115 protein-coding genes (2 of these 115 only partly in view) are annotated in these 109355 nt (G+C 69.3%); 42 read left to right on the forward strand and 73 right to left on the reverse strand.

Translation table 11 applies throughout. The annotated features are described in order from the left end of the window. Positions 1-987: the 3' portion of a beta-N-acetylhexosaminidase gene (gene nagZ, locus CAP38_RS01915; RefSeq protein ID WP_086119183.1), read on the forward strand. It extends 102 nt beyond the left edge of the window; 987 of the gene's 1089 nt are visible here — the last part of the coding sequence; its start codon lies beyond the left edge, outside the window; the stop codon is at positions 985-987. Between the two features lie 12 nt (positions 988-999). Here nagZ and CAP38_RS01920 read toward each other — a convergent pair whose 3' ends face one another. The 19 genes from CAP38_RS01920 to CAP38_RS02010 form a co-directional block, all read right to left on the reverse strand. Continuing rightward, complete coding sequence (locus CAP38_RS01920; RefSeq protein WP_256924191.1) at positions 1000-1680, reverse strand: LON peptidase substrate-binding domain-containing protein; 681 nt, start codon at positions 1678-1680, stop codon at positions 1000-1002. Continuing rightward, on the reverse strand, positions 1677-2555 hold the full coding sequence (gene accD, locus CAP38_RS01925; protein WP_086119184.1) for an acetyl-CoA carboxylase, carboxyltransferase subunit beta: 879 nt from the start codon (positions 2553-2555) through the stop codon (positions 1677-1679). The genes CAP38_RS01920 and accD overlap by 4 nt, the downstream gene beginning before the upstream one ends. 54 nt (positions 2556-2609) lie before the next feature. Then, on the reverse strand, positions 2610-3419 hold the full coding sequence (trpA, locus tag CAP38_RS01930; protein ID WP_086119185.1) for a tryptophan synthase subunit alpha: 810 nt from the start codon (positions 3417-3419) through the stop codon (positions 2610-2612). Next, positions 3416-4702: a tryptophan synthase subunit beta gene (trpB, locus tag CAP38_RS01935; protein WP_086119186.1), complete on the reverse strand. Its 1287-nt coding sequence runs from the start codon at positions 4700-4702 to the stop codon at positions 3416-3418. The genes trpA and trpB overlap by 4 nt, the downstream gene beginning before the upstream one ends. A 55-nt stretch (positions 4703-4757) precedes the next feature. After that, on the reverse strand, positions 4758-5453 hold the full coding sequence (locus CAP38_RS01940; RefSeq protein WP_086119187.1) for a phosphoribosylanthranilate isomerase: 696 nt from the start codon (positions 5451-5453) through the stop codon (positions 4758-4760). Between the two features lies 1 nt (position 5454). Beyond that, a complete protein-coding gene (gene truA, locus CAP38_RS01945; protein WP_086119188.1) occupies positions 5455-6243 on the reverse strand; it encodes a tRNA pseudouridine(38-40) synthase TruA in 789 nt (262 codons plus the stop codon). A gap of 48 nt (positions 6244-6291) precedes the next feature. Beyond that, on the reverse strand, positions 6292-8904 hold the full coding sequence (locus tag CAP38_RS01950; RefSeq protein ID WP_256924192.1) for a FimV/HubP family polar landmark protein: 2613 nt from the start codon (positions 8902-8904) through the stop codon (positions 6292-6294). A 263-nt stretch (positions 8905-9167) separates the two neighbouring features. Next, positions 9168-10298 carry an aspartate-semialdehyde dehydrogenase gene (gene asd / locus CAP38_RS01955; protein ID WP_086119190.1) on the reverse strand — a complete coding sequence of 377 codons (1131 nt, stop codon included), beginning with the start codon at positions 10296-10298 and terminating at the stop codon, positions 9168-9170. An 88-nt stretch (positions 10299-10386) separates the two neighbouring features. Then, on the reverse strand, positions 10387-11475 hold the full coding sequence (gene leuB, locus CAP38_RS01960) for a 3-isopropylmalate dehydrogenase (RefSeq protein WP_086119191.1): 1089 nt from the start codon (positions 11473-11475) through the stop codon (positions 10387-10389). A gap of 22 nt (positions 11476-11497) precedes the next feature. Then, the gene (leuD, locus tag CAP38_RS01965; RefSeq protein WP_086119192.1) at positions 11498-12151 is read right to left on the reverse strand and encodes a 3-isopropylmalate dehydratase small subunit; all 654 of its coding nucleotides are present in this window, start codon (positions 12149-12151) and stop codon (positions 11498-11500) included. Further along, positions 12151-12279 carry an entericidin A/B family lipoprotein gene (locus CAP38_RS01970; protein WP_086119193.1) on the reverse strand — a complete coding sequence of 43 codons (129 nt, stop codon included), beginning with the start codon at positions 12277-12279 and terminating at the stop codon, positions 12151-12153. The genes leuD and CAP38_RS01970 overlap by 1 nt, the downstream gene beginning before the upstream one ends. A gap of 19 nt (positions 12280-12298) precedes the next feature. Further along, positions 12299-13720 carry a 3-isopropylmalate dehydratase large subunit gene (gene leuC / locus CAP38_RS01975; RefSeq protein ID WP_086119194.1) on the reverse strand — a complete coding sequence of 474 codons (1422 nt, stop codon included), beginning with the start codon at positions 13718-13720 and terminating at the stop codon, positions 12299-12301. 125 nt (positions 13721-13845) lie between these two features. Beyond that, a complete protein-coding gene (locus CAP38_RS01980; protein WP_086119195.1) occupies positions 13846-15153 on the reverse strand; it encodes a citrate synthase in 1308 nt (435 codons plus the stop codon). 19 nt (positions 15154-15172) lie between these two features. Then, entirely contained in the window at positions 15173-15469 is a 297-nt protein-coding gene (locus CAP38_RS01985) for a succinate dehydrogenase assembly factor 2 (RefSeq protein ID WP_086119196.1), read from the reverse strand. Positions 15470-15494: 25 nt separating this feature from the next. Further along, on the reverse strand, positions 15495-16196 hold the full coding sequence (locus CAP38_RS01990; RefSeq protein WP_086119197.1) for a succinate dehydrogenase iron-sulfur subunit: 702 nt from the start codon (positions 16194-16196) through the stop codon (positions 15495-15497). 20 nt (positions 16197-16216) lie between these two features. Continuing rightward, positions 16217-18022, reverse strand: coding sequence for a succinate dehydrogenase flavoprotein subunit (gene sdhA, locus CAP38_RS01995; RefSeq protein ID WP_086119198.1), 1806 nt, complete (start codon positions 18020-18022; stop codon positions 16217-16219). Between the two features lie 4 nt (positions 18023-18026). Then, the gene (gene sdhD, locus CAP38_RS02000; RefSeq protein ID WP_086119199.1) at positions 18027-18392 is read right to left on the reverse strand and encodes a succinate dehydrogenase, hydrophobic membrane anchor protein; all 366 of its coding nucleotides are present in this window, start codon (positions 18390-18392) and stop codon (positions 18027-18029) included. A 34-nt stretch (positions 18393-18426) separates the two neighbouring features. Continuing rightward, positions 18427-18858: a succinate dehydrogenase, cytochrome b556 subunit gene (sdhC, locus tag CAP38_RS02005; protein WP_086119200.1), complete on the reverse strand. Its 432-nt coding sequence runs from the start codon at positions 18856-18858 to the stop codon at positions 18427-18429. Between the two features lie 178 nt (positions 18859-19036). Continuing rightward, the gene (locus tag CAP38_RS02010; protein ID WP_086119201.1) at positions 19037-19846 is read right to left on the reverse strand and encodes a GntR family transcriptional regulator; all 810 of its coding nucleotides are present in this window, start codon (positions 19844-19846) and stop codon (positions 19037-19039) included. Positions 19847-19976: 130 nt separating this feature from the next. Here CAP38_RS02010 and CAP38_RS02015 point away from each other — a divergent pair, with 130 nt between their 5' ends. Genes CAP38_RS02015 through acnB form a run of 3 tightly spaced genes read left to right on the forward strand, consistent with a single transcriptional unit; the run spans position 19977 to position 24593 of the window. Next, on the forward strand, positions 19977-20963 hold the full coding sequence (locus tag CAP38_RS02015; protein WP_086119202.1) for a malate dehydrogenase: 987 nt from the start codon (positions 19977-19979) through the stop codon (positions 20961-20963). 16 nt (positions 20964-20979) lie between these two features. Beyond that, complete coding sequence (locus CAP38_RS02020; RefSeq protein WP_256924194.1) at positions 20980-21966, forward strand: CoA ester lyase; 987 nt, start codon at positions 20980-20982, stop codon at positions 21964-21966. Between the two features lie 26 nt (positions 21967-21992). After that, positions 21993-24593 carry a bifunctional aconitate hydratase 2/2-methylisocitrate dehydratase gene (gene acnB / locus CAP38_RS02025; protein ID WP_086119204.1) on the forward strand — a complete coding sequence of 867 codons (2601 nt, stop codon included), beginning with the start codon at positions 21993-21995 and terminating at the stop codon, positions 24591-24593. Between the two features lie 64 nt (positions 24594-24657). Here the strand turns inward: acnB and CAP38_RS02030 are convergent, their stop codons facing one another. Next, positions 24658-26421, reverse strand: coding sequence for a hypothetical protein (locus tag CAP38_RS02030; protein WP_143435733.1), 1764 nt, complete (start codon positions 26419-26421; stop codon positions 24658-24660). Next, on the reverse strand, positions 26422-26850 hold the full coding sequence (locus tag CAP38_RS02035) for a CesT family type III secretion system chaperone (protein ID WP_179188432.1): 429 nt from the start codon (positions 26848-26850) through the stop codon (positions 26422-26424). 185 nt (positions 26851-27035) lie between these two features. Here CAP38_RS02035 and CAP38_RS02040 point away from each other — a divergent pair, with 185 nt between their 5' ends. From CAP38_RS02040 to CAP38_RS02065, 6 genes are all read left to right on the forward strand, one after another. Continuing rightward, a complete protein-coding gene (locus tag CAP38_RS02040) occupies positions 27036-27944 on the forward strand; it encodes a S1C family serine protease (protein ID WP_086119207.1) in 909 nt (302 codons plus the stop codon). Between the two features lie 21 nt (positions 27945-27965). Further along, on the forward strand, positions 27966-28967 hold the full coding sequence (locus tag CAP38_RS02045; RefSeq protein ID WP_086119208.1) for a MoxR family ATPase: 1002 nt from the start codon (positions 27966-27968) through the stop codon (positions 28965-28967). A gap of 11 nt (positions 28968-28978) precedes the next feature. Then, entirely contained in the window at positions 28979-29986 is a 1008-nt protein-coding gene (locus tag CAP38_RS02050; protein ID WP_086119724.1) for a DUF58 domain-containing protein, read from the forward strand. Between the two features lie 80 nt (positions 29987-30066). Beyond that, positions 30067-31098 (forward strand): VWA domain-containing protein, encoded by a 1032-nt coding sequence (locus CAP38_RS02055; RefSeq protein ID WP_373271403.1) that lies wholly within the window; start codon positions 30067-30069, stop codon positions 31096-31098. 28 nt (positions 31099-31126) lie between these two features. Beyond that, positions 31127-32338, forward strand: a complete 1212-nt coding sequence (locus CAP38_RS02060) for an FAD-dependent monooxygenase (protein WP_086119209.1) — start codon at positions 31127-31129, stop codon at positions 32336-32338. A gap of 29 nt (positions 32339-32367) precedes the next feature. Beyond that, on the forward strand, positions 32368-33312 hold the full coding sequence (locus tag CAP38_RS02065; protein ID WP_256924197.1) for a tripartite tricarboxylate transporter substrate binding protein: 945 nt from the start codon (positions 32368-32370) through the stop codon (positions 33310-33312). A 2-nt stretch (positions 33313-33314) separates the two neighbouring features. On the opposite strand, the gene kynA is transcribed toward CAP38_RS02065, so the two are convergent. The 8 genes from kynA to CAP38_RS02105 all read right to left on the reverse strand — a co-directional run bounded on the left by kynA (position 33315) and on the right by CAP38_RS02105 (position 40006). Continuing rightward, complete coding sequence (kynA, locus tag CAP38_RS02070; RefSeq protein WP_086119211.1) at positions 33315-34220, reverse strand: tryptophan 2,3-dioxygenase; 906 nt, start codon at positions 34218-34220, stop codon at positions 33315-33317. Positions 34221-34230: 10 nt separating this feature from the next. Continuing rightward, positions 34231-35559, reverse strand: coding sequence for a kynureninase (kynU, locus tag CAP38_RS02075; protein ID WP_086119212.1), 1329 nt, complete (start codon positions 35557-35559; stop codon positions 34231-34233). Next, positions 35556-36185 carry an arylformamidase gene (gene kynB / locus CAP38_RS02080; protein ID WP_086119213.1) on the reverse strand — a complete coding sequence of 210 codons (630 nt, stop codon included), beginning with the start codon at positions 36183-36185 and terminating at the stop codon, positions 35556-35558. Before kynB ends, kynU begins: the two co-directional genes overlap by 4 nt. Before the next feature lie 62 nt (positions 36186-36247). Continuing rightward, complete coding sequence (locus CAP38_RS02085; RefSeq protein WP_086119214.1) at positions 36248-37168, reverse strand: class I SAM-dependent methyltransferase; 921 nt, start codon at positions 37166-37168, stop codon at positions 36248-36250. 10 nt (positions 37169-37178) lie between these two features. Beyond that, the gene (locus tag CAP38_RS02090; RefSeq protein WP_086119215.1) at positions 37179-37517 is read right to left on the reverse strand and encodes a YkgJ family cysteine cluster protein; all 339 of its coding nucleotides are present in this window, start codon (positions 37515-37517) and stop codon (positions 37179-37181) included. 5 nt (positions 37518-37522) lie between these two features. Then, positions 37523-37831, reverse strand: a complete 309-nt coding sequence (locus CAP38_RS02095; protein ID WP_086119216.1) for a YkgJ family cysteine cluster protein — start codon at positions 37829-37831, stop codon at positions 37523-37525. Between the two features lie 19 nt (positions 37832-37850). Then, positions 37851-38795, reverse strand: coding sequence for an ornithine carbamoyltransferase (gene argF / locus CAP38_RS02100; protein ID WP_256924199.1), 945 nt, complete (start codon positions 38793-38795; stop codon positions 37851-37853). Between the two features lie 5 nt (positions 38796-38800). Continuing rightward, a complete protein-coding gene (locus CAP38_RS02105) occupies positions 38801-40006 on the reverse strand; it encodes an aspartate aminotransferase family protein (RefSeq protein ID WP_086119218.1) in 1206 nt (401 codons plus the stop codon). A gap of 294 nt (positions 40007-40300) precedes the next feature. Here CAP38_RS02105 and CAP38_RS02110 point away from each other — a divergent pair, with 294 nt between their 5' ends. After that, positions 40301-40609, forward strand: coding sequence for a DUF3579 domain-containing protein (locus tag CAP38_RS02110; RefSeq protein WP_086119219.1), 309 nt, complete (start codon positions 40301-40303; stop codon positions 40607-40609). A 120-nt stretch (positions 40610-40729) separates the two neighbouring features. On the opposite strand, the gene rpsT is transcribed toward CAP38_RS02110, so the two are convergent. Next, positions 40730-41029: a 30S ribosomal protein S20 gene (rpsT, locus tag CAP38_RS02115; RefSeq protein WP_086119220.1), complete on the reverse strand. Its 300-nt coding sequence runs from the start codon at positions 41027-41029 to the stop codon at positions 40730-40732. Between the two features lie 115 nt (positions 41030-41144). Here rpsT and murJ point away from each other — a divergent pair, with 115 nt between their 5' ends. The 5 genes from murJ (at position 41145) to CAP38_RS02140 (ending at position 45696) form a co-directional block, all read left to right on the forward strand. After that, the gene (gene murJ / locus CAP38_RS02120) at positions 41145-42710 is read left to right on the forward strand and encodes a murein biosynthesis integral membrane protein MurJ (RefSeq protein ID WP_086119221.1); all 1566 of its coding nucleotides are present in this window, start codon (positions 41145-41147) and stop codon (positions 42708-42710) included. 30 nt (positions 42711-42740) lie between these two features. Beyond that, positions 42741-43592, forward strand: a complete 852-nt coding sequence (locus CAP38_RS02125; RefSeq protein WP_086119222.1) for a SirB1 family protein — start codon at positions 42741-42743, stop codon at positions 43590-43592. A 126-nt stretch (positions 43593-43718) separates the two neighbouring features. After that, entirely contained in the window at positions 43719-44111 is a 393-nt protein-coding gene (locus tag CAP38_RS02130; protein WP_086119223.1) for a PA2779 family protein, read from the forward strand. Between the two features lie 59 nt (positions 44112-44170). After that, the gene (locus CAP38_RS02135; RefSeq protein WP_179188433.1) at positions 44171-45070 is read left to right on the forward strand and encodes a PA2778 family cysteine peptidase; all 900 of its coding nucleotides are present in this window, start codon (positions 44171-44173) and stop codon (positions 45068-45070) included. Further along, positions 45067-45696 (forward strand): NAD-dependent epimerase/dehydratase family protein, encoded by a 630-nt coding sequence (locus CAP38_RS02140; protein WP_086119225.1) that lies wholly within the window; start codon positions 45067-45069, stop codon positions 45694-45696. Before CAP38_RS02135 ends, CAP38_RS02140 begins: the two co-directional genes overlap by 4 nt. Here the strand turns inward: CAP38_RS02140 and CAP38_RS02145 are convergent. From CAP38_RS02145 to purM, 3 genes are all read right to left on the reverse strand, one after another. Next, complete coding sequence (locus CAP38_RS02145; protein WP_086119226.1) at positions 45650-46651, reverse strand: GlxA family transcriptional regulator; 1002 nt, start codon at positions 46649-46651, stop codon at positions 45650-45652. The two genes, CAP38_RS02140 and CAP38_RS02145, sit on opposite strands and share 47 nt — an antisense overlap. 10 nt (positions 46652-46661) lie before the next feature. Further along, positions 46662-47225, reverse strand: coding sequence for a cysteine hydrolase family protein (locus CAP38_RS02150; RefSeq protein WP_086119227.1), 564 nt, complete (start codon positions 47223-47225; stop codon positions 46662-46664). A 94-nt stretch (positions 47226-47319) separates the two neighbouring features. Further along, a complete protein-coding gene (gene purM, locus CAP38_RS02155) occupies positions 47320-48357 on the reverse strand; it encodes a phosphoribosylformylglycinamidine cyclo-ligase (RefSeq protein ID WP_086119228.1) in 1038 nt (345 codons plus the stop codon). 86 nt (positions 48358-48443) lie between these two features. On the opposite strand from purM, the gene CAP38_RS02160 reads away from it, so the two are divergent. The 6 genes from CAP38_RS02160 to CAP38_RS02185 are packed head-to-tail and all read left to right on the forward strand — an operon-like array spanning position 48444 to position 53505. After that, positions 48444-49550, forward strand: a complete 1107-nt coding sequence (locus tag CAP38_RS02160) for an AI-2E family transporter (protein ID WP_086119229.1) — start codon at positions 48444-48446, stop codon at positions 49548-49550. 13 nt (positions 49551-49563) lie between these two features. Further along, positions 49564-50250, forward strand: a complete 687-nt coding sequence (gene hda / locus CAP38_RS02165; protein ID WP_086119230.1) for a DnaA regulatory inactivator Hda — start codon at positions 49564-49566, stop codon at positions 50248-50250. Positions 50251-50258: 8 nt separating this feature from the next. Next, the gene (locus CAP38_RS02170; RefSeq protein WP_086119726.1) at positions 50259-50927 is read left to right on the forward strand and encodes an HAD family phosphatase; all 669 of its coding nucleotides are present in this window, start codon (positions 50259-50261) and stop codon (positions 50925-50927) included. Beyond that, positions 50924-52573, forward strand: coding sequence for a polynucleotide adenylyltransferase PcnB (gene pcnB / locus CAP38_RS02175; protein WP_086119231.1), 1650 nt, complete (start codon positions 50924-50926; stop codon positions 52571-52573). The genes CAP38_RS02170 and pcnB overlap by 4 nt, the downstream gene beginning before the upstream one ends. Next, entirely contained in the window at positions 52554-53027 is a 474-nt protein-coding gene (gene folK, locus CAP38_RS02180) for a 2-amino-4-hydroxy-6-hydroxymethyldihydropteridine diphosphokinase (RefSeq protein WP_086119232.1), read from the forward strand. The genes pcnB and folK overlap by 20 nt, the downstream gene beginning before the upstream one ends. A gap of 43 nt (positions 53028-53070) precedes the next feature. Then, the gene (locus CAP38_RS02185; RefSeq protein ID WP_086119233.1) at positions 53071-53505 is read left to right on the forward strand and encodes a DUF2846 domain-containing protein; all 435 of its coding nucleotides are present in this window, start codon (positions 53071-53073) and stop codon (positions 53503-53505) included. 12 nt (positions 53506-53517) lie between these two features. Here CAP38_RS02185 and pdxH read toward each other — a convergent pair whose 3' ends face one another. Beyond that, a complete protein-coding gene (gene pdxH / locus CAP38_RS02190) occupies positions 53518-54153 on the reverse strand; it encodes a pyridoxamine 5'-phosphate oxidase (RefSeq protein WP_086119234.1) in 636 nt (211 codons plus the stop codon). Positions 54154-54179: 26 nt separating this feature from the next. Then, complete coding sequence (locus tag CAP38_RS02195) at positions 54180-54773, reverse strand: gamma-glutamylcyclotransferase (protein WP_086119235.1); 594 nt, start codon at positions 54771-54773, stop codon at positions 54180-54182. Positions 54774-54824: 51 nt separating this feature from the next. Here CAP38_RS02195 and CAP38_RS02200 point away from each other — a divergent pair, with 51 nt between their 5' ends. Further along, entirely contained in the window at positions 54825-55325 is a 501-nt protein-coding gene (locus CAP38_RS02200) for an OmpA family protein (RefSeq protein WP_086119236.1), read from the forward strand. A 7-nt stretch (positions 55326-55332) separates the two neighbouring features. Here CAP38_RS02200 and CAP38_RS02205 read toward each other — a convergent pair whose 3' ends face one another. Then, positions 55333-56265, reverse strand: coding sequence for a LysR family transcriptional regulator (locus CAP38_RS02205; protein WP_086119237.1), 933 nt, complete (start codon positions 56263-56265; stop codon positions 55333-55335). 222 nt (positions 56266-56487) lie between these two features. Between CAP38_RS02205 and CAP38_RS02210 the strand changes: the two genes are divergently transcribed. Next, a complete protein-coding gene (locus CAP38_RS02210) occupies positions 56488-56934 on the forward strand; it encodes a DUF4148 domain-containing protein (RefSeq protein WP_086119238.1) in 447 nt (148 codons plus the stop codon). 33 nt (positions 56935-56967) lie between these two features. Here CAP38_RS02210 and CAP38_RS02215 read toward each other — a convergent pair whose 3' ends face one another. Next, positions 56968-58431: a HAMP domain-containing sensor histidine kinase gene (locus CAP38_RS02215; RefSeq protein ID WP_143435734.1), complete on the reverse strand. Its 1464-nt coding sequence runs from the start codon at positions 58429-58431 to the stop codon at positions 56968-56970. Further along, positions 58428-59093 (reverse strand): response regulator transcription factor, encoded by a 666-nt coding sequence (locus CAP38_RS02220; RefSeq protein WP_086119240.1) that lies wholly within the window; start codon positions 59091-59093, stop codon positions 58428-58430. Before CAP38_RS02220 ends, CAP38_RS02215 begins: the two co-directional genes overlap by 4 nt. Positions 59094-59180: 87 nt before the next feature. On the opposite strand from CAP38_RS02220, the gene CAP38_RS02225 reads away from it, so the two are divergent. Further along, the gene (locus tag CAP38_RS02225; RefSeq protein WP_086119241.1) at positions 59181-59564 is read left to right on the forward strand and encodes a hypothetical protein; all 384 of its coding nucleotides are present in this window, start codon (positions 59181-59183) and stop codon (positions 59562-59564) included. Between the two features lie 13 nt (positions 59565-59577). On the opposite strand, the gene CAP38_RS02230 is transcribed toward CAP38_RS02225, so the two are convergent. Next, positions 59578-61347 (reverse strand): DEAD/DEAH box helicase, encoded by a 1770-nt coding sequence (locus tag CAP38_RS02230; RefSeq protein ID WP_086119242.1) that lies wholly within the window; start codon positions 61345-61347, stop codon positions 59578-59580. Between the two features lie 258 nt (positions 61348-61605). Here CAP38_RS02230 and ettA point away from each other — a divergent pair, with 258 nt between their 5' ends. The 3 genes from ettA to CAP38_RS02245 all read left to right on the forward strand — a co-directional run bounded on the left by ettA (position 61606) and on the right by CAP38_RS02245 (position 66025). After that, positions 61606-63267 carry an energy-dependent translational throttle protein EttA gene (gene ettA / locus CAP38_RS02235; protein WP_086119243.1) on the forward strand — a complete coding sequence of 554 codons (1662 nt, stop codon included), beginning with the start codon at positions 61606-61608 and terminating at the stop codon, positions 63265-63267. Further along, positions 63267-63812 (forward strand): DUF1415 domain-containing protein, encoded by a 546-nt coding sequence (locus CAP38_RS02240; RefSeq protein ID WP_086119244.1) that lies wholly within the window; start codon positions 63267-63269, stop codon positions 63810-63812. Before ettA ends, CAP38_RS02240 begins: the two co-directional genes overlap by 1 nt. Before the next feature lie 104 nt (positions 63813-63916). Next, the gene (locus tag CAP38_RS02245; protein ID WP_086119245.1) at positions 63917-66025 is read left to right on the forward strand and encodes a DUF1631 family protein; all 2109 of its coding nucleotides are present in this window, start codon (positions 63917-63919) and stop codon (positions 66023-66025) included. A 12-nt stretch (positions 66026-66037) separates the two neighbouring features. Here the strand turns inward: CAP38_RS02245 and CAP38_RS02250 are convergent, their stop codons facing one another. Continuing rightward, complete coding sequence (locus CAP38_RS02250) at positions 66038-67363, reverse strand: TAXI family TRAP transporter solute-binding subunit (RefSeq protein WP_086119246.1); 1326 nt, start codon at positions 67361-67363, stop codon at positions 66038-66040. 172 nt (positions 67364-67535) lie between these two features. Here CAP38_RS02250 and CAP38_RS02255 point away from each other — a divergent pair, with 172 nt between their 5' ends. Together CAP38_RS02255 and CAP38_RS02260 are read left to right on the forward strand one after the other, a co-directional pair. After that, positions 67536-68936, forward strand: coding sequence for a hypothetical protein (locus tag CAP38_RS02255; protein WP_086119247.1), 1401 nt, complete (start codon positions 67536-67538; stop codon positions 68934-68936). A 3-nt stretch (positions 68937-68939) separates the two neighbouring features. Continuing rightward, a complete protein-coding gene (locus CAP38_RS02260) occupies positions 68940-70520 on the forward strand; it encodes an Ig-like domain-containing protein (protein ID WP_086119248.1) in 1581 nt (526 codons plus the stop codon). On the opposite strand, the gene CAP38_RS02265 is transcribed toward CAP38_RS02260, so the two are convergent. The 13 genes from CAP38_RS02265 to CAP38_RS02325 form a co-directional block, all read right to left on the reverse strand. Further along, on the reverse strand, positions 70521-72104 hold the full coding sequence (locus CAP38_RS02265) for a PAS domain-containing methyl-accepting chemotaxis protein (RefSeq protein WP_086119249.1): 1584 nt from the start codon (positions 72102-72104) through the stop codon (positions 70521-70523). A gap of 202 nt (positions 72105-72306) precedes the next feature. Beyond that, complete coding sequence (locus tag CAP38_RS02270) at positions 72307-72666, reverse strand: copper-binding protein (RefSeq protein WP_086119250.1); 360 nt, start codon at positions 72664-72666, stop codon at positions 72307-72309. A 24-nt stretch (positions 72667-72690) separates the two neighbouring features. Further along, positions 72691-73191, reverse strand: coding sequence for a DUF411 domain-containing protein (locus CAP38_RS02275; protein WP_086119251.1), 501 nt, complete (start codon positions 73189-73191; stop codon positions 72691-72693). Between the two features lie 4 nt (positions 73192-73195). Beyond that, the gene (locus CAP38_RS02280; RefSeq protein WP_256924204.1) at positions 73196-73714 is read right to left on the reverse strand and encodes a cupredoxin family protein; all 519 of its coding nucleotides are present in this window, start codon (positions 73712-73714) and stop codon (positions 73196-73198) included. An 8-nt stretch (positions 73715-73722) separates the two neighbouring features. Further along, a complete protein-coding gene (locus tag CAP38_RS02285) occupies positions 73723-75156 on the reverse strand; it encodes a multicopper oxidase family protein (protein ID WP_086119252.1) in 1434 nt (477 codons plus the stop codon). A 1-nt stretch (position 75157) separates the two neighbouring features. Beyond that, the gene (locus CAP38_RS02290) at positions 75158-76534 is read right to left on the reverse strand and encodes a TolC family protein (protein WP_143435735.1); all 1377 of its coding nucleotides are present in this window, start codon (positions 76532-76534) and stop codon (positions 75158-75160) included. 96 nt (positions 76535-76630) lie between these two features. Further along, the gene (locus CAP38_RS02295; protein WP_086119254.1) at positions 76631-76999 is read right to left on the reverse strand and encodes a hypothetical protein; all 369 of its coding nucleotides are present in this window, start codon (positions 76997-76999) and stop codon (positions 76631-76633) included. Between the two features lie 70 nt (positions 77000-77069). Continuing rightward, a complete protein-coding gene (locus CAP38_RS02300; RefSeq protein ID WP_143435736.1) occupies positions 77070-77339 on the reverse strand; it encodes a hypothetical protein in 270 nt (89 codons plus the stop codon). Continuing rightward, positions 77336-78340, reverse strand: a complete 1005-nt coding sequence (locus CAP38_RS02305; RefSeq protein ID WP_256924205.1) for a glycerophosphodiester phosphodiesterase — start codon at positions 78338-78340, stop codon at positions 77336-77338. The genes CAP38_RS02300 and CAP38_RS02305 overlap by 4 nt, the downstream gene beginning before the upstream one ends. A 9-nt stretch (positions 78341-78349) precedes the next feature. Continuing rightward, complete coding sequence (locus CAP38_RS02310; protein ID WP_086119255.1) at positions 78350-79087, reverse strand: amino acid ABC transporter ATP-binding protein; 738 nt, start codon at positions 79085-79087, stop codon at positions 78350-78352. Positions 79088-79099: 12 nt separating this feature from the next. After that, positions 79100-79768: an amino acid ABC transporter permease gene (locus CAP38_RS02315; RefSeq protein ID WP_086119256.1), complete on the reverse strand. Its 669-nt coding sequence runs from the start codon at positions 79766-79768 to the stop codon at positions 79100-79102. A 1-nt stretch (position 79769) separates the two neighbouring features. After that, on the reverse strand, positions 79770-80492 hold the full coding sequence (locus CAP38_RS02320; protein WP_086119257.1) for an amino acid ABC transporter permease: 723 nt from the start codon (positions 80490-80492) through the stop codon (positions 79770-79772). Positions 80493-80596: 104 nt separating this feature from the next. Then, a complete protein-coding gene (locus tag CAP38_RS02325) occupies positions 80597-81496 on the reverse strand; it encodes an amino acid ABC transporter substrate-binding protein (RefSeq protein WP_086119258.1) in 900 nt (299 codons plus the stop codon). 317 nt (positions 81497-81813) lie between these two features. Here CAP38_RS02325 and CAP38_RS02330 point away from each other — a divergent pair, with 317 nt between their 5' ends. The 3 genes from CAP38_RS02330 to CAP38_RS02340 are packed head-to-tail and all read left to right on the forward strand — an operon-like array spanning position 81814 to position 84782. Beyond that, a complete protein-coding gene (locus tag CAP38_RS02330; RefSeq protein ID WP_086119259.1) occupies positions 81814-83526 on the forward strand; it encodes a long-chain fatty acid--CoA ligase in 1713 nt (570 codons plus the stop codon). A gap of 4 nt (positions 83527-83530) precedes the next feature. Next, positions 83531-83770, forward strand: coding sequence for a hypothetical protein (locus CAP38_RS02335; RefSeq protein ID WP_086119260.1), 240 nt, complete (start codon positions 83531-83533; stop codon positions 83768-83770). Positions 83771-83786: 16 nt separating this feature from the next. Continuing rightward, complete coding sequence (locus tag CAP38_RS02340) at positions 83787-84782, forward strand: MDR family oxidoreductase (RefSeq protein WP_086119261.1); 996 nt, start codon at positions 83787-83789, stop codon at positions 84780-84782. 13 nt (positions 84783-84795) lie between these two features. Here the strand turns inward: CAP38_RS02340 and CAP38_RS02345 are convergent, their stop codons facing one another. Beyond that, a complete protein-coding gene (locus tag CAP38_RS02345) occupies positions 84796-85590 on the reverse strand; it encodes a DUF2189 domain-containing protein (protein ID WP_086119262.1) in 795 nt (264 codons plus the stop codon). Positions 85591-85676: 86 nt separating this feature from the next. On the opposite strand from CAP38_RS02345, the gene CAP38_RS02350 reads away from it, so the two are divergent. After that, positions 85677-86417, forward strand: coding sequence for a 2OG-Fe dioxygenase family protein (locus CAP38_RS02350; RefSeq protein ID WP_086119263.1), 741 nt, complete (start codon positions 85677-85679; stop codon positions 86415-86417). Positions 86418-86429: 12 nt separating this feature from the next. On the opposite strand, the gene CAP38_RS02355 is transcribed toward CAP38_RS02350, so the two are convergent. Then, a complete protein-coding gene (locus CAP38_RS02355; RefSeq protein ID WP_086119264.1) occupies positions 86430-86945 on the reverse strand; it encodes a cupin domain-containing protein in 516 nt (171 codons plus the stop codon). A 96-nt stretch (positions 86946-87041) separates the two neighbouring features. On the opposite strand from CAP38_RS02355, the gene CAP38_RS02360 reads away from it, so the two are divergent. Both CAP38_RS02360 and CAP38_RS02365 read left to right on the forward strand, forming a co-directional pair. Continuing rightward, entirely contained in the window at positions 87042-87584 is a 543-nt protein-coding gene (locus CAP38_RS02360) for a DUF2889 domain-containing protein (protein ID WP_086119265.1), read from the forward strand. Then, positions 87581-88012 (forward strand): hypothetical protein, encoded by a 432-nt coding sequence (locus CAP38_RS02365; RefSeq protein ID WP_086119266.1) that lies wholly within the window; start codon positions 87581-87583, stop codon positions 88010-88012. The genes CAP38_RS02360 and CAP38_RS02365 overlap by 4 nt, the downstream gene beginning before the upstream one ends. A gap of 20 nt (positions 88013-88032) precedes the next feature. Here CAP38_RS02365 and CAP38_RS02370 read toward each other — a convergent pair whose 3' ends face one another. The 9 genes from CAP38_RS02370 to CAP38_RS02410 are packed head-to-tail and all read right to left on the reverse strand — an operon-like array spanning position 88033 to position 96972. Further along, entirely contained in the window at positions 88033-89232 is a 1200-nt protein-coding gene (locus CAP38_RS02370; RefSeq protein WP_086119267.1) for a serine hydrolase, read from the reverse strand. A 1-nt stretch (position 89233) separates the two neighbouring features. Then, positions 89234-90256 carry a methionine synthase gene (locus tag CAP38_RS02375; RefSeq protein ID WP_086119268.1) on the reverse strand — a complete coding sequence of 341 codons (1023 nt, stop codon included), beginning with the start codon at positions 90254-90256 and terminating at the stop codon, positions 89234-89236. Positions 90257-90299: 43 nt separating this feature from the next. Further along, positions 90300-91775 carry a VWA domain-containing protein gene (locus tag CAP38_RS02380; protein ID WP_086119269.1) on the reverse strand — a complete coding sequence of 492 codons (1476 nt, stop codon included), beginning with the start codon at positions 91773-91775 and terminating at the stop codon, positions 90300-90302. Then, positions 91760-93208, reverse strand: a complete 1449-nt coding sequence (locus CAP38_RS02385; RefSeq protein ID WP_086119270.1) for an AAA family ATPase — start codon at positions 93206-93208, stop codon at positions 91760-91762. Before CAP38_RS02385 ends, CAP38_RS02380 begins: the two co-directional genes overlap by 16 nt. Beyond that, positions 93205-94389, reverse strand: a complete 1185-nt coding sequence (gene bktB, locus CAP38_RS02390) for a beta-ketothiolase BktB (protein ID WP_086119271.1) — start codon at positions 94387-94389, stop codon at positions 93205-93207. The genes CAP38_RS02385 and bktB overlap by 4 nt, the downstream gene beginning before the upstream one ends. Before the next feature lie 59 nt (positions 94390-94448). Next, on the reverse strand, positions 94449-95039 hold the full coding sequence (locus tag CAP38_RS02395) for a histidine phosphatase family protein (protein WP_086119272.1): 591 nt from the start codon (positions 95037-95039) through the stop codon (positions 94449-94451). 19 nt (positions 95040-95058) lie between these two features. Beyond that, positions 95059-95826: an SDR family NAD(P)-dependent oxidoreductase gene (locus tag CAP38_RS02400; protein WP_086119273.1), complete on the reverse strand. Its 768-nt coding sequence runs from the start codon at positions 95824-95826 to the stop codon at positions 95059-95061. Positions 95827-95830: 4 nt separating this feature from the next. Then, positions 95831-96481, reverse strand: coding sequence for an RluA family pseudouridine synthase (locus CAP38_RS02405; RefSeq protein WP_086119730.1), 651 nt, complete (start codon positions 96479-96481; stop codon positions 95831-95833). Next, positions 96478-96972, reverse strand: coding sequence for a pyridoxamine 5'-phosphate oxidase family protein (locus CAP38_RS02410; RefSeq protein WP_086119274.1), 495 nt, complete (start codon positions 96970-96972; stop codon positions 96478-96480). Before CAP38_RS02410 ends, CAP38_RS02405 begins: the two co-directional genes overlap by 4 nt. 58 nt (positions 96973-97030) lie before the next feature. On the opposite strand from CAP38_RS02410, the gene CAP38_RS02415 reads away from it, so the two are divergent. After that, positions 97031-98029, forward strand: coding sequence for a tRNA-dihydrouridine synthase (locus CAP38_RS02415; protein ID WP_086119275.1), 999 nt, complete (start codon positions 97031-97033; stop codon positions 98027-98029). After that, positions 98026-99603 carry a glutamate--cysteine ligase gene (gshA, locus tag CAP38_RS02420; RefSeq protein ID WP_086119276.1) on the forward strand — a complete coding sequence of 526 codons (1578 nt, stop codon included), beginning with the start codon at positions 98026-98028 and terminating at the stop codon, positions 99601-99603. The genes CAP38_RS02415 and gshA overlap by 4 nt, the downstream gene beginning before the upstream one ends. 115 nt (positions 99604-99718) lie before the next feature. Here the strand turns inward: gshA and CAP38_RS02425 are convergent, their stop codons facing one another. Then, complete coding sequence (locus CAP38_RS02425) at positions 99719-100201, reverse strand: SRPBCC family protein (protein WP_086119277.1); 483 nt, start codon at positions 100199-100201, stop codon at positions 99719-99721. A 117-nt stretch (positions 100202-100318) separates the two neighbouring features. Between CAP38_RS02425 and ylqF the strand changes: the two genes are divergently transcribed. After that, positions 100319-101248, forward strand: a complete 930-nt coding sequence (gene ylqF / locus CAP38_RS02430) for a ribosome biogenesis GTPase YlqF (RefSeq protein ID WP_086119278.1) — start codon at positions 100319-100321, stop codon at positions 101246-101248. 4 nt (positions 101249-101252) lie between these two features. Here the strand turns inward: ylqF and CAP38_RS02435 are convergent, their stop codons facing one another. The 3 genes from CAP38_RS02435 to CAP38_RS02445 all read right to left on the reverse strand — a co-directional run bounded on the left by CAP38_RS02435 (position 101253) and on the right by CAP38_RS02445 (position 103044). Next, positions 101253-101852 (reverse strand): DUF4399 domain-containing protein, encoded by a 600-nt coding sequence (locus CAP38_RS02435; RefSeq protein ID WP_218776547.1) that lies wholly within the window; start codon positions 101850-101852, stop codon positions 101253-101255. Between the two features lie 42 nt (positions 101853-101894). Continuing rightward, complete coding sequence (locus CAP38_RS02440; protein WP_218776548.1) at positions 101895-102314, reverse strand: RcnB family protein; 420 nt, start codon at positions 102312-102314, stop codon at positions 101895-101897. A gap of 100 nt (positions 102315-102414) precedes the next feature. After that, complete coding sequence (locus CAP38_RS02445) at positions 102415-103044, reverse strand: DUF938 domain-containing protein (RefSeq protein WP_086119280.1); 630 nt, start codon at positions 103042-103044, stop codon at positions 102415-102417. A 27-nt stretch (positions 103045-103071) separates the two neighbouring features. Between CAP38_RS02445 and CAP38_RS02450 the strand changes: the two genes are divergently transcribed. The 3 genes from CAP38_RS02450 to pcp are packed head-to-tail and all read left to right on the forward strand — an operon-like array spanning position 103072 to position 105133. After that, positions 103072-103707 (forward strand): hypothetical protein, encoded by a 636-nt coding sequence (locus CAP38_RS02450; protein WP_143435737.1) that lies wholly within the window; start codon positions 103072-103074, stop codon positions 103705-103707. A gap of 30 nt (positions 103708-103737) precedes the next feature. Further along, complete coding sequence (locus CAP38_RS02455; protein WP_086119282.1) at positions 103738-104481, forward strand: tRNA-uridine aminocarboxypropyltransferase; 744 nt, start codon at positions 103738-103740, stop codon at positions 104479-104481. After that, complete coding sequence (gene pcp / locus CAP38_RS02460) at positions 104468-105133, forward strand: pyroglutamyl-peptidase I (protein ID WP_086119283.1); 666 nt, start codon at positions 104468-104470, stop codon at positions 105131-105133. Before CAP38_RS02455 ends, pcp begins: the two co-directional genes overlap by 14 nt. Positions 105134-105145: 12 nt before the next feature. Here pcp and CAP38_RS02465 read toward each other — a convergent pair whose 3' ends face one another. The 5 genes from CAP38_RS02465 to CAP38_RS02485 form a co-directional block, all read right to left on the reverse strand. Beyond that, positions 105146-105856 carry a nucleotidyl transferase AbiEii/AbiGii toxin family protein gene (locus CAP38_RS02465; RefSeq protein WP_086119284.1) on the reverse strand — a complete coding sequence of 237 codons (711 nt, stop codon included), beginning with the start codon at positions 105854-105856 and terminating at the stop codon, positions 105146-105148. Continuing rightward, positions 105849-106364, reverse strand: a complete 516-nt coding sequence (locus CAP38_RS02470) for a helix-turn-helix domain-containing protein (protein ID WP_086119285.1) — start codon at positions 106362-106364, stop codon at positions 105849-105851. The genes CAP38_RS02465 and CAP38_RS02470 overlap by 8 nt, the downstream gene beginning before the upstream one ends. Before the next feature lie 111 nt (positions 106365-106475). Further along, positions 106476-108329, reverse strand: coding sequence for a glutamine--tRNA ligase/YqeY domain fusion protein (locus CAP38_RS02475; protein WP_086119286.1), 1854 nt, complete (start codon positions 108327-108329; stop codon positions 106476-106478). Between the two features lie 40 nt (positions 108330-108369). Then, a complete protein-coding gene (locus CAP38_RS02480; protein ID WP_086119287.1) occupies positions 108370-108699 on the reverse strand; it encodes a hypothetical protein in 330 nt (109 codons plus the stop codon). Next, on the reverse strand, positions 108696-109355 hold the 3' portion of the coding sequence (locus tag CAP38_RS02485; RefSeq protein WP_086119288.1) for an RNA polymerase sigma factor. The gene runs 9 nt beyond the window's last position; only the last 660 of its 669 coding nucleotides appear in the window; the start codon falls outside the window, past its right edge; its stop codon occupies positions 108696-108698. The genes CAP38_RS02480 and CAP38_RS02485 overlap by 4 nt, the downstream gene beginning before the upstream one ends.

Genomic DNA, 109355 nt, shown 5'->3' on the forward strand with positions numbered 1-109355 from the left:
TTCGGCCGCAACTGGAAGGACCGGGCCCAGCTCACCCGGCTGTGCGCCCAGATCAAGGCCGTGCGGCGCGATCTGCTGATCGCGGTCGACCACGAAGGCGGCCGGGTGCAGCGTTTCCGCACCGACGGATTCACCCACCTGCCCCCCATGGCTGCATTCGGCCGGGCCTGGTTGTCGGGCGGCGATGCGACATCGGCCCTGAACGCCTGCAACGCGGCCACCGCCGCTGGCTATGTGCTGGCTGCCGAGCTGCGCGCCTGTGGTGTCGATCTGAGCTTCGCGCCGGTGCTCGACCTGGACCACGGCGACAGCACCGTGATCGGTGACCGCGCCTTCGCACGCGATCCGCAGGTGGTCACGCTCCTGGCCCAGGCGCTGATGCATGGGTTGCGGCAGGCCGGCATGGCCCATTGCGGCAAGCACTTTCCGGGTCATGGCTTCGTGCGGGCGGACTCCCACCACGATGTGCCGGTCGACCGTCGCCCGCTCAAGACCATCCTGGCCGACGACGCCATGCCCTACGGCTGGCTCAGCGCCAGCCTCTCGGCCGTCATGCCGGCCCACGTGGTCTACCCCCGCGTCGACGCACGTCCGGCCGGCTACTCGGCCCGCTGGCTGCAGGAGGTGCTGCGCCAGCGCCTGGGCTTCACCGGCGCGGTGTTCAGTGACGACCTGAGCATGGCAGCAGCCCGTGTGATCGAGGGCCGGACGGTGGATTTCCCCGAAGCGGCCCTGGCCGCGCTCGACGCCGGCTGCGACATGGTGCTGCTGTGCAACCAGTCCATCGTGGAAGAGGGGGCACCGATCGATGCAGCCATCGAGGCGCTTTCGGCCGCGGCGCTGGAAGGTCGCTGGCAGCCCCGGGATGCGAGCGAGGAGCGCCGGCGTGCCCTGTTGCCGGCCGGTGCGGCCGAACGCTGGGACGACCTGATGGTCAGCCCGCGCTACATGCAGGCGCTCAGCCTGATCGACGCCCTGCCGGCCTGAGGGCCTGCGTGCTCAGCCGTCCAGACCCAGGCGGTCGAGCAGGTCGGCCACCAGTTCCAGCCGCAGCAGCGGGTTGTCCAGCGACATCAGGCGCTGCTTGAGTTCGGTCGGGGTGGGCAGGAGTTCTGCCCACCGGTTGGCCACCCAGCCGCAGTCGTTCCAGTGGTAAGGCTCCTGCAGCGGCAGCTGGGCCAGCATCTCGGGCTGCCGCTCGCGCAGGTTCATCAGCAGTTGCTGCAGCCGGTTGCGTGCGCCGTCGAGATGGTCCGGCACCGGCACCACCGGCTCGGGCGCATCGAGCGTGACGTCGGCCACCCACAGGCCATGCGGCAGCTGCTGGCGGCGGTCGACCTTGAAACGCTGCTGACCCTGGCAACGGATCATCAGCAGGCCGGGCTGGGGTTTGTCGAGCGAGTCGATGCGGGCCAGCACGCCCACCGAATGGAAGTCTTCCTTCGCGAAGGCGGGGGCATCGCCGCGGGCCTGCGGGTCGACCTGGCGCACCTCGTGCCCTTCGCTGAGGCAGACGATGCCGAACGGCGCACCGGCCCGGTGGCAGCGGCCGATCATGTCGAGGTAACGCACCTCGAAGATGCGCAGCGGCATCCAGCCGCCCGGGAACAGGACGGTGTTGAGCGGGAAGAGGGGGAGCTGCGTGAGCGTCAGCGGCCCGGTCGACGCGCTGGAGGTCAATCGGGCACCACGGCGTCGGCGCTCTGGCGCTGCATCATGGCCAGCAGGTTGGCCACCGTGCCCCGCAATTCGCGCCGGTCGCAGATGAAGTCGACCGCACCCTTGGTCTGCAGGAACTCGGCGCGCTGGAAGCCCTCGGGCAGTTTCACCCGCACGGTGTTCTCGATCACGCGCGGACCGGCAAAACCGATCAGGGCCTTGGGCTCGGCAATCACCACGTCACCCACGAACGCGAAGCCGGCGCTCACGCCGCCCATGGTGGGGTCGGTGAGCACGCTGATGTAGGGCAGGCCCTTCTTGGCCAGGCGGGTGAGGGCGGCGTTGGTCTTGGCCATCTGCATCAGCGAGAGCAGGCCTTCCTGCATGCGGGCGCCGCCGGTGGCGGTGAAGCACACGAAGGGCACCTTCTGGGCAATGGCTTCTTCCACGCCACGCACGAACCGCTCGCCGACCACCGAGCCCATGGAGCCGCCCATGAAGTCGAACTCGAAGCACGAGACCACCAGGCTGATGCCGTGCACCGCGCCGCCCATGACGACGAGGGCGTCGGTCTCGCCGGTGTTCTCCAGGGCTTCCTTCAGGCGCTCGGGGTACTTGCGGCTGTCCTTGAACTTGAGCGCATCGACCGGCAGGACTTCCTGCGCGATCTCGTAACGGCCCTCGGCATCCAAGAAGGCATTGAGGCGGGCGCGCGCGCCGATGCGGTGGTGGTGGCTGCAGTGAGGGCAGACGTTCTGGTTCTTTTCCAGGTCGCTCTTGTAGAGCACCGCCTCGCAGCTGGGGCACTTGATCCACAGGCCTTCGGGCACGCTGCGCCGCTCGGTCGGATCGGTGGGGGTGATCTTCGGGGGCAGCAGTTTTTCAAGCCAGGACATGGGGTCTCTCCTTCAACGAGGCGGAATTAAACCACGGGGGTGCCAGGGTGCGGATCAGGCGTCCAGCGCCTGCCGGATGCCGCCCAGGAAGCTCGCTGCCGTGCTCACCACACGTTCGCGCGGTTCGTTCTCGATCAGCTGGATCAGCCGGCTGCCGATGACCACCGCATCGCTGGTGCGACCGATGGCCCTTGCCGTCTCGGCATCGCGGATGCCGAAGCCCACGCCCACCGGAATGCTCACATGCGCACGGATGCGCGGCAGCATGGCCTCGACCTGGGACACGTCCAGCGTGCCGGCGCCGGTCACGCCCTTGAGCGAGACGTAGTACACGTAGCCGCTGGCCACCCGGGCGACCTCGGCCATGCGCTGGTCGGTGGAGGTGGGGGCCAGCAGGAAGATCAGGTCCATGCCGTGCTCACGCAGGGCCTGGGCGAAGTCGGCGCATTCCTCGGGCGGGTAGTCCACCACCAGCACGCCGTCCACGCCGGCAACCGCAGCGTCGCGCACGAAGGCCCCTGCGCCGTGCACCTGGTCGTAACGTTCGATCGGGTTGGCATAGCCCATCAGCACTACCGGGGTGTCGGCATCGCGCTGGCGGAAGGTGGTGACCATGGCCAGCACCTCGCGCAGGCCGATGCCGGCGGCCAGCGCACGGTCACCGGCCTTCTGGATCACCGGGCCGTCGGCCGACGGGTCGGAGAACGGCACGCCGAGTTCGATCACGTCGGCCCCGGCCTCGGCCATGCCCCACATGAGCTCGGGCGTGATGTCGGGCTGCGGGAAGCCGGCGGTCACGAAGGGGATGAGGGCCTTGCGGCCCTGCGCGCGCAGGCGGGCAAAGGTGGCGTCGATGCGGCTCATCGCTTCACCTCCACCACGGCCTCGCCGCCCTTGACCGACTGGCCACGGCAGCTGGGCCGGCAATAGAAGTCGGCCTGCGACAGGTCGGCCACGGTGCCGATGTCCTTGTCACCCCGTCCGGAGAGGTTCACCAGGATCGACTGGTCCTTGCGCATGCCGCGTGCCATCTTCATGGCGTAGGCAATCGCGTGGCTGGATTCCAGCGCCGGGATGATGCCCTCGGTGCGGCACAGGTAGTGGAAGGCCTCCAGCGCCTCGGTGTCGGTGATGCCCACGTACTCGGCACGGCCAATGTCCTTGAGGAAAGCGTGTTCCGGGCCCACGCCCGGGTAGTCCAGGCCGGCGCTCACGCTGTGGGTCTCGGTCACCTGACCGTTGTGGTCCTGCAGCACATAGGTGCGGTTGCCGTGCAGCACGCCCGGCGAGCCCTTCTGCAGCGAGGCCGAATGCTTGCCGCTGTCCAGGCCCTCGCCGGCCGCTTCCACGCCGATCAGGCGGGTCTGCGGGAAGGGGATGTAGGGATGGAAGATGCCCATGGCATTGCTGCCGCCGCCCACGCAGGCCAGCACCGCGTCGGGCTGATCGCCGGCGCAGCCGGCCTCCAGCAGCATCTGCGGCATCTGCACGATGCATTCCTGGCCGATCACGCTCTGGAAGTCGCGGACCATCATGGGGTAGGGGTGCGGGCCAGCCACGGTGCCGATGATGTAGAAGGTGTTGTCCACGTTGGCGACCCAGTCGCGCATGGCCTCGTTGAGCGCGTCCTTGAGCGTCTTGCTGCCAGACTCCACCGGGACCACGGTGGCGCCCAGCAGCTTCATGCGGTAGACGTTCGGGCTCTGGCGCTTGACGTCCTCGCTGCCCATGTACACCACGCATTCCAGGCCGTAGCGGGCGCAGATGGTGGCGGTGGCCACGCCGTGCTGGCCGGCGCCGGTCTCGGCAATGATGCGCGGCTTGCCCATGCGGCGCGCCAGCATGGCCTGGCCGATGGTGTTGTTGATCTTGTGGGCGCCGGTGTGGTTGAGGTCTTCCCGCTTCAGGAAGATCTGGGCACCGCCCTGTTCGCGGCTCATGCGGGCGGCGTGGTACACGGGGCTCGGGCGGCCCACGAAATGCGCCAGTTCGCGCCGGAATTCGGCCAGGAACTCAGGATCGTTCTGGTAACGCGCGTAGGCGTCCTTGAGCTCGTTGATGGCGTGGGTGAGCGTCTCGCTCACGAAGCTGCCGCCGTAGATGCCGAAATGGCCTCGGGCATCGGGTTGCTGGTAGGTGGTCTGCATGGTGTCTGTCCGGTGGAGGGTTCCCCGGTGCTGCGGCCGACCGGGCCGCGGGCTGTCAGGGGGAACGGGAGGGGCTGGAGAGCAGGGCGTCGGCCTGGCGGACTGCAGCCACGAAGGCCTGCATCTTGCCGGCGTCCTTGATGCCTTTCGACACCTCGACGCCCGAGCTCACGTCAACGGCCCAGGGCCGTACCAGCCGGATGCCATCGGTCACGTTTGCAGGCGTGAGTCCACCAGACAAAACGAGGCGAGAGCTGGCGTTTAGTTGTGGATGTGACCAAGGGAAAGCCGTCCAGTCGAAGGAGTGACCACCACCGCCATAACCGTCGACGAGCGCATCGAGCAGGATGGCCTGCGCTCCGGCGTGGTCAGCCGCGTATTTTAGGAGATCGAACCCGGCGCCGGCGGTTCCGGTGGGAATGCGCGCGGCCCGCAGGAAGGGCCGGCCCCGGGCCAGCCGGATGGCGTCCTGCGCCGTCTCGTCGCCATGGAACTGAAGCAGGGCTCCCGGCACAGCCTCAAGGCCCTGGGCGATGGCCTCGGCGTCGGCATTCACGAACAGCAGCACCGGCGTCACGAACGGTGGCAGGCGGCTTGCCAGCTCGCCGGCTCGCTGCGCCGTCACATGGCGCGGGCTGGCCGGGTAGAGCACGAAGCCGATGGCGTCGGCACCGGCCTGCACGGCGGCGTCCACGTCCGCCTCGCGGGTAAGGCCGCAGATCTTGATGCGGGTGCGGTGCAGTGCGGTCATGTCAGGGCAGCCAGTCGAAGGCCGGGGTGCGGTCGGGCAGGCCGAAAGCGGGATCGTAGACCGGTCCGAGAAAGTACAGGCCGTCGGGGGCAAAGGTGGGTGCGGCCGCGTCGCGGCTGCGGGCGGCCAGCACCTCGGCCATCCACGCCGGGGGCCGGTTGCCGGTGCCCACGGCCAGCAGGCAGCCCATGATGTTGCGGATCATGTGGTGCAGGAAGGCATTGGCCTCGAACTCGAAGCGCCAGTAGGCGCCGCGCCGCGAGAGGTCGATGCGGCGCATCTGTTTGACCGGTGTGTGGGCCTGGCAGCTGGAGGCCCGGAACGAGGTGAAATCATGCTCGCCCAGCAAGGCCTGGGCGGCCTGCTGCATGGCCGCCAGGTCCAGCGGGCGGAACACCCAGCCCACCTGCGAGGCATCCACGCTGGGCCGCACCGGAGATTCGAGCAGCACATAGGCGTAGCGCCGCGCCTGAGCGCTGGCCCGGGCATGAAAGCTGGGCGGCACCAGCCGCGCCCATTGCACCGCAATGTCGGGCGGCAGGAAGCTGTTGGTGCCCCGCACCCAGGCGTATTCGGTGCGGTCCAGCGGCGTGTCGAAATGCACCACCTGCATCAGGCCATGAACCCCGGCATCGGTCCGGCCGGCACACAGGGTGTGGACCGGCCCGGCGGCCGTGAACTGCGCCAGCGCCGATTCCAGCTGGTCCTGCACCGTGTTGCCGCCCGGCTGGCTCTGCCAGCCGTCGTAGGCGCGGCCATTGAAGCTCACGCCCAGCGCGATGCGGTGCATCGGGCCGGGCGTGTCGTGAAGCGCTCGGGGTTCGGACAAACCGATCGGTCAGGCCAGGTCGGCCAGGAAGGTGCGGGCCTTGCTCTGCAGGGTGCCGGAGCTCTCGTTCATGACCTCTTCGGCCAGCGAGCGGGCGCCTTCGATGTCGCCGATGGCCCGGAACTCCTCGGCCAGCGACAGCTTGGTCTCCAGCGGGTTCTCTTCGGTGAGCTCGCCGGCCGACGTGGTTTCTTCGGGCGCCGAGGTCGGCGTGTCCAGATCGAGCGACACCCCGCCCAGATCGAAGCTCAAGGGGGCCGGCGCAGGGGCGCTGGCCGTCGGCGCGGCCGCGGCAGCGACCGGCTCGACCGCCGGCGGCAGGTCGAGCTCGAAGCCCGGCAGGTCGATGCCGTTGTCGGCAGACGGCTCGGCCTGGGCGGGTGCCGCCGCGGGTGCTGCTGCCGTGAAGTCGATGTCGAACTCCATGTTCAACGGGGCCAGCTCGTCGGTGGCCGGGGCGGACGCCGCTGGGGCAGGGGCAACCGGCGCCGGCGCGGCGGCCTGCGGCGCAGCTGTCAGGGACTCGGTGCCCGACAGATCCGCCATGTCGGACAGGGCATCGTCCAGGCTCTTCAGGTCGTCGGGGTCGGCTGCCATGCGGGCCTGCGCCGGTGCGGCGGCAGGTACGTCATCGTCCAGCGACAGGTCCAGGTCGACGTCCAGGTTGCCCATGGCCGACAGACTGCCGGCACCGACGGCGGTGTTCATGCTGCTGGCACTGAAGGGCATGGTGTTGATCGGGTCTGCGCCATCGCCACGCATCGTGGCCGTACCCACGCCGCCCGGCTGGTACAGCGGGTTCGAAGGATCGAGGTCCCGTCCGCGCCGGCAGATCTCTTCCCACTCGTCTCCCCGACCCTGGGTCAGGCCGAAAGCTTCGGCCGCCACCACCTCGAAGGCCCGGGCGTCGCGGCGTTTGGCATAGATCTCGGTCAGCTTGGCATGGATGGCCACGCGGGACGGAGACGTCCGCAGGGCTTCCTTGAGGATCTCCTCGGCCTGCAGGTCGCGACCATAGGCCAGGTAGACATCGGCTTCGGCGACCGGGTCCACATCGCCGGCGGCATCGAGCTGGCTGGGTGAATACACCATGGAGGAGCCGGATGCCGCTGCTTCGGCGGTGTCGATCCGCTGCCCGCCGCTGGAGCCGAAGAACGAGTCGGGCTGCAGGCGGCTCTCCAGGAAGGAGCTGTCGACCTGCGAGCGTGCCTTGCGCTGGCGCAACCGGTACAGACCGAAACCCGCCAGCAACGCCAGCAGGGCAGCGGCCCCCGGAAGCACCATGGGGTTGTCGCGCAGCTGGTCGACCAGACCGCCGACGCCGGCATCGACGGGTGCCGGGGCCACTGGCGCTGCAGGCGCAGCAGCCGGTGCCGGTGCAGGCGCAGATGCGGGAGCGTCGGCGGCGGGTGCCGCAGCGCTCACGACCGGTGTGGCCGGGACACCGGCGGGTGCCGGTACCTCGATGCCCGACGCGACCGGGGTGGTCGGAGCCGCAGCAGCAGGTGCTGCAGGCGCGCTGGCCGGCACCGACGAGGCGGCAGGCGCGGCGAGCTTGGCCAGTTCCTCGATGTTGCGGTTGAGTTCGGCGGCCCGCTGCTGGGTGTCCTGGGTCTGGCGGGCCTGGGCGATCTTGTCTTCGCCCGCCGGAGCTGCGCCGGCCGCTCCCGGCTTGCTCAGTGTCAGCTTGTCGGCAGGTGCCGGCGCAGCCTGGGTGTCCTTGACCTCGGCCTGCACCTTGCCGCTGGCCTGCTGGCCGGCCGCTGCGACCGAGGCTGCGGGAGCCGCACCGGCCAGGCGACGGCGGAACTCGTTGAAATCCTTGCTCTGGGCCGTGATGGTCTGGCGGGCCTGTGATTCGTCCACCGCCTGGGCCGATTCGGCCGAGGGCAGTTCCAGTACGCTGCCGGCCTTGATGCGGTTGACGTTGCCACCGATGAAGGCCTGCGGGTTGGCCTGGAGCATGGCCACCAGCATCTGTTCGAGCGAGACGCTGGCCGGCTTGTTGGCGGCCGCGATCTTGCCGGCCGTGTCCCCGGGCCGCACGGTGACCTGAGATCCGGCGCCAGCGCCTGCGGGCGCAGAGGCCGGGGCTGCCGTGCGGGGAGCGGTGGTGGCCGCTGCTGCCGGTGCGGGCGCCGGGGCCGGTGCCGCAGCCGGCGCTGCCGGACGGGGACGGGCTGCCGGGGCGGCAGCCACCGGTGGCAGGGGTGCCGGGGCGGTGGCAGCGGCACGCAGGTTCGGCGGATCGAACAGCAGCGTGTAATCACGCACCAGCCGTCCGGTGGCCCAGTTGGCTTCCAGCACCAGATCGACGAAGGGTTCGTTGACCGGACGGTTGCCGACGATCCGGACGTACTGGCGGCCATCGGGGCGGCGCTGCAGGGTGATCTGCACGCCCACCAGGGCCTGGCTGGCTTCGATGCCGGCGGCCCTCAGGGCCTCGGCGCCGGCCAGGCGCAGCTGCAGGCTGGACGCCTCCTGGGCCGTGATCTCGGGCACATCGATTTCGGCCCGGATGGGTTCGCCCAGGGCGGACTTGACCTGGACCGGTCCGAGGGCAAGTGCCAGCGCGTCGGTGGGCTGGGCCAGCGACAGGGCCAGCACCGCCGCGGCAGCCACCGCATGGAGCCGTACCTTGCCGGTCAGACCTGTGCGGGATGTCGCACCGAGATCCGATGAATGGGGCAATGAACGGGGGTGGATGCGCACATGGACCTCGACAGGCAAAAAGCTGGAATTGACCATAGCATCAACAGATTACGGTGACAAGCTAACAATCCGCTTGAGTTTCCAAGGCCACCGTTTGTCACCAAGTGCGCAGAAAATCACGTTGTTGTGACACAACGTGTTGCCCTGCCGGGGAACCGGCAGGGCGGCCCCGATCAGGCGTCGAGCAGGATGCGCAGCATGCGGCGCAGGGGTTCGGCGGCACCCCAGAGCAGCTGGTCGCCGATGGTGAAGGCGCCGACATACTCCGGCCCCATGGCCAGCTTGCGGATGCGGCCCACCGGAATGGTCATGGTGCCGGTCACGGCCACGGGGGTCAGGTCGCGCAGGGTGGCCTCGCGGGTGTTGGGCACCACTTTCACCCACTCGTTGTCGGCGGCGATCATCGCTTCGATGTCGGCCACCGGCACGTCCTTCTTCAGCTTGAAGGTCAAGGCCTGGGAATGGCAGCGCATGGCGCCCACGCGCACGCAGAAGCCGTCCACCGGCACGGCAGCGGACCCGAAGCCCTCGCCCTGGCCCAGGATCTTGTTGGTCTCGGCCATGCCCTTCCACTCTTCCTTGGACATGCCGTTGCCCAGGTCCTTGTCGATCCAGGGGATCAGCGAGCCGCCCAGCGGAACGCCGAAGTTGGCCGTTTCGGCGGCCGACAGCGAACGCTGCTTGGCGATCACCTGGCGGTCGATTTCCAGGATCGCGCTCTTGGGATCGTCCAGCAGGGCCTTGACCTCGGCATTCAGGGTGCCGTACTGGGTGAGCAGTTCGCGCATGTGCTGCGCGCCGCCGCCGGAAGCGGCCTGGTAGGTCTGGGTCGACATCCATTCCACCAGACCGGCCTTGTACAGGGCGCCCACACCCATGAGCATGCAGCTCACGGTGCAGTTGCCGCCGATCCAGTTGCGGCCGCCCTTGGCCAGCGCGTCCTTGATGACCGGCATGTTCACCGGGTCCAGGATGATGACCGCGTCGTCCTTCATGCGCAGGGTGGAGGCGGCGTCGATCCAGTGGCCGTTCCAGCCGGTGGCTCGCAGCTTGGGGAAGACTTCGGTGGTGTAGTCGCCGCCCTGGGCCGTGATGATGATGTCGCAGCGCTTGAGCGCCTCGATGTCGAACGCGTCCTGCAGACGGGTTTCGTTTCGGGCCATGGCAGGGGCGGCGCCCCCGGCGTTCGAGGTGGAGAAGAACAGCGGCTCGATGACATCGAAGTCCTTCTCGGCCACCATGCGGTCCATCAGCACGGAGCCGACCATGCCCCGCCAGCCCACGATTCCAACCAGTTTCGTCATGACATTGCCCTTTGTGAAAAGTTGAGAAATCCTCTTCGATCCGCCCGGCTCGTCGTGCCGGGGGAGGGCGTGACGAACCGGAGCTGGATCAGCCCTTGGTAATGGTTTTGGTGATCGCGCTCACCACCGCGTCACCCATCTCGCGGGTGCCGACTTTCGTGGTGCCTTCCGACCAGATATCGGCCGTGCGCAGGCCGGAGGCGAGCACATGGGCCACCGCCGCCTCGATTCGGGCGGCGGCTTCGGGTTGGTTGAGGGAGAAGCGGAGCATCATGGCAGCGGACAGGATTGTAGCCAGCGGGTTTGCAATACCCTTACCGGCAATGTCCGGCGCGCTGCCGTGGCTGGGTTCGTACAGGCCCTGGTTGCGGGTGTTCAGCGAGGCCGAGGGCAGCATGCCGATCGAGCCGGTGAGCATCGAGGCCTCGTCGGACAGGATGTCGCCGAACATGTTGCCGGTGACCACCACGTCGAACTTCTTGGGCGCGCGCACCAGCTGCATGGCGGCGTTGTCCACGTACATGTGCTCCAGCTCCACGTCGGGGTACTGGGCATGCACCTCGGTGACCACGTCCTTCCAGAACTGGAAGGTCTCCAGCACGTTGGCCTTGTCGACGCTGGTGACCTTTCTGTTGCGCTTGCGGGCGGCCTGGAAGGCCACATGGGCAATCCGTTCGATCTCCGGCTTGCTGTAGCGCATGGTGTCGAAGGCTTCCTCGGCACCGGGAAAGTGCCCGTCCACCGCGGTGCGCCGGCCTCGCGGCTGGCCGAAATAGATGTCGCCGGTCAGCTCGCGGATGATGAGGATGTCCAGGCCCGCGATGATTTCGGGCTTCAGGCTCGATGCCCCCACCAGTTCGGGGTAGCAGATGGCCGGGCGGAAATTGGCGAACAGCCCCATGTGCTTGCGCAGGCCCAGAATGGCCTGCTCCGGGCGCAGCGGGCGGTCGAGCTTGTCGTACTTCCAGTCGCCCACGGCGCCGAACAGCACGGCATCGGCATCCATGGCCAGCTTCAGGGTGGACTCGGGCAGCGGGTGGCCGTGGGCCTCGTAGGCGGCCCCGCCCACCAGGGCGCTTTCCATTTCGAAGGACAGGTCCAGCGCCTGAAGCACCTTGACGGCCTCGGCCACGATTTCGGTGCCGATGCCGTCACCCGGAAGAACTGCGATTTTCATGTTGCTGTGTGGGGTTGCCGGCTCACTGGCCGACCATGGTGTGGGCCAGCCAGGGCTTGGTGGCCAGGCGCTGCGACTCGTAGGCCGCGATCTTGTCCTTGTGGCGCAGGGTCAGGCCGATGTCGTCCAGGCCGTTGAGCAGGCAGTACTTGCGGAAGGGCTGCACATCGAAAGGGATCTCCTCGCCCTGCGGCTTCACGATCACCTGGCGCTCCAGGTCGATGGTCAGCTCGTAGCCGGGGAAGGCTGCCACTTCATCGAACAGGCGGGCCACGGTGGCTTCGGGCAGCACGATGGGCAGCAGGCCGTTCTTGAAGCAGTTGTTGAAGAAGATGTCGGCGAAGCTCGGTGCGATCAGCGCCCGGAAGCCGTACTGCTCGATGGCCCAGGGCGCATGCTCGCGGCTGGAGCCGCAGCCGAAGTTCTGCCGCGCCAGCAGGATGGAGGCGCCGGCGTAACGGGGCTGGTTGAGCACGAAGTCGGCGTTGGGCTTGCGGGATGCCGGGTCCTGGCCGGGCTCGCCCTTGTCCAGGTAGCGCCACTCGTCAAACAGGTTGGGGCCGAAGCCGGTCTTGCGGATCGACTTGAGGAACTGCTTGGGAATGATGGCGTCGGTGTCGACGTTGTCCCGGTCCATCGGGGCGACCAGCCCCTTGTGCAATTGAAAGGCTTTCATCACTTCTTGGCAGCGCCTTCGAGCACCTGCCCGCCTTTCTGGATGTCCTGGCCCAGGCCCTGGATGGTGTTGCAGCCGGTCAGCGCGAAGGCGGCCACAGTGACGAGGAGGGCAGCGATGGATTTCATGGCGTTCCTTTCAGGGGTTTCAGGCGAATTGACGGATGTCGACAAAGTGGCCGTGCACGGCAGCGGCTGCCGCCATGGCGGGGGAAACCAGGTGGGTCCGGCCGCCGGCACCCTGGCGACCTTCGAAATTGCGGTTGCTGGTGGACGCGCAGCGCTCGCCCGGCTCGAGCCGGTCGGCGTTCATGGCCAGGCACATGCTGCAGCCCGGCTCGCGCCATTCGAAGCCGGCAGCCTGAAAGATCTCGTGAAGACCTTCGCGCTCGGCCTGGGCCTTCACCAGACCGGAACCCGGCACCACCATGGCCAGCTTGACGTTGCGGGCCACCTTGCGGCCGAGCTTCTTGACCACGGCCGCGGCCTCGCGCATGTCCTCGATGCGGCTGTTGGTGCAGGACCCGATGAACACCTTGTCGACAAAGATGTCGTCCAGGCGCTTGCCGGGCTCCAGTGCCATGTAGGTCAGGGCCCGCTCGATGGCGCCGCGCTTGACGGCGTCCTTTTCCTTGTCGGGATCGGGCACCAGACCGTCGATGCCGAGCACCATCTCGGGCGAGGTGCCCCAGGTAACCTGCGGCAGGATCTGCGTCGCATCGAGCTCGACCACGGTGTCGAACTTTGCGTCGGCGTCGGAATGCAGGGTCTTCCAGTAGGCCACGGCCTGGTCCCATTCCACCCCGGTGGGAGCGAGCGGGCGGCCCTTGACGTATTCGATGGTCTTGTCGTCCACCGCCACCAGACCCGCGCGAGCTCCGGCCTCGATGGCCATGTTGCAGACCGTCATGCGGCCTTCCATGCTCAGCGACCGGATGGCCGAGCCACCGAACTCGATGGTGTAGCCGGTGCCGCCGGCGGTGCCGATGCGGCCGATGATGGCCAGCACCACGTCCTTGGCGGTCACGCCCCGGGCCAGCTGACCTTCGACGCGGATCAGCATGTTCTTCGCCTTCTTGGCCAGCAGCGTCTGGGTGGCCAGCACATGCTCGACCTCGCTGGTGCCGATGCCGTGGGCCAGCGCGCCGAACGCGCCGTGGGTGCTGGTGTGCGAGTCGCCGCAGACCACCGTCATGCCGGGCAGGGTGGCGCCGTTCTCGGGGCCGATCACATGCACGATGCCCTGGCGCTTGGACATGAAGGGGAAGAACGCGGCAGCGCCGAACTCTGCGATGTTGCTGTCGAGCGTGGTGATCTGCTCCTTGCTGATCGGATCGGCGATGCCGTCGTAGCCACGCTCCCAGCCGGTGGTGGGGGTGTTGTGGTCGGCCGTGGCCACCACCGAACTCACCCGCCAGACCTTGCGGCCCGCCTGACGCAGACCCTCGTAGGCCTGCGGGCTGGTGACCTCGTGCACCAGATGGCGGTCGATGTAGAGGACGGCGGTGCCGTCTTCTTCGGTGTGGACGACGTGTTCGTCCCAGATCTTGTCGTAGAGCGTGCGTCCCATGACTGTGGTGTGGCCCGGCGGTGCTTGAAGGAACCGGCGATTTTACGGGGTCTGACATGAATGCGCCCGCCACACCCCGGGGCATGGCGGGCGCAGGCACCGGCCAGGTGGCCGATGCGATCCGGTCACTTCTGGGCGGCGGGCACGTCGCGGCGCGGCGAACCGGTGAACAGCTGGCGCGGACGGCCGATCTTGTACTCGGGGTCGCCGATCATCTCGTTGAGCTGGGCGATCCAGCCCACGGTGCGGGCCAGGGCGAAGATGCCGGTGAACAGGTTCACCGGGATGCCGATGGCGCGCTGCACGATGCCGGAATAGAAGTCGACGTTCGGGTAGAGCTTGCGCGAGACGAAGTACTCGTCTTCCAGCGCGATCTTCTCGAGTTCCTTGGCCAGCTTGAACAGCGGGTCGTTCTCCAGACCCAGTTCCTGCAGCACTTCGTTGCAGGTTTCCTGCATGAGCTTGGCGCGCGGGTCGTAGTTCTTGTAGACGCGGTGACCGAAGCCCATGAGCTTGACGCCGGAGTTCTTGTCCTTGACCTGGTTCATGAACTCGCCGACCTTGGCGATGCCGCCATTGCGCTGGATGTCTTCCAGCATGTTCAGGCAGGCCTCGTTGGCGCCGCCGTGGGCCGGGCCCCACAGGCAGGCCACGCCCGCTGCGATGGCCGCAAACGGGTTGGTGCCCGACGAGCCGCACAGGCGCACGGTGGAGGTGGAGGCGTTCTGCTCGTGGTCGGCGTGCAGGATGAAGATGCGGTCCAGGGCGCGCTCGAGCACCGGATTGACCTTGTACTCCTCGCACGGGGTGCCGAACATCATGCGCAGGAAGTTGCCGGCATAGCTCAGGTTGTTCTGCGGGTACATGTACGGCTGACCGATGCCGTACTTGTAGGACATGGCCACCAGCGTCGGCATCTTGGCGATCAGGCGGATCGCGGCGATGCGGCGGTGCTCGGGGTTATTGATGTCGGTGCTGTCGTGGTAGAAGGCCGACAGGGCACCCACCAGGCCGGTCAGCACGGCCATGGGGTGGGCATCGCGCCGGAAGCCACGCAGGAAGAACTGCATCTGCTCGTTGACCATGGTGTGGTTGGTCACGAGCTTGTGGAAGTCGGTGCGCTCCTGCTCGTTGGGCAGTTCGCCGTTGAGCAGCAGGAAGCAGGTGTCGAGGTAGTCGCAGTGGGTGGCCAGCTGCTCGATGGGGTAGCCGCGGTACAGCAGCTCGCCCTTGTCGCCGTCGATGTAGGTGATGGCCGACTGGCACGACGCGGTGGACAGGAAACCCGGGTCGTAGGTGAACATGCCCGTCTGCGCATACAGCTTCCGGATGTCGATCACGTCCGGACCGATGTTGCCGCCGTACACCGGCAGTTCGACGCTCGGGCTTCCGTTGGAGAACGACAGGGTGGCTTTGTTGTCGACGGGTTTCATTCGCGGTTTCCTCAGGTGGTCAATGGACGACGGACCTTGCTGCACGCAGCAGGCCGAGCACCGCGACGACATCGTCATGGGCCAGCGGGCCCTCGGGTGATCGGCGTCCGAGCAGCAGATCGAGCAGATCGTTGTCGGACAGGTCCATCAGCAGGCCCAGGGCCTCGGCCTGACGCGCTGTCAGGGTCGAGGCGTGGCGGGCAAAGAAGCGCTCGATGAACAGATCGTTCTCGAGCAGTCCACGGCGGCACCGCCAGCGCAGCTTGCTCAGGGCGCGCTCGTCGAGCAGGGCATCGTCGACGGAAGGGGTGCTCATGGGCGGGCGGGCAGGGCGCTCGGTCTCAGACCGAACGCATCACCATCATTTCCTTGATCTTGCCGATGGCCTTGGTCGGGTTCAGACCCTTGGGGCAGACGTCGACGCAGTTCATGATGGTGTGGCAGCGGAACAGGCGGTACGGGTCTTCCAGGTTGTCCAGACGCTCGGCGGTGCCCTGGTCGCGGCTGTCGGCGATGAAGCGGTAGGCCTGCAGCAGGCCAGCGGGACCGACGAACTTGTCGGGGTTCCACCAGAAGCTGGGGCAGCTGGTGGAGCAGCTCGCGCACAGGATGCACTCGTACAGGCCGTTGAGCTCGTCGCGCTCTTCGGGGCTCTGCAGGCGCTCTTTCTCGGGTGCCACGGTGTCGTTGATCAGGTAGGGCTTGATGCTGTTGTATTGCTTGAAGAACAGCGTCATGTCCACGATCAGGTCGCGCACCACGGGCAGGCCGGGCAGGGGCTTGAGCGTGATCACGCCAGGCAGCGTGTTCATGTTGGTCAGGCAGGCCAGGCCGTTCTTGCCGTTGATGTTCATGGCGTCCGAACCGCACACGCCTTCGCGGCAGGAGCGGCGGAACGAGATCGACGGGTCGAGGGCCTTGAGCTTCATCAGGGCATCGAGCAGCATGCGCTCGTTGCCGTCGAGCTCGACCTCGATGGTCTGCATGTACGGCTTGGCGTCCTTCTCGGGGTCGTAGCGGTAGATCTTGAAGGTGCGTTTCATGTCGTTGCTCCGGTACGTGATCAGAAGGTGCGGACCTTGGGCGGGACCGATTCCACGGTCAGCGGCTTGAGGTTCACCGGCTTGTAGGTCAGGCTGTTGTCGGCGCTGTGCCACAGGGTGTGCTTCATCCACTCGCCGTCGTTGCGACCCAGCGGGAACTGGGCGTCGTCGGCCGGACGCTCGTAGTCGTACACCGTGTGGGCACCACGGCATTCCTTGCGGGCGGCGGCCGAGGTCATGGTGGCCTGGGCGGCCTCGATCAGGTTCTCGACCTCCAGGGCCTCGATCCGCGCGGTGTTGAACACCTTGGACTTGTCCTTCAGACCGATGCTGTTGACGCGGTTGCGGATCGCATTGATCTTGGCAACACCCTCGTCCATGCTGGCCTGGGTGCGGAACACGCCGGCGTGCTGCTGCATGGTGGCGCGGATGTCGTTGGCCACGTCCTGGGCGTATTCGCCGTCGGTGGCCGAGTCCAGCCGGGCCAGGCGGGCCAGGGTGCGGTCGGCGCCGTCGGCCGGCACCGGCTTGTGGGTCTTGTTCTTGTCGTTGAACTGGACGATGTGGTTGCCGGCTGCACGGCCGAACACCAGCAGGTCGAGCAGCGAGTTGGTGCCCAGGCGGTTGGCGCCGTGCACGCTCACGCAGGAGCATTCGCCCACGGCGTAGAGGCCGTTGACCGGCTTCTGGCCGCCCTGGCCGTCGGGCACGACCACCTGACCATGGATGTTGGTGGGGATGCCGCCCATCTGGTAGTGGATGGTGGGCACCACCGGGATCGGCTCGCGGGTGATGTCGACGTTGGCGAAGTTCACGCCGATCTCGTAGACCGAGGGCAGGCGCTTGTGGATGGTCTCGGCGCTGAGGTAGCTGAAGTTCAGCAGCACATGGTCCTTGTTGGGACCGCAGCCACGGCCTTCCTTGATCTCCTGGTCCATGCAGCGGGACACGAAGTCGCGCGGGGCCAGGTCCTTCAGGGTGGGGGCGTAGCGCTCCATGAAGCGTTCGCCTTCGGAGTTGACCAGGAAGGCGCCTTCACCACGGCAGCCTTCGGTCAGCAGCACACCGGCACCGGCCACGCCGGTGGGGTGGAACTGCCAGAACTCCATGTCTTCCAGCGGGATGCCGGCACGCGCCGCCATGCCCAGGCCGTCGCCGGTGTTGATGAAGGCGTTGGTGGAGGCGGCATAGATGCGGCCGGCACCACCGGTGGCCAGCAGGGTGGTCTTGGCTTCGAGCAGGTAGACCTCGCCGGTCTCCATCTCGAGGGCGGTCACACCCACCACGTCGCCTTCGGCGTCGCGCACCAGGTCCAGGGCCATCCACTCCACGAAGAAGGTGGTGCGGGCCGCCACGTTCTGCTGGTACAGGGTGTGCAGCATGGCATGGCCGGTGCGGTCGGCGGCGGCGCAGGCGCGCGGCACGGCCTTCTCGCCGTAGTTGGCGGTGTGACCGCCGAACGGGCGCTGGTAGATGGTGCCGTCGGGGTTGCGGTCGAACGGCATGCCGAAGTGCTCGAGCTCGTACACCACCTTCGGGGCTTCACGGCACATGAACTCGATCGCGTCCTGGTCGCCCAGCCAGTCGGAGCCCTTGATGGTGTCGTAGAAGTGGTAGTGCCAGTTGTCTTCGCTCATGTTGCCCAGGCTGGCACCGATGCCGCCCTGGGCGGCCACGGTGTGCGAGCGGGTGGGGAAGACCTTGGACAGCACGGCCACTTTCAGACCGGCACGGGCCAGCTGCAGCGAGGCACGCATGCCGGAGCCGCCGGCACCGACGATGACGACGTCGAACTGGCGCTTGGGGAGGGAGGAGGTGGCAGTCATGGGGTCAGATTCTCCAGAGAACTTGAACGGCCCAGCCCAGGCAGGACAGGAGCCAGACCATGGTGAACACGTGAAGCACCAGGCGCACGGCGGCGGGCTTGACGTAGTCCATCCAGATGTCACGGATGCCGACCCACACGTGGTAGGTCAGGGCCAGGAACATGGCGAAGGTCAGGGCCTTCATCCATTGCGGAGCAAAGATGCTCGCCCAACCTTCATAACCGAGTGGGCCGCTGGTGAACACCACCTGCAGCAGGACGATGAGGGTGAACAGGGCCATCAGGCCGGCGGTGATGCGCTGGGCCAGCCAGTCGCGCAGGCCGTAGTGGGCGCCGGTGACGACGCGCTTGGAACCGTAGTTGACAGACATGTGCGGGAATCCTTGGAATGACCGGGAACGGTGATCAGTACAGGCCGAAGAGTTTGGCGCCCAGCACCACGGTCAGGCCGATGCTCAGCACCAGGGTGACCACGGCGGAGGACTTGCCGAACTGCTTGGTCACGGCATGGCGGGCGTCCATGTAGAGGTGGCGCAGGCCGGCAATGAGGTGGTGCAGGTAGGCCCAGATGATGGCCAGCACCACCAGCTTGAACAGCCAGCCCGGCACGAAACCGATGCCGGCGCTGAAGGCGCTGGAGAAGCGCTCGTACGAAATCTCGGACGACACCGAGGTGTCGAACAGCCAGACGATCAGGGGCAGGAGCACGAACATCAGGGCGCCGCTGATGCGGTGCAGGATGGACACCCAGCCCGCGGCCGGCAACCGGTAGGTGGTGAGGTCCTTGAAGGCGTTGATGTTGCGGAACTGCGGCCGCTGGCGGGACAACTCGGACATGGTGGGTGCTTTCTTCCGTGGGGCAGGAGATCTGACGCTGGGTGAGCGGTGGAGGAATCGTGGGCTGTAACCGGTTGGTAACTCAGGCCCGACGGGGGCAAATTCTATTGCAACGCACCATGACAAAAACTGACGTCGCAGACGGGGTCGGGGCTATTGCAGCGATTGTCATGGGCCATCAGCTGAGTTCGTTGCGGTAGTGGCGGCTGTCGGTGCGGTACAGGCCGCGCCGCAGCTCCATGGGGACGTCGTTGTAGGTGAAGGCGGTGCGCTCCACGCTGAGCAGCGGACTGCCCGCAGGCACCGCGAGCAGTTCGGCCGCGTCGGCCTCGGCGCCCATGGCCTTGAGCTTTTCGACCGCCCGCACCATGCGCACGCCGAATTCGGCCTCGAACAGCGCATACATGGGGCCGCGGTAATCGGACAGCGTCTCCACCGTGAGGCCCTTGAAAGGGCCGCCGGGCAGCCAGATGTCTTCCAGGATGGTGGGCGAGCCGCCGAACGACAGCACCCGGCGGACCTGCAGCACGGCGTCGCCGGTGCGCAGGTTCAGGGCGCGTGCGACCTCGGCCGGGGCCCGCAGGCGGCGGCACTCGATGATGCGGCGCTCGGCCGGCCCCTGTTCGTCCAGCGACCCGCCGTCGGGCAGCAGGCGCAGGAAGCGGTACTGGATGTGCTGTTCGGCGTGGGTGGCCACGAAGGTTCCCTTGCCCTGGCGGCGCACCAGCAGGTTGTCGGTGGCGAGCTCGTCGATGGCCTTGCGCACCGTGCCCTGGCTGACCTTGTAGCGCGCGGCCAGTTCGAGCTCGCTGGGGATCATGTCGCCGGGCTTCCATTCGCCGCCCTGCAGGCTGCGCAGGATCAGCGACTTGATCTGCTGGTAGAGGGGGCTGAACGCCGGCGCGGTTTCGCCTGCTGCGCCCGTCGCCTGTGCGGCAGCGTCCGCACCCGGCAGGGCGGTGTCGGAGGGCGGCAGTGAAGAGGGCATGGGGCGGTGGCCGGAATGGTCGGAATGCGCTCAATCATATCTTATATAAGACATAAGACAAATTGACGTCTCAGGGTTTGCGAGGGTACACTTCCGGTCTCTCACAACCGCCATTTCCTGGAGTTTTCACATGAGCAAGAAGCCTGTTCGCGTCGCCGTCACCGGTGCCGCCGGCCAGATCGGTTACGCCCTGCTGTTCCGCATCGCCTCGGGCGAAATGCTGGGCAAGGATCAGCCCGTGATCCTGCAGCTGCTGGAAATTCCGGACGAAAAGGCCCAGAACGCGCTCAAGGGCGTGATCATGGAACTGGAAGACTGCGCCTTCCCGCTGCTGGCCGGCATCGAGGCCCACAGCGACCCCATGACCGCCTTCAAGGACACCGACTACGCCCTGCTGGTGGGTGCCCGTCCTCGCGGCCCCGGCATGGAGCGCGCCGACCTGCTGGCCGCCAACGCCCAGATCTTCACTGCCCAGGGCAAGGCCCTGAACGCCGTGGCCTCGCGCAACGTGCGCGTGCTGGTGGTGGGCAACCCGGCCAACACCAACGCCTACATTGCCATGAAGAGCGCGCCGGATCTGCCGCGCAAGAACTTCACCGCCATGCTGCGCCTGGACCACAACCGCGCCGCCAGCCAGATCGCCGCCAAGATGGGCATCGCCGTGGGCGACATCGAGAAGCTGGCCGTTTGGGGCAACCACTCGCCCACCATGTACGCCGACTACCGCTTTGCCACCGTCAACGGCAAGAGCGTCAAGGACGCCATCAACGACCACGCCTGGAACAAGGACGTGTTCCTGCCCACCGTGGGCAAGCGTGGCGCGGCCATCATCGCCGCTCGCGGCCTGTCGTCGGCCGCCTCGGCCGCCAACGCCGCCATCGACCACATGCGCGACTGGGCCCTGGGCACCCAAGGCAAGTGGGTCACCATGGGCGTGCCCTCCAACGGTGAGTACGGCATCCCCAAGGACGTGATGTTCGGCTACCCGGTCACCTGCGAAGGCGGCGAATACAAGATCGTCGAAGGTCTGCCCATCGACGCCTTCTCCCAGGAATGCATCGACAAGACCCTGGCCGAGCTCCAGGGCGAGCAGGACGGCGTCAAGCACCTGCTGTAACCGCTTGGTAACTCCGGTGAGCGCCAACCCCGCCAGCATCCTCCTGGGCGCCCAGGCGGGGGCGTTTGCGCTGCCGGTGTGCGACCACTACAGCGGTATCGAGGCCCGCATGCGCAAGAGCCTGCAGCTGCAGGCCGAGCTGCAGGCGGAATTCGGCGCCTGTGTGGTCGACATCACGCTCGATTGCGAGGACGGCGCCCCGGTGGGCGGGGAGGCGGAGCACGCCGCCCTGGTCACCGAACTGGCGCTGTCGGCCGCGCCCGAGGCCCGCGTGGCGGTGCGGGTGCACCCGGTGGACCACAGCGCCTTCGAGGCCGACGTGGCTTCCATCGTCGGCCGGGCCGGCCACCGGCTGTGCCATGTCATGCTGCCGAAGGTCGAGTCGGTCGCCGACGTGCAGCGGGCTGCGGCGGCGCTGGATGCCGCCGGTGCACCGGGTCTCATGCTGCATGCGCTCATCGAGTCGCCGGCCGCCGTTCACCGGGCCTTCGACATCGCCGCCCACCCTCGCATCCAGAGCCTGAGCTTCGGGCTGATGGACTTCGTGTCGGCCCACGGCGGTGCCATTCCGTCCGACGGCATGGGCGTGCAGGGGCAGTTCGGCCACCCGCTGGTGCTGCGGGCCAAGCTGGACATCGCCAGCGCCTGCCACGCCCATGGCAAGGTGCCGTCGCACTGCGTCGTCACCGAGTTCCGCGACACCGCCGCCCTGCTGGCCGCAGCCCGCCGCGCGGCGCGCGAGCTGGGCTACACCCGCATGTGGAGCATCCACCCCGACCAGATCCGTCCCATCCTGGCGGCCTTTGCGCCCGCCGATGACGAGATCGACCAGGCCGCCACCGTCATCGACCGCGCCGCTGCCGCGCAGTGGGCGCCGGTGCAGGTGGACGGCCGCCTGCACGACCGCGCCAGCTACCGCTACTACTGGCAGCTGCTGGAGCGGGCCCACCGCACCGGCCGAACCCTTCCCGACGCGGTGCGTCCCTTGCTGGCCCACCACTGAATTCCTGTCTTTTTCTGGAGAACGCCATGTCCGACTTCCTCGCCGCTTACCGAGCCCATGCCGCCGAACGTGCCGCGCTGGGCATCCCCCCGCTGCCGCTCGATGCGAAGCAGGTGGCCGACCTGATCGAGCTGATCAAGAACCCGCCCGCCGGTGAGGACGCCTTCCTGCTGGATCTCCTGACCCACCGCGTGCCCCCGGGCGTCGACGATGCGGCCAAGGTCAAGGCCAGCTTCCTGGCCGCCGTGGCCCATGGCGACGTGAAAGTGGCCCTGATCTCCAAGGCCAAGGCCACCGAGCTGCTGGGCACCATGGTGGGCGGCTACAACGTGCACCCGCTGATCGAGCTGCTCGACGACGCCGAGGTGGCCAGCGTGGCGGCCGAAGGCCTGAAGAAGACGCTGCTGATGTTCGACTTCTTCAACGATGTGGCCGAGAAGGCCCGCGCCGGCAATGCCAAGGCCAAGGAAGTGATGCAGAGCTGGGCCGACGCCGAGTGGTTCACCAGCCGCCCCGAGGTGCCGAAGTCCATCACGGTGACCGTGTTCAAGGTGCCCGGCGAGACCAACACCGACGACCTGTCGCCCGCCCCCGACGCCTGGAGCCGCCCGGACATTCCGCTGCACTACCTGGCCATGCTCAAGAACACCCGGGCGGATGCGGCCTTCAAGCCCGAGGAAGACGGCAAGCGCGGCCCGATGCAGTTCATCGAGGATCTCAAGAAGAAGGGCCACCTGGTGGCCTACGTGGGCGACGTGGTGGGCACCGGATCGAGCCGCAAGTCGGCCACCAACTCGGTCATCTGGGCCACCGGCCAGGACATCCCCTTCGTGCCGAACAAGCGCTTTGGCGGCGTGACCCTGGGCGGCAAGATCGCCCCCATCTTCTTCAACACCCAGGAAGACTCCGGCTCGCTGCCCATCGAGGTGGACGTGAGCCAGCTGGAAATGGGCGACGTGATCGAGGTGCTGCCCTACGACGGCAAGATCACCCGCAACGGCCAGACCGTCACCGAGTTCCAGCTCAAGAACCAGGTGCTGCTCGACGAAGTGCGCGCCGGCGGCCGCATCAACCTGATCATTGGCCGCTCGCTCACCGCCAAGGCGCGTGAATTCCTCGGTCTGCCGGCCTCCACCGTGTTCCGCCTGCCGGTGGCACCCAAGGACACCGGCAAGGGCTTCACCCTGGCCCAGAAGATGGTCGGCCGCGCCTGCGGCCTGCCCGAAGGCCAGGGCATCCGTCCGGGCACCTACTGCGAGCCCAAGATGACCACCGTGGGCTCCCAGGACACCACCGGCCCCATGACCCGCGACGAGCTGAAGGACCTGGCCTGCCTGGGCTTCAGCGCCGACCTGGTGATGCAGAGCTTCTGCCACACCGCCGCCTACCCCAAGCCGGTGGACGTCAAGACCCACCGCGAGCTGCCGGCCTTCATCAGCAACCGCGGCGGCGTGGCCCTGCGCCCGGGCGACGGCGTGATCCACAGCTGGCTCAACCGCCTGCTGCTGCCCGACACCGTGGGCACCGGCGGTGACTCGCACACCCGCTTCCCCATCGGCATCAGCTTCCCGGCCGGTTCCGGCCTGGTGGCCTTCGGTGCCGCCACCGGCGTGATGCCGCTGGACATGCCCGAGTCTGTGCTGGTTCGCTTCAAGGGTCAGATGCAGCCTGGCGTGACCCTGCGCGACCTGGTGCATGCCATTCCGCTGTACGCCATCAAGGCCGGTCTGCTGACCGTGGCCAAGGCCGGCAAGAAGAACATCTTCTCCGGCCGCATCCTGGAAATCGAAGGTCTGCCCGACCTGAAGGTGGAGCAGGCTTTCGAGCTGTCCGATGCCTCGGCCGAACGCTCGGCCGCCGGCTGCACCATCAAGCTCAACCCCGAGCCGATCAAGGAATACCTCACCAGCAACATCGTGCTGATGAAGAACATGATCGCCGACGGTTACCAGGACAAGCGCACCCTGGAGCGCCGCATCCGCAAGGTCGAAGAGTGGCTGGCCAACCCCAACCTGCTCGAGGCCGACAAGGATGCCGAGTACGCCGCCGTCATCGAGATCGACCTCAACGAGCTCAAGGAGCCGGTGCTGTGCTGCCCGAACGACCCGGACGACGCCAAGGTCCTGAGTGACGTGGCCGGCACCAAGATCGACGAAGCCTTCATCGGCAGCTGCATGACCAACATCGGCCACTTCCGCGCCGCGGCCAAGCTGCTGGGCGGCCAGCGCGACATCCCGGTCAAGCTGTGGGTGGCCCCGCCCACCAAGATGGACGAGAGCGAGCTGATCAAGGAAGGCCATTACGCCAATTTCGGCGCCGCCGGTGCCCGTACCGAAATGCCGGGCTGCAGCCTGTGCATGGGCAACCAGGCCCAGGTGCGCGAAGGCGCCACCGTGGTGTCCACCAGCACCCGCAACTTCCCCAACCGCCTGGGCAAGAACACCAACGTGTTCCTGGCCTCGGCCGAGCTGGCGGCCATTGCGTCCAAGCTGGGCAAGCTGCCCACCGTGGCCGAGTACCAGGAAGCCATGGGCATCATCAACAAGGACGCCGCCAGCGTCTACAAGTACATGAACTTCGACCAGATCGAGGAGTACGCCGAGACGGCCAAGGGCGTGTCGGTCTGATCGTTCACCGACCTGAAGCTAAAACCCCCGGTGCCGTGAGGCCCGGGGGTTTTTTGCAAGGGGTTCAGACGATCTGCACGCCGCCCATGCCGGGCACCACGGGCACATCGCGAAGCGGTGCGTCCGACGGGTGGGCGCTGCCTTCCCGGATCCGTCGCCCGACACCGGTGATCACCGCGCCGGCAGCCTGCACCAGCGGAGGCACCACGGCCCGCCCCACCACCCAGCAAGTGATCAGCGAAGCACCCAGTGCAGTCACCTGACCGTAGGCGTCCTGGGTCGAGGTCGGATAGGCCGTGCTGTTGAACTCGGTGCTGTTGCCCTGCACCGGCACATTCACCGGGCCATAACCGGCCACCGTCTGTATGGCGTGGCTCAGGTGGAATGAATAGGCCATCAGTCCTGCGAGATTGCCCGCGGCCTTGCCGCCAGTCTGCAGGACTTTTCTCCAGTCCAGTCCGAACCGGTTTTCGGAGTCTTTGCTGGCCACGGTGAGCTTGAACTTGTCGGTCAGGTGGCGCGTGAGCGAATACGGCGCACTGTTGGGGTCGTTCAGGCTTGTGCGGACATCCTTGTCCAGTTCTTTCAGCATGTCTGCTGGCAATCCTTTCAGCGCGGAGCTGAGCTCCGTTCGCAGGAGTCGGAGGGATGGAGCCGGTAGATCAGGACGAACGTCGTTCAGGATGTTTTCGATCGAGGCGGGCACGGTGCCCGGATCGATGGCATCGGGTTTCGGAGTGCTGCTGCTTCCGGCCCGCATGGCATCCTTCAGCGCCTTGTGGAAGACCTTGAGCTGGACATGCGTCAGCGCTCTGTTCCCTTTGTGTTCCATCTCCAGCCGGATCTTGGTCGGTGTGCTCGAAAGGCCGGTGCCCTGCACCTTCGGGCGCAGCAGGTTCTGCAGACCGACGGTGGCCGTGCCCCCGGCCAGCCCACCCGCCAGGGAGAACATCAGCTCCAAAGCCAGTGCTTCGACACGGGCGCCGCCGGCCTGTATCGATGCTGCCCGCGCGGCCAGACCGGCCGGGTTCGTCAGCATGTAAAACACCGTGAAGCTGAAGAAAGGTGCTTCGTTGCTGATCCAGCCCCGGCCGAACGCCCGGAGCATGGTGAGGAACTGCTCGCTCGCCTGGGGCAGATCGGGTTGTTCTTCTTCGGAGGCGTTGGCCACCGGCTTGCATGGGTGACCGTAGCTGCTCAGAACCGTCCGCATGGCGTTGCGCGCGGCATCCATGCCTTTCTGATCCCCGCAGATCTTGCATTCGAGGTAAGCGCAGCAGGCGGCGATGTAGCTGGTGAAGGCCGCGGTGTCCTTGTCGGCAGCCATGCCCAGACGCTCCCGCATCGTGGCAATGCCCGGCTCGATCAGGAGGTGGAGTCCCCCGGCAATCGCAGCGAACGCCTTGCCAGCGGCGTCTTGATGCCCGGTCGCGGTCAAGGCAAATTGCGCCAGGCGGCCGATCATGAATGACCCGCTGTAGGCCGCCGTGCCTGCCAGCGAGGCCAGCCAGCCATTCAGGGATGGCGGCGTCGCGGCTGCGGGGATGTTGGGCGGTTTCGGCACGGCACCACGGAGCCGGGGCAGGCTGACACCCACCGTGTCCGAATGGGAGGAAGCTTCCGCAACAAGATGGGATGGGTTCAACGACGGGTCTTCGTCCGAGACAGTCACGACGCTGCTGCTCGACATGCTCCTCGACATGCTCCTCGACGGCGGGCTGTATGTGGGGGACGGTTTGTTGCTGTCCGAGTCGCTGCTGTCGACCTTGCCGCTCTCGCTGGTGTCGGGCTTGGGGGCGGTCCGGAATAGGATGCTGATGGGATCCATTCAGGCCTCCTGGGTGTGTTTCTGGGGCACCAGGGGGTGCAGCAGGGTGCCGCGCCACTCGCCCAATTGCTTCAGCAGACGTCGGATCAGGCTGTCCAGCGGCGCTGCCTCCAGCGAAGCCGGTGCGGGCAGCCGGGTGCACAGCAGCACCTGGCCGGTGACCGGATCGAAGCCGAAGCGCAGATCGGGGTTGTTCCAGCTGGCCAGCTGGAGCAGCAGCAACTGTTCGTACACCGCCTGTGCCTGGGCCGTATCGACGGTGCCGAGGTAGGTCACCAGCAGCGCAGCGCTGCCGTCGTCATGCACCATGCATTCGAAGGTTTCGCCCCCGATGCTGGACGGACGCCGCTCTCCGAGGGCGTCGGGCTCGGCGGCCTCGAGTCCCAGGCTGACCTGGCGGCACACGGCCTGGAATGCAGGATGGTTCATGAACTTGTCTCCTTGAAAAAACCAACGTGTTGAATTGGTGAGGATTGCGTAACGTTTGGCAGAAGGCGGTTCCGATCCAGCTGGCACCTTCCCTCGCCTTTCCATCCCGCCGATCCGGTCGGGCATGGCTTGAGCCGCTGGCCGAAGCGCGGCATGATGGGCCGGTCCTACTCAGGGGGGTTCTCATGCGCAAACCCGTTGTCTACAGCCCATCTCGCCGTTCAACGGCGGCGACGGCGGTGGCGGGCGAGGCTCCCGTGGCTTCCCAGGCCGGCCCGGTGCAGGGTCCTCGGGCGGCATGGCGCGAACGACTGGCATCGCCGCGCGCTGGCTGGCTGGTCTCCGCAAGCCTGATGGCCGTGCTGGCCGGCGTGCTGGTCTGGCAGGTCAGCCGCCCGGAGCCGCTGCCATTGACCCAGAAAGCCATCGATCAGGCGGTGCTGCGCAGCCTGTCGACCCAGGTGCTGCCGTCGCAGGCGGCCCGTGCAGCCGAAGTGATCCGCCCGGCGGTGGTGCGCGTGCAGTCCTATGGCCGCACCGACGCCGACGATGACGACGAGGACGGTGTGGGCACCGGTGTGGTCATCGTGGACAAGGGCACCATCCTGACCAACCTGCACGTGGTGGCCGATGCCCGGCGCATCCGGCTGACCTTTGCCGACGGCAGCCATTCGGCCGCCACCATCGTGGGCGCCCAGCCGGAGAACGATCTGGCGGTGCTGCAGGCCCACACCATCCCGGACGATCTGGTGGCCGCCACCATGCGGTCCACGCACGACCTGCTGCCCGGCCAGGAGGTGGTGGCGGTGGGTTTCCCCTTCGGCATCGGGCCGTCGGTGTCGGCCGGTGTGGTGTCCGGCCTGGGTCGCTCCTTCAAGTCGCCGGACGGCGAGAACGAGGTGCGCAACCTGATCCAGTTCGACGCCGCCGCCAACCCGGGCAATTCCGGCGGACCGCTGATCACCATGAGCGGCGAGGTGGTCGGCATCGTCACCGGCATCCTCAACCCCACGCAGCAGCGCACCTTCGTGGGCATCGGTTTTGCGGTGCCCATCGAGAGCGCAGCATCGGCCGCCGGGCTGCCGCCGTTCTGAACACCTTCACAGGAGCCTCCCATGACCCAGGACCCCGCCACCGACACCGCCCAGCTCATGGAGCAGATCCTGTACGAGGTCAAACGGGTGGTGGTGGGCCAGGACCGCTTTCTGGAGCGGGTGATGGTGGCCATGCTGGCCCAGGGCCACCTGCTGGTCGAAGGGGTGCCGGGCCTGGCCAAGACGCTGACCGTCAAGACCCTGGCCGATGTGGTGCAGGGTCGCTTCAAGCGCATCCAGTTCACGCCCGATCTGGTGCCGGCCGATCTGGTGGGCACCCGCATCTACAACCAGAAGACCGGCGACTTCAGCACCGCGCTGGGACCGGTGTTTGCCAACCTGCTGCTGGCCGACGAGATCAACCGCGCACCGGCCAAGGTGCAGAGCGCCCTGCTGGAGGTGATGCAGGAGCGCCAGGTGACGATTGCTGGCGAGACCCACCGCGTGCCCGAGCCGTTTCTGGTCATGGCCACCCAGAACCCGATCGAGACCGAGGGCACCTACCCGCTGCCCGAGGCGCAGGTGGACCGTTTCATGATGAAGGTGGTGGTGGACTATCCCACCGACGAGGAGGAGTACGTCATCGTCGAGCGGGTCACCGGCCCGGCCATCCAGGTCCGCAGCGTGGCCGACACCACCCAGCTTGCCGCCCTGCAGGCGCGCTGCCGCCAGGTGTATGTGGACCCTTCGCTGGTGCAGCACGCGGTCAAGCTGGTGTCGGCCACGCGGCAGCCCGAGCGCCACGGCATCAAGGACATGGCACGTTTCATCACCTTTGGTGCCAGCCCGCGGGCCACCATCGGCCTGGTGGAAGGCGCACGGGCACTGGCCATGCTGCGCGGCCGCAGCTATGCCTTGCCCGAGGACATGACCGATCTGGTGCCCGACGTGCTGCGCCACCGCGTGGTGCTGTCGTACGAGGGGCTGTCGGAGGGCCTGACCACCGACGCGCTGATCGACCGCATCATGAAACAGGTGCCGCCGCCGGCCCGGCCGCTGGCGCCCGAGCAGCGCGCCGCCTGAGGACCATGACCATGTGGCCGCGCTGGTTGTCCCGACGATCCGAACCCGAGGTGGCCCCGGTGCCGGCGGCCAGCGCCGAGACCGTGCGCGCCGAGACCCTGGTGCGCCGGCTGGAGTGGACCGTGCTGCGCCGGCTGGACGGGCTGCTGCAGGGGGATCACCGCACCCTCATGCGCGGCGCGGGACTGGACCTGACCGACCTGCGCGAGTACCAGCTGCACGACGATGTCCGTCACATCGACTGGAACGTGACCGCCCGCCTTCAGCAGCCGCACGTGCGGGTGTTCACCGAAGACCGCGAGATGGCGGCCTGGTTCCTGATGGACCTCAGCCCGTCGGTGGATTTCGGCTCCGGCACCCGCCGCAAGAGCGAGGTGGCCCTGTCGTTCGTGACCGTGCTGGGCCGGCTGATCGGCCGGCACGGCAACCGGGTGGGGGCGGTGCTGTTCGGTGCCGGTGGGCCCGGCGGGGTGGACGCGGTGCTGCCGGCGCGTGGCGGCCGCAGCCATCTGCTGCAGATCGTCCAGAAGGTGCTCGCCGCCGTGGCCAGCCCGGCACGCGATGCCGCCGGCGGCACGCAGCTGTCCGAGCTGCTGCGGGTGGCCGGTCATGTGGTGCGGCAACGCTCGACCGTGTTCGTGGTGTCGGACTTCATCAGCGAGCCGGGCTGGGAGGCCGGCCTGGGTGCGCTGGCCCGCCGGCACGATGTGGTGGCGGTGCGCCTGTTTGATCCACTGGAGATCGAGCTGCCGGACGCCGGCCTGCTGCCGGTGCGCGATGCCGAGACCGGTGAGCAGCTCTGGATCGACACCAGCGACCGGGCTTTCAGGCAGCGGTTTGCCCGCATCGCCGCGCAGCGCGAGGCCGAGCTGCGCGAGGGCCTGGCCCGCTGCGGCGTGGACACGCTGGAGCTGTCGACCGACGACGATCTGGCCGAAGCCTTCACCCGTTTTCTGGATCTGCGGCGGCGGCGTCTGCGCCGCCGTGCGGCCCCGTCGGCAGCAGGAGTCCCGGCATGAACATGGAAGCCTTCCCGCTCAGTCCGGCCGCCCTGGCCGGCTGGTTCCAGCAACTGCCGGTCAGCTTCCTGTGGCCGCAGATGCTGTGGCTGCTGCTGGCGCTGCCCCTGCTGGTGCTGCTGTACCTGTGGCTGATGGCGCGGCGGCGCAAGAGCGCGGTGCGGCTGGCCAGCCTGGCCATCGTGCGCGAGGCCGCCGGGCGCGGCCCCGGCTGGCGCCGCCACCTGCCGCCGGTGCTGCTGCTGCTGGCTGTGGCCGCCAGCCTGCTGGCCGCCGCCCGGCCGGTGGCCACGCTGCGGCTGCCGTCCACCCAGCAGACCATCATCCTGGCCATGGACGTGTCGGGCAGCATGCGCGCCGAAGATGTGAAGCCCAACCGGCTGGTCGCCTCCCAGGAAGCCGCCAAGGCCTTCCTGACCGGACTGCCGCGCCATGTGAAGGTGGGCATCGTGGCCTTTGCCGGATCGGCGCAGGTGGTGCAGCCGCCCACCCTGAGCCGCGACGACCTGGTGGCGGCCATCGACCGTTTCCAGCTGCAGCGCGCCACGGCCATCGGCAGCGCCATCGTGGTGTCGCTGGCCGAGATATTCCCTGACCAGAACATCAGCCTGGGCGATCTCACCTTCCAGCGCAACACCGACCCCTTTGCCCCCAAGGGCCGGGCGATCGACCGGCCGGCCGCGCAGGACAAGCCCTTCACGCCGGTGGCGCCCGGCTCCTACGGATCGGCGGCCATCATCCTGCTCACCGACGGGCAGCGCACCACCGGTGTGGACACGGCCGAGGCGGCGCAGATGGCAGCCGACCGCGGCGTGCGCGTCTACACCGTGGGCGTGGGCACGGTGGACGGCGAGGTGATCGGCTTCGAGGGCTGGTCGATGCGGGTGCGGCTGGACGAGGACAGCCTCAAGCAGGTCGCCCGTGCCACCCAGGCCGAGTACTTCCATGCCGGCACCGCCGACAACCTCAAGCAGGTGTACGAGTCGCTGGGCGCGCGCCTGACGGTGGAGAAGAAGGAAACCGAGATCTCGGGCCTGCTCGCCCTGGTGGGGGCCGCGCTGGCGCTGGTCGCCGCAGGGCTGTCGCTGCTGTGGTTCCACCGGGTGCTCTGAGCCGGATGCCGGCGGCACAATCCGGGGGATGAAAAACAATGTCCTGGTGGCCGGTGGCGGCATCGGCGGCCTGGCCTGTGCCCTGGCACTGGGGCGGGCCGGCGTCCCGGTGACGGTGCTGGAACAGGCACCGGCCTTCGGCGAAATCGGCGCCGGCATCCAGCTCGGCCCCAACGCCATGCGCGTGCTGTCGGACTGGGGGGTGGCCGATGCCCTGCACGAACACGCGTCCTTCCCGGATGAGCTGCGGGTGCGCAGCGCGAAAGACGGGCAGCTGCTCGGTCACATGCGGCTGGGTGCGTCCGCGCTGGCCCACTATGGCCATCCCTATGCCAGCGTGCACCGGGCCGACCTGCACCGCGTGCTGCTTTCGGCCTTGCTGGCCGGCGCACCGGCCTCGCTGAGCCTGAATGCCCGGATTGCCAGCTTCGAGTCGCAGGCCGACGGAGTGTCTCTGCGGCTGGAGGCCGGTCAGGCCTTGCAGGGTGAGGCACTCATCGGCTGCGATGGCCTGTGGAGCCGCGTACGCACCGGGCTCCTCGGGCCCGAGCCCCCCCGGCTGACCGGTCATCTGGCCTACCGGGGCATGATCCCGGCCGACCGGCTGCCCCGTGCGCTGGCCACCAACACGGTCAATGCTTGGCTGGGACCCCGCATGCACGTGGTGCACTACCCCATCCGCCAGGGGCGATGGTTCAACGTGGTGGCGGTGGTGCAGGGCCGGGCAGGGCAGGGGCACGCCGGCAGCGATCCGCGCCAGTGGTCTCAGGACGCGCTCACCGACGACCTGCTGCGGGCCATGGGGCCTCTGGGTGCCGACCTGCAAGGACTCATCGATGCCGTGCCCTCCTGGACGCTGTGGAGCCTGCACGACCGACCGCCCATGACCGGCCCGCACGAACATGCGCAGGGTCGGGTGGCGCTGCTGGGGGATGCGGCCCATCCGCTGCGGCCCTACCTGGCCCAGGGGGCTGCCATGGCACTGGAAGACGCATGGACGCTGGGTCAGCTGATCGACCGCCATCAGCACCCGGTGGACTGGTCGTCGGTGTTCCAGCGCTTTGCGCGCAGCCGCTGGCAGCGCAATGCCCGGGTGCAGGCCCAATCGCTGCGCAATGGCCGCATCTTCCACGCCCGGGGCCTGGTGCGCTGGGGCCGCGACACCGCCATGAACCTGCTGGGCGAGAAGCTCATGGATAACCCCTGGCTGTACGGCGGGCCCCCGCTGCCGGCGGAATGAACGCCCCGGCGTGGACCCGGCGGCGGTGGATGGCCGCCGCATCGGCGCTGGCAGCGGGTGCGGCAGCCCCTGCTGCGGCCACCGCAGCCCCATGGCCTGCGCGGCCGCTGCGCCTGCTGGTGGGTTTTCCGGGCGGGTCCTCGCCCGACCTCATGGCCCGGCTGCTGGCCGATCCGCTGGGCCGTGCCCTGGGCCAGCCGGTGGTGGTGGACAACCGGGTCGGTGCCGGCGGCAACCTGGCCGCCACCCTGGTGGCCCGGGCCACCGACGGCCACACCCTGGGCCTGATGATCAACGGCAACCTCACCACCGCGCGCCTGCTGCAGCCGGCCACGGCCTACGATCCCTTCACCGATCTGGCCCCGGTGGCCCTGCTGGGCAGCGCGCCGCTGCTGCTGTGTGCCGGCGCCGCCGCGCCGGCCGGTGCGGCGGCGCTGCTGGCACTCGGTCGGCAGGAGCGCGGCCGCTGGAACTACGGATCACCCGGCATCGGCACGCTGGGCCACCTGGGCATGGAGCTGCTGCAGCAGCGCGCCGGTCTGTCGGCGGTGCATGTGCCGTACCCGGGCAACCCGCAGGTGGTGGCCGCTCTGCTGGCAGGCGAAGTGCAGCTGGCCCTGCTGCCGCCGGGCCTGGCCCTGCCGCTGGTGCGCTCGGGGCGGCTGCGGGCGGTGCTGGCCACCTCGGCCGGCCGCAGCGCACTGGCCCACGATCTGCCCGGCCTGCGGGAGGTCGGCCTGGACCTTCCTGCACTGGAAATCTGGAACGCCGTGGCTGCGCCGCGCGGCCAGCCTGCAGCCCAGGTGCAGCGCCTGGCGGCCGAACTCACCCGCATCGTGCGCGAACCGTCGGTGCGCGAGGCCATGGCGGGGCAGGGCTGGAGCGTGGTGGGGGCCGGCCCCGAAGGCCTGGCCCGGCGCATGGCGGCCGATGCCGCCCTCATGGCGCCCCTGATCGGCCGCCTGCCGCGCTGAGTTCAGAGGCTGGTGCGCAGCCGCCAGATTTCCGGGAACAGCACCACGTCGAGCATCCTGCGCAGGTAGCTCACGCCGCCGGTGCCGCCGGTGCCGCGCTTGAAGCCAATGACCCGCTCCACCGTGGTGAGGTGGCGGAAGCGCCAGAGCCGGAAGCTGTCCTCGATGTCGGCCAGTTCCTCGCCCAGCTGGTACAGGTCCCAGTGCTGGCGCGGATCCCGGTAGACCTGCAGCCAGGCGGCTTCGACCGCGTCGCTGGCCTCGTAAGGGCGGCTCCAGTCGCGCTCGGTGTGGCTGGCCGGCACCGGCAGACCGCGCCGCGCCAGCAGGCGCAGGGCTTCGTCGTACAGCGAAGGTGCGCGCCACGCCGCATCCACCACCGCGCGGCGGTCCGGGTGGTGGGCATGGGGCTGCAGCATGGCGGCGTTCTTGTTGCCCATGGCGAATTCGATGCAGCGGTACTGGTGGCTCTGGAAGCCGCTGCTCTGGGCCAGATAGGGCCGCAGCGCGCTGTACTCGGGCGGCGTCATGGTGGCCAGCACGTCCCAGGCATGGACCAGCTGCTCCATGATGCGGCTCACCCGGGCCAGCATCTTGAAGGCCGGGGGCAGATCGTCGCGCGCGATGTGGCCGATGGCCGCGTGCAGCTCGTGCAGCATGAGCTTCATCCACAGCTCGCTGGTCTGGTGCTGCACGATGAACAGCATCTCGTCGTGCGCCGGCGACAGCGGCTTTTGTGCCGACAGGATGGCGTCGAGCTGCAGGTAGTCGCCATAGCTCATGTCCTGGCTGAAGTCGAGCTGCGCCCCCTCTTCGTGAACGATGGCTTCGGGCATGGCCTCGCGGGCCACGGTGCCGGAGAAGGGGCAGCCACCCGCCGCAGCGGTCCGGTCGTTCGGTTCGGTCATGGCGGCTCCTTCAGGTGACGGCGTGGCGACGGGCGAAGCGCGGCTCGCGCCATTCCCCGCTCTCCAGCACCTGGTGCAGGTGCTCCACCGACTGCCACACGTCTTCGAAGCGCAGGTACAGCGGCGTGAAGCCGAAGCGCAGGATGTCGGGGTGGGCGCCGCCGTCGCCGGCGCGGAAATCGCCGATCACGCCGCGCGCGATCAGGGCCTGCACGATGGCGTAGGCCGCATGGCCTTCATCGGCCGCGTCGGTCCGGCGCACCAGGCTCACCTGCGAGCCGCGCGCCGACTCCTCGTTCGGCGTGACGCACTCCAGCCCGTGCCGACCGCAACGCGCCTGCACCAGCTGGCGGAACAGGTCGGTGAGCGCGAGCGACTTGCGGCGCAGCGCGGCCATGCCGCCGTGGCCCTCGGCCGCCAGCACCGTGTCCACGCCGCATTCCAGCGCGGCCAGGCTGATCATGGGTTGCGAGCCGCACTGGTAGCGTCCGATGCCAGGGGCGGGCTGGTAGTCGGGCGTGAAGGCGAACGGGGCGGCATGGCCCCACCAGCCGGCCAGGGGTTGCCAGAAACGGTCGGCATGGCGCGGGTTCAACCACACGAAGGCCGGCGCGCCGGGCCCGCCATTGAGGTACTTGTAGCCGCAGCCCACGGCAAAGTCGGCGTCCGAACCGGTGAGGTCGACCGGTACGGCGCCGGCGCTGTGGGCCAGATCCCATACCGTGAGCACACCGGCCGCATGGGCCGCTGCCGTGACGGCGGCCATGTCGTGCATGGCGCCGGTGCGGTAGTTCACATGGGTGAGCATCAGGATGGCGGCCTTGGGGTCCTGCAGGGCCGCAGGGATGCCGGCCGCGTCGTCCACCAGCACCAGCTCCCAGCCCTTGTCCTTGCACAGCGCTTCGGCGATGTAGAGGTCGGTCGGGAAATTGCTGCGCTCGCTCACGATGCGCCAGCGGCCCGGTGCATCCTGCGCGCTTTGCCGCAGGGCGGCGCTGAGCACCTTGAACAGGTTGACCGAGGTGCTGTCGGTGGCCACGGTGGTGCCGGGTGCGGCGCCGATGAGCCGACCGATCTTGTCGCCCACGCGGCGCGGTGCCTCGAACCAGCCGGCCTTGTTCCAGCTCTGGATCAGGTCCTGGCCCCATTCCTGCTCCACCACCCGGGCCACGCGGGCGGGTACGGAAGCCGGCATGGCACCCAGCGAATTGCCGTCGAGGTAGATGGTGCCCTCGGGCACGACGAAGAGATCGCGCAGGTCGCGCAGCGGGTCCTGCGCGTCGAGCGCGCGGCAGTCCTGCAGGGTGGTGGCCAGATCGGTGTCGAGGGTGGTGGTCATGTCAGGTCTCGCAGCACCGCGCGCACCGGGGAGGCGTCGGCGGTGGTCAGTTTCAGGGGCAGGGCAATCAGCTCGTAGTCGCCTTCGGGCACGTCGTCGAGCAGCAGGTTCTCCAGCACGCGCAGGCCGTGGCGGCGCACCGCCTGGTGGCTGGGCAGGGTCTTGCTGTCGGCCGGGTCCAGGCTGGCGCTGTCGGTGCCGACCAGCCGCACGCCGTGGGCCGCCAGCAGCTCGATGGTGGCCGGGTCGAAGGCGGGCAGCGCGGCATCGAAGCGGTCCTGGGGCATCTGCCGGTACATGCGCACCAGCACGCGGGGCGGCAGGTCGGACAGCGCGTGCGCGATGTGCTGCGGCTGCATCAGTGGCCCGACGCCGATGGCATGCACCACGCGGCAGGGGCCGAGGAAGGGCGCCAGATCGACCGCGCCGATGGCCTGGCCGGCCGGGTCGTAGTGCAGCGGTGCATCGGCATGCGCCCCGGTGTGGGGCGACAGCGTGAGGCTGCCCACGTTCACCGGGCAACCCGGCGCGATGGTGGCGACCCAGTGCTGGGCATAGGCCGTGTCACCCGGAAAGACGGGCGAGCCGGCATGCAGAGGAGGCGAAATGTCCCGGAGCGTTTTCATGGAGCCGGGACGGTAGCACCGGCACAAAACGCGTGGTGTCGGTTATTTCCAACGACGGTGCATCAGGGGTGCCGCACCACCAGCACCTTGAGTGCCCGATCGGACGAGGCATCGGCAAAGGCCGGCGGATTGGGCAGGCGGCCCTCCACGACCAGGTCCGGGGCCTGCTCGGCCAGGGCTTCACGCAGGAAGGACTCGGGCATTTCCGGCGCGTTCAGGCAGATCAGCGCATGCCCTCCGGGCAGCAGCAGGTCGGGCAGGCGGCGCAGCAGGCGCGGGTAGTCCTTGGCGGCCACGAAGCTGCCCTTCTGGTAGCTGGGCGGGTCGACGATGACCAGCCCGTACGGCCCCAGCCGGTTGACCTTGCCCCAGGAGGTGAACAGGTCATGCCCCAGAAAGCGGGCCCCGGCCGTGATGCCGTTGATCTGGTGGTTGAGCTGCCCGGTGGCCAGCGCACCGTGGGCCATGTCGAGATTGACCACTTCCTTCGCACCGGCCTGCAGCGCCACCACCGAGAACGCGCAGGTGTAGGCGAACAGGTTGAGCACCTTGCGGCCGGCGGCGTGCGCGCGCACCCAGCGCCGGCCCTCGGCCATGTCCAGGAACAGGCCGTGGTTCTGGCCACGCAGCAGGTGCACCCGGTAGTGCGTGCCGTCTTCGGTCACGTCGTGCGCCTCGGGCACCTGGCCGGTCATCACGGTGGTCAGCGGCCGGCTGGTGGGGCCGTCGGGCTGGCGGCGCTGGAACACCCAGTTCAGCGGCTGCCCGGGATGAACCTCGGCTTGCCGGGCGGCCAGCGCCTCGCCGATGCGGCGGGCGTCTTCGTCGCTGGCTTCGCCGAAGCGGGTGACCAGCCAGACCGGCGCATACCAGTCGAGGGCCCAGTCGGTGGCGTCCGGGTGCAGGCCACCGCGGCCGTGGAACAGGCGCCGGGCGTCGGTGCCCGGCGTGGCGCGGGCGATGGCATCGAGCAGGGATTGCATGCGCAGCCGATCAGTCGCCCAGCCATTCGCCCAGCGGCGGCAGGCCGTGGCGCACGCGGGCCTTGTTGCAGCCGTAGCTGCCTTCCTGCAGTTCGGCACAGGGCGAGGGGCGCAGCGGGTAGATGCGGCAATGGGCGCGCTCGCCCAGTCTGCCTTCCAGCGCGGTGCAGCGGATCGGCACCGCACCGGTGCCCTGCATGCGGCATCGGATGCCGCCGGCCGGTTCGGTCAGCCCGTCCGGCACGCTCCCGCCGGCCGAGGCGAGTTCGTACACCGCGAACTCCACCCGGTAGCTGTGGCAGCAGGCGCCACAGGTGGTGCAGGCCGAGCCTTCGTGGGGGGTGGACATGACCTTCAGGTCTCCAGCGCCGGCAGCCCATGGCGCTGGCGGGCCCGGTGGCAGGCATCGCTGCCTTCCTCGAACTCGCGGCACGGACTGGGCCGCCACTCGTAGATGCCGCAGGTGGCCCGCTCGCCCACACGGCCGTACAGGGCGGCGCAGCGAGGCGGGCTGTGGTCGGTGCCGCGCAGTCGCGCGGTGTGGTCGGTCAGGGGCAGCCACAGCCCGTCGGGGACCGGGCCGCCCTGTTCCTCGGTTTCTTCCACCGAGAAATCCACGCGGAAGCTGGCGCAGCAGGCGCCGCAGGTGGTGCAGGCCGACATGGCAGCGCAGGACGGCCGCTTACAGACGGCCCAGCAGCAGGTACTCCATGAGCGCCTTCTGCACATGCATGCGGTTCTCGGCCTCGTCCCAGACCACGCTCTGCGGTCCGTCGATGACCTCGGCGGTCACTTCCTCGCCCCGGTGGGCCGGCAGGCAGTGCATGAACAGCGCATCGGGTCGGGCGCGGCGCATCATGTCCTCGTCGACGCACCACTGGGCGAAGGCGGCACGGCGCACCTCGTTCTCGGCCTCGAAGCCCATGCTGGTCCAGACATCGGTGGTCACCAGATCGGCCCCTGCGCAGGCCTCGCGCGGGTCCTTGAAGGTCTTGAAGCAGTCGGTGCGGGTGATGCCGGCCAGGGTCGGGTCCACTTCGTAGCCGCTGGGCGTGCTCACATGCACCGTGAAGCCCAGCAGCTCGGCCGCCTGCAGCCAGGTGTTGGCCATGTTGTTGCCGTCGCCCACCCAGGCCACCACCTTGCCCCGGATGGCGTCCAGCGGATCGCCGCTGGGGGCAGGGCGGTATTCGACCAGGGTGAACAGGTCGGCCAGGATCTGGCAGGGGTGGAATTCGTTGGTCAGGCCGTTGATGACCGGGACCCGCGAATGGGCGGCAAAACGCTCGATCTTGGTCTGCTCGAAGGTGCGGATCATCACCAGGTCGACCATGCGGCTGATCACCTTGGCGCTGTCCTCGATGGGTTCGGCCCGGCCGAGCTGGCTGTCGCCGGTGGTCAGGTGCACCACCGAGCCGCCGAGCTGGTACATGCCGGCCTCGAAGCTGACCCGGGTGCGGGTGCTGGCCTTCTCGAAGATCATGGCCAGCGTGCGGTCGGGATCGGCAAAGGGGTGGTGCTTCTCGAAGGCCTTGAACTTGCCCTTGATGAAGGCTGCGCGCCGCAGCAGGTAGGCGTACTCGTCGGCGGACAGGTCCTTGAACTGCAGGTAATGGCGGATCGTCATGGGGTTCATTCGGCAAGGAAGGCGTGCACGATGGGCAGCAGGATGGAAACCACTTCGTCGGCCTCGGCGGTGGTGATGGTCAGCGGCGGCACCAGGCGGATCACGCTGTCGGCGGTCACGCTGAGCAGCAGGCCGGCGTCGGCTGCGCGCTGGGTGATGACCCCGCAGGGGCGGTCGAGCTCGATGCCGATCATCAGGCCCTGCCCGCGGATCTCGCGCACGCCGGGGCGGCCGCCCAGGCCCTTTTCCAGTGCCGCACGCAGGTGGGCACCCACGCGCTCCACATGGGCCAGCAGGCCGTCTTCCTCGATGATGCGGATGGTCTCCACGCCGGCCCGCATGGCCAGCGGGTTGCCGCCGAAGGTGGTGCCGTGGTTGCCCGGCTGGAAAATGTTCGCGGCCTTCGGGCCGGCCACCACCGCGCCCACGGGCACGCCCGAGCCCAGGCCCTTGGCCAGCGGCATCACGTCCGGCTGGATGCCGGCCCACTGGTGGGCGAACCACTTGCCGGTGCGACCCATGCCGCACTGCACCTCGTCGATCATGAGCAGCCAGTCGCGCTGGTCGCACAGGGCCCGCACATCCTGCAGGTACTGGGCGCGCATCGGGTTCACACCGCCTTCGCCCTGGATGGTCTCGAAGAACACCGCCACCACGTTGGGGTTGTTCTCGGTGGCCTTCTTGAGCGCCTCGATGTCGTTGGCCGGCACCCGCACGAAGCCTTCCACCAGCGGGCCGAAGCCGGCCTGCACCTTGGGGTTGCCGGTGGCCGACAGGGTGGCGATCGAGCGGCCGTGGAAGGCCTTCTCGTACACCACGATTTCCGGCCGTTCGATCCCCTTGTCATGGCCGAACTTGCGCGCCAGCTTCAGCGCCGCCTCGTTGGCTTCCAGGCCGGTGCTGCAGAAGAACACATTGGTCATGCCCGAGCGCTCCACCAGCATCTGCGCCAGGCGTTCCTGGTCGGGCACGTGGTAGTAGTTGCAGCAGTGGATCATCTTCGCCACCTGGTCCTGCAGCGCCGGCACCAGCTTGGGGTGGGCATGGCCCAGGGTGTTGACCGCGATGCCGGCCAGCGCGTCCAGGTACGACTTGCCGTTCACATCCCACACGCGGCAGCCCTGACCGTGCGACAGCGCGATCGGCAGGCGGCCGTAGGTGTTCATCACATGGGGCGAGGCGGCAGCGATGGTGGGCAGGGCGGCATTCATGCGGTTCTCCGGAAGGCAAGGGGGCAAGCGGCCCACGGGTGCCAGAAAAAGAAGCGGCCCAACGCCCGGCGGTGCGGGTTGAGCCGTCGAACGCGGATTTTAGAGGCAGCCCTCGACCGGTTCGATGACGATGCCGCATCGGCCTGATGCGCCCGGACCATCGACCCCGGTCCGGGTTATCCCGGGGTTCAGGTCTTATATAAGATAGAATACCCCCGCCTGAACCGGACCGGGTGATCCCCGGCCGTCGGCACCACCCCCTTCCCAGGCCCTCCACCCGAAGGCTGCGTCCGAATGGCCACACCGACTGCCAAGCAAGTGTTCATCCAGGGCATCACCCGCGATGGCCGCACCTTCCGCCCCAGCGACTGGGCCGAGCGGCTGGCCGGGGTGATGAGCAGCTTCCGCCCTGGCGGGGCGCAGCCCGGCAGCCACCTGAGCTATTCCCCCTGGTGCGTGCCCAACACCATCAACGGCATCAAGTGCGTGGTGGTGCACAGCGACCTGCGCGAGGCCGAGCCCATGGCCTGGGACTTCTGCATGAACTTCGCCCGCGACAACGACCTGCAGGTGGTCGAGGGTTGCCTCATCCCCGACCGCTGACCCGCATCCGGCATCGTTCAGGCAACAAAAAAGCCGTCTTGCGACGGCTTTCTGCTTTTTTGCTGGCAGCGCACCCGGTTCAAACGGCGGGCCCTGGGGCCCGGGCTGCTGGGGGGCAGGTCAGGCGGCGGCGGTGGCCAGTGCCTTGACCTTGGCAGACAGGCGGCTCTTGTCGCGAGCGGCCTTGTTCTTGTGGAAGATGCCCTTGTCGGCAATGGTGTCCACCACGGCCTGCATCTTGGCGAACAGTTCGGTCGCCTTGGACTTGTCGCCGCTCAGAACGGCTTTTTCGACGTTCTTGACAGCGGTGCGGTATTTGGAACGCAGCGAGGAGTTCGCGGCGTTGAGCTTGACGTCCTGGCGGGCGCGCTTGCGACCGGATGCCAGGCGGGGGTTCTTTTTCTTCGGCTTGGTGGCCATGGTGAGTTCCTTGTGTGTTTGTGGATGTTGCCAGCAAAGCCCGCGATTATAGCCCTGCGGCCCGTCAGCGCCATCCCGGCCGGGCGTCGGCGGGTGGCATCGTTACACTGCCCCGGTGTCGCTCTTCAAGTCCGCCTCCGTCGTTTCCCTGCTCACGCTGGCCTCGCGCATCACCGGTCTGGTGCGCGAACTGCTCATGGCGGCGACCTTCGGGGCCAGCGCCCTGACCGATGCCTTCAACGTCGCCTTCCGCATTCCCAACCTGCTGCGCCGGCTGTTTGCCGAGGGTGCCTTCAGCCAGGCCTTCGTGCCGGTGCTGGCCGCCGCCCGCGAGCAGGACGGCGACGATGCCACCCGGTTGATGATCGGTCAGATCGCCACCGTGCTGGCCTGGGCCCTGACGCTGACCTGCATCGTGGGCGTGCTGGCCGCACCGGTGCTGGTGTACGCCATGGCCGCCGGCCTGAAGCAGTCGCCCGAGGGTTTCGAGGCCGCGGTGCTCATGACCCGCTGGATGTTCCCCTACATCGCCTTCATGTCCTTCGTGGCGCTGGCGGCCGGCATCCTGAACACCTGGCGACGGTTTGCGGTGCCGGCGGCCACGCCGGTGCTGCTCAACGTGGCCATGATCGGCGCTGCGCTGTGGGGCGCACCGTGGTTCGCCTCCCTGGGGATCGAGCCCATCCTGGCCATGGCCGGCGGCGTGCTGGTCGGGGGGTGCCTGCAGCTGGGTGTGCAGATCCCGGCCCTGGCCCGGCTGGGCCTGCTGCCCCGGGTGGGCCTGTCGCCTGCCGCGCTCAAGGCCGCCTGGAACCACCCCGGCACCCGCCGCGTCACCACGCTGATGCTGCCCGCCCTGCTGGGGGTGAGCGTGGCCCAGCTGTCATTGCTGATCAACACCCAGATCGCCTCCCACCTGGCGGTCGGCAGCGTGAGCTGGCTGACCTATGCGGACCGCCTGATGGAGTTCCCGACCGCCATGCTGGGCGTGGCGCTGGGCGTGGTGCTGCTGCCGCAGCTGGCCTCGGCCCAGGCCGCCGGGGATGGCGAGCGCTACAGCCAGCTGCTGGACTGGGGCCTGCGGCTGGTGGTGCTGCTGGCCGTGCCCTGTGCCGTGGCCCTGCTCACCTTTGCCCAGCCCCTGGTGGCGGTGCTCTATCACTACGGGCGCTTCGGCGCCGGCGATGTGCAGCAGACCGCCGCCGCGCTCATGGGCTACGGCGCCGGCCTGCTGGGGCTGATCGCCATCAAGGTGCTGGCGCCGGGCTTCTACGCGCGGCAGGACATCCGGACCCCGGTGAAGATCGCCGTGGGCGTGCTGGTGCTGACCCAGCTGCTCAACATCGCCCTGGTCCCGCTGTTCGACCACGCCGGTCTGGCCCTGGCCATCGGCATCGGCGCCATGGTCAATGCGCTGTTCCTGCTGGTGGGTCTGATCCGCCGTGGTGCCTACCGGCCCTCGCCGGGCTGGCTGAAGTTCTCGCTGCAGGTGCTGGCGGCCAGTGCCTTGCTGGCGGTGCTGCTGATGTGGCTGTCGTCGCGTTTCGTCTGGACCGGCTTCGAAGGGCAGGCCCTGCAGCGCATCGGCCTGCTGGCGGTGTCGGTGATCGGAGCCGTGGTGGTGTATTTCGGGGCCTTGCTCGCGTCAGGCCTGTCGTTGCGCCAGTTCGTGCGGAAATGACGTAACCTGAGGCACCGCCGCACGATTCCCATGGATCTCGATTTTTCCGCTCCGACCCCCCTGGGCTATTTCGCCACCCTGGTGAGCGACGATGACGCCTTTCCGCTGTTCGAGGCCGCGGTCTCGGTGGCCCAGGACGAGTACCCCGACCTGGACGTTCAGCAGGTGCTCGGCGATGTCGACCAGATGGTGGCCCGGCTGCGCCGCCGCTGCCCGGAAGACGCCGGTCCGCTGCAGCGCCTGCGGGCGCTCAACCAGTTCTTCTTCCGCGACCTGGGCTTTGGCGGCAACGTCAACAATTACTACGACCCGGACAACAGCTACCTCAACGCGGTGCTGCGCACCCGCCGGGGCATTCCCATCACGCTGGCGGTGTTGTGGATGGAGCTGGCCCAGGGCATGGGGCTGAAGGCGCGCGGGGTCAACTTCCCGGGGCACTTCATGGTCAAGGTCAACCTGCCCAACGGGCAGGTGGTGATCGACCCGTTCAATGGCCAGTCCCTCAGCCGCGACGAGCTGGCCGAGCGGCTGGAGCCCTACAAGCGCCGCAACGGCCTGGTCGACGAGTTCGATGTGCCGGTGGGCCTGTACCTGCAGGCGGCCCAGCCGCGCGACATCCTGGCGCGGCTGCTGCGCAACCTCAAGGAGATCCACCGGGCGCAGGAAGACTGGCTGCGCCTGATCGCGGTGCAGGACCGGCTGCTCATCCTGCTGCCCGACGCCTGGCCCGAATACCGGGACCGGGGTCTGGCCTGGGCCGAGCTGGGCGAGGCCCGGCTGGCGGTGGCCGATCTGGACATCTACGTGGTGCATGCCGACGATCCGCTGGACCGCGAGGCCATCGGCCAGCGGCTCCAGGAACTGCGCCGCGCCCTGAACTGATGTGTCGGCCGCGACCGACGGCATGCATTCGGGTGTGAACGGTGTGTCGGCGTGTAAGACCGTTTGACGCCGCCGGTGGTGGCGAAGAACATCCGCCCGCCTGTCAACCCTCTCCACACAACAACCATGACCCACTCGATCTACCGCGCCGTTGCCTGTGCCCTCATTCCCGCCATGACCCTGGGCAGCCTGCCGCTGCAGGCCCAGGCCGGCATCGTCGGCACCGAACAGGCCCTGGTGACCCCGGCCGGCCAGGCCGACCGTGACCGTGTCAGCGGTTTCCTGGCCCGTGAGGACGTGCGCAAGGAACTCATGGCCCAGGGCGTGAATGCCGACGATGCCATCGCCCGCGTGCAGGCCATGTCGGACGCCGAGGTGGCCCAGCTGGCCCAGCGCGTGGACAAGGCCCCGGCCGGTGCCGGCGTGGTGGGCGTGCTGTTCACCATCTTCCTGATCCTGCTGGTCACCGACATCCTGGGCTTCACCAAGGTGTATCCGTTCACCCGCCCGATCCGATGACATCACCCCGACGGGGTCGCGCAGCCCCCGCCCTGGCGGGGGTTGTGCTTTGTGCAGCCTTGCTGGCCGGCTGCGCGGCACCGCCGCAGGTGGCCCAACTCCAGAACGACTGGCCCAGCGGCCTGCCGGCCCGCACGCTGCTGACCCGCGTGCCCTTCATTCCCCAGGACGACTTCCTGTGCGGCCCGGCCACGCTGGCCATGGTGTCGCAGGCCGCAGGCCGCCGGGTGACGGCCGATCAGCTCACGCCGCAGGTCTACCTGCCCGGCCGCCAGGGCGCCCTGCAGACCGAAATGCTCGCGGCCGCCCGCCGGCAGGGCCTGGTGGCCTACCCGCTGGCGCCCGATCTTCGAACCCTGCTGACCGAGGTGGCCGCCGGCGAGCCGGTGCTGGTGCTGCAGAACCTGTCGCTGCCGATCGCGCCGCAGTGGCATTACGCGGTGGCGGTGGGCTATGACCGGGCCCGGGACGAAATCATCCTGCACTCCGGCACCACGCCGCGCATGCCGATGGCGCTGCCCACGTTCGAGCGCACCTGGGCCCGAAGTGAATACTGGGCGGTGCGGGTGACCGCTCCGGACCGCCTGCCGGCCACGGCCGACGCCGACGGCTGGGCCCATGCCGTGGCCGCGCTGGAACGCTCGGATGTGCAGGCCGCCCAGGTGGCCTACCGCACCGGGTTGCGGCGCTGGCCGGACCACCGCATCCTGCTGCTGGGGCTGGGCAACACCCACTACGCCCAGGGCCGGCGCGAGCAGGCAGCCACCGCGTATGCCGCTGCGGTGCGGTCGGCACCCGACTTCGCCGATGCCTGGAACAACCTGGCGCAGGTCCGGCTGGAGCTGGGCCAGATCGCCCAGGCCCGTGATGCGGTGCAGCGGGCGGTGGCGCTGGGCGGACCGCGCCAGGCCGAGTACCAGAAGCTGCAGGCCGCCATCGAGGCGAGGCGCCAGCCATGACCCGACTGTTGCTGGTGGGCGCCACCGGACTGGTGGGCGGTCATGTGCTCGATCAGGCGCTGGCCGACCCGCGTGTCTCGGCGGTGGTGGCACCGACGCGCCGTGCGCTGGCGCCCCGCCCGGGACTGATCAACCCGGTGGTCGATTTCGACCGCCTCCCGCAGGACGCCGACTGGTGGGCGGTGGATGCCGTCGTCTGCACCCTGGGCACCACCGCCCGCAAGGCCGGCAGCCCCGACGCCTTCTACCGGGTCGACCACGACCATCCGCTGGAGGTGGCCTATCTGGCGCATCGCCACGGGGCGCGCGCCTATGCGCTGAACTCGGCGCTGGGCGCCGATGCGGCCTCGCGGGTGTTCTACCTGCGCACCAAGGGCGAGATCGAGCGCGACCTGCAGGCGGTGGGCTACGCGTCGCTCACCCTGGTGCGGCCGGGTCTGATCGGCGGTGCGAGGGCCGAGAGCCGCCCGCTGGAGCGGCTGGCGGTGATGGCCTCCGGCTGCGTCCAGCCGCTGCTGCCCAGGCGCTGGCGCGTGGTGCCGGCCGAGCGCATCGCCCGCTGCCTGCTGGAGGCGGCGGTCAGTGCGTCGCCCGGCGTTCGCGTGCTGCCGTCCGAAGCGCTCTAGGGGTGGCTGACCGCCCGCTGGCCTGCCAGCTGCGCCGCAGCTGGACGTCAGAACTGAAGCCGGCCAGCTCGGCGGCCCGTGCCACCGGGTGGCCGGCGGTCAGCGCGGCTTCGGCCAGTGCCAGGCGCAGTCCCCGCAGGTAGTGGCTGGGTGCCACTCCTGCGTGCTGTTCGAACAGCCGCGTGAGGTGCCGTGGCGATGTGGCCGCCAGGGCTGCCATGGCCGGTACGGTCCAGGGCTTCTGGGGTTCCCGGCTCACGGCATCCTGCACCTTGTGCAGGGCCGGGTGCAGGTGGTTGCGGTGCAGCAGGAACGGGGAGAGCTCGGGATCGTCCGGACCCCGTCGCAAGGCCAGTGCCAGGTTCTGGGCCACCTCGGCGGCCAGGGCGGGCCCGCAATGGATCGAGATGCGGTGCAGCACCAGGTCGATGCCGGTGGTCACCCCGGCGCTGGTCCAGACCGGGCCGTCCTGCACGAACAGCCGGTTCGAGACCACCTCGCAGCCCGACGCCTTCTGCCGCAGTTCCTGCAGATGCGCATGGTGGGTGGTGCCACGCCGCCCGGCCAGCAGGCCGCCCATGCCTGCCACCACGGCCCCGGCACAGATGGCCACGAGCTCCTGTTGCCCGGCACGCAGTTCAAGGCCCTGCAGCCAGTGCATCAATGCCCGCCCTGGCTCGTCGTCGAGCCGGACCTCGTCGCCCGGCTGGCCGATCAGCACCACCCAGGACGGCTCCTGGCCGAGGGTCGGCAGTGGCTCCAGACCCGTCACACGCAGGCCTACCGATGTGGGCGCCTCGGCCACCGGGCCGACGAAACGCAGCGCGAACGCCGGGGGCTGTCCGTGTTGCGCCAGGCACTGGTTGGCCATGCGCAGCGCCTCCGCCGGACCCGCCCAGTCCAGCGCCAGGCTGTCCGGCAGCAGCACAAAGAAGACCTGGATCGGGGCAGGCATGGCCGCAGGTTCAGGCAGGTTGCCAGCGGGCGACGGCCTCACCGACGGTGCACACCTGGGCAAATCGGCCATCCAGCACGGTGGCCGTGCGGTGCCGGATGGCATCGGCCGTCAGCAGGCCGCCCTGGGCGTCGTGCATGTCGAAGGTGAGGGTGGCGTCGGTCACGAAGTCGACTTCCCAACCCAGGTCGGAGGCGTGGCGGGCGGTGGTCTCGCAGCACTGCTCGGTGCGGATGCCGCTGATGACCACCCGACCGATGCCGTGCTGCACCAGCCAGACATCCAGCCCGGTGCCCACCAGCGCGCTGTGGCGCGCCTTGTGGACCGTCAGTGCGGCCTCGAAGGGAACGAGCCCTTCCAAGGGTCTGACCAGGCCGCTGGCGTGCGAGAAAGGGTTGTCGGGCGTGTCCGGCTCATCGGCGTGCAGCACACGGACCACCGGCACCCGATCGGCCAGGGCGGCCGTGATCAGTGCGTTCTGAGACGCCAGGTAAGTGGACAGCGCGGCGGCGTCGAAATACGGTCGGTGCCGGAACGATTCCTGCACATCGATCACGATCAGACACGATTTCATCGGGGGACTCCTTCGACGGTGGGGTTGCGAAGTCCCGAGTGTGGGTGGCGGCGGTCGTGCTGTCCGCCACCCGGTCAGACAGAAAACGGACGTTTCAGGACACGACCACCGGGGCGGTGGTGCCGCGCTCGGCGATCACGCCGATGGTGTGCACCGTCTCGCCCAGGCTGCGCAGGGTGGCAGCGCAGGCCTCGGCCTGGTCGGCGGCGATCACCACCACCATGCCGATGCCGTTGTTGAAGGTGCGGTTCATCTCGATGTCGTCGATGCCGGCGGTGGCCTGCAGCCACGCGAACAGCTCGCTCTGCGGCCAGCTGCCTTTCCTGAGGTGGGCGGCGGTGCCCTCGGGCAGCACGCGCGGGATGTTCTCCAGCAGGCCGCCACCGGTGATGTGGGCCAGCGCCTTGATCGGGTGCTGGGCAAGTGCGGCCAGAACGTTCTTGACGTACAGGCGGGTCGGCTTCATCACGGCTTCCTTGAAGGGCATGCCGTCCAGGGTGGCGGGCAACTGGCTGGCAGCGCGTTCGATGCACTTGCGCACCAGCGAGAAGCCGTTGGAGTGCACGCCGTGCGAGGCCAGACCCAGCACCACGTCGCCCGGCTTCACGTTGTGGCCGGTCAGGATCTTGCTCTTCTCGACCGCGCCGACACAGAAACCGGCCAGATCGTATTCACCGGCCGGGTACATGCCCGGCATCTCGGCGGTCTCGCCGCCGATCAGGGCGCAGCCCGAGAGCTCGCAGCCCCTGGCGATGCCGCCGACCACGGCGGCTGCCGTGTCCACATCGAGCTTGCCGCAGGCGAAGTAGTCCAGGAAGAACAGCGGCTCGGCGCCCTGCACCAGCACGTCGTTCACGCTCATGGCCACCAGATCGATGCCCACCGTGTCGTGCATGTTCCACTCGAAGGCCAGCTTGAGCTTGGTGCCCACGCCGTCGGTGCCGCTCACCAGCACCGGCTCCCGGTAGCGCTTGGGCACCTCGAACAGGGCACCGAAGCCGCCGATGCCGGCCAGCACGCCTTCGCGCATGGTTTTCTTCGCCAGCGGCTTGATGCGGTCGACCAGGGCATCGCCCGCGTCGATGTCGACGCCGGCGTCTTTGTAGGAGAGGGGGGTGTGGTTCTGGCTCATGAGGGGCGGACGCAGGGCGCCCGAATAGAATTTGGGCTGGATTTTAAGGGCTGGCCTCCTGCGGCGGCTCGCCACATCGGACCTGCATGACCTTCACACCCACCCAGACCCGCGCCGCCGTCTGGGCCTGCATGGCCCTGGCCATCGGCTGGCTTCTGTCCCTGCTGGCGCCGGTGCTCATGCCCTTCCTGCTGGCCATCGTGGTGGCCTATGCGCTCCATCCGCTGGTGGAGCGGTGGGCCGCCCGCCGCATTCCGCGCTGGCTGGGTGCCGGCGTCGCCATCGCCCTGCTGATGCTCGTGCTGCTGGCGGTGGTGCTGCTCATCGTTCCGGTCATCACGGCCCAACTGCCCCTGTTGCGCGACCAGGTGCCCGCCCTGCTGGATCGGGCCAACAACCACATCGTGCCGCTGGCGGCCCGCTTCGGCATCGACCTGCAGATCGACACCGCGCAGGTGCGCGAATGGCTCAGGCAGGTGGTGACCGGCCACGAGAGCCAGCTGATCGGCAGCCTGCTGTCGTCGCTGCGCATCGGCGGCAGCGCCCTGGCAGCGGTCATCGGCAACCTCTTCCTCATGCCCATCGTGGCCTTCTACCTGCTGCTGGACTGGGCGGCGCTGGTGCAGCGCTTCAAGACCCTCATCCCGCCGCGCTGGCGCGAGACGGTGCAGTCCTTTCTGGACGAGACCGACGAGGTGCTCGGTCAGTACCTGCGAGGGCAGCTGATGGTCATGGGACTGCTGGCGGTGTTCTACACCGTCGGCCTGGCCCTGACCGGACTGAAGCTGGCCCTGCCCATCGGCGTCTTCACCGGGCTGGCGGTGTTCGTGCCGTACCTCGGTTTCGGCCTGGGTCTGGTGCTGGCGGTGCTGGCCGCCCTGCTGCAGTTCCAGACCCTGTTCGGCGTGCTGGCCGTGCTGGCGGTCTACGGTGTGGGACAGGTGCTGGAGAGCCTCTACCTCACACCCCGCCTGCTGGGCGAGCGCATCGGCCTGCACCCGATCGCGGTGATCTTTGCCCTGCTGGCCTTCGGCCATCTCTTCGGCTTTGTCGGCGTGCTCATCGCGTTGCCGGCCAGTGCGGTGCTGCTGGTGGCCATCCGCCGGGCCCGCACCACCTACCTGGAGAGTCCGCTGTACCGCGAGAGCGCCCAGCCAGCGTCCGAGCCGGCACCGGACCCGCAGCGGGACTGATGCCGTGTCGACCATGAAGCAGCTCGCGCTCGACATCGGCCTGGCCCCGGTGCCCACGCTGTCCAACTTCGTTCCGGTGGGCAACGAGGCGGCCCTCGAGCATCTGCGGCTGTGGTCCGGCAGCCCGACCCGCTCCCCGGTGCCCACGTTCCTGTGGGGTGCCGGTGGCAGCGGCAAGACCCACCTGCTGCTGGCGGTGCGCGAGGCCTTCCGGGAGCACGGCGCCCGGGTCGGCTGGATGGACGCGTCCACGCTGAACCCGCCCGACTACGACGAATCGTGGGAGGCGGTGCTGCTGGACGACTGCCACCTCTTCACCGCGGCCCAGCAGGCCATGGCCTTCAACTGGTTCGTGCATGCGCAGACCCCGCCGCAGGGCAGTGCCCGCTGGGTGCTGGCGGCCGGTGCGCTGCCGCCCTCCGACCTGCAGCTGCGTGAAGACCTGCGCACCCGGCTGGGCTGGGGCCATGTGTTCCAGCTGCACGCCCTGGGCGAGACCGAACGCCGTGCCGTGCTGCGCCGTGCCGCCGACGAGCGCGGCGTGTTCCTGAGCGACGAGGTCATGGACTTCATGCTCAACCGCTTCTCGCGCGACCTCTCCAGCCTGATGATGCTGCTCGACCAGCTCGATGCCTACGCCCTGCGCACCCAGCGGGCCATCACCATCCCGCTGATCCGCTCGATGCTGGAAAACGAATGACCGCCCCCATGCGACTGACCCTGTTTGACCTTGACCACACCCTGCTGCCGCTGGACTCCGACTACGCCTGGGGCCAGTTCACCGTGAAGCTGGGCTGGCGCGACGAGGCCGATTTCGGCCGCGCCAACGACCGCTTCTACCAGGCCTACAAGGACGGCACGCTCGACATCCACGAGTACGTGCGCTTTGCCACCGACGCCGTGCGCGAGCGCGGCATGGCGGTCGCCCAGGCGGCGCACGAGCGCTTCATGGCCGAGGTGATACGCCCGGCCATGACCGAGCAGGCCCGGGCCCTGGTGCGTGCCCACCAGGCGGCCGGCGACACGGTCGTCATCGTCACCGCCACCAACGAATTCGTCACCCGCCCGATCGCCCGCGCCTTCGGCGTGGACGAGCTCATCGCCATCGATCTGGCCACCGGGCCGGACGGCGCGATCACCGGCGACATCCGGGGCATCCCGTCCTTCCGCCAGGGCAAGGTGCTGCGTGTGGAACAATGGCTGGCCGATCGGGGCCTGCGCTGGTCCGATCTGCAGCACACCACCTTCTACAGCGACTCGCCCAACGACCTGCCGTTGCTCGAGAAGGTGCACGAGCCGGTGGCCACCAACCCCGACGAGCGCCTGAGCGCCGTGGCCCGCGAACGCGGCTGGCGCATCCTCCAACTCTTCGAATGATCAAGAAACTCATCGACAAGCTGCTCGGCAAGTCCGGCAGCGGCCCGGCCCGCAAGGGCTCGCCCTTCGGCCAGCGGCAGGACGTCCCCGCCAGCGTCCACGGCATCAACCCCCAGCTGGTGGACCAGCGGGCGCTGGATGTGGTCAACACCCTGCAGAACGCCGGCTTTGCTGCCTACATCGTGGGTGGCGCGGTGCGTGACCTGCTGCTGGGCCTGCGGCCCAAGGATTTCGACGTGGCCACCAACGCCACGCCCGAGCAGGTCAAGGGCCTGTTCCGACGCGCGTTCATCATCGGACGGCGCTTCCGCATCGTGCACGTGGTGTACGGCCGGGGCCGCGAACACGAGGTGATCGAGGTCTCCACCTTCCGCGCCTACCTCGACAGCAACGATGCCGAGCAGGTGGCCGGCAACGAGCGCACCAGCAAGGGCGAGCTGGCCGGCATGAAGCACGCCGTGGACGCCAGCGGCCGGGTGCTGCGCGACAACGTGTGGGGGCCCATCGAGCAGGACGCCGCGCGCCGCGACTTCAGCATCAACGCCATGTACTACGACCCGGCCACCCAGACCGTGGTCGATTTCCACCACGGCATCCGCGACGCGCAGAAGCGCGTGCTGCGCATGATCGGCGACCCCGCCACCCGCTACCGCGAAGACCCGGTGCGCATCATCCGCGCGGTGCGCTTCGGCGCCAAGCTCAATGCGCTGGGCTTCCAGTTCGATGCCAAGACCCTGGCCCCGCTGGTGTCCTCGCGCAAGCTGCTGGCCGATGTGCCGCAAAGCCGCCTGTTCGATGAAATGCTCAAGCTGCTGCAGACCGGCCATGCGCTGGCCAGCGTGGCGCAGCTCAAGGCCGTGGGCCTGGACACCGGCATCTACCCGCTGCTCGACATCGTGGTGCAGCGCGCCGACGAACCCTTCGTGAAGGCCGCCCTGCAGGACACCGACCGCCGCGTGGCCGAAGGCAAGCCGGTGGCGCCGAGCTTCCTGCTGGCCTGTGTGCTGTGGGCCGATGTGCGAAAGGCCTGGGAACAGCGTCTGCAGACCCGTCCGGGGCAGCGCCCGGTGCCGCCGTTCGCCGCCCTGCAGGACGCGGTGGACGAGGCCTTCGAGGCCCGCATCGGCGACGTGTCCGGGCGCGGCAAGCTGGGCACCGACATGCGCGAGATCTGGATGATGCAGCCGCGCTTCGACAAGCGCGTGGGCAGCTCGCCGCTGACCCTGGTGGAGCAGCCGCGCTTCCGGGCCGGCTTCGACTTTTTGCGCCTGCGCGCCCAGACCGGTGAAGTGGACGAAGAGCTCGCCCACTGGTGGGAAACCTTCAGCACCGCCAGCGACGACATGCGCCAGGACATGCTGGACGAACACCGCCGCGCCAGCGGCAAGGCCCAGCCGCGCCGCGTGCGCAAGGGCGACGCCGAGCATCCGGGCGATGCACCGGCGGCCGCCAGTGGCCGCACCCACCGGGTGCCGCCATCGGCCGGCGAGCCCAACGACGCCGATGGCGACGGTGATCGGGATGACGACACGGTCGATCCGCAGGTTGATCCGGCCGCCCCGCCGAAGAAGCGCCGCCGCCGTCGCCGCAAGCCCGGTGGCGGGGCAGGGGGCGCAGGCGGTGCCGATGCCGGCAGCGCGCCCTGAAGTAAGGGCCTTCGTGGCCCTGGGCGCCAATCTGGGCGATGCGGCCGGCACCGTGCAGCGCGCCCTGCAGACCCTGGGCGACACGCCGGGTCTGCGCCTGGTCAAGGCCTCCAGCCTCTACCGCACCGCCCCGGTGGATGCCACCGGCCCCGACTTCATCAATGCCGTGGCCGAGGTCGCCACCACCCTCACCGCGCCCGATCTGCTGGACGCCTTGCAGGCCATCGAGACCGCCGAGGGCCGCGAACGCCCTTACCGCAACGCACCGCGCACGCTCGATCTCGATGTGCTGCTGTATGGCGATGCCCGCATCGATTCACCCCGCCTGACGGTGCCGCACCCGCGCATGCACGAGCGGGCGTTCGTGCTGGTGCCGCTGGCCGAGGTGGCACCGGCCAGGGTGGACGACGGAGCGGCGCTGGCGGTGCGGCAACAGCCGATCGAACGGATCTGAGTCGCGCTAGGATCTCCGCTCCATTCACACAGGGAGCAGGAACATGAAACGCGTCGTTCTTTCGTTGGCCATGGTGGTCGCGCTGGCCGGATGTGCATCGGTGCCGATGGGCGATCCGGCACGCGATGCCGCCGCCAAGACCTTCACCGTACCGGCCGACAAGGCCGGCATCTATGTCTTCCGGAACGAGTCGATGGGGGCGGCGGTCCGCATGGACGTTGCCATCGACGGCCAGCCCATCGGCCAGACCGCCGCCAAGACCTATCTGTACAAGGAGGTCGCCCCGGGCCGGCGGGTCGTCACTTCCAAGGCCGAAAACACCGAGACGCTCGAAATCGATGCCCGCCCGGGCATGCTCTATTTCGTCTGGCAGGAAGTGAAGATGGGCCTCCTGTATGCCCGCAACAAGCTCCAGCTGGTGGACGAGACCACAGGCAAGAAGGGCGTGACCGAGACCACGCTGGCCGACACGCGCTGAGCGCTCAAGGCGTCACGGCGCCAGCCGTTCCCGCAGCCAGCCGCCATCGGCCTGCTGCGTGTAGCGCAAGCGGTCGTGCAGACGGCTCTTGCGGCCCTGCCAGAACTCCCAGCGGTCGGGCACCAGCCGGAAGCCGCCCCAGTGCGGCGGGCGCGGCGGGTTCAGCAGGAACTGCGCGCCGTACTTCGCTGCATTCGTCACCAGGACGGTGCGGCTCTCGATCACCTGGCTCTGCGGGCTGGCCCAGGCGCCGATGCGGCTGTCCAGGGGACGGCTGTGGAAGTAGGTGTCGCTCTCGGCTTCACTGACCTTCTCGACCCGGCCTTCGATGCGCACCACGCGTTCGAGCTCCACCCAGTGGAACTGCAGCGCGGCGAACGGGTTGCCGGCCAGTTCGCGGCCCTTGCGGCTCTCGAAGTTGGTGTACCAGACCACGCCGCGCTCGTCATAGCCCTTGATCAGCACCACGCGGGTGCTGGGCCGCAGGTCGGAACCCACGGTGGCCAGGGTCATGGCGTTGGGTTCGGGCAGCTCGCCGCTGATGGCCTCCTTCAGCCATTGGTCGAACTGCTGCAGGGGATCGGCGTGCGAGGCGGATTCGCTGAGTTCGGCTTTTTCGTAGCTCTTGCGCAGGTCGGCGATGTTCATGCGCGGCAGTATAGGCAGCGGCCGATTCAGCTCGGGGCTGTGGGGTCGGGTGCCAGGCGCAGCAGCCGCTCCAGGGCCCGGTCATGGATACCGTGCTCGGCCAGGCCGCGCAGGGTCTGGCGGGCATAGTCCAGCGTGGTGCCGTAGCGACCGCAGCTCTGCGCGAAGATCTGGCGGTAGCGTTCCGGCGGCAGCACGCCGGTGTAGCTGGGGCTGCGGCGCGAGAGGGTGAAGGCCAGCGCCCGCACCGGGCCCTGTGGCGTATGGCAGAGCAGCCATTTGGGGTCGTAGGTCGGGCGCGGCATTTCGCGGGCCCACAGGGCCGGCATGCGGGCCTCCACCTCGTCGTGCGGCAGGCGCAGCACCAGCCCGTCGCAGCATCCGCCGGGCAGCAGCGCGAACACCAGGCCCGGACAGTCCTCGGTGCCCCGGTTGATGCGGCTCCACATCTGCAGCGCGCGGTGCTGGCCGTGCACCCGGGCCGGCCGGCTTTCGGCCACCTCGAACTCGGGGCGCCACACCAGCGAGGCGTAGGCGAACAGCCAGAGGTCCGGCTTCGGCCCCTGCGCGCGCCACTGCTGCAGGGTCTGCTGCAGCATGCGGGCACCGTCGCGCGGCATAGAATCAGAGGCTTTGCTCACTTCACCTCACTTTTGTCGGAGATTCGATTCATGGCCTCGCAGGATAACGATCAGGACGTTCGCGTCGCATTTGCAGTGATCATCGCCATCATCGTGCTGCTGGTCGGCAGCGTGGTGGGCATCGGCATCCAGCGCGCTGGCAGCCCCAAGTCGGCCAAGCCGGCCGCCGCGGCTCCGGCTGCCGCCACCGTGGTGGTGGAAGACGCCAGCGTGGTGGTCGAGAACGGCGTGGTGAAGTTCTACTTCGCGGTGGGCCAGGCCGATCTGGCCCCGGGCGCTGTCGATGCCTTGGCCGAAGCCATTGCCGCGGCCCAGGCCGGCAGCACCCTGGCCATCTCCGGCTTCCACGACGCCACCGGCAGCCTGGAGGCCAACGAGGAACTCGCCAAGCGCCGCGCCCTGGCCGTGCGTGACGTGCTCGCCGCAGCGGGCGTCAAGCCCGAGGGCCTGCAGCTGCGCAAGCCCGAGGTCACCACCGGCACCGGCAACAACGCCGAAGCCCGTCGGGTGGAAGTCAGCATCGTCCGCTGAAGCGCGCTCAGCGCAGGGCGCTGTTGCGCAGCGCCTGGTCCACCCGCTGCCGGGTCTGGGCCACCAGATAGTCCAGAAACACCTGGGTGCGGCGGGGCATGAACTTGCGGCTGGGCAGGGCCGCGTACAGGTTCAGCCGGTCGGTGATCCAGGGTGAGAGCACGCGCACCAGCTGGCCATTGGCCAGCATGGGTGCGGCGAGCTCCAGCGTGGTGGCCGTGATGCCGGCACCGTCCAGCGCGGCGTGCATCAGGGTGTCGGTGTGGTTGGCCCACAGCACCGGCTCCACCTCCACCTCGGTCGGGCGATCGCCATCGGCCGCATTCAAGAGCCGCCACACCCGCGTGCGGCCCACCGAGGGCTTGAGCCTGAGGCAGTCATGCCGGGCCAGGTCTTCCGGCCGCTGCGGCATGCCCCGGCGGCGCACATAGTCGGGGGAGGCCAGCAGGATGGCTTCGGAGGCGATCACCTTGCGGGCGATGACGTTGGCATCGAAGCCGGTGCTGGTGCCCAGCAGGGTGATGTCGTAGGCCTCGATGGGCGGCTCGCGGTGCGAGGCCACCTCGATGTCGAGCCGGATCTTGGGATAGGTCTGGCGAAAGCCGGACACCAGCGGGGCCAGCACGTGGGTCGCCAGCACCGGCGGAGCCAGCACCCTCAGCACGCCCGCGAGTTCGCGCGTCTGCGAGCTCACCAGCTCGCCGGCCTCGTCCAGATCGATCAGCACCTGCCGGATGCGCTCCAGATAGGCCTCGCCGGCCTCGGTGAGCGACACACGCCGGGTGGTGCGGTGCAGCAGCCGGGTGCCCAGGTGTTCCTCGAGATCGGCCACCAGCCGGGTGACCACGGCAGGCGAGAGGTCCAGGGCACGGGCGGCGGCGGCAAATCCGCCTTCTTCGATCACCTTCTGGAAGGCGCGCAGGGAACTGAGTCGGTCCATGGTGGTGGGGGGGCAGAGGGCGCACCAAACGCCCTCTGATACGGGTTTACCCAAAAGATTGTTGCTGATTTGGAAATATACCAATCAGTCACATGATGTTTTTCATCGTGAGGAGAAACTTTACAGTCCATCCCATCGATGCACGGTTCTCACAGCAATCGGGCACCGAGGTCAGTGAACCCTCTGTTTCCTCGTCATTCAACCCTCTAAAGGAGTTACCCCATGAAAGCACAACGCCTGTCCCTGATCGCCCTGTCCTTCGCTGCCCTGGCCGCCGGCAATGCCTTCGCTGCCGATCCGTCGGCCGCCAAGACCCGCGAGCAGGTTCGCGCCGAACTGGCCGAAGCCCGCGCCACCGGCAAGATCATCGCCAACAGCGAAGTCCACATGACCGAGCGCGAGCTGTTCCCCGGTCGGTATGAGCAGGCCGCTGCCCCCGTGGCCGCCAAGGCCGCCCCGGCCGCTGCAGCCGTGACCACCGGCAAGACCCGCGCCGAAGTGCTGGCCGAACTGGCCGAAGCCCGCCGCACCGGCGACATCATCGCCAACAGCGAAGTCTCGATCACCGAGCGCGAACTGTTCCCGGGCCGCTACGCCGCCCAGGACACCCTGCAGGCCGGTCAGCCCGCTGCCACCGCATCGGCCAGCGACAGCACCGTCCGCCAGTGATGCACCTGGCCCGGCCAGGCCGGGTCGGTGTGATCAGCCAGAAACCGCCACCGGTTCGCCCGTGGCGGTTTTTTCATGGTGGACCGGCAGGCGGATGCGCACCGTGAGCCCGCCGCCCGGCGTCTCCAGCAGTTCCAGATCCCCGTCGAGCTGGCCGACGATGCTCGCCGCGATGGCCAGCCCCAGGCCGCTGCCGTTGCCGCTCTGGGGGTTGAGGCGGACGAACCGCTGCAGGGCGCGCTCGCGCTGCGCCGGTGCAATGCCGGGTCCGTTGTCGCGCACCTCCAGCACCACCCGATCGCCGTCCAGCACCACGTTCAGGTCGACCCGGCAGCCCGGGTCGGCATGCCGCAGGGCGTTGTCCACCAGGTTGTCCAGCAACACCCGCATCTCGGCCGGGTCGGCCCAGACATCGGCGCGGTCACGCCGCACCAGTCCCAGGTCCATGCCGCGTGCATCGGCCTGGGCCGAGAACGCGGCCACCACGCGGGCCGCCAGGGCATCCAGCGCCACCGGCTGGGGCGTGCGCTCCTGTTCCCGCACATCGGGCTCCAGACGGGCCATCTGCAGCAGCTGGGCGACCAGCCGGGTGGCGCGGGCGATGCCCCGGTCGAGCTCGTCCAGCGCCAGACCCCGCTGGGCGTCGCTCGCCCTGCGCGCCAGCTGCGCCTGCAGCTTGATGGCCGCCAGGGGGGTGTTGAGCTCGTGGGCGGCATCGGCCAGCAAGGCCCGTTGTCCGCTGAGCAGGGCGTCCACCCGCGCCAGCAGCTGGTTCAGGGCCTGACCGAGCGGCAGCAGTTCCTCCGGCAGCCGGCTGTTGTCGATGGCCGGGAGTTCCTGCAGGTTGTCGTGCTGGCGGATCTGCCGGCCCAGTGCATGCAGCGGTGCCAGCGCACGCGACACGGCGGTGTGGATGAGCAGCGTGAGCACCAGCACCAGCAGGCACAGAGGCACCACCAGCGAGGGCAGCAGTTCGGTGAAATCGCTGGCCCGGTCGGCCGATGTGACCGCCACCTGCACCCGCTGGTGCCGGTCGACCACCGTGTACACCCGCCAGGGTTCGTCCTGCCACTGCACCAGATGAAAGCCCGGCTGCTGCAGCGGCGGACCGATGTTGTCCAGCGACGAGTACATCAGCTCGCCGTCCTCCAGCCAGATCTGGCTGACGAACTGCCCCAGGTCTTCGACCGGCACTTCCGCCGGCAGTGTGGAGGGCGTCGGCTCCAGCGGCTCGCCGGTGGCCGGGTCGACGGCGGCATCCATCGGTGCGCCGGCCGGCCGGTCCGGCGAGACCGGCACCCGGCGCGACGCATCGACCCCCTGCGTGGGTTGCACGCCGTGTCGCACCACCGACCAGGCGATCTGCTCCAGTCCGTAATCGCGGATGCGGTTGAAGGCGTCCCAGGCCAGGCGGTAGGTGAGGGCGCTGCACAGCACCGAGGTCACCACCAGCGCGGTGATCTGCCACAGCAGCAAGCGCTGGCGGATGGAATTCAACCGGCCACCTCGACCAGCTTGTAGCCCACCCCGCGCACGTTCTTGATCCAGTCGCTGCCGATCTTGCGGCGCAGGTGGTGGAGGTGCACCTCCACGGCGTTGCTGGAGGGCTCGCCCTGCCAGCCGTAGAGGCGGCTTTCCAGCTGCTCGCGCGACAGCACCGCACCGGGCTGTTCCATGAGGGCCGCCAGCAGATCGAACTCGCGCGGTGCCAGCAGCACGGGTTCATCGGCCAGCATCACCTCGCGCCGGACCGGGTTGAGCACCAGGGCACCGACGCGCATTTCCGGCTGCGGCCGGCCCTGCCGGCGCCGCGCCAGCGCATGCACCCGGGCGACCAGCTCGTCGAGGTCGAAGGGTTTGGTGAGGTAGTCGTCGGCGCCCTGGTTCAGGCCCAGGATGCGGTCGCTCACCGCATCGCGGGCCGACACCACCAGCACCGCCACCTCCAGCTTGCGCGATCGCAGCCATTGCAGCAGCTGCAGGCCGTCCAGACCCGGCAGACCGATGTCGAGCAGCAGCACGTCGTAGGTCTGGGTCTGCAGGGCCGCCTGGGCGGTGGGGCCGTCGCGCACCCAGTCGACCGTCATGCCGGCCTGGCGCAGGCCCTTGTCCATGCCTTGCCCGAGCATGGCATCGTCTTCAGCGAGCAGGAGTTTCATGGGCGGCTAGTGTGCGTCAAAAGCCCTGCAGCGGTACAGCAGGCGGGTGCCTTCTGGTACAACCCGCGCAGCTTCTGGAGCCTGCCCATGTCCACCTTCCGCAAAGTCGTGCTGTTCACCGATGCCGACGGCCGTGCCCGCTTCCGCGAGGAAGACATTCCGCTCGATCAGGGCACGCCCGCCGCTCGGTTGTCGGTCCTGCACGGCGCCTCGGCCTTGCAGCTCCGGGAGAGCCCGGTGGGCTTTCGCAGCAGTTTCCATTGCACCGGCCAGCCGCAATGGCTGTTCGTGCTGCGGGGCGTGATGGAGATCGGGCTGCAGGATGGCAGCACCCGGCGGTTCGGGCCGGGCGAGCACTTCTATTCGGCCGACACCCTGCCCCAGGGTGCGACCTTCGATCCGCAACTGCACGGCCACTGGAGCCGCCAGGTGGGGGACGAGCCCCTGGTCACGCTGTTCGTGCGCGACTGAGGCCCGGCGTCGGTCAGCGGATGCGGCCGAAGCTGGTGCGCAGCGGATCGGCCGGGCCGCCCTGCGGGCCACCCTTGCCGCCTTTGCCACCCTTGTGGTTGCGGTTGCCGGTGCGCATGGCGTCGATGCTGGTGCGCAGCGGATCGGGCTGACCGCCCGGATTGGCCGGACGCGGGCGCGGCTCGCGGATGCGCAGGCTGCCCAGGTGGGCATTGGGGCCGGGCTGGCGCTCGGCACCGGGTTCACGGTCGCCGCGGTCTGCGCGGTCGCCCCGATCACCCCGATCGCCCCTGGGAGGACGCTGCCCGCCCTGGCCACCTTGGCCTCCACGGCCACCGCGTCCCTGGCCGTTGCCGTTCGCCTGCTGCGGGCGCGGTGCGCCCTGGCGACGGCCTTCACCCCGGGCTTCGCGGGGTTCACGCGGCAGGTCGCCGTCGGCCTCATCGCCCGCCGGGCGCGGACCCTGACCCCGGCCGCCACGGCCCTGGCCTTCCGAACCCTTCTTCTCGCGGATGCGCTGCATCATCTCCTGGCGCGCGGCCTTGGCGGCGGCGGCCATCACCTCGCGGCTGGGCGGCTTGCCGGCGCCGCCCCAGATGGTCTGGCGGCCCATGGCGATGGGCTCGGCCTTTTCGCCCGGCTCGGGCATGAACTCCTGGAAGATCTCCACCGGGATCTGCTGCTTGGTGAAGCGCTCGATCTCCATCATGAAGCCTTCCTCGTCCAGGCTCACCAGGTTGACGGCGTGACCTTCGCGGCCGGCGCGACCGGTGCGGCCGATGCGGTGCACGTAGTCCTCGCAGACGTTGGGGATCTCGTAATTGACCACGTGCGGCAGTTCGTCGATGTCGATGCCGCGTGCCGCGATGTCGGTGGCCACCAGAGCCCGGATCTCGCCACTCTTGAAGCCGGCCAGCGCCTGGGTGCGGGCGCCCTGGCTCTTGTTGCCGTGCAGCGCCATGGCGCTGATGCCGTTCTTCTCGAGGTAGTCGGCCACGTTGTTGGCGCCGAACTTGGTGCGGGTGAACACCAGCACCTGGCTCCAGTTGTGCTGATTGATGATGTGCACCAGCAGGGCTTTCTTCTTGCCGCGGCCCACCGGGTGGATCACCTGGCTGATGCGCTGCACCGTGGTGTTGCGCGGCGTGACCTGGATGTGCTGCGGGTCCTTGAGCAGGCCCTGGGCCAGGTCGCGGATCTCGTCGCTGAAGGTGGCCGAGAACAGCAGGCTCTGCTTGTCGCGGGGCACCAGGGCCAGCACCTTCTTGACGTCGTGGATGAAGCCCATGTCGAGCATGCGGTCGGCCTCATCCAGCACCAGGATCTGCACCTGGGACAGATCGAGGAAGCCCTGCTGCTGCAGGTCGAGCAGTCGGCCGGGGGTGGCCACCAGGATGTCCACGCCACGTTTCATGGCGTTGATCTGCGGGTTCATGCCCACGCCACCGAAGACGACGGTGGAGCTCAGGTCCAGGTGCTTGCCGTAGGTCTTGACCGACTCTTCCACCTGGGCGGCGAGTTCGCGGGTGGGGGTGAGCACCAGCGCGCGGATGCCGATGCCGCCGAAGCGGCTCTGGCCCCGGGGCGAGGTGGACAGGCGCTGCAGCATGGGCAGGGTGAAGGCCGCGGTCTTGCCGGTGCCGGTCTGGGCTCCGGCGAGCAGGTCGCGGCCCGCCAGCACGGCCGGGATGGCCTCGGCCTGGATGGGTGTGGGCGTGTCGTAGCCTTGCTCGCGCACCGCTTGCACGATGGCCGGGGCCAGGTTCAGTTCGTCAAATGTCATGTCGTTCGAGGCGCCCGTCCAGGGCGCTGGGATCACCGGCCACATCGGCCGCCGTGGAGGCGGACCGCTCAGTGCAGGGTCGGCGGATTCAGGATCTGGCGCCGCCCGGGTAAGGGTGGGGCGCCCCAGCAGGGGGCTGGTTGCGGGCCGACTGATGTGCCCGCAAGGCCCGTATTGTGGCATGCGGGGATAATCCGGGGTTTTGCGCCGCCGCCCGACGGTGGCCCACCCCCTTTTTTCAATCCCACACAGGCTCCCATGGCCCAATACGTCTTTTCCATGAACCGGGTCGGCAAGATCGTGCCGCCCAAGCGTCAGATCCTCAAGGACATCTCGCTGTCCTTCTTCCCCGGCGCCAAGATCGGTGTGCTGGGCCTCAACGGCTCGGGCAAGTCCACGCTGCTCAAGATCATGGCCGGCATCGACAAGGAGATCGAGGGCGAGGCCATCCCGATGCCGGGCATCCGCATCGGCTACCTGCCGCAGGAACCCAAGCTCGACCCCGAGCAGACGGTGCGCGAGGCGGTGGAGGACAGCATGGGCGAGGTGCGTGCCGCCCAGAAGCGGCTGGACGAGGTGTACGCCGCCTATGCCGAGCCGGACGCCGACTTCGACGCCCTGGCCGCCGAGCAGGCCCAGCTCGAGGCGATCATCGCCACCGCCGGCACCGACTCCGAGCACCAGCTGGAGATCGCGGCCGACGCCCTGCGCCTGCCGCCCTGGGACGCGAAGATCGGCCTGCTCTCGGGCGGCGAGAAGCGCCGCGTGGCGCTGTGCTGCCTGCTGCTGTCCAAGCCCGACATGCTGCTGCTCGACGAACCCACCAACCACCTGGACGCCGAGTCGGTGGACTGGCTGGAGCAGTTCTTGAAGCGCTTCCCGGGCACCGTGGTCGCCATCACCCACGACCGTTATTTCCTGGACAACGCGGCCGAGTGGATTCTCGAACTCGACCGTGGCCACGGCATTCCGTACAAAGGCAACTATTCGACCTGGCTGGAGCAGAAAGAAGCCCGCCTGGAGCAGGAGCAGCGCACCGAAGACGCGCGCACCAAGGCCATGAAGAAGGAACTGGAGTGGGTGCGCCAGAACCCCAAGGGCCGCCAGGCCAAGAGCAAGGCGCGTCTGGCCCGCTTCGAGGAGCTGAGCGACGTCGAATACCAGAAGCGCAACGAGACCAACGAGATCTTCATTCCGGTGGCCGAGCGCCTGGGCAATGAAGTCATCGAATTCCAGGGTGTCAGCAAGTCCTTCGGCGACCGTGTGCTGATCGACAACCTGAGCTTTGCCGTGCCCGCCGGTGCCATCGTCGGCATCATCGGCCCCAACGGCGCCGGCAAGTCCACGCTGTTCAAGCTGATCACCGGCAAGGAGCAGCCCGACAGCGGCACCGTCAAGATCGGCCAGACCGTCAAGGTGTCGGCCGTGGACCAGAGCCGCGACGGCCTGGCCGGCGACAAGACCGTGTGGGAAGACATCTCCGGCGGCCTGGACATGATCACCGTGGGCAAGTTCCAGATGCCCAGCCGGGCCTACTGCGGCCGCTTCAACTTCTCGGGGGGCGACCAGCAGAAGCTGGTGAAGAACCTCTCGGGCGGCGAGCGCGGTCGTCTGCACCTGGCCAAGATGCTGGCCGAGGGCGGCAACGTGCTGCTGCTGGACGAGCCGTCGAACGACCTGGACGTGGAAACCCTGCGCGCCCTGGAAGAAGCCCTGCTGGAATTTGCCGGCAGCGCCCTGGTGGTCAGCCACGACCGCTGGTTCCTGGACCGCATCTGCACCCACATCCTGGCCGCCGAGGGCGACAGCCAGTGGACCTTCTTCAACGGCAACTACCAGGAGTACGAGGCCGACAAGAAGAAGCGCCTGGGCGAAGAGGGCGCCAAGCCCAAGCGCACCCGCTTCAAGAGCCTGGCCTGATGACCGACGACGAGATCCTGATCCGCACCCGCGAATGGGTGGAGAAGGCCGTCATCGGCCTGAACCTCTGCCCGTTCGCCCGCGCCGTCTGGGTCAAGGACCAGGTGCGGGTGGTGGTGAGCCGCGCCCGCCATGTCGATGCCTTCCTCGACGAGCTGGACCGCGAGCTCGATCTGCTGGCCGGCACCCCGGCCGAGCAGATCGACACCACGCTGCTGGTGCACCCGACGCTGTTCCCGGACTTCGAGGTGTTCAACGATTTCCTGGGCATCGTGGACGACGTGGTGGTGGAGCACGACCTGGAGGGCGTGATCCAGGTCGCACCGTTCCACCCGCAGTTCCGCTTCGAGGGTACCGAGGCGGACGACATCACCAACGCCACCAACCGTTCCCCCTTCCCCATCCTGCACCTGTTGCGCGAGGACAGCGTGGAGCGGGCGGTGGCCACCGACGCGGGCGATGCCGATGCCATCGTCGAGCGCAACATGCAGACGCTGCGGGATCTGGGCCATGAAGGTTGGTCCCGTCTGTGGAATAAGTCCTGAGACGGTCCCTCGAAAGTACACGCGGCCGAACACGGCGGGTGGCAACGGGCAGAATACGGTACGGGGTTACGAGCCCCTCTTTTGTATTCCTTGGGAAATCCACCATGAATGCCACCGTCCGACCCGACGTCGACGTCTATATCCAGGAAGCGCTGTCGCAGACGGCGCAATGGCTGCCCCGCTGGCTCGACCAGGTCAGCGTGAGCCTGAAGAACCTGGAAGCCACCGAGCCCGGCGTGATGGAGCGCAAGGCCCTCAACCAGGCCCGGCTGGAGGCCGATCGCCACCGCGAATCCATGGTGGCGGCCTTTCGCCATGAACTGGAGACGGCCACGAAAGGGCCTGCCGGCACCGCCGGAGCGGGCAAGACCGGCGTGAGCTTCGACGAGCTGGAGCTCATGGGCGACGACCAGGTCCAGGAAACGGTGGAGTTCGCCCGCCTGCAGCAGGTGGTGGAGATGGCGCTGGAGGATCTGGACGTCGAGCTCACCGCCCGCATCTGCAGCGCCCTGGGCCTGACCCAGATCAATCCCGATGCCAACCCGCTGCGCCCCTCGGCGTTCATCGGTGCCCTCTCGCGCGCCATGAAGGCCGACAAGGTGGATGCGTCGGTGCGGGGCCGCTGGCTCAAGGCCGGAGCGGCGGCGCTGGGCGAACAGCTCTCCGGGGTGTTTCTGGCGTTGATCGAACGGCTCGATCAGAGCGGTGTGCGCCCGGTGGGTTTCGGTGTCACCCGGCCGTTCGCGGCCTCCCGGGGCGGCGACACCCGCCCGATGTCGGCCGCGACCGGCCCGCGTTCGCGCCGCGACGAAACCACCACCATGAAGCCCGGCACGCGCAGCGCGGCGGGCGATCCGCTGCTGACCCTGGACCAGCTGCACCGCCTGCTGGTGGGCAACCTGGGATCCGGGGAGGCGGCCGAGCCGGGCGTGCCGGTGCCGCAGGTCAACCAGGCCATGGTGCGCAACCTGGCCAGCGAGGTGGTCTCGCTCATGATGCGCCAGATCACCGAAGACAAGCGCATCCTGCAGCCCATCCGCGACATCCTGCATGGCATGAAGCCGGCCCTGCTGGACCTGGCCCGGGACGATCCGCGCTTCTTCGCTGACCGCCACAACCCGGCCCGACGCCTGCTGGACGCCATCATTGAGCGCTCGCTGGGCTTCAAGACCGAGGCCGAGTCCGGCTATGCCCCGTTCGCGGCCGAAGTGCGCGGCATCCAGCGGGCGCTGCTGCGCGCCGGCGACGATGTGCCGCAACGTTTTCCGGCCCTGCTGGAGCGGCTGCAGCAGTTCAGCTCGCGTGCGGTCGAGCCGTCGCAGGAGGCGCGTGGCCTGGCGGTCAACACGCTGGTCCGGGTGGAGCAGCGCAACCTGCTGGCCGAGCGCCTGGTGCACGAGTTCCGCGACCTCAAGGATTTCCCCAAGGCGCCCGGTGTGGTGCGTCGCTTCCTGACCGGCCCCTGGGCCCAGGTGGTGGCCCAGGCCCGTCTGGAAGAGGGCGCCCGGCCGCCGCTGCTGCCGGCCGAGGCCGCCTCACGCCGCTACACCGAGGTGATCAACGACCTGCTGTGGTCGTGCCAGGTCGGCCTGGCCAGCCTGAACCGGCCCCGGCTGGTGAAGGTGATCCCGGTCATCCTGCGCACCCTGCGCGAGGGGCTGGATTCCATCGATTACCCGCGTGCGGCCACCGAAGGCTTCTTCCAGGCGCTCATGGGGCTGCATGAGGCGGCCTACAAGACCCAGCGCCCCGGCGTGCCGGAGGACAACCCGCCCAGCCGCCAGGACATGGAAGACGTGTCCATGTGGATGCAGAGCCAGGAAGCCAAGGACACCGGCTTCATGACCGATCTGCCGCCCGAGACCCAGCCGCCGGCCTACGAGAACACCCAGCCCCTGCCGCCCGGCGAGCTGCCGGACGCCCGCGGAACGGACAGCCGCGTCCCGGTGGAGTTCACGGTGGGTGCCTGGTTCGAGATGCCGCTGGACGGTGTGACCACCCGGTGCCAGATCACCTGGGCCAGTCCGCACGGCACCCTGTTCCTCTTCAACACCGTCAGCGGCAAGTCGGTTTCCATGACCCGGCGCAATCTGGACCGCCTGATCGACCAGGACCGGCTGCGCATGGTGGCCCGCCAGAGCGTGGTGGACGAGGCGCTGGACGCCGTGGCCCAGCAGGCGCTGCAGAACTCGTCGTCGTCCGGCAAGGCCTGAGCCGGACCGGCATCAGGCCGTCTTGCGCAGGAGCTTCTTGCGCACCAGGTGGATGTTGCTGCGCAAGGCGTAGAGCTCGTCGGTGTAGCTCAGCGGCACCACCACCTTCTCGACCTTGGCCTCCATGGCCTCGATCTGGCTCACCAGACGGTCGGCGGCCTCGCCGGCTTCGTGCCGCTGCTCGATGTCGCGCAGCTCGGCGTACCAGCGGAACACCCTTGAGCGGATCCGGAACGTGTAGAGCGGCGGAATGATGCGCGAGAGCGGCAGCGCCAGCGCGATGATCAGGCCCATGGCCAGCCACATGCGCTCGATCAGGTTGGCCAGCCAGAAGGGCAGGTAGCGCTGCAGGAACGGCTGGCCGCCCTGGATGGCCCGCTGTGCCTCGTCGGCCACCGGCACCTCGCTGTGCTCCAGGCTGGGGTACTCGCGGGCCCGGCTGAACCAGCCGGCGCTGCCATGCAGGCGGGATGCGGTCTGGGCGAACAGCTGCAGCACGGCCGGGTGGGTGTCGGCCTGGGCCAGCAGGCTGGTGGTGGAAGCCACCAGCCGCACCCGTCGGGGCGGCACGTTGGCCGACAGGTCCACCATGCCCTGCGGCATGACCACCGGCGTGAGGTAGGCAAAGCGGCGCGAATAGGCCTCGTTCTGCGTGAAGTCCATCAGCTTCACGCCGGGTGTCTGCAGCAGCATCTGCACCATCAGGGATTCGGGTGCCGAGGCGAACACCAGCGCATCCAGGTCGCCGTCCAGGAAAGCCACCGTGGCCGGTGTCTGTTCCAGCCGGCTCAGGCGCAGGTCGCGCGGGTCCATGCGGTTGACCTCCAGCAGGGTCTCGAACAGGCGCGGCACGCCGCTGCCGTCGGTGCCCACGTTGACCCGCCAGCCGTGCAGGTCCGACAGGGTCTCCAGCGTGGCGTTGCGGCGCAGCTTGCGGGCCCGGTCCTCGCGGTAGAACACCCACAGCGGTTCGACGAACAGGCTGCCGAGCGAGGTGAGGTCCTCGGTGTCGGTCTCGGTGATGGTGCCGGTGCCGCCCTGCACGAAGCCCAGATCGGCCTCGCCCCGGCGCAGCCGCTCCAGGTTGTCGGACGAGCCCTCGGTCTGCAGCAGTTCCACCGTGATGCCCTCCCGGGACAGCGCTTCGGCGTAGCGGCGGCCGAAGGTCTCGTAGGCACTTTGCGCCGGACCGGTGGCCAGCACCACCGTCTTGGGCGGCGTGGGGTTGAGCCACCAGTAGGCAGCCACCAGCAGGGCCACGGTGAGCAGGGCGAACGGCCCGAAGGACAGCAGCATCTCGCGCAGCGAGATGAGGGTGTAGCGCAGGGTTTTCGGCATGGGTGCGGACGGTATCACGCGCCGGCACCGTGGCTTGGCGTTCGTCGGTGAATCACGTGTCGAAGGGTTTCGTTGTGTCTTGGTGATGACATCAGCGGGGTTGCCCGGCGAGGATCGCCGGCTGCCCGGATTCCGGGTATCCGGATCTTTCCTGCCCCGCCCTGCGTCCTTCATGAAAACGTCCCTGTCTGCTTTTGCCCTGGTCCTGGTGTGCGGGGGCGGGCATGCCGCCCCCGCAACGGTGTCCGAACCTGCCAATGCGTCGCTGACCTCGCTGCCGGCCGTCCAGCTCGGTGGCTGGCAGATCGGCCCGCAGTCCACCCGGTACAGCTCGCAGGACACCGATCACCGTATCGATGCCCGCCTGATCCACTCCTCCCGCTACCGCCAGCAGTTCGGGCTGGATGCGGGCTGGCTGGTCACGGACCAGTGGGCGCTGGGCCTGAACCTGGCCGCTGGCCGCACCGGTGATTTCCGCGATCTGGTGGGCAATCTGGTCTACACCCCGGTGCCCGGATGGCACGGACGCCTGTCCCTGGGCCGTCTGCAGAGCACCGATCCCTATGCCTTTGCCTCGGGCACCGCCGAGGCGCGGGTGCGCCAGGACGCCTGGCTGGCCGGACTGGTGCGGGCGTCGCCCGACGCCGGGCCCCTGGGTGATCTGCGGTGGGCGGTCTATGGCGCGCGAGCACATGTGCCCACGCTCGCACCGGTGGTCATCCAGGGCCAGGCCGGCAACCTGCTGCAGGCAAGCAGCGATCCGCGCCGGCTCTCGGCCGGGCAGCTGCTGGGCGCCGACATGGGGGTGGGGTGGCATCCGTGGGCCACCACCCGCCTCGACCTGGCGCTGGGCGGCGAGCGCACGCGCTACCCCATGGCCGACGGGTCGCAGATCGCCACCACCCGGCTGGTCAGCCGCGCTGGCTGGCAGCAGGACCTCGATGCCTGCCGGCGCATCGGACTGAGCCTGGCATCGACGGCGGCCAGCACCTCGGGCGGCATCAGCTGGGACACCGGTCGATGGACGCTGGGTGTTTCGCGCACGCTGCATGCGGCATCGGCGGCCGACACCCGGCTGTCCCTGGCCTGGCGGCTGCCGCTGGACGGGGAGGTCGGGCCTGCGACCTCGGGCAGCCGCTGTGCGCTGCCGCCCTTGCGCGGCAGCAACGCCCTGTCGCGCCTGCAGCTGGTGTCGCAACGGCCGGTGCAGCTGCCGCAGGCGGTGCTGGCCCGGGTGGACCGCAGCCTGCAGCCGCAGGCGCTGGCCTCCATCGACACCTCGCTGGTGGCGCCCGGTTACGGGATTGCCATCGTGGGCGGGCAGCTGGTCTTCACGCTGGAGCGGCCGGCCCAGGGGCTGGTGGAGATCCGCACCCTGGAGAACGGTGCCACCGTGCCCAACGTGGGCGTGAATGGCCAGCCCTTCCTGTTGCTGGCTGGCGACCGGGTCACCATCCCGCTGGACAACGTCCCCAGCCCGGGACCGGGCCAGCAGCTCACCTACGAGGCGGACTTTGCCTCGGTGGCGCCGGTCATCGTCATGCGCATCAGTTTCACCGTGAAGGGGCGTTGATCCATGTTCACCCATCGAATCGCAGGCGCCGTCCGCAGGGCGTTGCACGGCCTGGTCGGCTGGTCGGCGTTGCTGCTGGCCGGTACCTTTGCAGGGCCGGGTCTGGCTCAGGTGCAGGTGGTCGGCGGCAGTGCCGGCAGCGTGCCGCAGATCGCTTTCCGGCAGCCCGAGATCTCACGGGTCTGGAATGCCGGCAGCTTCGTCCAGCTGGCTTCGGTGGCCGGCAGCAAAGGGGCCGTCAGCTACAGCAGCAGCGATACGACCGTGGCCACGGTGCATGCGGTCACGGGTCTGGTCACGCCGCTGCGTCAGGGGCAGGCCACCATCACCGCGGTGCAGGCAGCACAAGGTTTTTTCCCGAGCGCACAGGCCCGCTACACGCTGCGTCTGAACGCGGCTGCGGCGGTGCTGCAACCCTGGAGCCTGCCGCCGGTGTCGCTGGTCTCGGGGCCGGTGCCGCTGACCCCGCCCGGGTCGAACAGCCCGGGCAGCTTCAGCTTCAGCAGCAGCGACCCTGCCGTGGCCAGCATCGTCGGCAGTCAGCTCACGGTGCATCGCAGCGGCGAGGCGGTCATCACCGCCACCCAGGCGGCCACCGACAACTACAGCGCGGCCAGCACCACGGCCCGGCTGCTGGTGAACCTGCAGGCACCCACCCTGGGTGCGTTGCAGCTGCCGGTCGATCTGGTGCATGGCGGTCCGCCCCGCACGCTGGTGGCCCCGGTCAGCGACAGCCCGGCCGCATTCAGTTATGCCAGCAGCAATCCGCAGGTGGTGCAGGTGTCGGGCAACCAGCTGCAGGTGGTGGGGGCGGGTGTGGCCGTCATCACGGCCACCCAGCCGGCCCAGGGCGCCTACGCCGGGGGCAGCGTGAGCGCCTCGCTGACGGTGGCCAAGTCAACGCCGGTCCTGAACACGCCCACCTCGGCAGCCATGCTGGAGGGCCGCTGGCAAAACGCCGACTGGCCGGTGTTCTTCGGCATCACCTACGCCGCCATGGGGGTGGCGGGTGGGTCGTGGTCGGTGGTGGACGGTGACCGGGTGCAGTCCGTGGTCACCAACCTGGAAGGAAACCTGCTGGTGCGCGCCAGCAGTCCAGGGCCATTCACCCTGCGCTACACCGTGCCTGAGACGGCCAACACCCTGCAGGTGTCGCGTGATGTGCCGTTCCTGGCCTATGCCAATTCGCCGTTCGAGCTGCTGGACGTGGCCGCCATCCGGCCCGATGCCCTGCCCGATGGCACCGTCATCGGATCGGTCACCGGGGTGTCGGTCAACCCCTTGTCCACGACGGTCAGCCTCCAGGTGTGCATCGACCGGAGCACCACCTACCGCTTCCGGTTTGCCGTGCCTCGGGATGAGGCCTTCGGTGTGGGCTGGACCGATCCGGTGGCCACGCCGCTCACGCCGTCGGGGGGCGAGGTGTCGGTGGACATGGCGCTGGGTGGCAACCCGGGCGACCTGGCCACTCCGCGCAACCTTCGGGTGCGTCAGCTCGGCAGCGCCGATGGCGTGTACCGCGACGTGACCCGTTCGGTCACGCTGCAGGTCACGCCGATCCTGTGTCCGAGCTCGCCGGTCTGATCAGGCCGGGATGGCGGCGCGGCGCTCCAGGCGGAAGATGCGAACCGCCTCGTTCATCACCTGGGCCTGTGCCTGCAGCGAGCTCGCCGCCGCGGCGAGTTCCTCGACCATGGCCGAGTTCTGCTGGGTGACGGAGTCGAGCTGGCCCACGGCCTGGTTGATCTGGGCAATCCCCATCGACTGCTCGTTGGTGGCGTTGGTGATGTCCCCGATGAGTCCGTTCACCTGCTCGACCGCCTTGACCACGTTGCCCATGGTCTGACCGGCGTTGTGCACCAGCTGGCTGCCCTGGGCCACCTTGCTGGACGACTCGTCGATCAGCACCTTGATTTCCTTGGCGGCCGACAGCGTGCGCTGCGCGAGGTTGCGCACCTCGCCGGCCACCACCGCAAACCCGCGGCCCTGTTCGCCGGCCCGGGCGGCTTCCACCGCTGCGTTGAGCGCCAGGATGTTGGTCTGGAACGAGATGCCGTCAATCACCTGGATGATCTCGCCGATGCGGGCAGACGACTTGCTGATGTCGTCCATGGTGCTGACCACCTGGCCCATGGCCATGTTGCCTTCGCGGGCCACCAGGGCGGCCTTCTCGGACAGCACGGCGGCTTCGCGCGACGAGTTGGCGCTCTGGGCCACGGTGCTGGTGAGCTCTTCCATCGAGGCAGCGGTCTCTTCCAGGCTGCTGGCCTGGGCCTCGGTGCGCGACGACAGGTCCTGGTTGCCGCTGGCGATCTCGTTGGAGGCCACCTGCACGCCCTCGACCTCGTGGCGCACATCGGACACCACGGCCTGCAGGTTCACGTTGAGCTGGTTGAGCGCCTTCGCCAGTTCACCGAACTCACCGGCGGTGGCGCCCTTGAAGCGGGCCGACAGGTCACCGGCGGCCATGGTGTTGGCAAAGCGGATGGCGTCGTTCAGGGGGGCGATGAGCTGGCGGCGCAGCACCAGGGCCCCGGTGGCTGCAATCGCCAGCAGGACGGTCGCTGCGGCCGCATGCACCGCCATGCCGTGGGGGGCCGCCAGTTCGCCCACCACCAGGCCGGCGGCGGCCAGGCCCACCGACATCAGCGCGATGCGCCGACCCAGGGTGAGCCTGAGCGCACGGCGCAGGGTGCCGGCCAGTCCGCTGCGCACCAGCTGGCCCTTGTGCAGGCCCAGCGTCTGGCGGCCGGCGTCGCGCTCGGCGCGCATCTGGGCATAGAGGGCCTCGGCCGCCTGCACCTGCTCGCGGGACGGTTTGGTGCGCACCGACATGTAGCCCACCGCCTGGCCGTTTTCCATGATGGGTGTGGCATTGGCCACCACCCAGTAGTGGTCGCCGTTCTTGCGCCGGTTCTTCACCAGCGCCGACCAGGGTTGTCCGCCCTTGAGCGTCTCCCACATGTCCCGGAAGGCTTCCTGCGGCATGTCGGGGTGGCGCACGAGGTTGTGCGGCTGACCGATCAGTTCGTCCTTGTCGTAACCGCTGACCGCAATGAAGGCCGGGTTGCAGTAGGTGATGTGGCTCTGCAGGTCCGTGGTGGAGACCAGCGTCACTCCATCGGGAATGACGAATTCGTTGTGGGTGACGGGCAGATTGGTGCGCATGGGGCCTCGCTCGGTGCAGGACTGGAATCGGTTCCCGCCGGGGATCTCGGATCGGGTGAAGTGCAGTCTAGGGACCGCACTCCGCGCCGATGGGCCGATATCACGGGCGATTGCCGGTCATATCGGGAGGCTTGGCACCGCGCTTGAGGCTTTTGTGTCAAAAAATGACGACGTTTGTATTTGTCCTGGACAGATTGACGCTTCAGCGCAGCGGCTCTATACGCAAAACGGTGTACGTGCCGTTGATGCGGTCGGCGGTGAAACGCACCTTGTCGCCGGCCTTGATGCCGTCCAGCACGCCCGGCTGCTGGGTCTGGAACACCATGGTCATGGGCGGCATGTCGAGGTTGCGGATGTCGCCGTGCCGCAGGGTGACCGCGCCCGCGCCGGCGTCGACCCGGCGCACTTCGGCCTCGGCCCAGGGCAGGGCGTCGGGCGCGGTGGCGGGGGACGCGGGTGCCGCAGCTGCCGAGGGCGTGCTGCCATGGGAATGGCCGCTGTGCTGGGCATGGACGAGGGAGAGGGCGCTGCCCAGCAGCGCCGCGGTGAGGAGGTGTTTCATGGTTGAACTCCGTGCCGCAGCCGGTCAGCTGCGGAAATACGACTGGTACACGCGCGAGCTGCCGTCCTTGAGGACCAGCACCACGTCGTAGGGGTCGCGCCGGTCGCCATAGACCGGCCCGTCCATGCCGGGGCTGCCCACCGGCATGCCGGGCACGGCCAGGCCCAGGGCGTCGGGCTTCTCGGTCAGCAGGCGGCGGATCTCGCGGGCGTTCACATGCCCTTCGATCACATAGCCGCCCACCAGACCGGTGTGGCAGGAGCCGTAGCGGTCGGGCAGGCCCAGACGGCGGCGCACCGCGGTGTTGCCGGTGTCGAACACCTGCACCACGAAGCCGTCGGCCTTGAGGTAATCGACCCAGTCCTGGCAGCAGCCGCAGTTCGGGTCTTTCCAGACCTGCAGCACCGGCAGGGCGCTCGGGGACTTCTGCGCCATGGCCGCACCCGCCAGGCCGGCCAGGGGCAGGGCGGTGGCGGCGCGCAGCAGGCGGCGGCGGGAGAGCAGCGGAGTGGAAGCGAGGGTCATGGGGTCATCCTTGGGCAGGTTTCACACGGAGGGTGCCGCGCATGCCGGCCTCGAAATGGCCGGCGATCAGGCATGCGAATCCGAATTCGCCGGCCCGGTTGAAGTTCCACACGATGTCGCCCGTCTTCCCCGGCGGCACATGGGCCATGTAGGGCTCGTCGTGCGCCATGCCGGGAAACCGCTTCATGAGCTCGGCATGGGCCTGCAGCTCTTCCTCGGTGCCGATCACGATTTCGTGCATCACCGCGCCGGCGTTCACGGCGCGCAGGCGCAGCGTCTCGCCCTGGCGGATGTCCAGGTGCGACGGGGTGAGCTTCATGTCGTCGCTCATGCGGATGGTGATGGTGCGGCGGACCTTGCGCGGGTCGCCGGCGATGCCCCAGGGCTTCTGCTCCGGCGGCAGGCTGGAGGCCTTGGGCTGGCCGTGGCTGTCGCCATGCGCCAGCACCAGGCCCGGCCAGGTCAGGGTGATCAGGCCGGCCACGAGGCCGGTCTGGGCGGTTCGTCGGTTCGGGTTTGTCATGGGCGTGTTCAGTGGGAATGGCCGGAGCCGGGTTTGCGGGCCGTACCCTCAAGGGTACCTTGGCGTGGTGGGGCAGATGGAGCAGGGCGCGACGCGGCGGGGGCCTGGCCCACCTCGACCGGACGGGCCTGGGTGCCCGGCGGCATGGCGTAGACACCGGGGTCGCGGTAGTCGTTGGCGCCCAGGCCGGCGCGCACCTTCAGGGTGGTGAACATGCCGCCCATCTCGATGGGGCCGTACGGCCCGCTGCCGGTCATCATGGGGAAGGTGTTGGCCGGCAGCTCCATCTGCATCTCGCCCATGTCGGCCATGCCACGTTCCCCCATGACCATGTAGTCGGGGTTGGCGCGCTGCAGCGGCTTGACCAGGCCCTTGTGGTCGGTGCCGATCATGGTCGGCACGCCATGGCCCATGGCGCCCATGGTGTGGTGGCTCTTGTGGCAGTGCATGGCCCAGTCGCCCGGCTCGTCGGCGATGAATTCGAGCTGGCGCATCTGGCCCACGGCGATGTCGGTGGTCACCTCGGGCCAGCGGGCGCTCCGGGGGACCGGGCCGCCGTCGGTGCCGGCCACCTCGAACTCGATGCCGTGGATGTGGATCGGGTGGTTGGTCATGGTCAGGTTGCCCACCCGCACGCGCACCCGGTCACCCAGGCGGGCCACCAGGGGCGTGATGCCCGGGAACACCCGGCTGTTCCAGGCCCAGATGTTCTGCTCGAGCATGGTGTTGACCTGCGGCGTCATGCTGCCGGGCTGCACGTCGAAGGCGTTGAGCAGGAAGCAGTAATCGCGCTGCACCGGATCGATGTGCGGGTGCCGTCCCTTGGGGTGCGTCACCCAGAAGCCCATCATGCCCATGGCCATCTGCACCATCTCGTCGGCATGCGGGTGGTACATGAAGGTGCCGGGGCGCCTGGCCTCGAACTCGTAGACGAAGGTCTTGCCCACCGGAATCTGCGGCTGGTTCAGGCCACCCACACCGTCCATGCCGTTGGGCAGACGCTGGCCGTGCCAGTGGATGGTGGTGTGTTCGGGCAGGCGGTTGGTCACGAAGATGCGGACCCGGTCGCCCTCGACCACTTCGATGGTCGGGCCCGGGCTCTGGCCGTTGTAGCCCCACATGTTGACCAGGAAGCCGGGCGCCATCTCGCGCACCACCGGTTCGGCCACCAGATGGAATTCCTTGACGCCGTTGTTCATGCGCCAGGGCAGGGTCCAGCCGTTGAGCGTGACCACCGGGTTGTAGGGGCGGCCGGCCCCGGTGACGCCGGGTGGCGTCCAGGGGCCGGCGGTGTCGGCCGAGGTCTGTTGCGGGGCTTCGGGCAGGGCCGCCAGGGCCACGCGGCTGACGCTGGCAGCGGCCACGGCCGTGGCCGCGGTGGTGACGGCGCCGGTCAGCCATTGGCGCCGGCTGGTCGACGAGGGGGAGGGAGCGTGCTTCATGTCAGTGTCCTGGAGCGGCTGCGCCGGTGTTGCCGGCGGGGGCGTTGTCGGGGTTGATGCCCACGGCGGAGGCGGGCGCACCGGCCAGCAGGGCCTGGCCGTCGGCCAGGGCCCGCCAGTACGCCGCGCGGGCCTGTTGGGCGGTGTCCAGCGCGGCGATGCGCTCGCGCGCGCTGGCCAGCAGGTCCCAGGTGCTCTGCAGCATGCCGTTGTAGCGCAGCAGGTTTTCCTGATCGAGCGCCGTCTGCAGCTGCAGCAGCCCGTCGCTGGCCTGACGCGCTGCGGCGTGCCGCGCGGCGATCTGTTGCCAGGCCAGGCGGGCCGCAGAGCGGCGTTCAGCGGCGTGTGCCAGCAGCCGTGCCTGGCCGTGCAGCGCGCGCTCGGCGGCGGCGTCGCCCGTGCGTTCCAGGGCCTCGATGTGGGGCGGCCCAGCCTGGCCGGACCGGGTCAGCGCCTGGTCCATCCGGGCCTGCAACAGCGCTTCCCGGGCGGGGTCGGATGCACGCCGGTCGCGTTCCACGTCGGTGCGCATGAGGGCGAGTTCGGGATCGGCCTGCAGGGCCAGCGCTTCGATGCGCTCGGCCTGGGCACCGGCATCCGGCCAGATCGCTTCGGGCAGCGGCGGCAGTTCCTGCGGCAGCCGGGCGGCCAGCGCCACCGCGTCCTGGCCTTGCCACAGCCCCAGGCGCACGGCCAGCGCCTCCACGGCGGCGCGTTCGGCCAGCCGGGCCGACACCAGCGCCTGCCAGGCGTTCGATTCACCCAGCTGCTCCCGCATCTGGCGGGCCTGGCTCCAGTTGCCGGCCACCACCATGCGTCGGCCCAGTTCGGCACCGGTGCGGGTGATGTCGTGGGCCTGGGCCATCAGGCGGGCCCGGGTGCGGGCCGCGACTGCATCGATCCAGGCCTTGCGGACCGCCTGCACATGGCGGGCCCAGGCCGCCTGCACGGCGGCCCGTTCGCGGGCATTCATTTCCGCGCGGGTGAACAGGTCGGGTTGGTGCCGCAGCGATGCCGTCACCGCTGCTTCCAGGGTCAGCGGATCGGTGATTGGGGCTTCCCTGGGCGGCGCAGAAGGATCGGGCCGGGCCTGTTCCCAGCGCAGCAGATCGATGTGGCCGCGTGCGAAGCCGGCCACCTGCTCGTTGACGCGCTGCCACTGGGCCCGGGCGGCCGCAGCGCCGTCGGGCAAGGCGGGGACCTGGGCCGAGGGTTCGGCCGGCAGGACCGGCCAGGCCGGAGGCGGCGCAGGCCGGGCGGGATCGGCGGCGGCCAGCCCGCCCTGAGCAGGGGTGATGGCGGCAGCCGGGGACAGGGCGCAGGCGGCCGCCATGGCCAGCGCCAGGCAGGCCGGCCGGGGCCGACGGAATGGGGTCATGGGTCATCTCCTGACAGACTGAACGGGGGCCGTGCGGGTGCCATGCGGCGCCTTGCAGCGCCGGCTCAGGCCCTCGCCCGGCAGGGCGGGTTCAGGTCAGGCGATGGGGGGTTTGTGGCGCCGCGGCGGCACCAGGCTGGCGAAATCGGCCGACGGCGGCACCGGCGGCCGATGACGGGCCACCGCGCCTTCGGCCTTCCACACCGGCAGGCTCAGCACCGGGCCGTTGCACACGTCGCAGGCCACATGGCTGGGGCAGTCGTCGGGCGACTGCGCCGCGGCATCGTGTGCGGCATGGCCGGCCGGCATGTCGTGTCCGCCGTGCATGTCGTGTGCCGAGTGGTCGGTCGGCATGGCCACGGCAGCCGCTGCGGCACCGTGGGCCATGGACAGGACCATGGCGTCGCCTGCCCATGCCCGCAGGGGCAGCAACAGCATCAGCAGGGCCAGGACGAACACGCGCATGGTCGGAATGATACGGGTCGGGGTGTGCGAGTTCCCATGGGCCGGGCGGATTCCAGGGTCGGCCGTCGGGTCAGGCCTGTAGCTGCGTGGCCGCCTTGTCCAGCCACAGCCGCATGCTGTCGGTCAGGTCGCGCTGGCTGAAGGAGCAGCTCTCGGCGTCGAACAGCGCGCTCGACTCCAGCCGGTCCAGCAGGCCGTGCAGCACCTCGGCGTAACGCGGGGGCAGCTGCTCCAGCAGTTCGGTCTGGTCGCGGGCCAGCGCCACGAAGCGGCGGGTGTCGATCTGGCCGGCCTGCAGGTCGGTCAGGGCGGCGTCGAGTCGGGTCAGGGACGGGTTCATGGCGGCACGCTGGAAGAGGCGGTTGCGGGCGGTACGGCGGGCAGTATGGCGGGTGGCAGCGGCATGCCGCGCCGGGACAGGACCTGGCGCAGCCGATCCGGTCGATCGGTGATGAGGCCGTCCACCCCCTGGTCGATCAGCCGCTCCATGTCGGCCGTCTCGTTGACGGTCCAGGGGATCACCTGCAGGCCCAGCTCGCGGGCCTGCGCCAGGGTCTCCTGGTCCAGGTCGGCATGGTGGGGCGACCAGATGCGGCCGCCGGCCGCCCGCACCAGGGCGGGCACGCTGTCGTGATCGGCCAGGCGCCGGCCTCCGGTCCAGGCGGTGCCGGCCAGGGTGTCGAAGCGGGGCAGGCGGGCGGTGAGGTAGACCCGTGGCCAGGACGGTTCCAGGCGCCTGGCCACGTCCAGCGTGCGCCAGTCGAAACTCTGGAGCCGGGTGCGCTGGAGCATGCCGTGCTGGCGGGTGACCTGCAGCACCGCCTGCACCAGCCGGCGCGGATCGCTGGAGGCCTGGGGCCGGCGCGGGTCGATCTTGGTCTCGATGCTCAGGTGCACATGGTCGGCGCCCAGCCGCTGCACCAGCCGGTACACCTCGGCCAGCGAGGGCATGCGTTCACCGTCGACCGGCTGCTGGTCGGGGAACTCGCGCGCGTAGCGGCTGGCCGGATGGATGCGGCCCACATCCCATTGACGGATCTCGCGCCAGGTCTGCCGGATGAACGGCGTGCCGGCGCTCTGCAGCCAGCGGCCCCGGCGGTCGCGGGTGATGTCGGGGTTGGGCGCCAGATCGTGCGCCACCACCGGCACCCCGTCGGCGCTGAGCACCACGTCGAGCTCGAGGGTGCTCACGCCGATGGACAGGGCCCGGGTGAAGCCGGCCAGCGTGTTTTCCGGGGCCAGGGCGCGGGCGCCCCGGTGGCCCTGCAGATCGAAGTCGGCAGCCATGGCTGCCGTGGCCATGCACAGCAGCGCCCCCAGCAGCCAGACCGCCAGACGCATGGAGCGGACTCAGTGCCCCAGGATCTTGGAGAGGAAGTCCTGGGTGCGCGGCTGCCGGTTCTCCGGGTGGGCAAAGAACTCCTCCTTGGAGCAGTCCTCCAGGATGTGGCCGCCGACGTCGATGAAGATCACCCGGTTGGCCACCTTGCGGGCAAAGCCCATCTCGTGGGTGACGACCATCATGGTCATGCCTTCCCGGGCCAGGTTCACCATGACGTCCAGCACCTCGCCCACCATCTCGGGGTCGAGCGCCGAGGTGGGTTCGTCGAACAGCATGACCACCGGGTCCATCGACAGCGCGCGGGCAATCGCCACGCGCTGCTGCTGACCACCCGAGAGCTGGCCCGGGAACTTGTCCTTGTGGGCCATCAGGCCCACGCGGTCGAGCATCTTCAGGCCACGCACCTTGGCTTCGTCGGCGCTGCGGCCCAGCACCTTGATCTGCGCGATCGTGAGGTTCTCGGTCACGCTCAGGTGCGGGAACAGCTCGAAGTGCTGGAACACCATGCCCACGCGGCTGCGCAGCTGCGGCAGGTTGGTCTTGGGGTCGTGCAGGCCCACGCCGTTGACGTAGATCTCGCCCTTCTGGAAGGGCTCCAGGCCGTTGACGGTCTTGATGAGCGTGGACTTGCCCGAGCCCGACGGGCCGCACACCACCACCACATCGCCCTTGTTGATGGACACCGAGCAGTCGTTGAGCACCTGCACCGGGCCGTACCACTTGGAGACGTTCTTGATTTCGATCATGTTGTTCACCGATTAACGAATGATGGCGATGCGCGCCTGCAGACGCTTGACCAGCCAGGACAGGGCAAAGCAGATGATGAAATACACCACCGCCGCGATCAGGTAGACCTCTTCGGGACGGCCGTAGATCTTGCCCGCGGTCACGAAGCCCTTGAGCATGTCGTAGGCGCCGATGGCGTAGACCAGCGAGGTGTCCTGGAACAGGATGATGGTCTGCGTGAGCAGCACCGGCAGCATGTTGCGGAAGGCCTGCGGCAGCACCACCAGACGCATGTTCTGGCTGTAGGTCATGCCCAGTGCCTGGCCGGCAAACACCTGGCCGCGCGGGATCGACTGGATGCCCGCCCGCATGATCTCGCTGAAGTAGGCCGCCTCGAAGGCGATGAAGGTGATCACCGCCGACATTTCCGCGCCGACGGGCCGCCCGATCAGGGTGGGCACCAGCAGGAAGAACCACAGGATCACCATCACCAGCGGGATGCTGCGCATGCCGTTGACGTAGATGGTGGCCGGAACGGCCAGGATCGGGTTGCCCGACAGCCGCATGAGCGCCAGCACCGTGCCCAGCAGGATGCCGCCGATGGTGGCCACGATGGTCAGCTGCACGCTGAACCACAGGCCGCTGAGCACGAACTTGCTGAAGACGTCCCAGTTGAAGAAGGCAAGGTCAAGTCCGCCCATGTCAGTGGCCCCCCCCGGTCTGGCCGGCCACGATCAGGCCGGGCACGCGGGCACGCCGCTCGATGAAGGCGAACACCCGGTTCACCGCAAACGCCGAGATGGCGTACAGCGCGGTCACCGCGATGTAGATCTCGATGCCGCGCGAGGTTTCCTCCTGCGCCTGCATGGCGAACATGGTGAGTTCGGCGATCGAGACCGCGAACGCCACCGACGAGTTCTTCAGCAGGTTCATCGATTCGCTGGTGAGCGGCGGCAGGATGATGCGGAAGGCCATCGGCAGGATCACGTAGCGGTAGGACTGCGCGGTGGTGAAGCCCATGGCCATGGCTGCGTAACGCTGGCCGCGCGGCAGGGCCTGCACGCCGGCGCGCACCTGCTCGGCGATGCGGGCCGAGGTGAAGAAGCCCAGCGCCAGCACCACCAGCACGAAGCCCGACAGCTGCTGCATGACCGGGAAGATCTTGGGCAGCACGAAGTACCAGATGAAGATCTGCACCAGCAGGGGGATGTTGCGGAAGAGCTCGACCCAGGCGTTGGCCAGCCGCACCAGCCAGGGGCTGTTGGGCAGGGTGCGCAGCGTGCCGATGAGCGTCCCCATGACGATGGCGACCACCCAGGCCCAGGCCGCCACGGACAGCGTCCAGCCCCAGGCTTCCATCATCCATTCGAGGTAGGTGCGGCCGCTGCCGTCGTCGGTCAGGAATACCTGCCAGTCCCAGTTCATGTTGTCACCATGTTGTTGTGTTGCGTTCGGGTGTGAAAGCAGAAACCCCGCAGACGGGTCTCGCTGCGGGGTTTCGTGTCGGGCGTGCCCTGTTCAGGCCGCCATCACTTCTTGGCGTACTCTTCGACGGGCTTGTCGTTCGGAGTGGCCCAGGCGGCCTTGGTGGCCTCGGTGGCGGGCAGGCCGACGCGGGTGTTGGACGGCGGGATGGGCTGCACGAACCACTTGTCGTAGAGCTTGGCGATCTCGCCGGACTTCATCATGGCCTTGATGCTGTCGTCCACGGCCTTCTTGAATGCCGGGTCGTCCTTGCGGATCATGATGGCGATCGGCTCGACCGACAGCACCTCGCCGACGATCTTGAAGTCGGCCGGGGACTTGGCCTTGGCGATGTTGCCGGCCAGGATCTGGCCATCCATCACGAATGCGTCGGCACGGCCCGACTCGAGCAGCAGGAAGCTCTCGGCATGGTCCTTGCCGAACACCTCTTCAAAGTTCACGCCGGCGCCGCGCTCGTGCTTGCGCAGCAGCTGCACCGAGGTGGTGCCGGTGGTGGTGGCGACCTTCTTGTTGGCCAGCTGGGCAATGCTGGTGATGCCCGAACTGGCCTTGACGGCGATCCGCACTTCCTCGACGTAGGTGGTCACGGCGAAGGCGACATCGCGCTGGCGGGCCAGGTTGTTGGTGGTGGAGCCGCACTCGATGTCCACGGTGCCGTTCTGCACCAGCGGGATGCGGTTCTGCGAGGTGACGGAGAGGTACTTGATCTCCAGCTTGGGCAGGGCGAGCTGCTTCTGCACATCGGCCAGCACGCGCTGGCAGATTTCCACGTGGTAGCCGGCGTACTTGCCATCGCCCAGGGTGTAGGACAGCGCCCCGGACGAATCGCGCACGCCCATGGTGGCGGTGCCGGAAGCCTTGATCTTGGCCAGGGTGTCGTTGGCCTGCGCCAGGGCGCCGGTGGCCGCCAGGGCCAGTGCGAGGGTGAGTACGTGTGTTTTCATGAGTTCTCCGTCGTGATGATCGAAACGAACGCCGGGCAGGGATGGGGGCCCGGACAACCCCGGATGCGCCACCGGGTGGGTGGAAACCGTCCGCGACTATAGTGCGCCGCGGAGAGCTTGCGGGCGGGGGTTTCCTTGATCCGGTATGCAAAACGCTTATGAAACCATCCGCAAAGCGGAGGTTCCCGGGGTTCGCGAATGCACGTTTCGTGCCACCGTCCCGGTTGCGACACGCTCCGGATGCGCCCGGATACCGCCCGCCGTATGCTGATCCCGGCCCGCCGGGGCCCCACAAGAACGACAGCAGGAGACAGCGCATGACCCCCCCCGCCACGCCCGCCCGCGCCCATCACCGAGTCTGGCCCAAGCGGCTGCCGCACAGCCTGCGGCCACCGTCCACGTCGCTCTGGACCAATCTGGAGGTCAGCGCCCGGCGCTACCCCGACAAGCCCGCGCTGGTCTTCTTCGACCGCAGCACCACCTACGCCGATCTGATGCAGCAGGCCGAACGGATGGCCGCCCACCTGCGCTCGGTCGGCGTGCAGGACGGCGACCGGGTGATCCTCTACATGCAGAACTGTCCGCAGTGGGTGGTGGCGCATTTCGCCATCCTGCGGGCCAATGCGGTGGTGGTGCCGGTCAATCCCATGAACAAGGCGGACGAGCTGCAGCACTACATCACCGACCCGGATGCCCGGGTGGCGATCTGTGCGGCCGATCTCGCCGGTGAACTGGCCAGGGCCGACGCCGGACTCCCCGAGGCCGACCGGCTCGGGCACATGGTGGTGGCCCATTACGCCGACGCGATCGGTCCGGACGCCGACATCCCGCCGGCCTGGCAGGCCTGGCTGGGCACCCGGCACGAACGCCCGGTGCTCACGCGGGGCACGGTGACCGACTGGTCGCAGGCCCTGGCCTGCAGCGCCGACCTGCCCGCCCACAACCGCCGCCCGGACGACCTGGCCGTGCTGCCCTACACCAGCGGCACCACCGGCCTGCCCAAGGGCTGCATGCACCCGCACCGCACCATCATGCACAACGCGGTGGCCAGCACGCTGTGGGGCAATGCCTCGCCCGAGACGGTGATGCTGGTGGTGGTGCCGCTGTTCCACATCACCGGCATGGTCACGGGCATGCACGCCGGTCTGTACGGCGGGGCCACCATCGTGCTCATGCCGCGCTGGGACCGCGAGCTGGCCGGACGCCTCATCTCGCACTGGAAGGTGACCAGCTGGACCAACATCCCCACCATGGTGATCGACCTGCTGGCCAGCCCGAACTTCAGCCAGTACGACCTCTCCAGCCTGGTCTACATCGGCGGCGGCGGCGCGGCCATGCCGGCGGCCGTGGCCCAGCGCCTGTTCGACCAGTTCGGGCTGCGCTATTCCGAAGGGTACGGCCTGACCGAGACCGCCGCGCCCTCGCACAGCAACCCGCCCGACGCGCCCAAGCAGCAGTGCCTCGGCGTGCCCTTCATGAGCACCGACGCCCGCGTGATCGACCCCGAGACGCTGCAGGAGATGCCGGTGGGCGAGGCGGGCGAGATCATCATCCACGGCCCCGAGGTGTTCGACGGCTACTGGAAGCGCCCCGAGGCCACCGAGGCGGCCTTCATCACCTTCGAGGGCAAGCGCTTCTTCCGCTCCGGCGATCTGGGCCGGGTGGACGAGGACGGCTACTTCTTCATCACCGACCGGCTCAAGCGCATGATCAACGCCAGCGGCTTCAAGGTCTGGCCGGCCGAAGTCGAGGCCCTGATGTTCAGGCACCCGGCCATAGCCGAAGCCTGCGTGATCGCCACCCAGGACAGCTACCGCGGCGAGAGCGTCAAGGCGGTGGTGGTGCTGCGCCAGGATGCCCAGGGCGTGAGCGAGCAGGACATCCTGGACTGGTGCCGCGAGCACATGGCGGTCTACAAGTGCCCCAGGAGCGTGCAGTTCGTGCCGGCGCTGCCCAAGAGCGGCAGCGGCAAGGTGATGTGGCGCCTGCTGCAGGAGCAGGAGAAGGCCGGGGCCGCCGCGCCACAATGACGGGATGAACTTCTTCACCGACGCCTGGCGGCGCCTGTGGCAACCGCGCAAGCCCCTGTTCTGGCTGGCGTTCGGTTTCAATGCCCTGGCGTCCTTCATGAGTTTCTTCATCCAGACCCGGCAGCCGCCGACCGGCATCGCCTTGCTGGTCGGCCTGCTGGCCCTGACCAACAGCCTCATTGGCGCCTGGCTGACCTGGCGCCTCTGGAACGACCCGCCCGAGACCCGCGACGACCCATCCTGACGACACCGGAGACACCATGTTCAAAGCCCTGCAGATCACCCAGCCCGAGACCGGCTACCGATGCGACCTCACCGAGCTTGACGAATCGAGCCTGCCCGAGGGGGACGTGACGGTGCAGGTGGCCTGGTCGACCATCAACTACAAGGACGGTCTGGCCATCACCGGCCGCTCGCCGGTGGTGCGCAAGTTCCCCATGGTGCCGGGCATCGATTTCGCCGGCACCGTGACCGACAGCCAGCACCCGCGCTTCAAGCCCGGTGACCGGGTGGTGCTCAACGGCTGGGGCGTGGGCGAGACGCACCCCGGCGGCCTGGCGCAGAAGGCCCGGGTCAAGGGCGACTGGCTGGTGGCCCTGCCGGCCGGGTTTTCCGAGCGCGACGCCATGGCCATCGGCACCGCCGGCTACACCGCCATGCTGTGCGTGCAGGCCCTGCAGGACCACTGGGCCGCGCGCGGCGTGGCCGCCGGCAGCGGCGAGGTGCTGGTGACCGGCGCCGGTGGCGGCGTGGGCAGCGTGGCGATTGCGCTGCTGGCCGCGCTGGGCCACACCGTGGTGGCCTCCACCGGCCGCCCGGCCGAGGCCGACTACCTGCGCTCGCTGGGCGCGGCCGACGTGATCGACCGGGCCACCCTGTCGGCCCCGGGCAAGCCGCTGCAGAAGGAACGCTGGATCGGCGTGGTCGATTCGGTGGGCAGCCACACCCTGGCCAATGCCTGCGCCAGCAGCCGCTACGGCGGCGCGGTGGCGGCCTGCGGCCTGGCCCAGGGCATGGACCTGCCGGCCAGCGTGGCGCCCTTCATCCTGCGCGGCGTCACCCTCTACGGCATCGACAGCGTGATGGCGCCCATGGCCCGCCGCGAGGCGGCCTGGGCCGCGCTGGACCGCCTGATCGACCGCCCGAAACTGGCCGCCATGACCCGCGCCATCAACCTGGCCGAGGCCATCCAGGCCGGACACGACATCCTGGCCGGCCAGGTGCGCGGCCGGCTGGTGGTGGACGTGAACGCGTGACGGAAAAGCCGGATCAGCCCGCCGGCACGATCTGTCGGTAGGCGTGCCAGGTGGCATGGCCCACCACCGGGCCGGCCACGAACAGGCCGGCGAACCACGGCAGCATGGCCAGCCCGATCACCAGCGTGATGAGGGCGCCCCACCACAGCATCACGCCCGGGTTCTGCAGGCTGGCGCGGATGCTGGTCAGGCCCGACGACACCGCATCGGACTGGCGGTCCAGGATCATGGGGATGCTGATGGCGCTGGTGATGAAGATCAGCCCGGCAAACAGCCCGCCCACCAGCGTGTAGGTGATCAGGAACTCGACGTTCTCGCGGCTGAAGAGCTGCTGCAGCAGGTGGGCTGCGTCGGGCATGGTGTTGAAGGTCACGGCGAACACCACCAGCGAGGCCCGGCCCCAGAGCATTTCCAGGATGAGCAGCACGCCGGCAAAGATGGCCATGGTGCCCAGCATCGGCCGCCAGGCCATCAGCGAGGCGCGCAACGAGGGGCGGCGCCCCTGCTCCAGCGCCCGGCTGGCGTCGTACAGACCCAGGCACAGGAAGGGGCCCATGAGCAGGAAGCCGGCCGAGAGCGCCAGCACATAGGCCGGCGCCGAACGGAACACCGCCATCAGCGCATGGCCCATGAGGAAGAAGCACAGGCCGTAGAACAGGCCGATGCGCGGGCAGCGCACGAAATCACGCCAGCCCGCGGCCAGCCAGCGCAGCGGGTCACCGGCCCGCAGATCGGCCAGCTTCAGGTCGAACACCGAGGGCCCTGGGCCCGAGGGTTCCGGTGCGTCGTGGTTCAGGGTGTCGGCCATGGCACTGCGGGGTGAAGCGATGGCGCATTGGGCCATCGCCCGCCGGCGCCGGCAACCGGTTTTTCCCGGGGCTACACTGCCCGCCCATGACCCAGGAATTCCAGCCTCCGTACGTGTCCCCGGCCGCCATGGCCGATGCCCTGAAGCGCCAGGGCTTCGCCCTCATCGACGCTGCGGGCGTGGCGCGCTGGCTCGATGCAGCGCCCGGTGAACTCGAGGCGCTGGGTGCCGCCTGGGACCGGCTGGTGCCCGATGCCTATCTCAAGGACGGCGGGCGCTACCGCAAGCGCCGCCACAGCTGCTTCGTCGTCGACGGCGCACAGGTCAGCCAGGTGCCCCACCGGGCCCACTGGCAGCCGCTGGAATACAACGCCCTGCACGGCGGCATGCAGCGCTGGTTCGAGCCCATGGAGCCGCAGCAGGTGGCGCACCCCCTGTGGCAGCGCCTGCTGCAGCGGCTGGGCGAAGCCGCCAGCACCCTGCGCGGCGTGCAGCCCTGGTTCGTGGAAGCCCACCCGTTCCGCATCGACACCACCGACGGCATCGGCCGGCCCACCCCCGAGGGCGCGCACCGCGACGGGGTGGATCTGGTGGCGGTGTTCCTGGTCGGGCGCCACGCCATCAAGGGTGGCGAGAGCCGGGTGTTCGAGGCCGACGGCCCGGCCGGCCAGCGCTTCACGCTGCGCGAGCCGTGGTCGCTGCTGCTGCTCGACGATGCCCGCGTCATCCACGAGAGCACGCCCATCCAGCCGCTGGACCCGCAGGGCTTCGGCTGGCGCGACACCCTGGTGGTGACCTGCCGCGCCGGCGGCTTCCAGGGCGACTGACCCGCGTCGGCGTCAGACCCCGCCGGTGGGGTGGGTGGGGTCCACCCACAGCACGGTCTGCGGCTTTTCCACCGGCTCGATGTCCAGGTTGACCGCCACCGCCTGACCGTCGCTGCGGCACAGCACGCACTCCAGCACCTCGGTCGGGCTGGCGTTGATCTCCTGGTGCGGCACATACGGTGGCACGTAGATGAAGTCGCCCGGCCCGGCCTCGGCGGTGAACTCCAGCCGCTCGCCCCAGCGCATGCGGGCCCGCCCCTTGACCACGTAGATCACGCTCTCCAGCGGGCCATGGTGGTGGGCGCCGGTCTTGGCATCGGGGTGGATGGTGACGGTGCCGGCCCACAGCTTCTGGGCACCCACCCGCGCAAAGTTGATGGCCGCCTTGCGGTCCATGCCCGGGGTGGAGGGCACGTTGGGGTCGAGCTGGTTGCCGGGGATCACCCGCACGCCGTCGTGCTTCCAGGCGGGGGCGCCGTCGTCGTGGCCGTCGTGGTCGTGGGGGTGATGATCGTGGTCGTGTGCCATGGCCTGTCTCCGAGGATTCCGGGTCGGACGCCAGTGTGCCAGCCGCCTGTCGTCACTGCACGGACAATCGTGACATCAGCTTTCCGGAGACCTGCCTTGCCTTTGCCCGATCCCGCCCCGCGCACCCCCATGCACACCCGCCGCGTCACCTACCAGGGTTTCCGGCGTGACGATGGCCTGTGGGACATCGAGGGCGAGCTGCACGACAGCAAGCCCCATGCCTTCGAGATCGAAGGCGAAGGCCGGTGGCAGCCGCATGAGGCCATCCACCACATGCGGCTGCGGGTGACCTTCGACGAGGCCATGGTGATCCGCGCCATCGACGTGGCCATGGACAGCCATCCGCACGACCCCTGCCCGCAGGCCATGGCCCCGATGCAGCGCATGGTGGGCGAGACCCTGGGTCGGGGCTGGCGCCAGACCATCCAGCGCCACCTGGGCGGCGTGCAGGGCTGCACCCACCTGCGCGAGCTGCTGTTCAACCTGGCCACCGCCGCCTTCCAGACCCGCTCGGCCTCGTTCGCCCCGCCGGCCGACGGGCGTCCGCCAGCCCACCTGGGCCAGTGCCTGGCCTGGGACTTCAATGGTCCGGTGGTCGAGAAGGTCTACCCGATGTTCTTCCGCTGGAGCCCGCCATGAAACGACTCGCCGTCCTGCTGCTCCCGGTGCTGCTGGCCGGCCAGGCCCAGGCCATCGACCCGCGCTACGCCCGCCAGCTGGAACGCTCTGGCTGCACCCAGATGAGCGAGCAGCAGGGCTGCGACATCCACCGCAGCCGGGCCGAGAACGAACGGGCTGGCTTCAAGGCCGGGGAGCCGGTCACGCCCTATGCCGGGCGCTGGCTGGCCCGCCGCGACGACGGGGTGCCGGTGGCCCGCATCCGCATCGACGGGCGCGAACGGGTGTGGGTGGACGACCGGCCGGTCAAGGCCCGGCGCAGCGATGGCGCGCTGGTCTTCCGCCGGGGCTCGGTGATGTTCACCCTCCAGGGCGACCGCCGCCTGGTGGGCGAGGACGTCTGGATGGACACCGACGCGGGCACGCGCGGCCCCATCGTGGCCGATTGAGGCTGCCTGGGCCGCGAGGTTCAGCCGACCATGGCCGCATAGGCCAGGGTGCGAAACAGCAGCCGGTATTCCTCGCGCTGGTTGGGCGCCTGGGCCAGGAAGATGCCCCAGGTGTCCTGCACCGGATCGATGAAGAAGCTGGTGCCGCCGATGCCGCTCCAGTGGTTGGTGCCCACCGAACCCGGCATGAAGGCCTCGCCGGCCTGCGTGCGCACCGCCATGGCCAGGCCGAAGCCGTGGCCGGGCGGCAGCAGGGCGTCGTCCGGCTCGGCGCGGATCGGTCCCAGGTGATCGGCCATGGCAAAGGCCAGGGTCTGCGGCCCGAGCAGCCGCACGCCGTCGAGCTCGCCGCCGTGGGCCAGGCACTGCAGGAAGCGGGCGTAGTCGCGGGCAGTGGACATCAGGCCGCCACCTCCGCTTTCCATGACCGGAGCGGTGCGCGGGTCGATCAGGCGCATGTTGAGGCCGCCGTCCGGGTCCTGGGCGAAGGGTTCGGCAATGCGCCCGTGTTCGGAGGCCGGCACCGCAAAGCCGGTGTCGTGCAGGCCCAGCGGGTCCAGGATGGCCTGCTGCAGGTGCCGCCCCAGGGTCTGGCCGGTGGCGGCCTCGATCACGCAGCCCAGCACGTCGGTGGCGCGGCTGTAGGCCCAGCGGCTGCCGGGCTGGCAGAACAGCGGGATGGCCGCCAGTGCCTCGGCAAATTCGGCGTTGCTGCGCTGGCGCGAGCCGATGTTGGCCTCGGCGTACAGGCGCTGCACCTTCGATGCGCCGAGAAATTCGTAGGTCAGGCCGGCGGTGTGGCGCAGCAGGTCCTGCACCGTGGGTGGGCGCGCCGGGGGCTGCAGCTGCACGCCGTCGGGCGTTTCCACCAGCACCGGCGTGTGGGCAAAGGCCGGCAGGTGCTTCGCAATCGGATCGGCCAGCGACAGCCGCCCTTGCTCCACCAGCATCAGGGCGGCCACCGAGACCATGGGCTTGGTCATGGAGTAGATGCGGAAGATGGCTTCCGGCGGCATGGCAGGCCCGCCCGGGGCGAGGCGGCCCACCGCCTCGTGCAGCACCACCCGGCCGCGCCGGCCCAGCATCAGCACCGCGCCGGGCAGACGGCCCCGGTCCACCTCGCGCTGGAACACCTGCACCAGCCGGCGGGTGCGGTCGGGGCACAGGCCGGCATCGGCCGGTTCGCCGCGCGGCAGTTCGGGGATGCGGGGCGTGCTCATGTCAGGCGCCGTAACGCTGGCGGGCCAGGGCCGCGCCCTGGGCCAGGGCTTCGAGCTTGGCCATGGCCACCTCGCGGCTCATGGGGGCCAGGCCGCAGTTGGTGCAGGCGATCAGGCGTTCGCGCGGCACGTATTTCAGCGCGAGGCCGATGGTGTCGGCAATCTGCTCCGGCGTCTCGATCTCGTTGCTGGCCACGTCGATCACACCCACCATCACGTCCTTGCCTTTGAGTAGCGCCATGAGTTCGGGCGGCACATGCGAGTGGAAGCATTCCAGGCTGACCTGCTGGATGCTGCTGGCGGCCAGGGCCGGGAACACCTTTTCGTACTGGCGCCACTGGTCGCCCAGGGTCTCCTTCCACTTCACGTTGGCCTCGATGCCGTAGCCGTAGCAGATGTGCACGGCGGTGGTGCAGGTCAGGCCCTGGGCGGCGCGTTCCAGCGCCTTCACGCCCCAGTCGGCGGCCTCGTCCATGTAGACGTTGAAGGCCGGCTCGTCGAACTGGATGATGTCCACGCCGTCGGCCTGCAGGGCCAGGGCTTCCTGGTTGAGCAGCTCGGCAAAGGCCATGGCCATCTTGACCTTGTCGCCATAGAAGCGGTCGGCCACGGTGTCGACGATGGTCATGGGGCCGGGCAGGGTGAACTTGAGCTTCCTGCTGGTGTGCTTGCGGGCCAGCTGGGCCTCGAAGGCGTGCACCCGGCCCTTCAGGCGCAGCGGTGCCACCACCTGCGGGACCATGGCGTCGTAGCGGTTGTTGCGGATGCCCATCTTGACCTTGTTCTCGAAGTCGATGCCCTCGACCTGTTCGACAAAGCCGTGCACGAAGTGCTGACGGGCCTGCTCGCCGTCGCCGATCACGTCCAGGCCGGCGTCCTCCTGGGCCTTGATCCACAGCAGGGTGGCATCGGCCTTGGCCTGCAGCAGCTCGGGGCCCTGGGTCTTCCATTGCGGCCAGAGTTTTTCGGTCTCGGCGAGCCAGTGGGGTTTGGGGAGGCTGCCGGCAATCGCGGTGCGGAACATGGGGTGTGTCTCCTGGGGTCTCGGTGAAAAAAGGGGTGAAGTGTCACGCAGAAGGCGTGCGCCGGATGGCGTTGGGGAAATACAGGGCGGTCAGGCTGGCGCTGTGCACCGGCGAGAAGCCGTCGGCCGTGACGGTGCCGCCGCTGGCATGCCGGCGCCAGTCCTGCACCCAGTGCAGGGTGTCGCACACCTCCACCAGGCCCACGGTCTCGCGGTCACCGATCAGGATGCCGTGCACCCGCAGGCCCAGGCGGGCCTTGGCATCGCGCAGCAGGGCCAGGGTGTGGTGGGTGACGCCGAACTCGCCGTCGCTGACGATCAGGATGTCGGCGTCTTCCCAGCCGGTCTCCTGCACGCGGTCGATGGCGGTCTCCAGCGGTGTCTGCACATCGGTCCCGCCGTCGAAGCTCTGGCCCATCACGTCCAGCAGCCGCTCCAGCCCTTCGGGGGTCAGCGCCAGCTCGCGCTCCAGCAGCTCGTCGCGGCCGCCGAAGGCCAGCAGCCGGCAGCCGCGCCGCCCGGCCAGGGCGCTGCGCAGGGCCTGCAGCACGCAGGCCTTGGCCACGTTCTCGGGGGCGCCGCGCATGGAGCCGGAGGTGTCCAGGCAGACGATCATCGGTCCGCGTCCCGCCGGCACCGGCTGCGGTCGGCGGGCCTGGGGTTCGGGCCGGGGCAGCGGGCGCTGGCTGTGGTGGGGTGCCCGGTCGTCGTAGCTCTGCAGCTGGGACTCGGCAAACCGGGCCCGCCACAGGCGGCGCAGCGTGGGGTGGGTGAGGTTCAGGCTCTCGCTGCCGGTCATGCGCGCGAGGTCGCGGGCGCGGCGCACACCGTCGACCGACTGCGGCTCCGGCCGCCGTTCCTGCTCGTCGGCCGGGTGGCGTGCGGCGCCGGTGGCGGGCAGCACATCGGGCCGGGGCTGCCGGGCGGTGGGCAGGCGCGGCTCGATGCGCCGGCGGCCCACGCCGTCGATGAAGGCCGCCAGCCGTGGCAGGCGCTGCAGCACCTCGCCGATGCGCCGGGCCTCCTGCCATTCGCGCCGGCTGAGCTGGCCCTGCAGGTCGTCCCAGCGCAGCCGGGCCAGGTCGCCCAGCGACTGCAGCAGCGCCAGCACCTCGTCCCAGCCCTTGCGCTGCAGGTCCCAGCTGTCGCGGAATTCGGCGCGCATGCGTTCGATGGCCTCGCTGCGCGAGACACCGGGTGCGCGGTCGATCAGGCTGTCCAGGTGCCACATCAGGCTCTGCAGCACCTGCAGCGACAGCGCCTCGCTGCCCCGGGTGAGCGCGGTGAGTTCGAGTTCGGCCAGCAGCGGACGCAGGGCATGGCTGGCCTCGGGGTCGCCCAGATCGGCGGTGGGGACAGGCAGGGCGCCGTCGAGCAGGGCCTGGCGCCAGCGGGCCAGATCGGGCAGCCGGTGACCGGGGCTGCCGCTGCTGCAAACCACCGCCCAGCGCCACAGCTCGCGCGGCAGGGCATCAAGCCTGTGCCAGGGCCGGTCGAAACGGCTCAGTTCGCCGTCCATGCCACGGGGGCGGGTTGGGTCGGCGGCAGTTGGCGGTCCACCGGCAGGGCGGCAAATCCGTCGCGGTGGGCCTGCAAGGCGGCCCGCAGGGCGTGCAGGCGTTGCAGCCGCCCGTGGTGCACCGCCTCGATCTGCCGTAGCCACGAGGGCGGCAGCCAGTCGTGCGTGGACGCGGCGCCGAGCACCTGGTCGGCGGTGGCCTGCACCATGCCCTGCAGCTGGCCGAGCTGGTCCAGCAGGTCGTCGCACTGCCGGGTGCGGGCTTCGATGTGCACCGGGCTGTAGCGGCGCTGGGCGCGTTCGCTGGTCAGGCGCACCAGCTCGTTCTGGCCGGCCTCCGGTCCGGCAATCGCCTTGGCCAGGGCCAGCTTGCCGGCGCTGTCGTCCTGGGCGTCGGCCGGGGCGCGGCGTTCGATGTCGAGCTGCTGCTCGAAGGCCAGCACGGCGCGCTCCAGCCCGTCCATGGGCAGCGGGCCGGCCTCGGCCACGCGGTGCATGAACAGCTCGGTCCAGCCGGGTACCTGGGCGGGTTCGTGGGCCAGCACGAAGGGCAGCAGCCAGAGGTCCCACGCATCCACCGCGGCCGCATCGCGGCTGGCGGCCTGCACCTGCAGCAGCGCCACCAGCTGCCGCCAGCGCCGGTCGGACACGGTCTGGCCGGTCTGTGCGGCGTGTTCGCGGGCGGTGTGCAGCAGGGCGCGGGCCTCCTCCCCGAGGGTCACGCGGGCGGCGGCGGTGCGCACCGCCTGCAGCTCGGCCAGGGTCAGGCTGGTGGCGGGAGCGTCGCAGGCGTCGGCATCGAGCAGCGCGTCGAAGTGGGCGTCGTCCACCGGCTGCACCGGCACCCGCAGCAGGAAGCGGTCGTGGAAGGCGAGCAGGCTGTCGTCCTGCGGCGGCTCGTTGGTGGCACCCACCAGCGTGATCAGCGGGGAAGGCAGGCGCTGGCTGCCGTTGTCGAACAGCCGCTCGTGCAGCAGGCCCAGCAAGGTGTTGAGGATGGCCGAGTTGGCCTTGAACACCTCGTCCAGGAATGCCACTTCGGCCGCGGGCAGGTAGCCGTGGGTCAGGCGCTCATAGCGGTCGGCCTCGAGCGCCTTGAGCGAGAGCGGGCCGAACAGTTCTTCGGGCACCGAGAAGCGGGTGAGCAGGCGCTCGAAGTAGCGCGAGCCGGGCAGCAACCGCTGCAGCCGCCGCGCCAGCTCGCTCTTGGCGGTGCCGGGCGGGCCGATGAGCAGCAGGTGCTCGCCGGCCAGGGCCGAGAGCAGCAGCGCCCGCGCCGCCACGTCGCGCTGCAGCAGACCGTGCTCCAGCACGGCCAGCGCAGCAGCCCAGCGGCCGGCCTTTTGAGGCGACCCCGGCGAAGGGCCGCCCCGAGCCGGGTCAGCCCCCTCGGGGGACAGCGACCCGCGCAGCGGCGGAGCGTGGGGGCTCATACCCGTTCAAAGATGGCGGCGATGCCCTGGCCGCCGCCGATGCACATCGTCACCAGCGCGTAGCGGCCCTGGACGCGCTGCAGCTCGTGCAGCGCCTTGACCGTGATGAGCGCGCCGGTGGCACCGATGGGGTGGCCCAGCGAGATGCCCGAGCCGTTGGGGTTGACCTTGGCAGGGTCCAGACCCAGGTCGCGGGTGACGGCACAGGCCTGGGCGGCGAAGGCTTCGTTGGCCTCGATCACGTCCAGGTCGTTGACGCTCAGGCCGGCCTTCTGCAGGGCCAGCTTCGTGGCCGGCACCGGGCCGATGCCCATGTACTTGGGGTCCACGCCGGCATGGGCATAGGCCACCAGGCGGGCCAGGGGCTGGATGCCGCGGGCCTTGGCGGCACCGGCTTCCATCAGCACCACGGCAGCGGCCGCGTCGTTGATGCCCGAGGCATTGCCGGCGGTGACGGTGCCGTTCTCCTTGAGGAACACCGGCTTGAGCTTGCCCAGGTCTTCCAGGGTGGCGTTGGGGCGGAAGTGCTCGTCGGTCTCATAGGCCACCTCGCCTTTGCGGCTCTTGAGCATGACCGGGACGATCTGGCCCTTGAAGCGGCCCTCTTCGGTGGCGCGCTGGGCGCGGTTGTGGCTCTCCACCGCCAGACGGTCCTGGTCTTCGCGGGTGATGCCCCACTTGGCCGCGATGTTCTCGGCCGTGACCCCCATGTGGATGGTGTGGAACGGGTCGTGCAGGGCGCCGACCATCATGTCGACCAGGGTGGCGTCGCCCATGCGGGCGCCCCAGCGGGTGTTGAGGCTGGCAAACGGCGCGCGGCTCATGTTCTCGGCACCGGCACCGATGGCGATGTCGGCATCGCCCAGGGCAATGCTCTGCGCCGCCGACACGATGGCCTGCAGGCCCGAGCCGCACAGGCGGTTGACGTTGAAGGCCGGCGTGCCTTCGCCGCAGCCGCCCTGGATGGCGGCCACGCGCGAGAGGTACATGTCCCTGGGCTCGGTGTTGACCACATGGCCGAACACCACATGGCCCACGTCCTGGCCGTCCACGCCGGCGCGGGCGAGCGACTCGCGCACCACCTGGGCGCCGAGCTGGGTGGGGGGCACGTCCTTGAGGCTGCCGCCGAAAGTGCCGATGGCGGTGCGCACCGCGCTGGCGACAACGATGTCTCGGGTCATGGAAAGGTCTCCGCTGGGGGGTGGGTGGGATGGATACCCGCCATGGTAAGCGGAGCGTCTCAGAAGGCCTGTCGCGCCAGCAGCCGCAGGCGTTCCGGCTGGGCGGGATCGAAGCGGGTGACGAACACCTCGCCGCTGGCCGGGTACTCGCCGGTCAGGGCCGTCATGTTGACCTGGTGGGTGACCAGCATCCAGTTGGCCGGGGCCTTGAGACGGGCCACGTCCTGCATCACGGCACGGGTCTGGCTGGCGCGGTCGCCCACCTGGAAGAACGAGTTCAGCGGCGTCCAGACGGTGTGGCGCCCGAAGGTCAGCTGCGCGGTGTCGACGCAGCGGCACCAGGCGCTGCTGCGCACCTCGGCCAGTTCCACGCGCTCGCGCCGGAAGGCCTCGCCCAGGGCGCGGGCCTGCGCCCGGCCGGCATCGCTCAGGTTGCGCTGGCTGCTGCAGTCGTCCAGCCGGAAGCCGGGCGGATCGCCCACGCCGGCCACGGTGACCGCATGGCGCATCAGCACCACGCAACCCCCGGCGCGCAGCAGGTCCCAGAAACCCGCCGGGCTGTCGCTGGTCTGGGCGCCCAGCGAGGTGGGCAGCAGGGCCGGCAGGGCGATGATCGAGGCCGATCCGGCCAGAAACAGACGGCGTTGCATGGAGGTTCCTTGTCGGGTTTCAGGCGTCGCGCACGTCGGCCACCGGGTTCTGGCCGAAGTCGGGGCGGTCCAGCCAGGCCAGCACACGGGCGGCGGCCTGCTCGGGCGATGTGAGCTGCCCGCCGCGCTGCAGTTCCACGAAGCGCGCGCGGTCGGGGAAGGCGGCGGCATCGGCGCCCCGCAGCTGCACCTGCATGTCGGTGTCGATCACGCCCGGCGCCAGCGACACCAGCCGGGCGCCGTGCGGCTGCTGCGCCTGATCGAGCGCCGCGCAGCGGGTGAAGTGGTCCAGCCCGGCCTTGGCCGCGCAGTACGGCGCCTGCGAGGCCATGGGGTAGCGCCCCAGACCGGAGGAGATGTTGAGCACCCGGCGGGGTCCGCGCCAGCCCTGATCGACCCAGCGGGCCGTGGCGGCCAGGAAGGCGCCGGTGAGCAGCATGGGCGCTTCCAGGCCCACCCGCAGGGCCTGGGCCACCTCGGTGGGCGGCACGGCCTCCAGCGGGGCCACGGTGGGGATCACGCCGGCATTGTTGATGAGGGTGGCACTGTGCAGGCCGGTCGCGGGCTGACCCGCCAGCCATTCGCCCAGGCGCCGGGCCGCCGGTTCGGGCTCGGCCAGATCCACCGGCCACTGCAGCAGCGGTGCGTGCAGGGCGTCGGCACGGGCCTGGAGTTCGGCATTCGTGCGGCGCGACAGGCACAGCAGCAGGCGGTCGGGGGAGAGCAGCTGCTGCGCCATGGCCAGGCCCATGCCCCGCGAGGCGCCGGTGAGGACGGTGAGGTGCATGGCGTCAGAACGGGCAGGGGCTGTGGAAATGAAGGGTCTGGCCGGTGGCCGGGTGGGGCAGCGACAGATCGCAGGCGTGCAGCAGCAGGCGGCCGGACCAGCCCTGCTGTTCGCTGGTGGCGTACAGCGGGTCGCCCACGATGGGGTGGCCGATGGCCTGCAGGTGCACCCGCAGCTGGTGGGTGCGGCCTGTCACGGGTTCGAGTTCTACACGGGTGGTGATGACCGGGTGCGGTGCCGGGGCATCGGGCTGCCACGGCGCTGCGTCCAGCCGTTGCCAGCGGGTGAGGCTGGGCTTGCCGTGCTGGTGGTGCACAATGCTGCGGGGCCGGTTGAGCCAGTCGATCATCAGGGGCAGGTCGATCTGTCCCTGCTCGGGCTCCAGCGCGCCGGCCACCACCGCCTGGTAGCGCTTGTGCACCTGGCGTTTCTCGAAGGCCAGGCTGAGTGCCCGCTGCATGGGCAGGCCGCGCGCCATGACCAGCAGGCCCGAGGTGGCCATGTCCAGCCGGTGCACGATGAGGGCATCGGGCCACACGGCCTGGGCGCGCGCACTCAGGCAGTCCTGCTTGTCCGGGCCCCGGCCGGGCACGGCCAGCAGGCCGGCGGGCTTGTCCAGCACCAGCAGGTGCTCGTCGAGGTACAGCGGGGTCATGGCCGGCCGGCGGCCAGGGCGGCACACAGGTCCGTCCCGTCGATGCGGCGCGCTGCGCCGAAACCCGCGATCTGCCGGCCTTGCAGCGGGTGCAGCAGCACGAAGCGGAAGTCGGGCAGGGCGGTCATGTCGGCGGCCTCGGGGAAACGCGTCAGGTAGTCCTGTCGGGCCACCGCCAGGGCCTCGCCGCCGGCGGTCTCGGCCCGCACCGACAGGCTCAAGCGGTGCAGCGCATGCACCGGCTCGCCATCGACCTCGCCGGCGTCCACCAGCACGGCGGCACGCGGGTCGGCCTGCAGCTGGGCGGTGTGCGGCGACAGGGCACTGACATGGATCACCAGGCATTGCAGCGCCGGGCAGACCGCAAACGGCACCAGCGACACGGCGGGCGCACCGGCCTCGTCGCGCGTGGCCAGGGCGGCGGTGCGGCGCTGCCACAGCAGCTGGCGCAGGGCGGAGGTCAGGCGCGGTTCGTGGGATTCGGAGCTCATGCCGGGATGCTAAACCTCAGACCGGGCGGGGCCGGTGCCCAGCAGGGACAATCGCCCCATGCTGCTGCTGGCCCCCATGGAAGGATTGCTCGACGCCACCCTGCGCGATGTGCTCACGCGCCTGGGCGGCATGGACCGTTGCACCAGCGAGTTCATCCGCATCACCCACATGCTGCTGCCCGAGCGGTCGTTCACCCGCGTGGTGCCCGAGCTGCTGCAGGGCGGGCGCACCCGGGCCGGCGTGCCGGTGCGCCCGCAGCTGCTGGGCTCCGACCCGGCCTGCATGGCCGACAACGCCGCGCGGCTGGCCACCTTCGAGCCGCCCGGCATCGACCTGAACTTCGGCTGTCCGGCCAAGACGGTCAACAACAGCCGGGGCGGCGCCATCCTGCTGGAAGAACCGTGGCTGGTGCACCAGATCGTGCGCGCCGTGCGCCGCGCGGTGCCGGCCCACATTCCGGTGTCGGCCAAGATGCGCCTGGGCTTCAACGACGACACCCGCGCCGAGGACAACGCCCTGGCCATCACCGAGGCCGGCGCCAGCGAGCTGGTCATCCATGCCCGCACCAAGGCCGACGGCTACCGCCCCCCGGCCTGGTGGGAGCGCATCGCGCAGGTGCGCGAGTCGTTGCCCGAGCAGCGCCCGGTGCTGATTGCCAACGGCGAGATCTGGTCGGTGGACGATGCGCGGCGCTGCCGCGCCGTCTCGGGTTGCGAGCACCTCATGATCGGCCGCGGCCTGGTGGCCGACCCCGGTCTGGCCCGGGAACTGGGCGGGGGGCAGCCAGCGGCATGGGCCGAGATCGAGCCGCTTCTGCTGCCCTTCTGGGAGCAGGTGAGTGAGCGGGTGGAGCGCCGCCACCGGGCCGGCCGCCTGAAGCAGTGGCTCAACTACCTGCGCCGCCGGCATCCGGGTGCACAGCAGGCTTTCGACGAGCTGCGGCTGTCCAATGACGCGGCCTTCGTGGAGGCCTGGCTGGCCGGGCGCGCTGCCTGCAGAAATGCGGCAACCGTGTTAACTTCTGCGCCCCTGTTGCCGACACCCGATCCCGTATGACTTCCCTGCCTTCCCGTCTGGACGCCCTGGGCACCGAGCGCCTGGCCGGCATGCGCCGAGGCCTCGAGAAAGAGAGCCTGCGTTCCCAGCCGGATGGCAAGCTGGCCCTGACCCCGCATCCGGCCGCGCTGGGCAGCGCGCTGACCCATCCGCACATCACCACCGATTACAGCGAGTCGCAGCTCGAGCTCATCACCGGCGTGCATGCCAGCGTGGAGTCCACCCTGGCCGAGCTCACCGAGGTGCACCAGTACACGGTGCGAACCCTGCGCAGCCAGGGCGGCGCCGCCGGCGAAGAGATGCTCTGGGCCTCCAGCATGCCCTGCGGCCTGCCGACCGACGAGACCATCCCCCTGGGCCGCTACGGCAGCAGCAACGTGGGCCGGGCCAAGAGCGTCTACCGCATGGGACTGGGCCACCGCTACGGCCGGCGCATGCAGACCATCTCGGGCATCCACTACAACTGGTCGCTGCCCGGCGTGGACAACGACGGCTACTTTGCCCTCATCCGCAACTTCCGCCGCCATGCCTTCCTGCTGCTGACCCTGTTCGGCGCTTCGCCGGCCGTGTGTTCCAGCTTCGTCGAAGGGCGCCAGCACGAGCTGCTGCCGGTGGGCCAGTGCGGCACGCTGCACATGCCCCACGGCACCTCGCTGCGCATGGGCCGCCTGGGCTACCAGAGCGAGGCCCAGGCCACGCTGGCGGTGAGCTACAACGGGCTGGAGGGCTATGCGGCCTCATTGCACGACGCGCTCACCCGCCCCTGGCCGGCCTACGAGGCGGTGGGCATCCGCAACCCGGGCGGCGACTACAACCAGCTCGCCACCACGCTGCTGCAGATCGAGAACGAGTTCTACGGCACCATCCGGCCCAAGCGCGTCATCTTCCCCGGCGAGCGTCCCCTGCATGCCCTGCGCGAGCGGGGTGTGGAGTACATCGAGGTGCGCCTGCTCGACCTCAATCCGTTCGAACCCATCGGCATTGCGGCCAGCACGCTGCGCTTCATCGACGTCTTCCTGCTGCACTGCCTGCTGGCCGACAGCCCGCCCGACACGCCGGCCGAGATCCGCGAGCTGGCCCACAACCAGCACCTCACTGCCGCGCGGGGCCGCGAGCCGGGCCTGCAGCTCATGCGCGACGGCCAGCCGGTGTCGCTGGTGGACTGGGGCACCGAGATCATCGACGCCCTGGCACCGCTGGCCGACCGTCTGGACGCCCTGCATGGCGGCCACGACCATGCCCTGGCGGTGTCGCAGGCCCGGGAGGCCCTGCACGCACCCGACACCCTGCCGTCGGCCCGCGTGCTGCGCGCCATGGCCCAGCAGCACGACGATTCCTTCATCGGTTTCGTGCGGGCGCAGTCGGCCGAGATCCATCGCCAGCTGCTGGCCCTGCCCTGGAGCACCAAGCAGCAGGCCCGGTTCGAAGCCATGGCGGCCCAGTCGGTGCTGGACCAGCGCGCCATCGAGGCGGCCGACTCGCTGCCGTTCGAGATCTACCGCCAGGAATACGTGTCGCCGCAGCGGCTGGGCCGACCCCGCAGCATGGCCTCCGAGGCCCTGCCCACTTCTTGAGCAACCCAGAAAAGCCCCTTGTGCCACAGGCACTTGCGGCACCCGTACACGGCTGACCCGATCTTATTCACACCCTTGTCCCCACTTTCCGGGGACAACTGTGACGGACCCGGGATCAGGCCTCGCCGCCGAAACGCTTGATCAGGTTGGCGATGTACTTGTCGACCAGCTTCTCGAACTCGGCTTCCACCACCGGAGCCACCACCATCTTCATCAGGCCGGGCAGGGGCACGTCCACCGTGCCTTCGATGGCCAGCTCCAGCGCGGTGGTCTTGCCCTGGCCGGTGATCTTCCAGTGGCCGCCCACCAGGGCGTTGCCTTCCCCCTTGACCGGCGTCCACTTGACGGTGCCCGTACCCTTGGCAGCGTCGAACTTGCTGGTGTACTTGCTGGCGTACACCGTCTGGATGTTCACCTGCGCGGTGCCCACCTTCTCCATCTCCCAGCGCCAGGTGCCACCGCCCAGGTCGACCAGCTGCTCCACCTTGGGGAAGTGGCTGACCGACTCCGGCACGTCCGACAGGACCGCGAACACGTCGGCGGCGGCGGACTTGACGGCGAACTCGTAACCCAGATCGATCTTGACGGTGATGCTCATGTGGCTCTCGGCTGAAGGGATGCGGGTCATTCTAGGCAGCGCCCCTGTCGCCTGCGCTCGGGGCTTACACCGAGGCTGCCAAGGCACAATCCCGGCTCCGCCAACACGAACAAGTCCATGAGCATCCAGTGGTTCCCCGGTCACATGCACCTCACCCGCAAGGCGATTGCCGAACGGGTCAAGGCCATCGACGTGGTGATCGAGATGCTCGATGCCCGCCTGCCGGGGTCCAGCGCCAACCCGCTGCTGGCCGAACTCACCGGCCACAAGCCCACGCTGAAGGTGCTCAACAAGCAGGACATGGCCGACCCCGCGCGCACCGAGCAGTGGCTGGCCCACTACCGCGCCCAGCCCGGCACGCGCGCCATTCCGCTGGACGCCAGCCACACCTCGCCGGCGCGGGCGCTGGTGGCCGAATGCCGCGAACTCGCCCCGCTGCGCGGCGGCATGGTCAAGCCGCTGCGGGTGCTGATCTGCGGCATTCCCAACGTGGGCAAGAGCACGCTCATCAACACCCTCATGGGCAAACGCGCCGCCAAGACCGGCGACGAAGCCGGCGTGACCCGCAACGAGCAGCGCGTGGCGCTGGCCGACGACTGTTATCTGTTCGACACCCCGGGCGTGCTGTGGCCGCGCATCGTGGTGCCCGAGAGCGGCACGCTGCTGGCTGCCAGCGGCGCGGTGGGCCGCAACGCCTACGACGACGAGACGGTGGCGCTGGACCTGCTGGACCTGCTGAAGGTGGCCTATCCGGCGTTGCTGGAAGAGCGCTACCGGTTCGGACTGGATGCGGCCGCGCTGGCCCAGGCCCATGCCGACGGCCTGATGGAAACCATCGGCCGCCAGCGCGGCGCGCTGGTGGCCGGAGGCCGGGTCAACCTGACCAAGGCGGCCGAGCTGGTGATTGCCGATTTCCGCCAGGGCCACATGGGCCGCATCACGCTGGAGACGCCGGAGCAGTTCGGGCGCTGGCTGGCTGCCGGTGAAGCGGCCGATGCCGAGCGCCGCAAGGAGCGGCCGGATCGGCCCAAGGCCCGGCGCCGCTGACGCCTCATTTCACCGTGATGGTGATGCGCTCGCTGCTCACCACCGGGTGGTGGGGAATGTGGTTCTGGTCGGCCAGCACCAGCTGCAGCGTGTGCACGCCGGGCGCCAGGTTGACCGTGGTCTCGGTCTGGCCCAGGCCGAAGTGGCGGAAGTTGTCGTTGGCCGGCAGCGGCGCGTTGGCGTCCCAGGCAGCCACATCCACCAGCAGATGGTGGTGACCGGTGCCGGCCTTCTCCAGCCCAGCCGGTGCCACGCCCATGCCCGAGAGGCCGAACACCACCTTCACCGGGTTGCTCACCGTCATGCCGTTGCGCAGGTTCAGGAAGTAGACCCGGGCACCGGGTGCAGCCGCCACCTTCTGGTAACCCGACGGCAGCCTGGGCGTGCTCTCGGTCACCTGGGCCGGCGCCGTGGGCGGCGCCTTCATGGCGGCCATCATGGCCATGTGCTCGGCGTGCATGCTGGCATGGGCGGGGTCGTTGTGCATGGCGTGCATGCTGGCATGGGCGGGGTCGTTGTGCATGGCGTGCATGCCGCCGTGCGGGGAGCCGGCGCAGCCGGCCAGCACGGTGCCGGCCACGGTGAGAAGGGCGAGGGTTTTCATGGGATGTCTCCTGGGTTCACGGGGACACCCAGCATACGCCCGTCAGCGGCTGAAGATGGCATGGGCGATCAAGCCGGTGGCCACCGCCACCAGCAGGAATTCGCCGTCCACGTTCACCCACTGGTGGCCGCGGGGCGGCGCGTACAGATGGCGGTGGTGGCGGTGGTCGATCACCACATGGCGCTGCTGCACCACGTGGCGTGGCAGGTACTGGCCCTTGTGCCAGCGCGGCCCGCCCCGGTAGGCGCGTGGCCCGCCGTGGTAGTGGTGGTGCTGCTGCACGATGCGCACGTCCGGACGGTGGTCGCGGCGGTGATCGCGCCGGTCGTCCCAGCGGTCGTGGCGCTGCTCGTGGCGGTGATCCCAGCGGTGGCCGCGGCGGTCGTCGTCGGCCAGGGCGAGCGTGCCCATGCCGAGGGTGCTGGCAGCCACCAGCGAGGTCATGAGGCGGCGAAGTGTCATGGCAGGTCTCCTGTGGGTTTCGGAGCCCTCATGCTCGCGGCGCTGTGTGTCCGTCCTGTCAATGCCGGGCACCGCCGCCGCAAAGACCGGCACCCGCCTGTTACGTCGCGGCCGCGCGGTGCTGCCACACGAGCAGCAGGTTGTTGGCCGGCATCGCGATGCGCTGGGCCAGCACCAGCCCGGCGGCATCGGCCTGGGCCTGCACCTCGTGCAGCCAGCGCAGTCCCCAGGCGGGATCGCGCTCGCGCAGGCTCTGGTCGAAGGCCCGGTTGCCGGGCGATGTGTCGACCCCGCGCTCCAGGTACGGTCCATAGGTGAGCAGCAGGCCGGTCGGGCGCAGCACGCGGGCGCTGCCCCGCATCAGCCCGGCACACACCGGCCACGGAGCGATGTGCAGCAGGTTGGCGCAGTACACCGCATCGAAGCAGGCGGTCCACGCGGGCTGCGGTGGCCCGGGCCACTCGGTGGCGGTCACGTCCAGCCGCAGCGGTGGACGCACCGCCGGAAGACCGGCGGTCCGCGCGGCGATGGCGGGCAGTGCCTGCCCATCGTGCTCGGTGGGCTGCCAGGTCCATCCGGGCAGGGCCGGGGCCATGTGCTGGGCGTGCTGGCCGGTGCCCGACGCCACCTCCAGCAGATGACCTTGAGGCGGCAGCCGCTGCAGCAGCTGTTCCAGGATGGGTTGTCGGTTGCGCTCGGCGGCGGGGCTGAAGGGCAGGTCTTCGTGCATGGGCCGATTCTGGCGAGAATGCGCGCCATGCATACCCCGTACCGATTCTTTCGCGCCGGCCTGGCGATCGGCCTGCTGGCCCTGCTGCAGGGCTGCGCCTTGACCTGGATCCGCCATGCCGCCCCGCAGGACGCGTCCACGCCCGAGTACACCGTGGTGGCCGGGCGGATGAACTACATCGTCGACGGCGAGCTCATGGCGCCTTACGGCAGCGCGCCGCGCTGGGGCCCCCCGAACCTGATCGCCCTGCGCATGGAGGACGGCAACCCGTTCGTGTTTCCGCAGGTCGACGAGGTCACCGGTGCGTTCCGGCTCAAGGTGCCGCCAGGGGCCTATGTGGTGACCCAGATCGGCCCGCCCATCCAGCCCGACCGGCACACCACCTGGCCGCGCCTGGTGCTGTGCGTGCCCGCCACCCAGGGGGAGGCGTTGCACGTGGGCCACCTGCAGCTGCTGGGCACCCGCTACCGCGAGACCTACACGCTGAGCACCGGCACCGAGCGGGTGTCGCAAGGGGTGCGCTACCGCTTCGCGGTGGTGGACGAGGGCGGCGACGGTCGCCGCTCGCTCTTTCGCGAGCTGCCCGACCTGCCGATCGGCCAGCGCCTGCAGGAACGGTGGCAACAGGACAAGGCCGGGCTCATCCGCCAGATCTGCGGCTGACCGGCCGGGCCGGGTTGCGACAATCGGCCCATGACCCACGCCGTCGCCCGCCTGCGCCAGACCCGTCTGGCCGCCAGCACCAAACCCTTCAACGCCCGTGGCTCCAGCCTGGTTCGCTGCGACGGATGCCGCCTGCCGGCCAGTCATTGCGTCTGTGAGTGGCGACCCAGCGTGCCCACCCGCGCCGGCATGTGCCTGCTCATGGGCGACATCGAATCCCTCAAGCCCAGCAACACCGGCTGGCTGATCGCTGACGTGGTGCCCGACACCTTCGCCTTCGGCTGGTCGCGCACCCAGCCCGACCCCGGCTTCGTGGCCCTGCTGGCCGACCCGGCCTGGCAGCCGGTGGTGGTGTTCCCCGGCGACCTGGTGGAACCCGAGCGGGTGGTGGGCGACCTCTCGGGCCTGGCCCCGGTGCCGTCGCCGGGCGCACCCGCCACCGGCCCGCGACCGCTGTTCGTGCTGCTCGACGGCACCTGGACCGAGGCCCGCAAGATGTTCCGCAAGAGCCCGCACCTGCAGACCCTGCCGGTGCTCAGCCTGGACCCCGGCCACGCCTCCACCTACCGGCTGCGGCGCTCGCAGTTCGACCACCATTTCTGCACCGCCGAGGTGGCCGCCATGTGCCTGCACATGGCCGGTGACGAAGCGGCGGCCTCGGCCCTGTCGGCCTGGCTGCAGGTGTTCAGCCACCACTACCTGCGCTGCCGCCAGAACCAGCCGCCGGACACCGGCAGCGAAGCGCACGCGCAGCTCGGCCATGCCCCCGTCTGATCTGCCCACCGTCCTGCTGACCGGGTTCGACCCTTTCGGCGGCGCCACCCGCAACCCCAGCAGCGAGGCGGTGCAGGCCCTGCACGGCGCCACGCTGGCCGGTCACCGGGTGCAGGCGCGGGAGCTGCCCACCGTGTTCGGCGATGCCTGGCAGGTGCTGCACGCCGCGCTGCGGCAGCACCGCCCCGCGCTGGTGGTGTGCGTGGGCCAGGCCGGCGGCCGCCAGGGCCTGCACATCGAACGCGTGGCGATCAACCTGGACGACGCCAGCATCCCCGACAACGCCGGCCAGCAGCCGCGCGACCGCCCCATCGAACCCGGCGCCCCCGCCGCGTACTTCAGCAGCCTGCCGCTGCAGGCCGTGGTGGCCGAACTGCGCGCACAAGGCCTGCCGGCCGAAGTGTCCAACAGCGCCGGCACCTTCGTGTGCAACCACGTGCTCTACCGGTTGATGCACGCCCTGGCCACCGACCCCGAATGGCGCGGCACCCGTGGCGGCTTCGTGCACGTGCCGTGGCTGCCGGAGCAGGGGAGCCCCAGCCTGGACCTGGGGGGTGTGGTGCGGGGGCTGCGGGTGGTGGTGGAGGTCAGCACCGGCGCCATCGGCATGCACAGGGGCCCGGTTGAACACACAGCCTCGTTGCCGTCCTGAACAGACCACCCCTCAGTCGGTCTTCAACACCCGGCGCAAGGCCCGGATCTTCTGCCAGACCAACGCCTTCGGCTGGGTCATGGCCATGACCTGCATGCACCGCTCCAGCCAGCCCGGGCGCTCCTGCAGCCGGTCGATCGCCTTGGCCAGATCGCGTGCCACCGCCGGCCCGTACGCCTCGGTGGCCTTGGTCAGTGCGGCGCGCAGCGCAGGCAGGCGCAGGTCCATCATGGCGAGGTCGATCACATCACGGCTGAACACGCCATCGTCGGCCTGGCGGTCGGCGTTGGCCAGCAGCTTGGACGTGGCCAGGTCCAGCGGGGTCAGCGTGCTGATGCCACACACCACATCGGCAGGCCCTGGCGCCTCCAGGGTGATGCGTGCCTCGCGGACGATCTCAAACTTGATCGCCTGACTGTCCATCAGCACCACCGTGCGCACGCCGTACTGGTCGGCCCGCACCTCGCGCTGCTGCATCAGGGGCTGTGCTCCCGGTCGCACCAACGCGTTGATGCCCGCAGGCCCCGTGACCAGCCCGCGCAGCTCCCGGTAGCCTGTGGCGTCGGCCACCAGAAAGTCCATGTCCAGCGACTCGCGGTACTCACCGTGGCGCAGGGCGATGCAGGTGCCTCCGCCGAACAGGCAGCTGTACCTGCGCAAGGCGTCGCCATCCAGCGCACCCAGCACATGCGCGATGCGTTGGTGGTGCGGGCGTTCAAACATCGGGCCTGTCCATGACCGCAGTGCCGCCCAGCCCGGCCCGCAAGGCCTGCAACAGCGCCTGTTCGGCGGGCGTCATCGCGGCCGTATCCAGATGGCGCGCATTGCGCTCATAGATGCCCAGCGCCTCCAGGGGCGTGAGCGTGTCGGTGCCGTGCACCTGCCAGGCCAGCGCCTGGAGCTGCGGATAGCCGGCCAGGCGCACGCGGACGGGTATCCACTGCGACAGGTCCGCTTCGGGGATATCACCTTCACGCATGGCGGTGGTGTCATCGGCATCGAGAGCCACCAGCGACAGGCCCAGCACCGCCATGGCATTGGCCCAGGCGCCCGCTGCCACCGAAGCCTCGCCCTTCTCGATGCGGTGCAGCGTCACCCGCGACATCCCGGCGGCCTCGGCGGCCGCCGTGCTGCTCACCTTCAGCGCCTTGCGGCGGGCGCGAAGTTGTGCCCCCAGGGCTTGCAGCTGGGCGGCACTGTGCGTGAGAGTGAGGGGAGTTCTTGCTGGCATTTGTTTCTCATTTTGATCATTTATTGATTAATGTCAATTTTGAGAAACAGATAAATGCCTGGAAGTTGGCGCGGCTCTGTGCTCCTTGCCGCTTCATGCGCGCTGTGCGCGTCACTTCCCCCAGGAATCCTTCAATCCCGTCACCCGGTTGAACACCACTTTCCCCCCCACCCCGTGATCCACCCGATCCGCCACGAAGTACCCGTGCCGCTCGAACTGGAACTTCTGGTCCGGCTTCGCGGCGGCCAGTGACGGTTCCACATAGGCGGTCACCACCTTCAGGCTGTCGGGGTTGAGGGCGTCCAGGAAGTTCTTGCCACCGGCGTCGGGTTGGGGGTCGGTGAACAAGCGGTCATACAGGCGCACTTCGGCGCTCACGCCGTCGGCCACGCCCACCCAGGTGATGGCGGCCTTGGCCTTGACGCTGTCGGCGCCGGGGGTGCCGCTCTTGGTGCCGGGGATCACCTTGGCGTGCACTTCGGTCACCTGGCCCGCCGCATCCTTGGCGCAGCCGGTGCACTCGATCACATAGCCGCCCTTCAGGCGCACCACATTGCCGGGGAACAGGCGCTTGTAGCCCTTGGGCGGCACTTCTTCAAAGTCCTCGCGCTCGATCCACACGGCTTTGCCGATCTGGAACACGCGGTCGGGCGGGGGCGTCTGGCCTTCGGCAATGGCCGAGTGGGGCAGGGCGGGCTGGGTGCAGGGCTCGGTGTAGGCGTCCGACCCGAACACCTCGGCCCAGTTGGTCAGCACCAGCTTGACCGGGTCGAGCACGGCCATGCCGCGGTGGGCCTTGTTCTCCAGGTCTTCGCGCAGGCAGCCGTCGAGGGTGCTGTAGTCGATCCAGCTGTCGCTCTTGGTCACGCCGATGCGTTCGGCAAACAGCTGGATGGCTTCGGGCGTGTAGCCGCGGCGGCGCAGGCCGACGATGGTGGGCATGCGCGGGTCGTCCCAGCCGCTCACCTTGTGCTCGTTCACCAGCTGGGCCAGCTTGCGCTTGCTGGTGATCACATAGGTGAGGTTGAGGCGCGCAAATTCGTACTGGCGCGGCGGCGGGGCCTGCAGCAGGCCGCATTCGGTCAGGCGTTCCAGCAGCCAGTCGTAGAAGGGGCGCTGGTCTTCAAACTCCAGCGTGCAGATGCTGTGGGTGATCTGTTCCAGCGCGTCCTCGATGGGGTGCGCAAAGGTGTACATGGGGTAGATGCACCAGGCATCGCCCGTGTTGTGGTGGGTGGCACGGCGGATGCGGTAGATGGCCGGGTCGCGCAGGTTGATGTTGGGCGACTGCATGCTGATCTTCGCGCGCAGCACGGCGGCACCGTCGGCCAGTTTCCCGTCGCGCATCTCGCGGAAGCGGGCCAGGTTCTCTTCCGGGGTGCGGCTGCGGAACGGGCTGTCCACGCCGGGCTTGTTGAAGTCGCCCCGGTTGATGCGCATTTCTTCAGCGGTCTGTTCGTCCACATAGGCGTGGCCGGCGGTGATCAGCGCTTCCGCCGCGCGGTACATGAAGTCGAAGTAGTTCGACGCGTAGTACAGGTGGCTCTCTTGTTGGCCGTTGAAGCTGGACTCCCAGTTGAAGCCCAGCCACTGCACCGCGTCCAGGATGGAGTCGACGTATTCCTGCTCTTCCTTCTCGGGGTTGGTGTCGTCGAAGCGCATGTGGCACACGCCGCCGTAGTCGCGCGCCAGACCAAAGTTCAGGCAGATGCTCTTGGCATGGCCCACGTGCAGGTAGCCATTGGGCTCGGGCGGGAAGCGGGTGCGGATGCGGGCGGGGTCGGGCTCGCCGGTGGCGTGGTGGGCGGCATCGCCGGGTCCACCGCCCCAGCGGCGGCTGGCGTAGGTGCCGTGCTCCAGGTCCTTCTCGATGATCTGGCGCAGGAAGTTGCTGACCTTGTGTTCGCCATCAGGGCTGGCGGCGGGGGTGGAGGCGGTGTTGTTCGGGTGCGGGGTGGAGCTCATCCGGCCATTCTAGGCACCCGCGTGGCCCCGCATGCCCTGCTCAGATGCTGCCCAGCGTGATCAGCTGCAGCACATCGGGCTGCATGAGTTCTTCCAGCGCCGGGTCGGGGCGATGGAGCCAGGCAGCGGCCAGCACCACGGCCAGGGCCAGCGCCCCGGCAGCCCAGCCGGCCCGGCGCAGGCGCTGGCCCTGTGCGCCATGGCCCGGGCCACCGGCGGTGGCCGCCTGCAGGGCCAGCTGACCGGCGTGACGCTGCGCCCACTGGGCCATGACCCTCTCCTGCAGGGCCTGGGTGCTGGCATGGTCGGGCGGGTTCTGGTGCAGGCTGTCCTGCAGGGCGCGCTGCAGGTCGGTGTCGGACGGGTTCATGCGGTGCCTCCGGGGGTGAGGGCGCTGCGCAGCTGGCGCTTGGCCCGGTGCAGCAACTGGTGGGCGGCGTTGGCCTCGATGCCCAGGGCCTGGCCGATGGCAGCGGCATCGGCGTCGGCATAGGCCCACAGGGCCAGCGCCAGGCGCTGGCGCGGGGGCAGGGCGGTCAGGGCCGCGTGCAGCTGGTGGTGCTGCCGGGCGTCGTCCAGGGGCTCTTGGGCCATCAAGGCGCCGGTCTGCTGCTCCTGCAGGGTCTGGAGTTCGTCCGGGTCGGTGGCCCATTCGCGCTGGCGGCTCAGAACGCTGCGGCAGCGGTTGAGCACGATGGTGTGAAAGTAGGTGCCGATCCGGGCCGAAGTCTGGTCGTCCGGCCGGGCGCTCCACAGGCGCAGAAAGCTGTCCTGCACCACGTCTTCGGCGTCTTCGGGGCGGCCCAGCACCTGCCGCGCCAGGGCCAGGGCGGGCGGCGTCAGGCGGGCCACCAGGGCGCGGGCGCTGGCCGGGTCGCCGCCGGTGGCGGCCCGCCATTCGGCCCAGCCGTCGGCGGTGGGACTGAGGGCGCGGCGGGCGCGGTGCAGCAGGCCGGCCATGGCGGTCAGCAGGCGGCCAGCCTGCACGTGGGGCGCCGGAGCGAGGGCGGGCGGGTGTTCGGTGGC

Source organism: Hydrogenophaga sp. IBVHS2, from assembly GCF_002127215.1.
Taxonomy (GTDB): Bacteria; Pseudomonadota; Gammaproteobacteria; order Burkholderiales; family Burkholderiaceae_C; genus Hydrogenophaga.

Coding starts and splice junctions, on each gene's coding strand:
- sdhC (WP_086119200.1), bottom strand. CDS start 18,858: ATGTCCGAGTTGTCCCGCCAGCGGCCGCAGTTCCGCAACATCAACGCC.
- CAP38_RS02260 (WP_086119248.1), top strand. CDS start 68,940: ATGTTCACCCATCGAATCGCAGGCGCCGTCCGCAGGGCGTTGCACGGC.
- CAP38_RS02325 (WP_086119258.1), bottom strand. CDS start 81,496: ATGAAAACACACGTACTCACCCTCGCACTGGCCCTGGCGGCCACCGGC.
- CAP38_RS02355 (WP_086119264.1), bottom strand. CDS start 86,945: ATGGCACACGACCACGATCATCACCCCCACGACCACGACGGCCACGAC.
- CAP38_RS02195 (WP_086119235.1), bottom strand. CDS start 54,773: ATGCCGCGCGACGGTGCCCGCATGCTGCAGCAGACCCTGCAGCAGTGG.
- CAP38_RS02085 (WP_086119214.1), bottom strand. CDS start 37,168: ATGCAATCCCTGCTCGATGCCATCGCCCGCGCCACGCCGGGCACCGAC.
- CAP38_RS02145 (WP_086119226.1), bottom strand. CDS start 46,651: ATGCCTGCCCCGATCCAGGTCTTCTTTGTGCTGCTGCCGGACAGCCTG.
- CAP38_RS02350 (WP_086119263.1), top strand. CDS start 85,677: ATGACCCAGGAATTCCAGCCTCCGTACGTGTCCCCGGCCGCCATGGCC.
- bktB (WP_086119271.1), bottom strand. CDS start 94,389: ATGACCCGAGACATCGTTGTCGCCAGCGCGGTGCGCACCGCCATCGGC.
- CAP38_RS02330 (WP_086119259.1), top strand. CDS start 81,814: ATGACCCCCCCCGCCACGCCCGCCCGCGCCCATCACCGAGTCTGGCCC.
- CAP38_RS02035 (WP_179188432.1), bottom strand. CDS start 26,850: ATGAACCATCCTGCATTCCAGGCCGTGTGCCGCCAGGTCAGCCTGGGA.
- asd (WP_086119190.1), bottom strand. CDS start 10,298: ATGACGAAACTGGTTGGAATCGTGGGCTGGCGGGGCATGGTCGGCTCC.
- rpsT (WP_086119220.1), bottom strand. CDS start 41,029: ATGGCCACCAAGCCGAAGAAAAAGAACCCCCGCCTGGCATCCGGTCGC.
- CAP38_RS02335 (WP_086119260.1), top strand. CDS start 83,531: ATGAACTTCTTCACCGACGCCTGGCGGCGCCTGTGGCAACCGCGCAAG.
- CAP38_RS02435 (WP_218776547.1), bottom strand. CDS start 101,852: ATGAAAACCCTCGCCCTTCTCACCGTGGCCGGCACCGTGCTGGCCGGC.
- CAP38_RS02340 (WP_086119261.1), top strand. CDS start 83,787: ATGTTCAAAGCCCTGCAGATCACCCAGCCCGAGACCGGCTACCGATGC.
- gshA (WP_086119276.1), top strand. CDS start 98,026: ATGACTTCCCTGCCTTCCCGTCTGGACGCCCTGGGCACCGAGCGCCTG.
- CAP38_RS02455 (WP_086119282.1), top strand. CDS start 103,738: ATGACCCACGCCGTCGCCCGCCTGCGCCAGACCCGTCTGGCCGCCAGC.
- trpB (WP_086119186.1), bottom strand. CDS start 4,702: ATGCAGACCACCTACCAGCAACCCGATGCCCGAGGCCATTTCGGCATC.
- CAP38_RS02405 (WP_086119730.1), bottom strand. CDS start 96,481: ATGACCCCGCTGTACCTCGACGAGCACCTGCTGGTGCTGGACAAGCCC.
- CAP38_RS02310 (WP_086119255.1), bottom strand. CDS start 79,087: ATGATCGAAATCAAGAACGTCTCCAAGTGGTACGGCCCGGTGCAGGTG.
- CAP38_RS01970 (WP_086119193.1), bottom strand. CDS start 12,279: ATGAAATCCATCGCTGCCCTCCTCGTCACTGTGGCCGCCTTCGCGCTG.
- CAP38_RS02370 (WP_086119267.1), bottom strand. CDS start 89,232: ATGAGCACGCCCCGCATCCCCGAACTGCCGCGCGGCGAACCGGCCGAT.
- CAP38_RS02060 (WP_086119209.1), top strand. CDS start 31,127: ATGAAAAACAATGTCCTGGTGGCCGGTGGCGGCATCGGCGGCCTGGCC.
- CAP38_RS02250 (WP_086119246.1), bottom strand. CDS start 67,363: ATGCCGAAAACCCTGCGCTACACCCTCATCTCGCTGCGCGAGATGCTG.
- CAP38_RS02300 (WP_143435736.1), bottom strand. CDS start 77,339: ATGAACCCGTCCCTGACCCGACTCGACGCCGCCCTGACCGACCTGCAG.
- leuC (WP_086119194.1), bottom strand. CDS start 13,720: ATGGGACGCACGCTCTACGACAAGATCTGGGACGAACACGTCGTCCAC.
- hda (WP_086119230.1), top strand. CDS start 49,564: ATGAAGCAGCTCGCGCTCGACATCGGCCTGGCCCCGGTGCCCACGCTG.
- CAP38_RS02365 (WP_086119266.1), top strand. CDS start 87,581: ATGAAACGACTCGCCGTCCTGCTGCTCCCGGTGCTGCTGGCCGGCCAG.
- CAP38_RS02470 (WP_086119285.1), bottom strand. CDS start 106,364: ATGCCAGCAAGAACTCCCCTCACTCTCACGCACAGTGCCGCCCAGCTG.
- CAP38_RS02160 (WP_086119229.1), top strand. CDS start 48,444: ATGACCTTCACACCCACCCAGACCCGCGCCGCCGTCTGGGCCTGCATG.
- CAP38_RS02140 (WP_086119225.1), top strand. CDS start 45,067: ATGACCCGACTGTTGCTGGTGGGCGCCACCGGACTGGTGGGCGGTCAT.
- CAP38_RS02055 (WP_373271403.1), top strand. CDS start 30,067: ATGCTGTGGCTGCTGCTGGCGCTGCCCCTGCTGGTGCTGCTGTACCTG.
- CAP38_RS02210 (WP_086119238.1), top strand. CDS start 56,488: ATGAAAGCACAACGCCTGTCCCTGATCGCCCTGTCCTTCGCTGCCCTG.
- pdxH (WP_086119234.1), bottom strand. CDS start 54,153: ATGAACATCGCCGACCTGCGCAAGAGCTACGAAAAAGCCGAACTCAGC.
- CAP38_RS02010 (WP_086119201.1), bottom strand. CDS start 19,846: ATGCCCTCTTCACTGCCGCCCTCCGACACCGCCCTGCCGGGTGCGGAC.
- acnB (WP_086119204.1), top strand. CDS start 21,993: ATGTCCGACTTCCTCGCCGCTTACCGAGCCCATGCCGCCGAACGTGCC.
- CAP38_RS02110 (WP_086119219.1), top strand. CDS start 40,301: ATGGCCACACCGACTGCCAAGCAAGTGTTCATCCAGGGCATCACCCGC.
- CAP38_RS02315 (WP_086119256.1), bottom strand. CDS start 79,768: ATGGGCGGACTTGACCTTGCCTTCTTCAACTGGGACGTCTTCAGCAAG.
- CAP38_RS02015 (WP_086119202.1), top strand. CDS start 19,977: ATGAGCAAGAAGCCTGTTCGCGTCGCCGTCACCGGTGCCGCCGGCCAG.
- pcp (WP_086119283.1), top strand. CDS start 104,468: ATGCCCCCGTCTGATCTGCCCACCGTCCTGCTGACCGGGTTCGACCCT.
- CAP38_RS02230 (WP_086119242.1), bottom strand. CDS start 61,347: ATGACATTTGACGAACTGAACCTGGCCCCGGCCATCGTGCAAGCGGTG.
- CAP38_RS02065 (WP_256924197.1), top strand. CDS start 32,368: ATGGCCGCCGCATCGGCGCTGGCAGCGGGTGCGGCAGCCCCTGCTGCG.
- CAP38_RS02410 (WP_086119274.1), bottom strand. CDS start 96,972: ATGAGCTCCGAATCCCACGAACCGCGCCTGACCTCCGCCCTGCGCCAG.
- CAP38_RS02125 (WP_086119222.1), top strand. CDS start 42,741: ATGGATCTCGATTTTTCCGCTCCGACCCCCCTGGGCTATTTCGCCACC.
- leuB (WP_086119191.1), bottom strand. CDS start 11,475: ATGAAAATCGCAGTTCTTCCGGGTGACGGCATCGGCACCGAAATCGTG.
- CAP38_RS02345 (WP_086119262.1), bottom strand. CDS start 85,590: ATGGCCGACACCCTGAACCACGACGCACCGGAACCCTCGGGCCCAGGG.
- CAP38_RS02270 (WP_086119250.1), bottom strand. CDS start 72,666: ATGAAACACCTCCTCACCGCGGCGCTGCTGGGCAGCGCCCTCTCCCTC.
- CAP38_RS02450 (WP_143435737.1), top strand. CDS start 103,072: ATGCATACCCCGTACCGATTCTTTCGCGCCGGCCTGGCGATCGGCCTG.
- CAP38_RS02445 (WP_086119280.1), bottom strand. CDS start 103,044: ATGCACGAAGACCTGCCCTTCAGCCCCGCCGCCGAGCGCAACCGACAA.
- CAP38_RS02255 (WP_086119247.1), top strand. CDS start 67,536: ATGAAAACGTCCCTGTCTGCTTTTGCCCTGGTCCTGGTGTGCGGGGGC.
- CAP38_RS02380 (WP_086119269.1), bottom strand. CDS start 91,775: ATGGACGGCGAACTGAGCCGTTTCGACCGGCCCTGGCACAGGCTTGAT.
- sdhD (WP_086119199.1), bottom strand. CDS start 18,392: ATGTCTGTCAACTACGGTTCCAAGCGCGTCGTCACCGGCGCCCACTAC.
- CAP38_RS02465 (WP_086119284.1), bottom strand. CDS start 105,856: ATGTTTGAACGCCCGCACCACCAACGCATCGCGCATGTGCTGGGTGCG.
- trpA (WP_086119185.1), bottom strand. CDS start 3,419: ATGAGCCGCATCGACGCCACCTTTGCCCGCCTGCGCGCGCAGGGCCGC.
- kynA (WP_086119211.1), bottom strand. CDS start 34,220: ATGACCGAACCGAACGACCGGACCGCTGCGGCGGGTGGCTGCCCCTTC.
- CAP38_RS02050 (WP_086119724.1), top strand. CDS start 28,979: ATGTGGCCGCGCTGGTTGTCCCGACGATCCGAACCCGAGGTGGCCCCG.
- CAP38_RS02475 (WP_086119286.1), bottom strand. CDS start 108,329: ATGAGCTCCACCCCGCACCCGAACAACACCGCCTCCACCCCCGCCGCC.
- CAP38_RS02030 (WP_143435733.1), bottom strand. CDS start 26,421: ATGGATCCCATCAGCATCCTATTCCGGACCGCCCCCAAGCCCGACACC.
- sdhA (WP_086119198.1), bottom strand. CDS start 18,022: ATGACTGCCACCTCCTCCCTCCCCAAGCGCCAGTTCGACGTCGTCATC.
- ettA (WP_086119243.1), top strand. CDS start 61,606: ATGGCCCAATACGTCTTTTCCATGAACCGGGTCGGCAAGATCGTGCCG.
- CAP38_RS02375 (WP_086119268.1), bottom strand. CDS start 90,256: ATGTTCCGCACCGCGATTGCCGGCAGCCTCCCCAAACCCCACTGGCTC.
- CAP38_RS02225 (WP_086119241.1), top strand. CDS start 59,181: ATGTCCACCTTCCGCAAAGTCGTGCTGTTCACCGATGCCGACGGCCGT.
- truA (WP_086119188.1), bottom strand. CDS start 6,243: ATGCACCGCATCGCGCTGGGCGTGAGCTTCAATGGCCGCGCCTACGAC.
- CAP38_RS02205 (WP_086119237.1), bottom strand. CDS start 56,265: ATGGACCGACTCAGTTCCCTGCGCGCCTTCCAGAAGGTGATCGAAGAA.
- CAP38_RS02045 (WP_086119208.1), top strand. CDS start 27,966: ATGACCCAGGACCCCGCCACCGACACCGCCCAGCTCATGGAGCAGATC.
- CAP38_RS02265 (WP_086119249.1), bottom strand. CDS start 72,104: ATGCGCACCAATCTGCCCGTCACCCACAACGAATTCGTCATTCCCGAT.
- CAP38_RS02170 (WP_086119726.1), top strand. CDS start 50,259: ATGCGACTGACCCTGTTTGACCTTGACCACACCCTGCTGCCGCTGGAC.
- CAP38_RS02425 (WP_086119277.1), bottom strand. CDS start 100,201: ATGAGCATCACCGTCAAGATCGATCTGGGTTACGAGTTCGCCGTCAAG.
- ylqF (WP_086119278.1), top strand. CDS start 100,319: ATGAGCATCCAGTGGTTCCCCGGTCACATGCACCTCACCCGCAAGGCG.
- argF (WP_256924199.1), bottom strand. CDS start 38,795: ATGACGATCCGCCATTACCTGCAGTTCAAGGACCTGTCCGCCGACGAG.
- CAP38_RS02440 (WP_218776548.1), bottom strand. CDS start 102,314: ATGACACTTCGCCGCCTCATGACCTCGCTGGTGGCTGCCAGCACCCTC.
- CAP38_RS02105 (WP_086119218.1), bottom strand. CDS start 40,006: ATGAATGCCGCCCTGCCCACCATCGCTGCCGCCTCGCCCCATGTGATG.
- CAP38_RS02240 (WP_086119244.1), top strand. CDS start 63,267: ATGACCGACGACGAGATCCTGATCCGCACCCGCGAATGGGTGGAGAAG.
- CAP38_RS02320 (WP_086119257.1), bottom strand. CDS start 80,492: ATGAACTGGGACTGGCAGGTATTCCTGACCGACGACGGCAGCGGCCGC.
- CAP38_RS02095 (WP_086119216.1), bottom strand. CDS start 37,831: ATGTCGGCCTGCACCACCTGCGGCGCCTGCTGCGCCAGCTTCCGCGTG.
- CAP38_RS02285 (WP_086119252.1), bottom strand. CDS start 75,156: ATGAAGCACGCTCCCTCCCCCTCGTCGACCAGCCGGCGCCAATGGCTG.
- pcnB (WP_086119231.1), top strand. CDS start 50,924: ATGATCAAGAAACTCATCGACAAGCTGCTCGGCAAGTCCGGCAGCGGC.
- purM (WP_086119228.1), bottom strand. CDS start 48,357: ATGAGCCAGAACCACACCCCCCTCTCCTACAAAGACGCCGGCGTCGAC.
- CAP38_RS02245 (WP_086119245.1), top strand. CDS start 63,917: ATGAATGCCACCGTCCGACCCGACGTCGACGTCTATATCCAGGAAGCG.
- CAP38_RS02400 (WP_086119273.1), bottom strand. CDS start 95,826: ATGCACCTCACCGTCCTCACCGGCGCCTCGCGGGGCATGGGCCTGGCC.
- CAP38_RS01990 (WP_086119197.1), bottom strand. CDS start 16,196: ATGAAACGCACCTTCAAGATCTACCGCTACGACCCCGAGAAGGACGCC.
- CAP38_RS02395 (WP_086119272.1), bottom strand. CDS start 95,039: ATGCAACGCCGTCTGTTTCTGGCCGGATCGGCCTCGATCATCGCCCTG.
- kynB (WP_086119213.1), bottom strand. CDS start 36,185: ATGAAAACGCTCCGGGACATTTCGCCTCCTCTGCATGCCGGCTCGCCC.
- CAP38_RS02275 (WP_086119251.1), bottom strand. CDS start 73,191: ATGACCCTCGCTTCCACTCCGCTGCTCTCCCGCCGCCGCCTGCTGCGC.
- CAP38_RS02385 (WP_086119270.1), bottom strand. CDS start 93,208: ATGAGCCCCCACGCTCCGCCGCTGCGCGGGTCGCTGTCCCCCGAGGGG.
- CAP38_RS02290 (WP_143435735.1), bottom strand. CDS start 76,534: ATGACCCCATTCCGTCGGCCCCGGCCGGCCTGCCTGGCGCTGGCCATG.
- CAP38_RS02200 (WP_086119236.1), top strand. CDS start 54,825: ATGGCCTCGCAGGATAACGATCAGGACGTTCGCGTCGCATTTGCAGTG.
- folK (WP_086119232.1), top strand. CDS start 52,554: ATGCCGGCAGCGCGCCCTGAAGTAAGGGCCTTCGTGGCCCTGGGCGCC.
- CAP38_RS02480 (WP_086119287.1), bottom strand. CDS start 108,699: ATGAACCCGTCCGACACCGACCTGCAGCGCGCCCTGCAGGACAGCCTG.
- CAP38_RS02150 (WP_086119227.1), bottom strand. CDS start 47,225: ATGAAATCGTGTCTGATCGTGATCGATGTGCAGGAATCGTTCCGGCAC.
- CAP38_RS02130 (WP_086119223.1), top strand. CDS start 43,719: ATGACCCACTCGATCTACCGCGCCGTTGCCTGTGCCCTCATTCCCGCC.
- CAP38_RS02185 (WP_086119233.1), top strand. CDS start 53,071: ATGAAACGCGTCGTTCTTTCGTTGGCCATGGTGGTCGCGCTGGCCGGA.
- CAP38_RS02040 (WP_086119207.1), top strand. CDS start 27,036: ATGCGCAAACCCGTTGTCTACAGCCCATCTCGCCGTTCAACGGCGGCG.
- CAP38_RS01980 (WP_086119195.1), bottom strand. CDS start 15,153: ATGAAACCCGTCGACAACAAAGCCACCCTGTCGTTCTCCAACGGAAGC.
- kynU (WP_086119212.1), bottom strand. CDS start 35,559: ATGACCACCACCCTCGACACCGATCTGGCCACCACCCTGCAGGACTGC.
- accD (WP_086119184.1), bottom strand. CDS start 2,555: ATGTCCTGGCTTGAAAAACTGCTGCCCCCGAAGATCACCCCCACCGAT.
- CAP38_RS02090 (WP_086119215.1), bottom strand. CDS start 37,517: ATGTCCACCCCCCACGAAGGCTCGGCCTGCACCACCTGTGGCGCCTGC.
- CAP38_RS02295 (WP_086119254.1), bottom strand. CDS start 76,999: ATGCGCGTGTTCGTCCTGGCCCTGCTGATGCTGTTGCTGCCCCTGCGG.
- CAP38_RS02280 (WP_256924204.1), bottom strand. CDS start 73,714: ATGACAAACCCGAACCGACGAACCGCCCAGACCGGCCTCGTGGCCGGC.
- CAP38_RS02220 (WP_086119240.1), bottom strand. CDS start 59,093: ATGAAACTCCTGCTCGCTGAAGACGATGCCATGCTCGGGCAAGGCATG.
- CAP38_RS02305 (WP_256924205.1), bottom strand. CDS start 78,340: ATGCGTCTGGCGGTCTGGCTGCTGGGGGCGCTGCTGTGCATGGCCACG.
- leuD (WP_086119192.1), bottom strand. CDS start 12,151: ATGAAAGCCTTTCAATTGCACAAGGGGCTGGTCGCCCCGATGGACCGG.
- CAP38_RS01940 (WP_086119187.1), bottom strand. CDS start 5,453: ATGACCGCACTGCACCGCACCCGCATCAAGATCTGCGGCCTTACCCGC.
- CAP38_RS01985 (WP_086119196.1), bottom strand. CDS start 15,469: ATGAGCACCCCTTCCGTCGACGATGCCCTGCTCGACGAGCGCGCCCTG.
- CAP38_RS02415 (WP_086119275.1), top strand. CDS start 97,031: ATGCTGCTGCTGGCCCCCATGGAAGGATTGCTCGACGCCACCCTGCGC.